Source organism: Maribacter aestuarii (assembly GCF_027474845.2).
GTDB classification, from domain to species: Bacteria; Bacteroidota; Bacteroidia; order Flavobacteriales; family Flavobacteriaceae; genus Maribacter; species Maribacter aestuarii.
The window spans coordinates 3,403,357-3,518,699 of the sequence record NZ_CP107031.2 but is presented as its reverse complement, the minus strand read 5'-3'; the positions used below and the strand labels follow the sequence as shown (position 1 = coordinate 3,518,699).

The 115,343-nt window shown below is 39.0% G+C and carries 100 protein-coding genes, 2 tRNA genes and 2 pseudogenes (1 of these 104 running past the window's edge); 57 read left to right on the top strand and 47 right to left on the bottom strand.

The features are described from left to right. Window positions 1–291, top strand: partial view of a cryptochrome/photolyase family protein gene (locus N8A89_RS15975; RefSeq protein ID WP_289644594.1) — the end only. It extends 1,023 nt beyond the left edge of the window; the window shows 291 of its 1,314 coding nt (coding positions 1,024–1,314); its start codon lies off the left edge, out of view; its stop codon occupies window positions 289–291. Window positions 292–308: 17 nt separating this feature from the next. On the opposite strand, the gene N8A89_RS15970 is transcribed toward N8A89_RS15975, so the two are convergent. Next, window positions 309–1,292, bottom strand: coding sequence for a DUF6340 family protein (locus N8A89_RS15970; RefSeq protein ID WP_281543116.1), 984 nt, complete (start codon window positions 1,290–1,292; stop codon window positions 309–311). A gap of 334 nt (window positions 1,293–1,626) precedes the next feature. On the opposite strand from N8A89_RS15970, the gene N8A89_RS15965 reads away from it, so the two are divergent. The 7 genes from N8A89_RS15965 (at window position 1,627) to N8A89_RS15935 (ending at window position 7,479) form a co-directional block, all read left to right on the top strand. Beyond that, complete coding sequence (locus N8A89_RS15965; RefSeq protein ID WP_281543115.1) at window positions 1,627–3,054, top strand: amidohydrolase; 1,428 nt, start codon at window positions 1,627–1,629, stop codon at window positions 3,052–3,054. A 20-nt stretch (window positions 3,055–3,074) separates the two neighbouring features. Then, window positions 3,075–3,245: a Lacal_2735 family protein gene (locus tag N8A89_RS15960; protein ID WP_281543114.1), complete on the top strand. Its 171-nt coding sequence runs from the start codon at window positions 3,075–3,077 to the stop codon at window positions 3,243–3,245. Between the two features lie 43 nt (window positions 3,246–3,288). After that, window positions 3,289–3,654, top strand: a complete 366-nt coding sequence (locus N8A89_RS15955) for a VOC family protein (RefSeq protein WP_281543113.1) — start codon at window positions 3,289–3,291, stop codon at window positions 3,652–3,654. A gap of 104 nt (window positions 3,655–3,758) precedes the next feature. Then, window positions 3,759–4,757, top strand: a complete 999-nt coding sequence (locus tag N8A89_RS15950) for a pirin family protein (protein WP_281543112.1) — start codon at window positions 3,759–3,761, stop codon at window positions 4,755–4,757. Window positions 4,758–4,849: 92 nt separating this feature from the next. Continuing rightward, window positions 4,850–5,485: a transglutaminase-like domain-containing protein gene (locus tag N8A89_RS15945; protein ID WP_281543111.1), complete on the top strand. Its 636-nt coding sequence runs from the start codon at window positions 4,850–4,852 to the stop codon at window positions 5,483–5,485. 60 nt (window positions 5,486–5,545) lie between these two features. Then, window positions 5,546–7,051, top strand: coding sequence for a S10 family peptidase (locus N8A89_RS15940; RefSeq protein ID WP_281543110.1), 1,506 nt, complete (start codon window positions 5,546–5,548; stop codon window positions 7,049–7,051). Between the two features lie 17 nt (window positions 7,052–7,068). Next, complete coding sequence (locus N8A89_RS15935; protein WP_281543109.1) at window positions 7,069–7,479, top strand: hypothetical protein; 411 nt, start codon at window positions 7,069–7,071, stop codon at window positions 7,477–7,479. On the opposite strand, the gene murA is transcribed toward N8A89_RS15935, so the two are convergent. From murA to N8A89_RS15920, 3 genes are all read right to left on the bottom strand, one after another. Then, window positions 7,469–8,776: a UDP-N-acetylglucosamine 1-carboxyvinyltransferase gene (murA, locus tag N8A89_RS15930; RefSeq protein ID WP_281543108.1), complete on the bottom strand. Its 1,308-nt coding sequence runs from the start codon at window positions 8,774–8,776 to the stop codon at window positions 7,469–7,471. The genes N8A89_RS15935 and murA overlap by 11 nt on opposite strands. Before the next feature lie 16 nt (window positions 8,777–8,792). Continuing rightward, window positions 8,793–9,446 carry a DUF4290 domain-containing protein gene (locus N8A89_RS15925; protein WP_281543107.1) on the bottom strand — a complete coding sequence of 218 codons (654 nt, stop codon included), beginning with the start codon at window positions 9,444–9,446 and terminating at the stop codon, window positions 8,793–8,795. Window positions 9,447–9,531: 85 nt separating this feature from the next. Continuing rightward, entirely contained in the window at window positions 9,532–9,819 is a 288-nt protein-coding gene (locus N8A89_RS15920) for a DUF493 family protein (protein ID WP_281543106.1), read from the bottom strand. An 86-nt stretch (window positions 9,820–9,905) separates the two neighbouring features. Here N8A89_RS15920 and N8A89_RS15915 point away from each other — a divergent pair, with 86 nt between their 5' ends. From N8A89_RS15915 to N8A89_RS15895, 5 genes are all read left to right on the top strand, one after another. Further along, window positions 9,906–10,475 (top strand): AAA family ATPase, encoded by a 570-nt coding sequence (locus N8A89_RS15915; RefSeq protein ID WP_281543105.1) that lies wholly within the window; start codon window positions 9,906–9,908, stop codon window positions 10,473–10,475. Continuing rightward, complete coding sequence (locus N8A89_RS15910) at window positions 10,468–12,381, top strand: RecQ family ATP-dependent DNA helicase (RefSeq protein ID WP_281543104.1); 1,914 nt, start codon at window positions 10,468–10,470, stop codon at window positions 12,379–12,381. The genes N8A89_RS15915 and N8A89_RS15910 overlap by 8 nt, the downstream gene beginning before the upstream one ends. Continuing rightward, window positions 12,368–13,315: a methionyl-tRNA formyltransferase gene (fmt, locus tag N8A89_RS15905; protein ID WP_289644593.1), complete on the top strand. Its 948-nt coding sequence runs from the start codon at window positions 12,368–12,370 to the stop codon at window positions 13,313–13,315. The genes N8A89_RS15910 and fmt overlap by 14 nt, the downstream gene beginning before the upstream one ends. 175 nt (window positions 13,316–13,490) lie before the next feature. Then, the gene (locus N8A89_RS15900; protein ID WP_281543103.1) at window positions 13,491–13,763 is read left to right on the top strand and encodes an HU family DNA-binding protein; all 273 of its coding nucleotides are present in this window, start codon (window positions 13,491–13,493) and stop codon (window positions 13,761–13,763) included. Between the two features lie 110 nt (window positions 13,764–13,873). After that, window positions 13,874–14,434, top strand: a complete 561-nt coding sequence (locus N8A89_RS15895; RefSeq protein ID WP_289644592.1) for a YqgE/AlgH family protein — start codon at window positions 13,874–13,876, stop codon at window positions 14,432–14,434. Here N8A89_RS15895 and N8A89_RS15890 read toward each other — a convergent pair. Together N8A89_RS15890 and N8A89_RS15885 are read right to left on the bottom strand one after the other, a co-directional pair. Then, entirely contained in the window at window positions 14,431–15,276 is an 846-nt protein-coding gene (locus N8A89_RS15890) for an aminotransferase class IV (protein WP_281543102.1), read from the bottom strand. The two genes, N8A89_RS15895 and N8A89_RS15890, sit on opposite strands and share 4 nt — an antisense overlap. A 49-nt stretch (window positions 15,277–15,325) precedes the next feature. Continuing rightward, complete coding sequence (locus tag N8A89_RS15885; RefSeq protein ID WP_281543307.1) at window positions 15,326–15,709, bottom strand: START-like domain-containing protein; 384 nt, start codon at window positions 15,707–15,709, stop codon at window positions 15,326–15,328. A 136-nt stretch (window positions 15,710–15,845) separates the two neighbouring features. Between N8A89_RS15885 and N8A89_RS15880 the strand changes: the two genes are divergently transcribed. Further along, a tRNA-Met gene (locus N8A89_RS15880) sits at window positions 15,846–15,919 on the top strand. A 66-nt stretch (window positions 15,920–15,985) separates the two neighbouring features. Here N8A89_RS15880 and N8A89_RS15875 read toward each other — a convergent pair. Continuing rightward, window positions 15,986–16,888 carry a nucleoside hydrolase gene (locus N8A89_RS15875; RefSeq protein WP_281543101.1) on the bottom strand — a complete coding sequence of 301 codons (903 nt, stop codon included), beginning with the start codon at window positions 16,886–16,888 and terminating at the stop codon, window positions 15,986–15,988. A 113-nt stretch (window positions 16,889–17,001) separates the two neighbouring features. On the opposite strand from N8A89_RS15875, the gene uvrA reads away from it, so the two are divergent. The 4 genes from uvrA (at window position 17,002) to N8A89_RS15855 (ending at window position 25,997) form a co-directional block, all read left to right on the top strand. Continuing rightward, a complete protein-coding gene (uvrA, locus tag N8A89_RS15870) occupies window positions 17,002–19,878 on the top strand; it encodes an excinuclease ABC subunit UvrA (RefSeq protein WP_281543100.1) in 2,877 nt (958 codons plus the stop codon). Between the two features lie 8 nt (window positions 19,879–19,886). Further along, window positions 19,887–20,573 carry an LOG family protein gene (locus N8A89_RS15865; RefSeq protein WP_281543099.1) on the top strand — a complete coding sequence of 229 codons (687 nt, stop codon included), beginning with the start codon at window positions 19,887–19,889 and terminating at the stop codon, window positions 20,571–20,573. A 17-nt stretch (window positions 20,574–20,590) separates the two neighbouring features. After that, a complete protein-coding gene (locus N8A89_RS15860) occupies window positions 20,591–23,431 on the top strand; it encodes a gluzincin family metallopeptidase (RefSeq protein ID WP_289644591.1) in 2,841 nt (946 codons plus the stop codon). A 154-nt stretch (window positions 23,432–23,585) separates the two neighbouring features. Next, entirely contained in the window at window positions 23,586–25,997 is a 2,412-nt protein-coding gene (locus N8A89_RS15855; protein ID WP_281543098.1) for an alpha-ketoacid dehydrogenase subunit alpha/beta, read from the top strand. 92 nt (window positions 25,998–26,089) lie between these two features. Here N8A89_RS15855 and N8A89_RS15850 read toward each other — a convergent pair whose 3' ends face one another. The 3 genes from N8A89_RS15850 to N8A89_RS15840 are packed head-to-tail and all read right to left on the bottom strand — an operon-like array spanning window position 26,090 to window position 28,869. Further along, entirely contained in the window at window positions 26,090–27,811 is a 1,722-nt protein-coding gene (locus N8A89_RS15850) for an insulinase family protein (RefSeq protein WP_281543097.1), read from the bottom strand. 35 nt (window positions 27,812–27,846) lie between these two features. Beyond that, window positions 27,847–28,287 carry a M16 family metallopeptidase gene (locus N8A89_RS15845; protein WP_281543096.1) on the bottom strand — a complete coding sequence of 147 codons (441 nt, stop codon included), beginning with the start codon at window positions 28,285–28,287 and terminating at the stop codon, window positions 27,847–27,849. A 39-nt stretch (window positions 28,288–28,326) separates the two neighbouring features. Continuing rightward, entirely contained in the window at window positions 28,327–28,869 is a 543-nt protein-coding gene (locus N8A89_RS15840; RefSeq protein ID WP_289644590.1) for a M16 family metallopeptidase, read from the bottom strand. 139 nt (window positions 28,870–29,008) lie between these two features. Between N8A89_RS15840 and N8A89_RS15835 the strand changes: the two genes are divergently transcribed. Both N8A89_RS15835 and N8A89_RS15830 read left to right on the top strand, forming a co-directional pair. Then, a complete protein-coding gene (locus tag N8A89_RS15835; RefSeq protein WP_289644589.1) occupies window positions 29,009–31,270 on the top strand; it encodes an aminotransferase class III-fold pyridoxal phosphate-dependent enzyme in 2,262 nt (753 codons plus the stop codon). A 29-nt stretch (window positions 31,271–31,299) separates the two neighbouring features. Further along, the gene (locus N8A89_RS15830; RefSeq protein WP_281543092.1) at window positions 31,300–31,677 is read left to right on the top strand and encodes a DoxX family protein; all 378 of its coding nucleotides are present in this window, start codon (window positions 31,300–31,302) and stop codon (window positions 31,675–31,677) included. 2 nt (window positions 31,678–31,679) lie between these two features. Here N8A89_RS15830 and holA read toward each other — a convergent pair whose 3' ends face one another. Next, window positions 31,680–32,681, bottom strand: a complete 1,002-nt coding sequence (holA, locus tag N8A89_RS15825) for a DNA polymerase III subunit delta (protein ID WP_281543091.1) — start codon at window positions 32,679–32,681, stop codon at window positions 31,680–31,682. 26 nt (window positions 32,682–32,707) lie between these two features. Between holA and N8A89_RS15820 the strand changes: the two genes are divergently transcribed. The 3 genes from N8A89_RS15820 to N8A89_RS15810 all read left to right on the top strand — a co-directional run bounded on the left by N8A89_RS15820 (window position 32,708) and on the right by N8A89_RS15810 (window position 35,122). Further along, entirely contained in the window at window positions 32,708–33,154 is a 447-nt protein-coding gene (locus N8A89_RS15820; RefSeq protein WP_289644587.1) for a type I restriction enzyme HsdR N-terminal domain-containing protein, read from the top strand. 12 nt (window positions 33,155–33,166) lie between these two features. After that, window positions 33,167–34,168, top strand: coding sequence for a glycosyltransferase family 2 protein (locus tag N8A89_RS15815; protein ID WP_289644586.1), 1,002 nt, complete (start codon window positions 33,167–33,169; stop codon window positions 34,166–34,168). A 96-nt stretch (window positions 34,169–34,264) separates the two neighbouring features. Continuing rightward, entirely contained in the window at window positions 34,265–35,122 is an 858-nt protein-coding gene (locus N8A89_RS15810) for an OmpA/MotB family protein (protein ID WP_281543090.1), read from the top strand. A gap of 70 nt (window positions 35,123–35,192) precedes the next feature. Here N8A89_RS15810 and N8A89_RS15805 read toward each other — a convergent pair. Further along, a pseudogene (locus N8A89_RS15805) lies at window positions 35,193–35,812 on the bottom strand (L-threonylcarbamoyladenylate synthase). Window positions 35,813–35,863: 51 nt separating this feature from the next. On the opposite strand from N8A89_RS15805, the pseudogene N8A89_RS15800 reads away from it, so the two are divergent. After that, window positions 35,864–36,709: pseudogene (locus N8A89_RS15800) on the top strand (alpha/beta hydrolase fold domain-containing protein). Window positions 36,710–36,739: 30 nt separating this feature from the next. On the opposite strand, the gene N8A89_RS15795 reads toward N8A89_RS15800, so the two are convergent. After that, on the bottom strand, window positions 36,740–37,630 hold the full coding sequence (locus N8A89_RS15795; protein WP_281543089.1) for a glycoside hydrolase family 16 protein: 891 nt from the start codon (window positions 37,628–37,630) through the stop codon (window positions 36,740–36,742). A 55-nt stretch (window positions 37,631–37,685) separates the two neighbouring features. Then, window positions 37,686–40,013 carry an ATP-dependent helicase gene (locus N8A89_RS15790; protein WP_281543088.1) on the bottom strand — a complete coding sequence of 776 codons (2,328 nt, stop codon included), beginning with the start codon at window positions 40,011–40,013 and terminating at the stop codon, window positions 37,686–37,688. Window positions 40,014–40,144: 131 nt separating this feature from the next. Here N8A89_RS15790 and N8A89_RS15785 point away from each other — a divergent pair, with 131 nt between their 5' ends. From N8A89_RS15785 to N8A89_RS15770, 4 genes are all read left to right on the top strand, one after another. Beyond that, window positions 40,145–40,696: a DsrE family protein gene (locus N8A89_RS15785; protein WP_281543087.1), complete on the top strand. Its 552-nt coding sequence runs from the start codon at window positions 40,145–40,147 to the stop codon at window positions 40,694–40,696. A 9-nt stretch (window positions 40,697–40,705) separates the two neighbouring features. Then, window positions 40,706–42,016 (top strand): amidohydrolase, encoded by a 1,311-nt coding sequence (locus N8A89_RS15780; RefSeq protein WP_281543086.1) that lies wholly within the window; start codon window positions 40,706–40,708, stop codon window positions 42,014–42,016. A 331-nt stretch (window positions 42,017–42,347) separates the two neighbouring features. Beyond that, window positions 42,348–43,022: a hypothetical protein gene (locus tag N8A89_RS15775; protein WP_281543085.1), complete on the top strand. Its 675-nt coding sequence runs from the start codon at window positions 42,348–42,350 to the stop codon at window positions 43,020–43,022. A 99-nt stretch (window positions 43,023–43,121) separates the two neighbouring features. Further along, window positions 43,122–43,640, top strand: a complete 519-nt coding sequence (locus N8A89_RS15770) for a DUF7935 family protein (RefSeq protein WP_281543084.1) — start codon at window positions 43,122–43,124, stop codon at window positions 43,638–43,640. A 105-nt stretch (window positions 43,641–43,745) separates the two neighbouring features. Here the strand turns inward: N8A89_RS15770 and N8A89_RS15765 are convergent, their stop codons facing one another. Both N8A89_RS15765 and N8A89_RS15760 read right to left on the bottom strand, forming a co-directional pair. Further along, a complete protein-coding gene (locus N8A89_RS15765; protein WP_281543083.1) occupies window positions 43,746–44,660 on the bottom strand; it encodes a patatin-like phospholipase family protein in 915 nt (304 codons plus the stop codon). Beyond that, on the bottom strand, window positions 44,660–46,741 hold the full coding sequence (locus N8A89_RS15760) for a M1 family metallopeptidase (protein ID WP_289644585.1): 2,082 nt from the start codon (window positions 46,739–46,741) through the stop codon (window positions 44,660–44,662). The genes N8A89_RS15765 and N8A89_RS15760 overlap by 1 nt, the downstream gene beginning before the upstream one ends. A gap of 152 nt (window positions 46,742–46,893) precedes the next feature. On the opposite strand from N8A89_RS15760, the gene N8A89_RS15755 reads away from it, so the two are divergent. Then, a complete protein-coding gene (locus tag N8A89_RS15755; RefSeq protein WP_289644584.1) occupies window positions 46,894–49,434 on the top strand; it encodes a DUF559 domain-containing protein in 2,541 nt (846 codons plus the stop codon). A 117-nt stretch (window positions 49,435–49,551) separates the two neighbouring features. Here N8A89_RS15755 and N8A89_RS15750 read toward each other — a convergent pair whose 3' ends face one another. Continuing rightward, the gene (locus N8A89_RS15750; protein WP_281543080.1) at window positions 49,552–50,790 is read right to left on the bottom strand and encodes a hypothetical protein; all 1,239 of its coding nucleotides are present in this window, start codon (window positions 50,788–50,790) and stop codon (window positions 49,552–49,554) included. Window positions 50,791–50,974: 184 nt separating this feature from the next. On the opposite strand from N8A89_RS15750, the gene leuC reads away from it, so the two are divergent. The 5 genes from leuC (at window position 50,975) to N8A89_RS15725 (ending at window position 56,708) form a co-directional block, all read left to right on the top strand. Continuing rightward, window positions 50,975–52,390, top strand: coding sequence for a 3-isopropylmalate dehydratase large subunit (gene leuC / locus N8A89_RS15745; RefSeq protein ID WP_289644583.1), 1,416 nt, complete (start codon window positions 50,975–50,977; stop codon window positions 52,388–52,390). 29 nt (window positions 52,391–52,419) lie between these two features. Continuing rightward, window positions 52,420–53,016, top strand: a complete 597-nt coding sequence (gene leuD / locus N8A89_RS15740; protein WP_281543079.1) for a 3-isopropylmalate dehydratase small subunit — start codon at window positions 52,420–52,422, stop codon at window positions 53,014–53,016. A gap of 68 nt (window positions 53,017–53,084) precedes the next feature. After that, on the top strand, window positions 53,085–54,608 hold the full coding sequence (locus N8A89_RS15735) for an alpha-isopropylmalate synthase regulatory domain-containing protein (RefSeq protein ID WP_281543078.1): 1,524 nt from the start codon (window positions 53,085–53,087) through the stop codon (window positions 54,606–54,608). 197 nt (window positions 54,609–54,805) lie between these two features. Further along, window positions 54,806–55,861, top strand: coding sequence for a 3-isopropylmalate dehydrogenase (gene leuB / locus N8A89_RS15730; protein WP_289644582.1), 1,056 nt, complete (start codon window positions 54,806–54,808; stop codon window positions 55,859–55,861). A 211-nt stretch (window positions 55,862–56,072) separates the two neighbouring features. After that, window positions 56,073–56,708, top strand: coding sequence for a hypothetical protein (locus tag N8A89_RS15725; protein WP_289644581.1), 636 nt, complete (start codon window positions 56,073–56,075; stop codon window positions 56,706–56,708). 184 nt (window positions 56,709–56,892) lie between these two features. Here the strand turns inward: N8A89_RS15725 and N8A89_RS15720 are convergent, their stop codons facing one another. From N8A89_RS15720 to N8A89_RS15675, 10 genes are all read right to left on the bottom strand, one after another. Next, complete coding sequence (locus N8A89_RS15720; protein WP_281543076.1) at window positions 56,893–58,485, bottom strand: NADP-dependent glyceraldehyde-3-phosphate dehydrogenase; 1,593 nt, start codon at window positions 58,483–58,485, stop codon at window positions 56,893–56,895. A 60-nt stretch (window positions 58,486–58,545) separates the two neighbouring features. Beyond that, window positions 58,546–60,021 carry a ketol-acid reductoisomerase gene (gene ilvC, locus N8A89_RS15715; protein ID WP_281543075.1) on the bottom strand — a complete coding sequence of 492 codons (1,476 nt, stop codon included), beginning with the start codon at window positions 60,019–60,021 and terminating at the stop codon, window positions 58,546–58,548. Window positions 60,022–60,052: 31 nt separating this feature from the next. Next, a complete protein-coding gene (gene ilvN / locus N8A89_RS15710; protein ID WP_281543074.1) occupies window positions 60,053–60,580 on the bottom strand; it encodes an acetolactate synthase small subunit in 528 nt (175 codons plus the stop codon). A 47-nt stretch (window positions 60,581–60,627) separates the two neighbouring features. Beyond that, complete coding sequence (locus N8A89_RS15705; protein WP_281543073.1) at window positions 60,628–61,206, bottom strand: O-methyltransferase; 579 nt, start codon at window positions 61,204–61,206, stop codon at window positions 60,628–60,630. A gap of 32 nt (window positions 61,207–61,238) precedes the next feature. Then, the gene (ilvB, locus tag N8A89_RS15700) at window positions 61,239–62,972 is read right to left on the bottom strand and encodes a biosynthetic-type acetolactate synthase large subunit (protein WP_289644580.1); all 1,734 of its coding nucleotides are present in this window, start codon (window positions 62,970–62,972) and stop codon (window positions 61,239–61,241) included. An 81-nt stretch (window positions 62,973–63,053) separates the two neighbouring features. Next, a complete protein-coding gene (ilvD, locus tag N8A89_RS15695) occupies window positions 63,054–64,730 on the bottom strand; it encodes a dihydroxy-acid dehydratase (RefSeq protein ID WP_289644579.1) in 1,677 nt (558 codons plus the stop codon). Window positions 64,731–65,079: 349 nt separating this feature from the next. After that, complete coding sequence (locus N8A89_RS15690; protein ID WP_289644578.1) at window positions 65,080–65,919, bottom strand: 5-oxoprolinase subunit C family protein; 840 nt, start codon at window positions 65,917–65,919, stop codon at window positions 65,080–65,082. Then, window positions 65,912–66,649 (bottom strand): 5-oxoprolinase subunit PxpB, encoded by a 738-nt coding sequence (gene pxpB / locus N8A89_RS15685; RefSeq protein ID WP_281543071.1) that lies wholly within the window; start codon window positions 66,647–66,649, stop codon window positions 65,912–65,914. The genes N8A89_RS15690 and pxpB overlap by 8 nt, the downstream gene beginning before the upstream one ends. Beyond that, window positions 66,646–67,389 (bottom strand): 5-oxoprolinase subunit PxpA, encoded by a 744-nt coding sequence (gene pxpA, locus N8A89_RS15680; RefSeq protein ID WP_281543070.1) that lies wholly within the window; start codon window positions 67,387–67,389, stop codon window positions 66,646–66,648. Before pxpA ends, pxpB begins: the two co-directional genes overlap by 4 nt. Beyond that, a complete protein-coding gene (locus tag N8A89_RS15675) occupies window positions 67,390–68,583 on the bottom strand; it encodes an Nramp family divalent metal transporter (protein WP_281543069.1) in 1,194 nt (397 codons plus the stop codon). Between the two features lie 296 nt (window positions 68,584–68,879). Here N8A89_RS15675 and N8A89_RS15670 point away from each other — a divergent pair, with 296 nt between their 5' ends. The 5 genes from N8A89_RS15670 to N8A89_RS15650 all read left to right on the top strand — a co-directional run bounded on the left by N8A89_RS15670 (window position 68,880) and on the right by N8A89_RS15650 (window position 72,841). Further along, complete coding sequence (locus N8A89_RS15670; protein ID WP_281543068.1) at window positions 68,880–69,323, top strand: hypothetical protein; 444 nt, start codon at window positions 68,880–68,882, stop codon at window positions 69,321–69,323. Between the two features lie 15 nt (window positions 69,324–69,338). Then, window positions 69,339–69,902: a hypothetical protein gene (locus tag N8A89_RS15665; protein WP_281543067.1), complete on the top strand. Its 564-nt coding sequence runs from the start codon at window positions 69,339–69,341 to the stop codon at window positions 69,900–69,902. A 68-nt stretch (window positions 69,903–69,970) separates the two neighbouring features. Continuing rightward, on the top strand, window positions 69,971–71,086 hold the full coding sequence (locus N8A89_RS15660) for a pyridoxal phosphate-dependent aminotransferase (protein WP_281543066.1): 1,116 nt from the start codon (window positions 69,971–69,973) through the stop codon (window positions 71,084–71,086). 526 nt (window positions 71,087–71,612) lie between these two features. Further along, window positions 71,613–72,011 carry a PAS domain-containing protein gene (locus N8A89_RS15655; protein ID WP_281543065.1) on the top strand — a complete coding sequence of 133 codons (399 nt, stop codon included), beginning with the start codon at window positions 71,613–71,615 and terminating at the stop codon, window positions 72,009–72,011. After that, window positions 72,008–72,841: an MBL fold metallo-hydrolase gene (locus N8A89_RS15650; RefSeq protein WP_281543064.1), complete on the top strand. Its 834-nt coding sequence runs from the start codon at window positions 72,008–72,010 to the stop codon at window positions 72,839–72,841. The genes N8A89_RS15655 and N8A89_RS15650 overlap by 4 nt, the downstream gene beginning before the upstream one ends. A 287-nt stretch (window positions 72,842–73,128) precedes the next feature. On the opposite strand, the gene N8A89_RS15645 is transcribed toward N8A89_RS15650, so the two are convergent. From N8A89_RS15645 to N8A89_RS15615, 7 genes are all read right to left on the bottom strand, one after another. Further along, window positions 73,129–74,178, bottom strand: coding sequence for a DUF3667 domain-containing protein (locus N8A89_RS15645; protein ID WP_289644576.1), 1,050 nt, complete (start codon window positions 74,176–74,178; stop codon window positions 73,129–73,131). A 236-nt stretch (window positions 74,179–74,414) separates the two neighbouring features. Further along, window positions 74,415–75,950 (bottom strand): YifB family Mg chelatase-like AAA ATPase, encoded by a 1,536-nt coding sequence (locus N8A89_RS15640; protein WP_289644575.1) that lies wholly within the window; start codon window positions 75,948–75,950, stop codon window positions 74,415–74,417. A 2-nt stretch (window positions 75,951–75,952) separates the two neighbouring features. Beyond that, window positions 75,953–78,346, bottom strand: a complete 2,394-nt coding sequence (locus N8A89_RS15635; protein WP_289644574.1) for a penicillin acylase family protein — start codon at window positions 78,344–78,346, stop codon at window positions 75,953–75,955. 183 nt (window positions 78,347–78,529) lie between these two features. After that, window positions 78,530–80,503 (bottom strand): protein-disulfide reductase DsbD family protein, encoded by a 1,974-nt coding sequence (locus tag N8A89_RS15630; RefSeq protein WP_289644573.1) that lies wholly within the window; start codon window positions 80,501–80,503, stop codon window positions 78,530–78,532. Continuing rightward, window positions 80,500–81,789: a tRNA lysidine(34) synthetase TilS gene (gene tilS / locus N8A89_RS15625; protein ID WP_289644572.1), complete on the bottom strand. Its 1,290-nt coding sequence runs from the start codon at window positions 81,787–81,789 to the stop codon at window positions 80,500–80,502. Before tilS ends, N8A89_RS15630 begins: the two co-directional genes overlap by 4 nt. A 103-nt stretch (window positions 81,790–81,892) precedes the next feature. Next, window positions 81,893–83,191 carry an anthranilate synthase component I family protein gene (locus N8A89_RS15620; protein ID WP_281543060.1) on the bottom strand — a complete coding sequence of 433 codons (1,299 nt, stop codon included), beginning with the start codon at window positions 83,189–83,191 and terminating at the stop codon, window positions 81,893–81,895. A 3-nt stretch (window positions 83,192–83,194) separates the two neighbouring features. After that, window positions 83,195–83,731, bottom strand: a complete 537-nt coding sequence (locus N8A89_RS15615) for an NADPH-dependent FMN reductase (RefSeq protein ID WP_281543059.1) — start codon at window positions 83,729–83,731, stop codon at window positions 83,195–83,197. Between the two features lie 130 nt (window positions 83,732–83,861). Here N8A89_RS15615 and N8A89_RS15610 point away from each other — a divergent pair, with 130 nt between their 5' ends. Further along, the gene (locus N8A89_RS15610) at window positions 83,862–85,046 is read left to right on the top strand and encodes a heparan-alpha-glucosaminide N-acetyltransferase domain-containing protein (RefSeq protein WP_281543058.1); all 1,185 of its coding nucleotides are present in this window, start codon (window positions 83,862–83,864) and stop codon (window positions 85,044–85,046) included. Between the two features lie 55 nt (window positions 85,047–85,101). Then, window positions 85,102–85,332: a CDGSH iron-sulfur domain-containing protein gene (locus N8A89_RS15605; RefSeq protein WP_281543057.1), complete on the top strand. Its 231-nt coding sequence runs from the start codon at window positions 85,102–85,104 to the stop codon at window positions 85,330–85,332. 72 nt (window positions 85,333–85,404) lie between these two features. Here the strand turns inward: N8A89_RS15605 and lpdA are convergent, their stop codons facing one another. Both lpdA and N8A89_RS15595 read right to left on the bottom strand, forming a co-directional pair. After that, a complete protein-coding gene (lpdA, locus tag N8A89_RS15600) occupies window positions 85,405–86,811 on the bottom strand; it encodes a dihydrolipoyl dehydrogenase (RefSeq protein WP_281543056.1) in 1,407 nt (468 codons plus the stop codon). A gap of 99 nt (window positions 86,812–86,910) precedes the next feature. After that, entirely contained in the window at window positions 86,911–87,369 is a 459-nt protein-coding gene (locus tag N8A89_RS15595; protein ID WP_281543055.1) for an Lrp/AsnC family transcriptional regulator, read from the bottom strand. A 152-nt stretch (window positions 87,370–87,521) separates the two neighbouring features. Here N8A89_RS15595 and N8A89_RS15590 point away from each other — a divergent pair, with 152 nt between their 5' ends. The 8 genes from N8A89_RS15590 (at window position 87,522) to ribB (ending at window position 97,029) form a co-directional block, all read left to right on the top strand. Beyond that, on the top strand, window positions 87,522–88,745 hold the full coding sequence (locus N8A89_RS15590) for an aminotransferase class I/II-fold pyridoxal phosphate-dependent enzyme (RefSeq protein WP_281543304.1): 1,224 nt from the start codon (window positions 87,522–87,524) through the stop codon (window positions 88,743–88,745). Window positions 88,746–88,817: 72 nt separating this feature from the next. Continuing rightward, window positions 88,818–90,311 (top strand): Na+/H+ antiporter NhaC, encoded by a 1,494-nt coding sequence (nhaC, locus tag N8A89_RS15585; protein WP_289644571.1) that lies wholly within the window; start codon window positions 88,818–88,820, stop codon window positions 90,309–90,311. Window positions 90,312–90,424: 113 nt separating this feature from the next. Then, window positions 90,425–90,931, top strand: coding sequence for a thiol peroxidase (gene tpx / locus N8A89_RS15580; RefSeq protein ID WP_281543054.1), 507 nt, complete (start codon window positions 90,425–90,427; stop codon window positions 90,929–90,931). A gap of 11 nt (window positions 90,932–90,942) precedes the next feature. Beyond that, window positions 90,943–91,308 carry a diacylglycerol kinase family protein gene (locus N8A89_RS15575; protein ID WP_281543053.1) on the top strand — a complete coding sequence of 122 codons (366 nt, stop codon included), beginning with the start codon at window positions 90,943–90,945 and terminating at the stop codon, window positions 91,306–91,308. 62 nt (window positions 91,309–91,370) lie between these two features. After that, window positions 91,371–93,728 carry an FtsK/SpoIIIE family DNA translocase gene (locus N8A89_RS15570; RefSeq protein ID WP_281543052.1) on the top strand — a complete coding sequence of 786 codons (2,358 nt, stop codon included), beginning with the start codon at window positions 91,371–91,373 and terminating at the stop codon, window positions 93,726–93,728. Window positions 93,729–93,735: 7 nt separating this feature from the next. Next, window positions 93,736–94,380: an outer membrane lipoprotein periplasmic chaperone LolA1 gene (gene lolA1, locus N8A89_RS15565; protein WP_281543051.1), complete on the top strand. Its 645-nt coding sequence runs from the start codon at window positions 93,736–93,738 to the stop codon at window positions 94,378–94,380. A 5-nt stretch (window positions 94,381–94,385) separates the two neighbouring features. Beyond that, a complete protein-coding gene (locus N8A89_RS15560; protein WP_430682026.1) occupies window positions 94,386–95,882 on the top strand; it encodes an LptF/LptG family permease in 1,497 nt (498 codons plus the stop codon). A 4-nt stretch (window positions 95,883–95,886) separates the two neighbouring features. Further along, a complete protein-coding gene (gene ribB / locus N8A89_RS15555; RefSeq protein WP_281543050.1) occupies window positions 95,887–97,029 on the top strand; it encodes a 3,4-dihydroxy-2-butanone-4-phosphate synthase in 1,143 nt (380 codons plus the stop codon). Here the strand turns inward: ribB and N8A89_RS15550 are convergent. From N8A89_RS15550 to N8A89_RS15535, 4 genes are all read right to left on the bottom strand, one after another. Next, on the bottom strand, window positions 97,023–98,228 hold the full coding sequence (locus N8A89_RS15550; RefSeq protein WP_281543049.1) for a DegT/DnrJ/EryC1/StrS family aminotransferase: 1,206 nt from the start codon (window positions 98,226–98,228) through the stop codon (window positions 97,023–97,025). The two genes, ribB and N8A89_RS15550, sit on opposite strands and share 7 nt — an antisense overlap. Window positions 98,229–98,316: 88 nt before the next feature. After that, window positions 98,317–99,072, bottom strand: coding sequence for a sulfite exporter TauE/SafE family protein (locus tag N8A89_RS15545; protein ID WP_289644570.1), 756 nt, complete (start codon window positions 99,070–99,072; stop codon window positions 98,317–98,319). Window positions 99,073–99,275: 203 nt separating this feature from the next. Then, window positions 99,276–99,779 carry a hypothetical protein gene (locus N8A89_RS15540; RefSeq protein WP_281543048.1) on the bottom strand — a complete coding sequence of 168 codons (504 nt, stop codon included), beginning with the start codon at window positions 99,777–99,779 and terminating at the stop codon, window positions 99,276–99,278. Between the two features lie 30 nt (window positions 99,780–99,809). After that, window positions 99,810–100,355 carry a cupin domain-containing protein gene (locus N8A89_RS15535; protein WP_281543047.1) on the bottom strand — a complete coding sequence of 182 codons (546 nt, stop codon included), beginning with the start codon at window positions 100,353–100,355 and terminating at the stop codon, window positions 99,810–99,812. A 240-nt stretch (window positions 100,356–100,595) separates the two neighbouring features. Here N8A89_RS15535 and N8A89_RS15530 point away from each other — a divergent pair, with 240 nt between their 5' ends. Then, a complete protein-coding gene (locus tag N8A89_RS15530; RefSeq protein WP_281543046.1) occupies window positions 100,596–103,448 on the top strand; it encodes an ATP-binding protein in 2,853 nt (950 codons plus the stop codon). An 86-nt stretch (window positions 103,449–103,534) separates the two neighbouring features. Here N8A89_RS15530 and N8A89_RS15525 read toward each other — a convergent pair. Further along, window positions 103,535–103,619: transfer RNA gene (locus N8A89_RS15525), tRNA-Ser, on the bottom strand. 150 nt (window positions 103,620–103,769) lie between these two features. Between N8A89_RS15525 and N8A89_RS15520 the strand changes: the two genes are divergently transcribed. The 5 genes from N8A89_RS15520 (at window position 103,770) to N8A89_RS15500 (ending at window position 109,087) form a co-directional block, all read left to right on the top strand. Further along, complete coding sequence (locus N8A89_RS15520) at window positions 103,770–104,777, top strand: glycosyltransferase (protein WP_281543302.1); 1,008 nt, start codon at window positions 103,770–103,772, stop codon at window positions 104,775–104,777. Between the two features lie 103 nt (window positions 104,778–104,880). Beyond that, window positions 104,881–106,803: a BatA domain-containing protein gene (locus N8A89_RS15515; RefSeq protein WP_281543301.1), complete on the top strand. Its 1,923-nt coding sequence runs from the start codon at window positions 104,881–104,883 to the stop codon at window positions 106,801–106,803. A gap of 27 nt (window positions 106,804–106,830) precedes the next feature. Further along, window positions 106,831–108,090 (top strand): dihydroorotase, encoded by a 1,260-nt coding sequence (locus N8A89_RS15510; protein ID WP_281543045.1) that lies wholly within the window; start codon window positions 106,831–106,833, stop codon window positions 108,088–108,090. Window positions 108,091–108,093: 3 nt separating this feature from the next. Continuing rightward, window positions 108,094–108,420, top strand: coding sequence for a hypothetical protein (locus tag N8A89_RS15505; RefSeq protein ID WP_281543044.1), 327 nt, complete (start codon window positions 108,094–108,096; stop codon window positions 108,418–108,420). Window positions 108,421–108,427: 7 nt separating this feature from the next. Next, window positions 108,428–109,087 (top strand): alpha/beta hydrolase, encoded by a 660-nt coding sequence (locus N8A89_RS15500; protein ID WP_281543043.1) that lies wholly within the window; start codon window positions 108,428–108,430, stop codon window positions 109,085–109,087. Here the strand turns inward: N8A89_RS15500 and N8A89_RS15495 are convergent. After that, window positions 109,084–109,578, bottom strand: a complete 495-nt coding sequence (locus tag N8A89_RS15495) for a hydrolase (RefSeq protein WP_281543042.1) — start codon at window positions 109,576–109,578, stop codon at window positions 109,084–109,086. The two genes, N8A89_RS15500 and N8A89_RS15495, sit on opposite strands and share 4 nt — an antisense overlap. 3 nt (window positions 109,579–109,581) lie before the next feature. After that, on the bottom strand, window positions 109,582–110,358 hold the full coding sequence (locus N8A89_RS15490; RefSeq protein ID WP_281543041.1) for an MBL fold metallo-hydrolase: 777 nt from the start codon (window positions 110,356–110,358) through the stop codon (window positions 109,582–109,584). Between the two features lie 188 nt (window positions 110,359–110,546). Here N8A89_RS15490 and N8A89_RS15485 point away from each other — a divergent pair, with 188 nt between their 5' ends. Beyond that, entirely contained in the window at window positions 110,547–112,007 is a 1,461-nt protein-coding gene (locus N8A89_RS15485; RefSeq protein ID WP_289644569.1) for a nucleotidyl transferase family protein, read from the top strand. 27 nt (window positions 112,008–112,034) lie between these two features. Here N8A89_RS15485 and bcp read toward each other — a convergent pair whose 3' ends face one another. Next, window positions 112,035–112,487, bottom strand: coding sequence for a thioredoxin-dependent thiol peroxidase (gene bcp / locus N8A89_RS15480; RefSeq protein ID WP_281543040.1), 453 nt, complete (start codon window positions 112,485–112,487; stop codon window positions 112,035–112,037). 51 nt (window positions 112,488–112,538) lie between these two features. On the opposite strand from bcp, the gene N8A89_RS15475 reads away from it, so the two are divergent. Further along, window positions 112,539–113,204: an endonuclease III domain-containing protein gene (locus N8A89_RS15475; RefSeq protein ID WP_281543039.1), complete on the top strand. Its 666-nt coding sequence runs from the start codon at window positions 112,539–112,541 to the stop codon at window positions 113,202–113,204. A 225-nt stretch (window positions 113,205–113,429) separates the two neighbouring features. On the opposite strand, the gene N8A89_RS15470 is transcribed toward N8A89_RS15475, so the two are convergent. The 3 genes from N8A89_RS15470 to N8A89_RS15460 form a co-directional block, all read right to left on the bottom strand. Next, a complete protein-coding gene (locus N8A89_RS15470; RefSeq protein ID WP_281543300.1) occupies window positions 113,430–114,011 on the bottom strand; it encodes an RNA polymerase sigma factor in 582 nt (193 codons plus the stop codon). Window positions 114,012–114,336: 325 nt separating this feature from the next. After that, window positions 114,337–114,480, bottom strand: a complete 144-nt coding sequence (locus tag N8A89_RS15465; protein ID WP_281543038.1) for a hypothetical protein — start codon at window positions 114,478–114,480, stop codon at window positions 114,337–114,339. 74 nt (window positions 114,481–114,554) lie between these two features. Continuing rightward, window positions 114,555–115,136 (bottom strand): RNA polymerase sigma factor, encoded by a 582-nt coding sequence (locus tag N8A89_RS15460; protein ID WP_281543037.1) that lies wholly within the window; start codon window positions 115,134–115,136, stop codon window positions 114,555–114,557. Between the last annotated feature and the right edge of the window lie 207 nt (window positions 115,137–115,343).

Here is a 115,343-nt window from a genome sequence, read left to right as displayed (position 1 = left end):
CTTTTAATAGATTGGCGTTGGGGAGAGGCTTATTTTGCCGAAAAACTATTGGATTATGAAATGAGTTCCAACGTTGGCAACTGGCAATGGGCCGCTGGTAGCGGTGTTGACGCTGCGCCATATTTCCGTATTTTCAACCCGATGACCCAAGTGGATAAATTTGATAAGGATAAAAAATATATCAACAAGTGGGTTCCAGAGCTACAGGATTCCTCTTATCCAGAAAAGATGGTTGATCACAAAGAAGCTCGTGAACGCTGTTTAGAAGTCTACAAAGAGGCCGTAGGATAATACGACCTTTAATATAACTATTCGGTGAAATCCAATTTGGATAATTGACTGTTTAACACCCGTTTGTCAATAACCCTATTTCTAAGAATATTGATATAACGTAAGGCGTTTCGAGTTCCATAATCCGAGTATGATTTTGAAGCAAAATTAATGGCTTCTTCCAAGTTTCCATTTATCTCATTGATGATCGCCATATTATAACATGCACGTCCGGCAATTTTGGCATCCGGATGATTTAGGTCCTGTTCCCATAGTTCGGCCGCACCTTGCCAATTCCCAGCTTGAGCTCTGCGTTTACCTACCACAAAGTTGTCCGTGCCTCGTACGAAATACTCTCTGGTAACACGTCTTCTTAATGGTTTTATTTTCAGTCCATAACTATTTCCATTGGCACTGCTCACTTGCTTCACCGCCTCTTTTCTTCCCATTACGGCCTCCACCGCTTTCATGGGATTTATGCCTTCCCCTATTGAGGTCACATAGTCATTGGTAGCTATCTGATCTAACAATTGTTTATTTAATGGGTCATAAACACGCCATCCATTTTTTATGACCGTATTCAATGTAATTTTATGACCGGGAACCTTAGCTTTTATACCAAAGCTATTAGGTATCGTTATCGTGGTAATCTGTAAATCTGCTTTGGTGTCCGTATCATAAAACTCAAGAGAAAAAAGTACATCTACGTTATTTTCTTCGCAAATCTGCTCAACCGTGGACCAAGGTAAAGCAGCAGGGAAAACGCCCAATCCTTTCTTTTGGGCATCACCTTCTTCTATAATTCTGATGGCTTCAAAACGATTGTCTCGACTGAGTTCATCTGAGAGCCCTATTACGGCTGCCTCTGCGCCTTCTTTATCCAAGTTTAACCCTTCTAAGGATAAGATTTTATCTATTTGATCCACTGTTTTATTTCCTTCAGAGGGTACGCTCCTGTTTATAATTCCAATTTTGGTTACGTCAGATGCCAAATAAATATCGGCAGGTTCCGTAACGCTCATGGTTAAATTGTTTGTTGCAGCACAGGAACTTAGAAATAATCCCAGCGTGCAAAATGCGAAAATATAAATGTTGGTCTTCATGGTTATTCGGTTGTTAAGATGGATAAATTTCTATAGTTAAACATCTGATAGCTAACGATAAATAGCATATTTTATTGCTTTTTAAAATCATATTATGCGTCTATAAACTGCTTTGATAGGCAAGCTATAGGGTTTAATCCATCACAATTGATTCTTTTATTGACGCTTTTAAAATGCTATATTTACGAAGCCTGGTTTCATCGGGAATCCCCATGGCTTTAAAAAAATTAAAACGAACCAACACCAGAATAAAATGAAGAAAAAATTACTTTTTAACCTGCTCATATTAACTTCTATCATTGCTACCGGACAGAAAATGGATAGTGACAAAAAAGCAATTATTGCATCTGTAGAATCACACAAAGAGCAACTTATAAAAATAAGTGACTCCATTTGGGCCCTGGCGGAAACCGCTTTTAACGAAATTGGTTCTTCCAAAATTCTTGCGGATTATGCCGAAAAGAATGGGCTTAAAGTCACCCGTGGCGTAGCGGATATTCCAACTGCCTTTACTGCAACTTATGGTTCCGGTAAACCTGTGATTAGTATTTTAGGAGAATTTGATGCCCTCCCAGGAATTTCCCAAAAAGCCTCCCCAGTTAAAGAACCCTATGAAGAAGGAGCAGCGGGCCATGGATGTGGTCACAATATGTTCGGCACCGCTAGCCTTGGAGCCGCCATCGCAATCAAAGAGCTCATGCAAGCTGGCAAGATTAAAGGAACTGTAAAATTTTTAGGGACACCGGCCGAGGAAAAATTTTTTGCCAAGGTTTGGATGGTCAAAGCGGGACTATGGGATGATGTCGATGTGAATATAAGCTGGCATCCTTCCGCGGGTATTGAAGCGGATGTCCAGAGCGGGTTATCACTTATCGATTTTATTGTTGAGTTTCACGGTCAAACGGCTCATGCCTCTGCTGATCCGTGGAATGGAAAGAGTGCCTCCGATGCTTTGGAACTTTACACAACGGGGATTAATTACTATAGAGAACACATTTTACCTTCTTCAAGAATCCATTACCACATACAGGATGGTGGCCAAGTGGTGAATGTAGTGCCCGACTATTCGAAACTATGGGTACGAGTCCGCGACCCCAAGCGCAAAATTATGCTCCCCACTTACGAACGTGTAAAAGCAATGGCAGAGGGAGCGGCGATTATGGCCGATGTGGATTATAAAATCTCCTTGGTCTCCGGTATTTATGAAACATTGGTCAACCGATCGGGTGGCGAAATTATGCAGGAGAACCTAGAGTTGTTAGGGCCTATTAGTTATACCGAAGAGGAAACCGCATTTGGCAAGGCTATACAAAAAGCTACTGGAAAACCGGAAGTGGGTATGGACAGTAAAATCTATCCATTAAAGGAGACCGAAGAAAATCCCGGTGGAGGATCTACGGATGTTGGTGATGTAAGTTGGAACGTTCCCAATATAAACTTGGGCGTTACCGTTGCCCCAAAAGATACGCCTTGGCATTCTTGGGCCGTGGTGGCCTGTGGTGGAATGTCCATTGGACATAAGGGAATGGTCTATGCTTCTAAAGCAATGGGGATGACCATGTTAGACCTTTTCAAGAACCCTAAACTAGTAGACAAGGTCAAAGAAGAGTACAAAATGAGAAAAGGGGATGAAGTCTACGAGCCCATGATTGATGGGCCTGCCCCTATTAATGGAAACTAAAAAAATTTAAAAAAACTGCTATGTTTGGATTATTCAAGAAGAAATCAGAAAAAGAAAAATTAGAGGATGAGTATAAAAAACTCATGAAGGAGGCATTTGACCTGTCCAAAACCAACCGTTCTGCAAGTGATGGAAAGTATGAAGAAGCGGATAAAATTCAAAAGCGAATAGCGCTGTTAGAAGAAAAATAATAAATGAGCCACCATAAGGGAGGTGCTCATCTAAATCTATCGCATGAAAAATAGTATAATCTTCTTAACCCTATTTATAAGTTGTGGGATTTTTGCACAATCCTTTGACTTTAAATATGATCATTATTCCTTTATTGTGAAGGATTTGGAAAAGACCGGAGCCTTCTATAAGGATATTTTAAAGTTGGAGGAAATTCCACATCCCTCCGCAACAAGCGGATTTAGGTGGTTTAAAATAAATGGAAATTCACAACTGCATCTTATTGGTAAGGATAGCGTAGCTATGAAACATAGTAAAAGTGTACACCTATGCCTTGCGACGCAAGATTTGGATAGATTAATTAAATTTCTAAGAGAAAAAAAGTGCCATTCTCCGATTGGCCAGGAGAAAAGAACAGCGTCACTCTAAGGGCGGACGGTGTTCGCCAGATTTATGTCCAAGACCCAGAAAATAATTGGATCGAAATAAACACGGCGGTTCATTAAAACAAAATAATACTCTCCATACACCCTATGAGTAATCCCATTAAAAAAATATTTCAGCTAGGTTTCCCTTGGCAAACCCAGGACCCCTTTTTATTTTGTGTTTACCATTTAGACCATTATCCAAAGGGCAATGCTGAGCTGGGACCTGATGCAGATCTTAGTGATAGAAACTTAGGAAACGATTTTGTAGTCAAAGATGGATGGCGCATGTACCATGGACATTCCATACCCGGGTTTCCATCGCACCCGCATCGTGGATTTGAGACCATTACCATCGTAAACAAAGGTTTTTGCGACCATTCCGATTCCCTAGGAGCTGCGGGACGTTTTGGTGAAGGGGATGTACAATGGATGACCGCGGGACGTGGTGTACAACATTCAGAAATGTTTCCACTTTTGAATACCGATAAAGAGAATACCTTGGAGCTTTTTCAGATATGGTTGAATCTTCCTAAAGCTGGGAAATTTGTGGAACCACATTTTAAGATGTTATGGCACGAGGAAATTCCTGTCATTAAAACCGATACGGCAACGATTAAGATAATTGCTGGGAACTATTCGGATACAAAAGCGCCAACGGCTGCTCCGGATTCTTGGGCCGCAGATACGGGAAATGAAGTCGCTGTTTGGAATATACATATCAACGCAAATAGTGATTATACCGTACCAAAGGCTTCCACAGACTTGAATAGAACCTTATATTTTTATGAGGGAGATAAAATAACCATACATGGGCAAGAAATAACACCTAATTATGGTATAGAATTGGATGCCACTGAAACCATTAGCATTCAAACAAATGGAAAATCAGCTCATTTTTTATTACTACAAGGTAAACCTATAAACGAGCCCGTAGCCAAATACGGACCGTTTGTAATGAATACCGATGCTGAGATACAGAAGGCCATGGAAGAATATCGCACTACACAATTTGGAGGTTGGCCCTGGCCCTATCCGGATAATGTACACGATGCAGGCAAAGGAAGATTTGCCAAATATCCTGATGGTACTTTGGTAGAGAAGTAAATTTAAGATAGTGATATCAAGACCGGAACTCAGATATGCTTTTCATGGATAATCTTTAGCAGTAAAAGGATATTTTCAAAAGAAGAATTTAAATGGATTACCTATCACCTACCTATTTTTTTGATTATGAAAGTGAAGAAATTCAAAAATTGGTAGCCGATTATAAAAATACTTCGCTTTCTAAGAAAGAGATAGTCAAACAACTCTATTTAAAAGTTCGCGACTCTTGGAGGTATAACCCTTATAGCTTAAGTTTTTCCAAGGAAAATTATAGGGCAAGTGTAATTGCTAAAAAATCCAAAGGGCACTGTGTAGACAAGTCCATACTTTTGATAGCTTGTCTGCGAGCATTGGGCATTCCGGCTAGAATTCATTTGGCTAAAGTCAAAAACCATATTGGAGTGGAAAGGCTAGTGGAAAAATTCGGATCCAACGAATTAACCAATCACGGAATGGTGAATGTGTATTTAGACGGAAAATGGCTCAAATTATCGCCTGCATTTAACGCATCTATGTGCCAATTATTTAATGTTGCACCTTTAGAGTTTGACGGTGAAAACGATTCCATATTGCAAGAATTCAATAGAAACGGAAATTTGTTTATGGAATACGTTGAAGACTATGGTCATTTTGAAGATGTCCCCGTATCATTTATGTTTAAGAATGCCCGAGAGCATTACCCTCATATTTTTGACAATGGAACCAAGCAAACGGAATTCGAATTATAGAAATTAAATTTTCGCTATCAACTTATAAACTCAAGTAGTAGCCAATCAAAACCAAATACCATGAAAAATCTATTATGTATTGCCTTATTCATCTTATCTACATTCACAGCATTCTCTCAAGAGAAATCCGATATAAAGAAGGAGGTTCCCAAAGGTGAAGTATTCACCTCTACGCAGTCGGTAACTATCAACGGCAAAACAATAGCCCTTTCTGCAGAAACCGGTACGGTGCAGTTGCGAGATGAAAATGATGAACCCATAGCCCTGTTCGGATTCACGCACTATAAGAAATCCAATTCAAATGAAAACAGGCCTATTGTTTTTGCATTTAATGGAGGTCCGCTATCCGCATCATTTTGGCTACATTTTGGAGTTTTAGGCCCAAAAAGAATTGACGTTAATGATCCTTCGTATACCAAACCCGCTCCATACAAAGTTGTGAATAACGAATTTTCCATTCTTGACAAGGCAGATTTGGTTATGATCGATCCCGTAGGCGTTGGATTCAGTAGACCTATTGGCAATGCAGAATGGAAAGATTTTTGGGGCGTTGACCAAGATATTAGAAGTATTGGGTTGTTTATAGAGCAGTTCTTAATTAAAACAGAGAAGATGAACGCTCCCAAGTATTTGCTCGGTGAGAGTTACGGTACATTCAGAAATGCAGGATTGGTAAAATACCTTCAGGACAAAGGTATCGCCATGAACGGTGTTATTATGGTTTCCGCGGTTTTCGAGTTACAACATTTACTATTTGGGCCCGGAGATGATATTTCGTATTTGACTCATTTTCCTTCCTATGCCGCTACGGCGTGGTATCATAATAAAATAAAAAATAAAGGTGAAGACTTGGAAGGTTTTTTAAAGGGCGTTAGAACGTTTACCGAAAATGAATATGCGCCAGCCTTACTCAAGGGGGATCAATTAACAGCATCGGAAAAAGAAACTATTGCTCAAAAATTAGCCGACTTTTCCGGTTTAACCAAGGATTTTTGGCTTAAGGCGGATTTACGCGTCACCAATAGCGAGTATTTCCAAGAATTGCTGCGGGACAAAGAACTTACTGTTGGTCGGTTGGATTCGAGATATACTGGGATTAATGAAGACCTGTTATCGCAATCTGCGTTTACTGACCCCCAAAGTGATGCAATCTCCTCACCTTATATTTCGGCATTTAAAGATTATTTGTACAATGATTTAAAGGTGCGCAAAGATTTAAGCTACACCACAACAGCAGGTTCAAGAAAGGGTTTTAAATGGGACTGGAGTCATAATGGTAATATAATATGGAATGCACAAGTGGCTGTCAGTACCTTGCCGGATATGACTTCTGCCATGAAAAGAAATCCTGATCTTAAAATTCTAATTCTAAATGGTTATTATGATTTGGCAACTGTTTTCTATGGCGTAGAGTATTCCATTAACCACATGGGTCTGGATGCTGAATTGAAAAAGAATATTATCATGAAATATTACGAGGCAGGCCATATGATGTATACGCATAGGCCATCCATGGAAAAATTTAAAACTGATGTAGATGCTTTTATTGATGAAACTTCCAACTAGCTGAAAAGCTAAAAATAATGGAAACAATTCGCTTATTGCTAGATTTTGGGCTTCTGATACTTATTTGGATGGTACAACTTATAATTTATCCAAGTTTTGCCTTTTACAATCCAAAAGACTTATTACCATGGCATGAGAAGTACACTAGAAGAATAGCGGTGATAGTAATTCCATTAATGTTTGGACAGTTAATCGTGACCACAGCCCAGTTTGTCCAAGAACAGGGATTCTATGAAATATTAAGTATGGCTATGGTTTTGTCATTATGGATCATCACTTTTGCCCTATTTGTGCCGCTCCATCAAAATATTTCAAAAAGAAAAGAAATAGGTTTTTCGGTTCAAAAGCTTGTGCAAAGAAATTGGATAAGAACCACTATTTGGACTGTACTCTTTATTTTGACAACCTGGAACTACGTTACAACCTAATAATTTTAGCCCCTATTGCTCGTAGCCGCTCGTCAATATTTTCGTACCCCCGGTCTATTTGCTCAATATTATGGATAGTAGATGTTCCCTTGGCAGAAAGTGCTGCAATTAATAAAGATACACCAGCTCTTATATCCGGAGAGGTCATCGTTGTTGCTTTCAAACTAGACTTAAAATCGTGTCCCATAACGGCAGCCCTGTGAGGATCACAAAGAATTATTTTGGCGCCCATGTCTAAAAGCTTGTCCACAAAGAACAAACGGCTTTCGAACATCTTTTGATGAATAACTACTTCTCCCCTAGCCTGGGTGGATATCACCAATATTATGCTCAACAAGTCTGGCGTAAGTCCCGGCCAAGGAGCATCTGCAATGGTCAAAATAGAGCCATCGATGTAATTTTGTATCTCATAGCCCTTTTTGTGTTCAGGTATATAAATATCGTCTCCTTTGCGCTCCAGGGTTATACCCAATTTTCTAAAAACCGTTGGAATTTGTCCTAAATCATCCCAGCTGACATTTTTAATGGTAAGTTCGCTTTTAGTCATTGCGGCAAGTCCGATCCAGCTACCGATTTCAATCATATCGGGTAGCATGGTATGATCAGTACCTCCTAACTCCTGGACTCCATCAATTACCAAAAGGTTGGAACCAACGCCAGAAATTTTGGCGCCCATACGGTTCAACATCTTACAAAGTTGTTGCAAATAGGGTTCGCACGCGGCATTATAAATGGTAGTTTGTCCTTCGGCCAATACTGCGGCCATAACAATATTCGCCGTTCCTGTAACAGAAGCTTCGTCTAAGAGCATATAGGTACCCTTAAGTTTTTTAGCCTCTACGCCATAGAAATATTCTTCTTTGTTATATCTAAATTTTGCACCAAGTTTTATAAATCCTTCAAAATGGGTATCCAATCTTCTTCGACCTATTTTATCGCCACCCGGTTTAGGTATATACCCTTTGCCAAATCTCGCTAATAAAGGCCCCACCAACATAATAGAACCTCGTAATCCCCGACCGTCTGCTTTAAATTGATCGGATTGGAGATAATCTAGATTAATATCATCCGATTTAAAAGTATAAGAACCCTTTCCTTTCTTTTGGATTTTTACACCTAAATCCTCTAGGAGGGCAATGAGTTTGTTAACATCAACAATGTCTGGAATGTTATGTATGGTTACCTTTTCTGCAGTTAAGAGTACTGCGCATAAAATTTGTAAGGCTTCATTTTTTGCGCCTTGAGGAGTAATTTCACCGTGTAGTTGGTGCCCCCCTTCAATTTTGAATGTTCCCATCTATAGGAGTGGAAATTTAATAGCGTTTTTTACCGCGGTTATTATTTCTTTGATTTTTCTTATTGGAACTGGACCTTGGACTTTTTGCAATCCTATTTTTTAGGAATTGACCACTATCGGTCAAATTCTCACCCTCCGCGGCAAGGTCTATCTGTCCGTCACTTAATTCATAAAGATGTTTAAATATGGCCTTATCGTCCACCACATCCTTGTTCCAGTTGAGATAGCATTTTTTCATATGGTTGGCGATCGCGTACTCCAATCCTGATCTTTTATCACCCTTCTCCCATTGCACTGCAACATCGATCATTCGTTTAATGTTGTTTCCATAAAAACGATATTTGGGATGATTTTGCGGATATTCCAGAGGCTCTGGACGCTTTTGCAAAATCTCTTTTGAGGTTATTGGAAAGGGTGAGTCCACGTCCAATTTAAAATCGGACATGATAAATAACTGATCCCACAGTTTGTGCTGAAAATCTGGCACGTCTCTCAGGTGGGGCTGTAAATTACCCATCACACTTATGATAGCATTCGCCACCTTGTTTCTCTCCACTCGATCTTCTATGGAAACGGCATGGTCTACCATTTTCTGAAAATGTCTGCCATACTCAGGTATGATGAGATGTGGACGTTCTGTATTGTATTCTAAATTCTCTACTAAATTCAAATTGGAAATTTTAACTGCTTACGATGTATGAAGAAGTATTCTTATAACGTTCGCAAAATAATAAAATTATAGCTTAAAAGCTATTTTACAATGAGATTACCCCTTCAATAATGCTTACCTCTTTATATTTTTGGATTACACCATCCGGATTTTTAATGTTCACAGTTATCGACACACTGGTATATTTCCCATTTTTCGACTTTTTTAAATCGATGACCGCTCCCGTATTGTCAAAAATTTGATGTATTCGCTTTATTTTATCCGGATCGGTAAGAACGATAAACTTATAGAGATAGTTAGAGGGCCATATGGTAGTTTCCTCCAATTGAATTTTTAATCGCTTATAAAAATCCTCCGATTTAAGTTCCGACATAAACTATTTTTTTACAAAGATAAGGGTTAAGCGGAAGTTTTATAATACCTATGGTTTCTTTACTTTTGTTTAGTTAAAATAAAAAATTGAGCGTTAAAAAAATCGTATTAACTGGAGGTCCCGGAACAGGTAAAACATCACTTATAAATTTACTGGAAAAATCAGGATTTTTTTGTTTCCATGAAATTGTACGCTCCATGACCCTGGACGCCAAGAAAACGCAGGAAAAAGAATCTTATTTAACGAATCCATTGGCGTTCGTAAATGATCCAAAATCATTTAATGAACAACTCTTATATGGTAGATTAGCGCATTACGCAAAGGCCTCCGAATTAAATGAAGAAATCGTATTCTTTGATCGCGGATTACCCGACGTTTTGGCCTATATGGACTATTTTAAACAATCCTATGACCAAAAGTATATTGATATTTGCGAATTGAATAGATACACTAGGGTCTTTTTATTCCCTCCTTGGGAAGAAATCTACGTTCAAGATAACGAAAGAATGGAAAGTTTTCAGGAAGCTATCCATATACACAACGCCTTAGAGGAAGCGTATACGTCCATAGGATATGAAATTCAGGAAGTTCCTTTTGGCACTGTAAATGAGCGACTGAAATTTGTATTAAATCATTTAGGCCAATACAGTGAATAAACTTCCAAGGGAAATTCTTAATGAATATTGGGGCTTCACATCTTTTAAGGGCTCTCAAGAATTACTGATTAACGCCGTAATGGAAGGAAGGGACGCATTAGGATTGCTCCCAACTGGTGGTGGAAAATCTATTTGTTTTCAGGTTCCGGCGATGGCCAAAGATGGCATATGTGTGGTAGTCTCACCATTAATTGCACTAATTCAAAATCAGGTAAACACCTTAAAGGATTTAGGGATAAAAGCTATTGGTCTTACAGGGAGGATAAGTTCCGATGAGGTAAGCAACCTTTTGGACAATTGTATCTACGGTAACGTCAAGTTTCTCTATTTATCTCCCGAGAGATTAAATCAGGAGATTGTTCAGGATAGAATTCGTCAAATGAATGTAAATCTTTTGGTAGTAGATGAAGCGCATTGTATTTCTCAATGGGGACATGACTTCCGACCTGCCTATTTAAATTGCGTTATACTCAGGGAATTGCAGCCCAACATTCCATTTATGGCATTAACGGCCACCGCAACGGCAAGGGTTTCCAAGGATATTTGTAATGCATTGGAGCTGAAAAGTCCATTAATCGTAAAAGACTCTTTTTCGAGAGCAAATATTGCCTTTATAGTTCAATTTTCTGAGGATAAAAAATACCAACTAAAGCACTACTGCAAGTCTTTACAGTCCAGTGGAATTGTTTACGTGCGAACAAGAAAACTTGCGGAAGAATTATCTCGTTACTTGGAGAATCATGATATAAGTTCGGCATTTTATCATGGAGGGATCCTAGAGCAACACAAGCGAAAAAAATTGGAAGATTGGTTGCAGAACAGGACAAAAATAATGGTCGCCACCAATGCCTTTGGCATGGGAATAGACAAACCAGATGTAGGTTTGGTAATTCATTATCAGATTCCGGATTGTATTGAAAATTACTATCAGGAGGCAGGTAGGGCCGGACGAAATGGTGAAGCGGCAAAGGCCATTCTATTAACCAATAAGGCGGATGCCGAACAGGTCAAAAAACAGTTCCTTAGCATTCTCCCAGACGTAACTTTTGTTAAAAAAGTATATAGCAAACTTAACAACTACTTTCAAATAGCTTACGGAGAGGGTAACGGGTTTAGTTGTCAGTTGAATTTTAATTCTTTCTGCGCTACATATCAACTTAACACATTGCTGACCTATAACTCTTTGCAAGTGTTGGACAGGAATTCTGTAATTGCCTTATCGGAATCATTTTCGAGAAAGTCAACCTTGCGCTTTGTATGTAACAAGAATGAACTTTTTGATTATTTGGAAACGAACAGACGATTAGAAGATTTGGTGAAGAACGTTATGAGGACTTATGGGGGGATTTTTGAATTTGAAACTAAAGTTAATACGGTATTATTGGCAAATAAATCCAATACAACGGAAGATGCCATTATAGAAGGATTGGAACAATTAAATGCAGATAGCATAGTTGAATATAAAGCCTCCCATAGCGATTTAGAACTTACTTTCTTAGTACCTAGGGAAGACGATTTAACTGTTAACAAGTTCGCCTTTTTGATAAAGGAACAAAACAGGTTAAAGGAGAAAAATGTAATGCACATTTTAGATTATGTGGATAATGATAGGGTATGTAGGAGTAAACAGTTATTACGTTACTTTGACGAAAAGCAGTCTGAAGATTGTGGCGTATGCGATGTTTGCCTTAAAAATGAGCCCGCAAAAAATGGCACATCCACTATTTTAAAAAATCAAATTAAAGACCTATTGCAACATGAACGATTTACCTCAAGAGCCATTTGTGATGTATTGCATTGGGATCAGAAATCCATTTTAAGGGCTATACAGGACTTATTAGAACAGGGCGATATAGAAATCGATACAAAAAACAGGTATCAACTTATACGAAATGAAAGAACTTAGAATTGTATTTATGGGAACGCCAGAATTTGCAGTGGGCATTCTGGATGCTATTATTGGAGCGGGTCATAATGTTGTAGGTGTTATTACCGCGCCCGACCGACCTGCGGGACGTGGAAAAAAAATACACGAGTCTGCAGTAAAAAAATATGCTGAAAGCAAGCAGCTAAAAATCCTTCAACCTACGAATCTAAAAGATGAAGGCTTTTTGAAAGAATTGAAAGCTTTAAAAGCTAATCTGCAGGTTGTTGTTGCCTTTAGAATGCTTCCCAAAGTGGTTTGGCAAATGCCCGAATATGGAACCTTCAATTTGCATGCATCGTTATTACCTGAGTACAGGGGCGCGGCACCTATCAACTGGGCTATAATGAATGGGGAAAAGAAAACAGGAGTAACCACCTTTTTTATCGATGAAAAGATTGATACCGGAGCCATCATTCTCCAAGAGGAAACTGACATACATCCCAACGAAAATGCGGGTAGTCTGCATGATAGGCTTATGGCCTTAGGCGCGGGTATTGTTCTTAAAACTATAGAAAGAATAAGTAACGGGAATATGGAAACCACGTTGCAAGACCAGAAAGAGGGTTTGAAATCGGCACAAAAGATACAACGCGATACCTGTAGAATAAGCTGGGCACTTTCAATTACTGATATCTATAATCATATTCGTGGTTTAAGTCCATATCCAGCCGCTTGGACCATACTCTTTAATGAAGAGGAACAAATAATGGTTAAAATATATGAAACCGAAATGGAAAGAACCGAGCACGATATGAAAACCGGGACTCTAGTTTTTGATAGGAAAACACTAAAGGTAGCTGTCAGTGGAGGTTATTTAAATCTGTTAGAAATACAGCTTCAAGGAAAACGCAGGATGGCCGTTAGAGATGTCTTGAACGGGCTAAACTTGTCAAAAAACGCCTATGTGTCATAAACTCCCGTCTACATTGGCTTGCGAGAATCGTAGAAAAAGCCCTACTTTATCAACAAACCTCCCGAGTTATCAACAAAATAGGGGATTTCCCCTTGTTTTACTTGTGGTCGTCACAAATCCATATAAATTTGTCTGAGGTTTAAATCATTTTAACAACAATTAATTTAATCACATTATGAACAAAACAGAATTGATCGATGCAATGGCAGCAGACGCAGGCATCACAAAAGCAGCGGCTAAAAAATCATTGGAGTCTTTCTTGGGAAATGTTGAAAAGTCCCTTAAGAAAGGAAACAGAGTTTCCTTAGTAGGTTTCGGATCTTGGTCCGTATCTAGAAGAAATGCAAGAGAAGGTAGAAATCCATCAACTGGAAAAACTATCCAAATTGCAGCTAAGAATGTTGTTAAGTTTAAAGCAGGTGCTGATTTAAGCAAAGCGGTAAACTAATTATAAGTTTTCAAATAGTGGAAAAGACGCCTTAATGGGGCGTCTTTTTTATTGCCCTGTTTTTGCCGTTATGAGGATTTGTCTTATTTTAGATTATTAGGTGAACAAATATGGTCCAATTAAAACCAAATAAAGGAAAGTTACTGATTGCTGAGCCTTCCTTGACCGGGGATGTTTCCTTCAATAGATCTGTTGTGTTATTGGCAGAACACAATGACGAAGGTTCTGTTGGTTTTATTCTTAACAAGCCCTTGGAATACCAAATAAACGATTTGGTGACTGAAATAGTCATTCCGTTCCAAGTTTATAACGGTGGCCCTGTTGAACAGGACAATCTTTATTTTATTCACAAAGTTCCACACTTGATCGACAATAGTATTGAAATTTCGGATGGTATCTACTGGGGCGGGAACTTTGACACTACTGTTAACCTTATCAACGAGAAAATTATTTCTGAGGACGATATACGTTTCTTTCTAGGGTATTCCGGTTGGTCTTCGCTGCAACTGGACGAGGAACTATCTTCCAAAACTTGGATAGTGGCTAGAAACGAATATGAGAGTCAAATTATTAAAAAGTCTTCTGTAGCTTTTTGGAAAGAAAAAATGATAGAACTGGGGGGTGACTACCTATTGTGGTCCAACGCTCCAGAAAACCCCAGCCTTAATTAAATTGTAATCCTTACCGCCATATTCAATTTGCCAATCAAGCTATGGCTAACGGTCCTGGCATATTCTTTTTTACGGTATTTGGTTATCGGGATGATTCCGCCAATGGCATTGGTTATAAAAAGCTCATCGGCTTTTTGTAGCTCAAAGGGGGAAATACTTTCCTCCACCAGTTGGTAAATTTCTCCTTTTGAAATTACGTTGATCAGGTTCTTTCTTAGTACGCCATCTAAGCAGCCATCCGAAAGAGGTGGTGTTTTTATCGTTGAACCTGCCACCATAAATACATTACCGTTCAACGCCTCTACCACATTTTTATCGCCGTTCAATAACAAACAATTATCGTAATCATTTTCTTTTGCGAAAATACTGCCCACTACATTAAGAATACGGTTGTTGGTCTTTAAATTGGAGAGCATACTTTTTTGGATATAAAAATCCTTGAAAAGCTCTACTTCATATAACCCGTCCTTCAAAACATAAAAATTTTCCTCCAACTCTCTAGCCTCTATGATATAAGAAACATTATTTGTTAGCGGTGTATACAGTCCCCCATTGTTTCTAAAAACCGTAAAACGTACTCGAGATGCTTTATTAGTTTCTGAAGCTTCAATGGTCTTAAGAATTTCCTGTTCCATAAATTCCATAGTAAAATCCATCGGGATTTCCATACGCAGAATTCGCATAGAGGCCATGAGTCTCAAATAATGATCTTCCAAAAAATAGATGTGCCCGTTAACCACTCGAAAAGACTCAAAAAGTGCGTCTCCGTACAACAACCCCCTATTCCCATGATTTAGATAATCGATATCATTAGAAATGAGTTTTCCGTTAAAATTTACCATAAAAAAAGAGCCTTAAACTAAGGCTCAAAGATACTTCAATAAAAATATATTATTTGGACCCAATAACTTGCTTCAGGTCGGAAACTTGATTTCCCCACAACATTTTAGATTCTTCCACTTCATCCTCTTCCGCAAAATCGGTTATAAAAAGAGAAACATCCTTTGTAATTTCATCAACTATTATTTTCATTTCAAAATAAGTATCATCATCATTTTCCTCCCATGCAAAGCGAACAAACTCATCGGTCTTTCGCTTTAATAACTTAGCATCCTCTTCCGCTCCATCCCATATAAAGGTAAATTTCTCACCTCTGCTATTTACATTATCAGCAAACCACTCGGACAAACCCGACGGTGTTGCCAAATATTGGTAAAGCATTTGGGGTGAGGATTGTATAACGAACTCTATTTGAAATTTTACTTTATCGGTCATGTTCAACATCTTTATGGTGGACAATATATATATTTCTAAATGATAAAAAAATAAAAGGACAGTATTATTTTTTACGAAGCTATAGTTGATGAACAAGAAATTAAACTTTATATTTGCAGCCGCTTAAAAGTAGCATGGCGAGGTAGCTCAGGCGGTTAGAGCGCAGGATTCATAACCCTGAGGTCGGGGGTTCAAGTCCCCCTCTCGCTACAATAAAAAACCCTTTCATAATGAAAGGGTTTTTAAGTTTTAGTTCTGCTTAGATAGCGCGGCAGATCATTTAAATCCCTCTAAATTCAAATAAAAGTCCTCATATATATCCTTGGAATTAATAGAATTATAAAAATTAATTATTCGGTTACCACTATCTCTTGAGGTTTTTACGGGAACCAAAGTTGCCATAGACGGTTTTAAAAATGAGGTAACCAAAGCCAGGTCCCATAAAACCCGTTTTCTTCGACTGCCATCCAAATGGTCGTCCCATCGTTTAATTAAATATTTCCCCAGATAGTGGTTTCCTATTTTATCTGAAATTGTATCGTAATCAATTTCCATGTCAGAGGCTACACTTACGGGCATTATATTCATTGGAGTACTGGATTCTAATATATAATCCAACGCATACTGGTCCATAGCACAATTAAAATCATTTCGTTTAAGAATTTTCGTGTCGAAATCCATTGTTGTTCCCAGCCAAAATACCTCAATGCTGGAGGATATCGAAGGTTCTAAAAACAGTGCTGATGACACATTGGTTAAAGCGCCCAAAACAAGGATAGGCAATCGTGTTCCTGAAGTTTGGGCCTTAGCCTGTTTGATTATTTCATAAGTTGCAGCTGAATGCTGCGCACGGTCTCCCCAGTCGTACATTCTGGCCGCTCCTCCTCTATTAGTCTTAACGGACAAACCCATTTCTCCCAAAAGCTGTTGGTTTAGTCTGTGACTATTTTCCATAGTATTTTCAATGGCCCAATGAGCGGTCTGCCAATGAGCTGCGTTTAAAGCAACAACTTCTACGGAGGGTTCCATCAAAATACGCACGAGTGCATATAAATCATCTACTTCGTTCCCTGTGTCGGCATCGACGATAATTTTCTGTTGTGCTAGACCCAACGAGGTAATGAAAGAGAAAAGCAGCAGGAGCCTAATTTTAGTTTCAACCATATCCTTTAAAATCATGATTTAAATTTTAAACAAGGTATTTATTTAGTCCCATAATAACAAAATACCAAACTCATCCAAGTTCTTTATTCAGGTTCAAAGTCGTATTTTTGCAACTTTGCTATGAATCCATGATTAATTACGAAGAAAACATAGAGGTTAAGGGTGCTAGAGTCCATAATCTTAAAAATATTGATGTCACCATTCCTAGAAATAAATTGGTGGTCATAACCGGTCTTTCAGGGAGTGGTAAATCTTCATTAGCCTTCGATACTATTTATGCAGAAGGACAAAGACGTTACATAGAAACTTTTTCTGCCTATGCCAGACAGTTTCTTGGCGGGTTGGAGCGACCGGATGTGGACAAAATTGATGGTCTCTCACCTGTTATAGCCATCGAACAAAAAACAACTTCAAAATCTCCACGTTCCACGGTCGGTACCATTACCGAAGTGTACGATTTTCTCCGTCTTCTTTTCGCCCGTGCCGCAGATGCACACAGTTATAATACCGGTGAGAAGATGGTGAGCTACAGTGATGAGCAGATAAAAAATCTAATCATTCACTCCTTTAAGGATAAGAAAATTAATATCCTGGCCCCTATTATCAAATCGAGAAAAGGGCATTATCGGGAGCTTTTTGAGCAAATTGCCAAACAAGGTTTCGTAAAGGTCCGAGTAGATGGAGAAATACGGGATATTGTCAAGGGGATGAAGGTAGACCGTTACAAGGTGCATGATATTGAAATTGTTATCGATAGACTGAAAGTGGTAGAAAATGAAGATTTTCATAAACGACTTTCAGAAACCATAAATACGGCCATGTATAGTGGTAACAATGTATTGATGGTACTTGAGGAAGGTTCCGAAGAACCTCGATATTTCAGTAGGGACTTAATGTGCCCAACCACAGGCATTTCATATCCTACGCCTGAACCGAATACGTTTTCCTTTAATTCACCTAAAGGTATGTGCGCCCACTGTAGCGGTTTAGGACATGTTTATGAAGTGAACGAGAAGAAAATTTTTCCAAATAAGAAATTGTCCATTAAGAGTGGTGGAATTGCACCCCTTGGGGATTATAAAAAATCATGGGCCTTTAAGCAAATAGAAACTATTGCACAACGATATCAATTTGAGCTCACGGATCCTGTTGGAGAAATCCCTAAAGAGGCATTGGAAGTATTATTGAATGGTGGACAGGAGAGTTTTGAGGTCGATTCCAAGACACTTGGAGTAAAACGCACCTACAAAATTGATTATGAAGGCATCGCCAATTTTATTAAAAGTCAATTCGAAACCGCGGAATCTACTTCCATTAAGCGTTGGGCCAAAGAGTATATGGATAAAATCGAATGTCCTACATGTCAAGGGTCTAGATTAAGAATTGAATCCCTATACTTTAAAATCGAAGATACTAACATTGCTCAATTATCGTCAATGGATATTGGGGAGTTGGCCGATTTCTTTCATGGTCTAGAAAAGAAATTGGAAGGTAATCAACTAAAAATAGCGGAAGAGATTATTAAGGAAATCCGAACGAGAATTCGTTTTTTGCTTGACGTAGGGCTGGACTACCTATCACTCAACCGAAGTTCAAAATCCTTATCTGGCGGGGAAGCGCAACGTATTCGTCTTGCAACACAAATTGGGTCTCAACTAGTGGGCGTTCTCTATATTCTTGATGAACCAAGCATTGGGTTGCACCAACGCGATAACAACCGGCTCATAAAATCTTTGGAATCATTACGGGATATCGGGAATTCGGTTATTGTAGTGGAGCATGACCGTGATATGATAGAACGTGCGGATCACGTAATTGACATTGGTCCCAAGGCCGGCAGGCACGGTGGAGAAATTATATCGGAAGGCACTCCTGAGGAACTGAAGAACCACAATACAATTACTGCTGATTACATCAAAGGGGTACGAGAAATAAAAGTCCCTAAAAACAGACGAAAGGGTAACGGTAAAAAAATAAAATTGTCGGGCTGTACTGGGAATAATTTAAAAAACATCACCGTTGAGTTCCCATTAGGAAAAATGATTGGGGTTACGGGAGTGTCAGGAAGCGGAAAATCAACTTTAATTAATGAAACCCTATATCCCATTATGAACGCCCATTACTTTAATGGGGTTAAAAAACCGATGCCCTATAAAAAAATTACGGGGCTAGAACATATAGACAAGGTTATAGATATAAACCAATCCCCTATCGGTAGAACACCACGTTCCAATCCGGCTACCTATACAGGCGTTTTTAGTGAAATACGTTCTTTATTTACAAAAACTCCTGAAGCTGCTATACGAGGATATAAACCAGGACGTTTTAGTTTTAATGTAAAAGGCGGTAGATGCGAGACTTGCCAAGGAGGTGGCCTAAGGGTCATAGAAATGAATTTTCTTCCTGATGTTTACGTGGAATGCGAAACCTGTAATGGTAAGCGCTTTAACAGAGAGACCTTGGAAATACGCTACAAAGGCAAATCCATTTCCGACGTATTGGAAATGACGATTAATGAGGCGGTCGATTTTTTTGAACTTATACCCAAAATACATCGTAAGTTAAAGACCATTCAAGATGTAGGATTAGGTTATATATCCTTAGGCCAACAATCCACAACTTTGTCTGGTGGTGAAGCACAACGAATCAAACTAGCAACAGAATTATCAAAAAGGGATACAGGAAATACATTTTATATTCTAGACGAGCCTACGACAGGATTGCATTTTGAGGATATTCGTGTGTTGATGGAAGTTTTGAATACTTTGGCCGATAAAGGGAATACGGTTTTGGTCATAGAGCATAACTTGGATGTTATTAAGACGGTAGATTATATTATCGATATAGGCTATGAAGGTGGGCGCTCTGGGGGCAAATTAGTGGCAAAAGGTACCCCTGAGGAAATTTGTAAAGATAAAAAGAGCTATACGGCAGAGTTTTTGAGAAAGGAACTTAAGCCAAGGAAGGAAAAAAATACTAAGGTCGAAACCAGTTTAGTGAAATAATTGAATTTATGAGAGCAGAGAAACATCCAAAGGGATGGAACGAGATAAAGACAAATGATTCATGGGCCATTTTTAAGATAATGGGTGAATTTGTCAACGGATTTGAAAAAATGAGTAAAATTGGGCCCTGTGTGTCCATTTTCGGGTCTGCTAGAACTAAAGAGGGGGACAGTTATTATCAGTTAGCCGTTAGTATTTCAAAAAGTATTTCAGAAGCCGGTTACGGCGTGATTACTGGAGGTGGTCCCGGAATCATGGAGGCAGGGAACAGAGGCGCCAATCTAGCCGGAGGTACTTCGGTTGGGCTAAACATAGACCTTCCCTTTGAACAGCATGACAATCCGTACATTGATGATGATAAGAGTTTAGATTTTGATTATTTCTTTGTAAGAAAAGTAATGTTCGTTAAATATTCCCAAGGATTCGTGGTAATGCCCGGTGGTTTTGGAACACTAGATGAGCTATTCGAAGCCATTACACTGATTCAAACCCATAAAATTGGAAAATTTCCGATTATTTTGGTTGGAAGTGACTTTTGGACGGGTCTTTTTGACTGGATAAAAACTACGATGCTAAAAGTCGGTAATATAAGTCCGGAAGATTTAAACTTGATAAAAATTGTGGACACGGAGGATGAAGTAGTGCAGATTATCGATGCTTTCTACAAAGGTCACACAATGAGCCCAAATTTTTAATTAGCAAGTTGGACAAATTGTCAAACTACAAATGGTTTCTTTCTGCACTGCTAATCATATCGGCGGTATCACAGGGCCTGTCCCAATATGAAACAGAGTTGGAGGTAAGCCTTAATGATTACACCAAGGAGTTAAGTATAAAACAACAATTCACTTATTACAATGATTCCAATTATTCCTTAGGCCAGCTGTATTTTAATGATTGGGCACATGCCTATTCCAATAAGAATACGGGTCTATCAAAACGATTTGCACAAGAATTTAAGAAAAGTTTGCACTTGGCAAAAAGAAACGAAAGGGGCTATACCACAATTATAAGCGCCGTAGACGATAATTATCTTGGTTTAGAATATGAACGAACAAAAGAAGATGATATCCTTAGGATAAAATTAAATGAACCCTTACTTCCAAAAGAATCGACAAAAATTTTCATTACCTATAAGGTGAAACTTCCTCCCAATAAATTTACACCATACGGATATGATAATAGGGGAAACTATTACTTAAAGGACTGGTACCTTACCCCTGCCGTATATGATGGTAAATGGCATCTCTATTCTAATAAGAATTTGGAGGACCTTTATACGAATATTACAAATACGACCATAAATTTCAAGTACCCGGACAGTCTCTTCCTCGCTACGAATTTCAACAAGTTTAATAGTACCAATTTTTCAAGTGGGCAATACGTCAGACTAGAGGGTGAAAACCGTAAGAGCGCGGAAATCATACTTCAGAGAAATAACGATTTCACCAAGCATGTCACTCCTCACATGACATTTGTAACGAATATTTCGGCGCCTAGATACAGCCCCATTGGACAAGGGATTTCCATTAGCAAGATAGCGGATTTTATTCATGAAAATTTAGGAGAATATCCGCATAAGACACTTTTGGTAAGTGAATTGGATTATGATAAAAATCCATTGTACGGCCTAAACCAATTACCATCTTTTATACGTCCCTATGACCAGCAGTTTCAATTTGAAATGAAGTTTTTAAAAACTGCGCTGAACAGTATGTTACAAGAAACCCTATTTCTTGACCCTAGGAAGGAACAATGGTTGAACAGTGCCATTGCCAATTACCTAATGATCGCCTATGTGGAGGAATATTACCCTGATCAAAAATTATTGGGCAAGCTATCCCGTATATGGGGTATTCGTAGCTTTAACTTGGCTCAAATGGGATTTAATGAACAGTATTCGTTTTTGTACAATCTAACGGCAAGAAAAAATTTAGATCAGGCTCTGACCACACCTAATGATTCCTTGATCAAGTTCAACCAAAAAATCGCCAATAAATACAAAGCCGGTTTGGGGCTTGCCTATTTGGCCGATTATATGGGTAAGGAAAAGGTAGATGAGAGTATTAAAACCTTTTTTAAATACTATAAACTCAACAAAGTAAGTATATTGGATTTTGAGTCCATTTTAAAACGGTCAACGGATAAGGACATCAACTGGTTTTTTAGGGATTATGTTTCTACCGACCGAAAAATCGATTTCAAAATCAAGAAAGTAAAAAAAATCGGTGATTCCCTTGAGGTCACCATCAAGAATAAAGAAGGTACCAACGTACCCATTTCAGTATTCGGGCTTAAGGAGGACTCCGTTATTTCCAAATATTGGTTCAAGGATATTGAATTTTCCGAAACTTTTAGCATTCCCAATAACAATGAGGATAAACTGGTTCTGAACTATGACCAAAAAATACCGGAGTTTAATCAGCGGGATAATTGGAAATCCTTAGGAGGATTCTTATCAAGCAACAAGAAATTAAACTTCACGTTTTTCAAGGATTCCGAAAATCCATATTACAATCAAGTATTCTATGTACCTGTATTGAATTTCAATATCTATGATGGTTGGACACCAGGGATGCGCCTTTATAACAAGACCCTTTTGGAACGCCCTTTTGTTTATGATTTTGCTCCCTCATACTCCTTTAGGGAAAAAGCGTTCGTTGGTTACGGCAAGTTTAATTACCGAAAGTATTTGAGCAAGAGCGGTCTGTACGTGGCCAATTATGCCATTGGTGCTTCAACATCACATTTTAACGTCAATTCCAGATATACTTCCGTTACTCCAGCATTAAGTTTTGGATGGCGTCCAGAAGATTTAATTTCCAATAAAAGACAGTTTCTCTCTTTTAGGTATGTAAACATCTTCAGGAAGTTTGACGAGACCGTTCAGGATTTGGCCAATGATTCTGAAAATCCCGATTATAGTGTCTTCAATATGAGATACATAAATAGGAACAACGGTATTCTGGATTACAATTCCTGGTTTGCCGATTTCCAGTTGGCAGGTAATTTTTCAAAACTTTCTTTTGAATATGAATACAGAAAACTTTTTGAAAATAACCGTCAGCTTAATTTGCGCTTTTTTGCCGGGAAGTTTTTGAGTAACAAAACCGATTCCGATTTCTTCAGTTTTGCACTGGATAGACCAACTGATTATTTATTTGACTACGGATATCTGGGTCGATCAGAAGACTCGGGAATCTACAGTCAACAAATCATTATTGCTGAAGGAGGATTTAAATCCTTCTTGGATGAGCGGTATCGATTTTCTAACAACTGGCTTACTACCGTTAATGCAAGTTTTAATTTATGGCGTTGGATAGAACTTTATGGAGATGCCGGTTTAGTGAAGAATAAGAATGTTCCGGAGAAATTTGTTTATGATTCAGGTGTACGCCTAAATTTGGTGACCGATTATTTTGAACTGTACTTACCCTTATACTCCAACAACGGTTGGGAGATAGCGCAACCAGACTATGGGGAAAGGATAAGGTTCATTATTACTGTGGACATTAAGACGCTTACCGGGCTATTTACCAGAAAATGGTTTTAATTAGATATCTTTAATTGAAAGATAATTTTTCCTTCCCAAATTATCAATATCTTATCATTTTGTTATTTCTATTGACAAATATGCAAAAATTAATCGTATTTGTGGATTGCTAAAATCCATTTGATTTGGTATTTTTGTGGAAATATTGAATTCTATGGACGTCTCTTCCAAGACCAGTAACGATATTTCCTTTGAGGACTTTAAAGCACAAATAATAAGCGACTATGAAATCGCCTTTATGAGTAGGGCATGTTCCTTATTAGGTAGAAAAGAGGTCCTGACAGGCAAAGCAAAATTCGGCATATTTGGTGATGGGAAGGAACTACCACAATTGGCTATGGCCAAATCCTTCAGGAATGGTGATTTTAGAAGTGGTTACTATCGTGATCAGACTTTTATGATGGCGCTTGGTTTCCTAAAACCAAAAGACTTCTTTCACGGATTGTACGCAACTCCGGATATTGACAAGGAACCCATGAGCGCAGGAAGGCAAATGGGTGGGCATTTTTTAACATATAGCCTAAATCCGGATGGTAGTTGGAAAGATTTGACCAAACAAAAGAATAGCAGCGCGGATATTTCCTGTACAGCCGGTCAAATGCCCAGACTATTAGGGCTTGCACAAGCCTCAAAACTATATCGTGATTTAGATTACCTGGATAGTAGCAAATTTTCCAACAAGGGCAACGAAGTAGCCTGGGGTACCATTGGCAACGCCAGCACCAGCGAAGGAATGTTCTGGGAAACCATTAATGCCGCAGGTGTTCTACAAGTACCAATGGTAGTAAGTATTTGGGACGACGAATACGGAATTTCCGTACCGGCAAAATACCACACTACAAAAGAAGATATCTCGAAGATACTAGCAGGGTTTCAAAGGGATGAGAACCATAAGGGTTTTGAAATACTTAAGGTAAAAGGTTGGGACTATACCGCCCTAATGCACGCATATGACAATGCTTCGGACATAGCACGTCAAGAACATGTTCCTGTAATTATACACGTAACCGAACTGACCCAGCCTCAAGGACATTCCACCTCAGGTTCCCATGAGCGCTATAAGGACGATAAACGCTTGGAATGGGAACGCGACAATGATTGTAACAAAAGGTTTAAAGAATGGATTCTAGAATCCGGCATTGCCACATCCCAAGAATTGGAAGAGCTAGAAAAACGAATAAAAAGAACCGTTAGGGAGGCAAAAAAAGAGGCTTGGGCAGAATTTTTAGAGGAAAATCTGATCGAGAAGAAAAGGCTTGTTCAATACATTAATGCCGCTTCCTTAAAAAGTCCAAATAAAAATTTCCTGACGAAAATCAAGAATGATCTCATCTCCATTGATGAGCCCATCAAAAAAGACTTGGCCGTTTTTGCCAGAAAATCTTTGAGGTACCTTTTAGGTGAAAAATCCAGCGAGAGAGATGCTTTGATTAGCTGGCTAAATAATTTTATGGATGTCTCACAATCCAAGTTCAGTTCGCACTTGTATAATGAAACTGAAAATCGTGCCACAAACATAAAAGCAATAGCACCTGTTTATGAGGAAGATTTAGAAAAAGTAGATGGCCGCATAATTTTAAGGGACAATTTTGATAAACTCTTCGAAACCTATACGAACGCTTTGGTTTTTGGTGAGGATAGCGGTGCCATTGGTGATGTAAACCAAGGACTGGAAGGTCTTCAAGAAAAGTATGGTGCCTTGCGAATTTCCGATACAGGCATAAGGGAAACAACGATAATTGGTCAAGGAATTGGAATGGCATTGCGAGGTTTACGACCCATTGCCGAAATCCAATATTTAGATTATATCTTCTATGCCATGGCCACATTAACCGATGACCTTGCCACACTTTTATACCGTACCCAAGGCAAACAAAAAGCTCCCTTAATCGTTAGGACAAGAGGTCATCGCCTAGAAGGTATTTGGCATTCGGGTTCAGAGATGGGTGGTCTCATTCATTTGCTGCGGGGAATGTATATTCTAGCACCTAGGAACATGACCCAGGCTGCCGGTTTTTATAATACGCTAATGAAGAGTGATGAGCCTGCCCTGGTTATTGAGAGTTTAAATGGCTACCGGCTTAAAGAAAAGAAACCGACCAACCTTGGTGAATTTTGTACCCCAATAGGAGTAGTAGAAACCGTAAAGAGCGGAACGGATATTACTTTGGTGTCTTACGGCTCCACGCTAAGAATTGTTGAAAAAGCTGCAAAAGAACTTTTGGAAGTAGGTGTTGATGCTGAAGTAATTGATGCCCAGACCCTTTTACCTTTCGATATTGAGCATAAGGTCGTAGAAAGTGTTAAAAAGACCAACCGTTTGTTGGTAATAGATGAAGATGTTCCTGGAGGATGCTCCGCGTATCTTCTTAATGAAATCGTCGAGAAGCAAGGTGCCTATATCTATTTGGACAGTGCTCCTCAAACTTTAAGTGCAAAAGCTCATAGGCCGGCTTATGGAACGGATGGCGATTATTTCTCCAAACCAAACAGTGAGGATATTTTTGAAAAGGTTTATGCCATAATGCATGAAGCCAACCCTGAGGATTTTCCTAATTTATACTAATAACTTTTTGCAGTAAGTTTTTCATAAATAAGAATAGTTAAACTAAAAAATCCCGCTTGGAGCGGGATTTTTCATTCAATCGTGATATAAATTTAATTCTTAAGGTCCTTTTCGGGAGTTTTCATCGCGGGCATCTTGGGGTTACCATCGGCGTCAATCTCTATGATGGCATCAAAGCCAAGTTCATCCAATTTATCAGCAACCTTGGACCTATCCCCTACCATAAACCAGTTCACGGCATCCGGTTTAACCACCATCTTACTTACCTCCTGCACATCCTTTAGCGAAAGGTTGCGAACACTTTGGTCATAGCTCTGGTAATAATCATCCGGCAAGTCATATTTAACCAAATTAACCACCGAACTATTTACAGAACTGTTCGTCTCCCATTGTCCGGGAAGGCTTAAGATTTGATTCGTTTTAACCTTGTCCAATTCAGCCTGTGTCACAGGGCGGGTAGATATGAATTCAGATATTTCCTTACGCACCTCGGTGATAGATTCGGCAGTCTTATCAGTTTGAACGGGAGCATACACTATAAATGGACGTTCCTCCTTTGCCCCCATTACAAAACCTCCGGCCCCATAGGCCCAATGTTTATCCTCTCGCAGGTTCATGTTAATACGGGACGTAAAATCTCCGCCTAGTATACTCACCATTTGTTCCAGGGCCACTTGTGGTATGTCACCATATTTACTGGTCAAATGCCCCGCTAAAATAACGGACTGTTCAGACTCCGGTCTATCCATGAGGTACAAGGTGTTTTTAGAATTTACTTTAGGTGCGCTAAAGGTAACTTCGGGCACCTCCGCTCTTTTCCATTTACCAAAGGCCTTTTCAAGTTTTGACTTTAACTCGGCCATATTAACATCTCCGGTTACCACCAAAGTCGCGTTATTTGGCCTTATCCATGTGTTATAGAAGCTTTCGATATCGGCTCTAGTCAATTTTTCCACCGTATCCTCATAACCGGTTCCTGTATATGGATTACTATAAGGATGGCCCTCCCCATAGAGATACCTGTTCATAACACGTAAGGCCATCGTGATAGGTTGTGATTTTTCCTGCTTAATACTATTGATTTGTTCGCTTTTTAAACGTTCAAATTCCTTTTCCGGAAAAGCTGGATTTAAGACGACATCAGCAAATAAGTCGATACTGGCGTCCAAACTTGGTTTTAGAGTATTTAGATAGACGTTGGAGTTATCCTGACTTGAAAAAGTGGAAAGACTGGCGCCCAATAATTGCAATCGCTCGTTTATTTGAAGCGAATTCATTTCTTTTGTTCCCTCGTCCAACAAATCCATCGCTAATTCCGCGGTCCCGGGGCTAGATAAATAATCCGATTTATAACCCGCGTCGAACATCAGGTTCATAACTACCGTTGGTACGCCGGCTCTTTTAGCTAAGACTACGTTTAGTCCATTGGATAATTTTGCCCTTTCCAAAGTCGGAAATTTAGAGCTCTTGGGAGCCGTTAATTCGGGCAATTTAGAGCGGTCTACCGTACTTTTTACTACCTCGTATTCCGCAAACGGCTTACACAGAATCACATGTTTTCCTTTGGAAAACCATTTATTAGTAGTGCTTATTATGTCTTCAACTGTAGCATCTTCAACATATTGCAATACTTTTTTGTAATAGGAGGCATCTTCAAAATACGTCTCGTTAGATGCTAAAATATCGGAAACCCCGCCGAACCCGCCAATACGTTCCAAACCTTTTATAAAACCGGAAAAATAGGCCGCTTTGACCCTTTTTAGTTCGGCCTCCGTTGGCCCTTCGTTCATAAGCTTTTCAATTTCTTCCTCCATAATAGCCCTTACCTTAGCAACATCTTCACCTGGCTTTACATTGGCCCATGTAATAAAATTGCTGCAATCTCACTTGAAGCCTGAAAGGAAACTACCGAGCTAGCTATTTGGTCGTCATAAACCAGTCTCTTGTACAGTCGTGAATTCTTACCGGTAGTTAGGATGGAGGATATTAAATCAAAATGTATATCCTCTTTAGCGCCAAATTGCGGTGTGTTCCAAGCGAATAAAATCCTTGCCTCAGGTACGCGATCTTCATACACTTGATAGGTATCCCCGTTATGTACTGGAATATTTATCTCCTGTCTTGCCACCGTTGGTCCTGAAGGGATGTCCCCAAAATAATTCAATACTTTTTGATAAACTTCTTGTGGATCAATGTCACCCGCCACTGCCACAACAGCGTTAGCCGCACCATAGTAAGACTTAAACCATTCCTGTACATATTCTAATGAGGCAGCGTTCAGATCTTCCATCTCACCAATTACCGTCCAAGAATACGGGTGTCCCTTAGGCTACATCGCTTTGGTCAACAAATCCCACTGCTTCCCGTAGGGTTGATTCTCACCTTGTCTTTTTTCATTTTGAACAACACCCCTTTGTTCGTCCAATTTTTCTTGATCTATGGCCCCTAAAAGATGACCCATTCTATCCGATTCTAAAAACAGCACTTGGTCCAAAGCCGAGACCGGTACATTCTGGAAATAATTGGTGCGATCGGAGTTAGTTGTACCATTTAAATCGGTTCCTCCTATTCTTTCCAAAGCCTGAAAGTAATCATCGTTAAAATTTTCACTTCCGTTGAACATCAAATGCTCGAATAAATGGGCGAAACCGCTCTTACCTGGTTTTTCGTTCTTTGACCCTACGTGATACCAAACATTGACTGCAGCTATTGGCGCTTTGTGATCTTCATGGACTAATAGTGTTAATCCATTAGGTAATACAAAACGTTCATATTTTATGTCTATTTGATCCGCTTTGAATTCAAAATCTTGTGCTCGTACTGTGGTTAAGGCAAGTACCGAAACCAAAAAAAGTAATACTAATTTTTTCATGATTGATGTTTGTTTTGAATATTCATAAATATAAGCTATACGGAGGATCGAAGCAATTTTTAGGAGCCGGAATAAAATATTATATCTCGTTAGTTCAGGGCCCTGTTAATGATTATTTTAGTCTTGAATAAAGTTTTAAATGATAGCAGAACGGAAAGTCTTAAAAGTGCACTATGGATTATCGGATATAGTCCTTTCTAAACTTGAGGGCTATGACAGCATTAATTATAAAGTATGCAGCCCTACAAATAGTTTCGTTTTAAAAGTTTATCCTTTTTCTGATGAGCTTTTTGCTTTACTGGAGGGTGAAGAAAAGGTTCTTACAAAGCTCAGAAAGGCAAATGGTATAGAAGTTCCCTTTACCATTTTGAATAGTAATGGGACACCTTATACAATCATTGATAATTCACTGTATCGACTTTTACCTTTTTTAGAGGGTAAATTTATTAGTGAAGTTGAACATAGCACTGAAATTTTGGAATCATTCGGGAAGGCTTTGGCGTTAATGGACAAATCACTCTTAGGCCTTTACGATGCTGCGTTACACGGAAAAGAAATCCAGTGGGACTTAAAGTATTTTAAGAAGAATAAAAGATTCCTAGAGGAAATAGATAATCCCATGGACCGAAGCCTAGTTCACTATTTTTTTCTTCATTTCGATGAAAATATTTATCCAATTCAGGATACATTCCGAAAAAGCATTATACATAATGATGCGAACGATTGGAACGTTCTCACTCAAAATGGTCGGGTTTCAGGAATTATAGATTTTGGGGATATGTGTAGTTCTTGGCTCATCAACGAGTTGGCAGTTGGATTGACTTACATGCTTATGGGCAAGGAAGAGCCGTTAAAGGTAGCCGCCGTTATCATTCAAACATACCATTCCTATTATCCCCTACTCGTTCATGAAATCGATGCCCTTTACTATCTAATTGCGGCCCGTCTTAGCACTAGTGTATGCAATTCAGCACATGCCAAAAAACAGAAGCCAAATTCGGAATATATAACAATCAGTGAAAAGCCCGCGTGGGATTTACTTCGAAAATGGATTCAAATAAATCCAATCCTCGCGAAAGATACATTAAGAGCAGCCTGCAGCTTTGAAAAGACGCAAAAACAAGATTTGGAGAAACAACTTGTACAGCGGAAGAGAAATTTCAGCGGGGCGCTTTCCATGAGTTACAGCCATCCCATTCAAATGTCAAGGTCCGCCTTTCAGTACATGTATGACACAAACGGAAATACCTTTTTGGACGCCTACAATAATATCATGCAAGTGGGACATTGTCATCCGAAGGTAGTGGAGGCAGGGCAGCGGACATTGGCCAGGCTGAATACCAATACAAGGTACCTTTATGATGAATTTTTGTCATACTCCGAAAAGCTGTTGGCAAAACTCCCCCCTTCTTTGAATAAGGTATTCTTTGTGAATTCCGGGAGCGCAGCAACCGACTTGGCCATTAGAATGGCAAAGGCACATACCAAAAAGAAAAAAATAATGGTGCTGGAACATGGCTATCATGGAAATACCCAAAATGGTATAGATATCAGTCATTACAAATACAACCATAAAGGAGGAAGCGGAAAAGCAAATAATATTGTGGAGGCTCCTTTGCCCAAGGTGTTTGAATCTGGTTTTAAAAATGAAAACGACGCAGCTGCTCACTTTGTAAAAGAGACCTTCTCAAGGATTACAGAAAATGAGGGTGAAATTGCCGCCTTCATAGCCGAACCCATTGTGGGCTGCGGTGGTCAGGTACCACTACCAAGGAACTATTTAAATAAAATTTATCCTAAAATAAGGGCGCAAGGTGGGATTTGTATAAGTGATGAAGTACAAGTTGGGTTTGGTCGTTTAGGAGCTTTCTTTTGGGGATATGAAATGTATGACGTTGTTCCGGACATGGTTATTCTGGGTAAACCAATGGGAAATGGGCACCCCATTGGTGCTGTAGTTACCACAACGGAAATCTCGGATAGCTTTGACAATGGTATGGAGTTCTTTAGTTCATTTGGCGGCAATCCTGTTTCCTGTGCTATTGGTGAAGCCGTTTTGGATGTAATAGAAACAGAGAACCTGCAAGAGCAGGCTCGTTTAGTTGGAAAATATTTAAAGGACGAACTCAAAACTTTGGTCAAGAACTATCAAGAAGTTGCCGATGTTCGTGGCGAAGGTCTATTTTTAGGCGTCGAGCTATTGGACCAGCACAGAGCTCCCGGCACCAAGTTGGCTAATATCCTAAAGAATCGATTAAGGGACAACCACATACTGGTCAGTACGGACGGCCCATACGACAATGTGCTAAAAATAAAACCACCTCTTTATTTCAATCGGCAGAACGTGAATCAATTGATTAACGAAATGGATCTAATTTTGGGGGAAACCCTAAAAATTTAATACTTTTAGCTCCCTAAACGAACTTATCCATGAAAAATTCCCTCTTAAATAATATTGGTCTGGCATTTTTTAGAATTGCCGTTTCCGTAATGATGATGACACACGGTTTACCCAAATTTCAAAAGCTGATTGCCGGTAATTTTGAATTTGGTGACCCTATAGGAATAGGTGCCGCACCTTCATTGTTTTTGGCCGTTTTGGGTGAGTTTATTTGCCCCTTACTCATTATTTTGGGTTATAAGACTAGACTATTCGCTATTCCAACTGCTATTACCATGGCTGTTGCTGCTTTTATAGCTCATGCCTCGGACCCCTTTGCGGATAAGGAAAAGGCTTTGTTCTATCTAGTGGCTTTTATTACTATCGCCTTACTAGGTCCAGGAAAATTCAGTTTGGATAAAAAGTAATTTTAGATAATTTTTACGAGCAGTTCTTTAAGGAGGTCGGCCTGGCTGACATTTGTTGCGCCTACGCCCTTACCCTTTAAATCCATTTCCCTGAGGTAGGAAATAATTCTACTTACTTTTTTCATTGGGTAGTTCTTGGCCGCTGTTTGAAATTCGCCGACAAAATAAGGATTGATTCGCAGCGCACTCGCTACGCTTTTAGGAGAATGGTCGTTAAGTCCGTGATACTGTAATAGCTGCGAAAAAAAGGAATGCAAAAGTGTTACGGTAAGCACAAAAGGATTATCCTTTGGGTTCTGCGCAAAATAAGTTACTATTTTAGTAGCCTTTAGAACATTGCGCTCTCCAATGGCCTTTTTCAACTCAAAATTGTTATAATCCTTACTAATTCCTATATGTTCTTCTATTTGTAAAGGTGTAATCTCACTTTTTGGAGGTAATACCAATCTTAGCTTTTCTAGCTCATTGTTTATTCGGCTCAAATCGGTTCCCAAATACTCCACAAGCATAAGGGCGGCCTTATGGCTAATCGAATAGCCACTCGATAAAAGGGTTTTTCTAATCCAGTCGGAAACTTGATTCTCGTATAGTTTTTTACTCTCGTAGACAACCCCACACTTTTTTATACTTTTATATAGCGCTTTTCTTTTGTCCAGCTTTTTATACTTATAACAAATCACCAAAACAGTCGTGAGTTGCGGATTGTCCGCATAACTGGATAATTGTTCTATGTTTCTGGACAAATGCTGTGCCTCCTTAACAATGACAACTTGATGTTCAGCCATCATGGGATAACGCTTGGCATTACCAACAATATCGTCAATAGATGATTCTTTCCCATAAAGGACCACTTGATTAAAGCCTTTTTCCTCTTCGGTTAATATCTTACTGCCTATATAATCAGAAATTTTATCTATATAATAGGCCTCTTCCCCAAAGAGGAAGTAAATAGGCTTTATGACCCCTTGCCGTATATCATTAACAATTTGTAACGCTTCATCCATTCGGAAAAATTCATCAAATTTGTCAAATGCAACCGCTTAATTTTCCCAGTTACACCTTCAGGGTCAAAAATAGTCAAAATAAGACGCTCATTTTTGATGGAATAAGGAAAAAGTTTGTGGTCTTGAGCCCCGAAGAATGGGTTAGGCAACATGTGGTAAAATACCTCACGGAAGAAAAAAATTATCCCTTAAGCCATATAAACGTCGAGAAGCAAATTATGGTCAATGGCCTTACAAAACGATATGATATCATTATTTTCAACCCGGACGGAAGTATTCAGTTGTTAGTAGAGTGCAAAGCACCTTCAATAAGTATTTCCCAGGAGACGTTCGACCAGGTTGCAAGATACAATTTTAATTTGGACGCCACGTATTTGATGGTAACCAACGGATTGGCGCATTACCATTGCAAAATGCTTAAAGAAGAGGAAAAATATCAGTTTTTGAAGGAGATTCCTGAATTTAGCCGTTAATTTGCCTTCGTTTTGAAAATCGCCATTGTCATACTCAACTGGAACGGGGAAGTGCTATTAGAGCGTTTTCTACCTTCTGTTGTGAAATTTTCCGAGGATGCCGATATATACGTAGCGGACAACGCTTCTACAGATGGTTCTGTTTCCTTCTTAAGAAAACAATTTCCAGGAATCAAAATCATTCAGAATGAGACTAACGGTGGGTTCGCAAAGGGATATAACGATGCGCTCCAACACGTAAATGCCGATGTTTTTTGTCTCTTAAATTCTGATGTTGAAGTTACCAAAGGATGGCTAAGCCCAATTATTGAAGGTTTCAACACGCTTACAGATGCGGCCATTATACAGCCCAAGATTTTGGATTTGTTGAAAAAGGACCATTTTGAATATGCCGGTGCAGGAGGAGGATTCATCGATCAGCTTGGATATCCGTTTTGTCGAGGGAGAATTTTTCAAACCTTGGAAAGGGATAACGGGCAATATGATGATGTCAAGGAGATTTTTTGGGCTACGGGCGCCTGTATGTTCGTTAAGCGCGATGTTTTTTGGCAATTAGGTGGTTTTGACGCGGATTACTTTGCCCATCAAGAAGAAGTAGATTTTTGTTGGAGAGCAAAAAACCAAGGGTTTAAGGTTTACTATATAGGAAAGTCTAAGGTCTTTCATTTGGGTGGCTCTACTTTGAGTAACATGAATCCTAAGAAAACCTACCTAAATTTTAGGAACTCACTTTTTTCAATAACCAAAAACCTTCCTAGAAGAAAAGCATTCGTGATTATCTTTATTAGATTACTTCTAGATGGTGTGGCCGCATTACGTTTTATTTTCCAATGGAGATTTCGGCACTGTTGGGCCATTTTACGGGCTCACTTTAGTTTTTACCGTCAATTTCGAAAGATTTACAAAAAAAGGGAGAAGGCTAAATTTATATTAAAATACTATATCACAAAGTCCATAGTATGGTCTTATTTCGTACATCAAATAAGAAATTTTAACATTTTAGTAAAAGATTAACTAAGTAGACTAACTAACGACTTCCAAATTATATAATTTTGGTCGCGCTAAATGCGAAAAACTAGTAAATAACAAACATTAATATAGTCAGCAATTATGAAGAAAATCATTTTAGGATGTCTTGGAGTAACCCTTTTATTGTCTTCTTGTGTATCACAGAAGAAATACGCGGATCTTGAGGCAAAACAAAAAGAGACACAAGATTTATTAAACTCTGCAACGGTTAAATTAAACGACTGTCTGGAAGAAAAAGCAACAGCTTCTTCTAGACTTCAAACTTTGGAAGACCAAAATGCTTTCTTAAAAGCGAACAATCAGGAACTTATCAACAACATGGGCAACTTAACCACCTTAACTACTAAGGGAGCTGAGAACCTAGAGAAATCATTGGAGAGTCTTCAAGAAAAAGACCTTACTATTCGTAAACTAAATGATGCAATCACAAGAAGAGATTCTGTGAACCTTTCTTTAGTACAGAGCTTAAAAGGTGTTTTAGGCAACTTGGATGATGAGGATATTGAAATCAGCGTTGAAAAAGGTGTTGTATTCGTATCTATTTCCGATAAGTTATTGTTCAGCAGCGGAAGTTACAATGTTACTAGTAGAGCGAAAGAGGTTCTAGGCAAGGTTGCCAAAGTGGTTAACAACAAACCAGATTTCGAATTTATGGTAGAAGGCCATACGGATGATGTTCCTTACAGAGGTAACGGTGTATTGTTGGATAACTGGGATTTGAGTGTAAAACGTGCAACTGCGGTTGTTAGAATTTTACAGAACGATTTCAATGTTGATCCCAAGCGTATGACTGCTGCTGGTAGATCAGAATATGTACCTGTATCTTCAACAGAAAAATCAAAGAACAGAAGAACACGTATTGTTGTGCTTCCTAAAATTGATCAGTTCTACAGTATGATAGAAGAAGGAATGAAAGATCCAGCCATAGGCGGAAAGTAATTTCTAATAAATATTTAATGAGAGAAGCGGTCCAATTGGACCGCTTTTTTTATGTATGAAAATTACCTTTCTAAATGATGTCCAAGTCTCCCTTACCTTCCCGTACTACTTGCGGGTAACCTTTGGAAAGGTCTATAATTGTTGAAGCCACATTGTCCCCATAACCACCGTCAATAACAATATCAACTAAATTTTTCCACTTTTCAAAAATGAGCTCCGGATCCGTTGTATATTCCAGTACATCGTCCTCATCCCTAATAGAAGTAGAAACGATGGGATTACCCAAACCTACCACCAAGGCCCTTGCAATATTGTTGTCGGGTACCCTTATACCTACGGTCTTCTTTTTTTAAAATCCTTAGGTAAATTATTATTTCCGGGAAGAATAAAAGTATAGGGTCCAGGTAAGGCACGTTTTAAAATTTTGAAAGTAGCCGTATCTATTTGGCGAACATAATCCGAGAGATTACTCAAATCCGCACATATAAACGACCAATTAGCTTTGGCCAACTTTATGCCTTTAATACGCGCTATTTTTTCCAGAGCCTTGGTATTGCTAATATCGCAACCCAGGCCATATACCGTGTCGGTAGGGTAAATAACCAATCCCCCATTCCGCAAGACATCCACTACCCTATTGATCTCTTTTGGGCTAGGATTCTCTTCGTATATTTTAATGAACTCTGCCATATCAAACCTCGGTCTAAACCGTTATTATATAAATAACGTAATATTTTTATTATGAAAAAAGTTGCACTTCCAATTTTTATTTTAATACTATTCTTTTTTAACGCATGCTCCACGGATGATGGTGAAAATAGCGATTTAAATACAGCGGAAGCAACGGAGCTAAAAAATGTCTCCTACGCTGCGGACGCTCAACAGACCTATGATATTTACCTCCCGAAAGATAGAAGTTTAAACACCAGTGTTATACTTTTAATCCACGGTGGCGGATGGACATCTGGTGATAAAAATGATATGCTCGGGTTCTACGAATTCATTAAGACCGAAATTCCCGAGGTAGCCATTGTAAATATGAACTATAGGTTAGCGGACAATGGCACTAGCCCATACCCCATGCAGATCGATGATATTTCTACACTAGTACTGCTATTAAAAGAAAAACAAGTGGAATATTAAATCTCGGACAATTTGGGAATTATGGGAGTTAGCGCTGGTGGACATTTGGCTCTTCTATGGAGTTACGCCCATGACACCGATAACCAAGTAGCGATGGTATGTAGCATGGTTGGGCCCACAAACCTTCTTGATGATGCCTACCAAAATAGTACCGAACCAGTATTGCAGGAATTAATCGGCTTATTTGGTTATGATGAAGAACTCCTTGAAGAGGCAAGTCCGTTATACCAAGTAAAATCTACCTCTCCCCCGACAATTTTATTCTACGGTGGTCAAGATCCTTTAATTCCGGTATCCCAAGGCATTGCCTTGGAAGGGAAACTAACTGAACTAAATGTAATCCATGAATTTACCTTATACGAGAACGAGGGTCATGGTTGGGTGGGTCTCAATCTTTTTGATACGTCAATTAAACTGAAAGAATTCATCAATAAAAATCTGTAAAAGAAATCTTTTCTTAGTTTTTTGGTAAAACTATTCTACCTGATATACCCTGATATAATCAACTTCCATCGTGGCGGGAAATATAGTAGTATCAACACCTTCAAGTCCTCCCCAATTGCCTCCCACGGCAATGTTCATCAAGAAGTAGAAATTATTAGAAAAAGGCCAACTGTCCACAGTGGAAACAGTGGGTTTCCTAAATGTAAATTTTATATTGTCCACCTCATCAACATAGAACTTTATATACTTACTGGACCATAGAATTCCAAAATTGTGAAATTCTTCCTCAATAGTTTCAAGGTCTACCGCCCCTGAAGTGATTTCAGTCCCGTTAGTATGGTTGTTAGCAGTGCTGTGAATGGAAAAGTGTGTTTTGTTTGGGTTAAAACTTACATATTCCATCATATCGATTTCGCCACAGGCGGGCCAACTGACCGTTTGTATATTACTTCCAAGCATCCACAGTGCAGGCCATATTCCGTTTCCTTTGTGTTCCGGCATTTTGGCGCGAATTTCCATTCGTCCATACTTGAATGATTTTTTACTATTTATACGGGCCGATGTGAAAGCTCCCTCAATAGTATTGTCCTCGTTCTTTTTGGCGGTAATCTTTAAAATTCCATCACTAACTTCGGTATTGCCCTGAGCTTGGTAATTTTGTAGCTCATTATTTCCCCAACCGTTCCCACCGGTCTCAAAAACCCAGTTATCAGGGGAAAGGGATGTCCCATCAAATTCGTCGCTCCATACAAGTGCCGCATCGTCCCAGTAGTCCGCATCATCAGGGTCTTTAGCGCTAGATTCGGCTTCCTCAGGTTTCGGGTCGGGTAATTGCACTTCTTCCTGTTCCGTCACACTAGAACTTGAACAGCCGTAAAAAAATAATAGGACGTACAGAAAGTAACTGATATTCATCTTCATAGATTTTTTTTTCGAATTTAAACTAAATTTTATTAATCAAAACTCTAGGCGAATATTATTTAAGGACTTCCAATTTTGCGAACCGCAGCAATAACTTCTTTACATCACCTTGGTTAAACTGTATCTCCGCCTTTCTATCATTTCCTGCTCCCTCTATTTTAAGGACTTTTCCCCTTCCAAATCGCGTATGGTTTACCAAGGAACCTTCGGTCAGATTTGGGTCAATGGTATTAGTATTCCCGACAGGTTGCGCCAATTGAGGTTTTATCTTCCTCAATTTTTTAAGCTGATTTGAATTTGGCTGACCAATACTTGGAGGAGTGCCTTTCGTAGGTTTTATCTGCCGTAATTTACTTTTATCGATATCGCCAAATATATTGGCATCTATTAATGATTTATACCGATACCCCCCATCTACGGGTGTTAAGTTCTCTACATATTGCTCATCTATCTCCTCTAAAAACCTGCTCGGCTCTGCATCGATCAGTTTTCCCCAGCGATATCTGTTCTGTGTATAGGTCAGGTAAGCTTGTTTTTCTGCCCGCGTCAACGCTACGTAGAACAGCCTTCGTTCCTCTTCCAATTCACTCCGTGTATTCATACTCATTGCAGACGGAAACAAATCTTCTTCCATCCCCACAATATATACATACGGAAACTCCAAGCCTTTTGCCAAATGAATGGTCATGAGGGCAACGCGATCATCGTCTCCGGTATCCTTATCCAAATCAGTTGCCAGCGCCACATCTTCAAGAAATTCGGAGATGCTGCCTGTAGCCTCGTCAATTTCTTTCTGTCCTTCAACAAAATCCTTAATACCATTTAGTAATTCCTCTACGTTCTCCATGCGACCTATACCTTCGGGAGTGCCATCTTTTTTGAACTCTAATAGAATTCCTGTTTTTTTAGCCACGTGTTCCGCTAACGTAAAGGCATCCGCACCTTCGTTCATGATTTGAAAACTCTTGATCATCGTTACAAAATCCTCTAATTTTCTTTTGGTGCCGGAATTTATTTTCAAATCGATTTTGGAGATATTCTCCATCACTTCAAAAATAGAGCGGTCGTAATGATTTGCGGCCACCACCAATTTGTCCACCGTAGTCTGCCCTATTCCTCTAACGGGAAAATTAATGACACGTTTAAGTGCTTCCTCGTCCTTTGGATTTATTACTAATCGTAAATATGAAAGTACGTCCTTAATTTCCTTTCGTTGGTAAAATGAAAGTCCGCCGTAAATACGATAGGGAATATCCCTTTTGCGCAACGCATCTTCAATGGCCCTGGATTGCGAATTTGTACGGTACAACACCGCAAATTCTCCGTTGGAAAGTTGATTTTGCATCCTGTTTTCCCAAATGGAACCGGCCACGTATCTTCCTTCCTCTGCATCTGTAACACTCCTATGGATAATGATTTGATTGCCCTCATCATTGGCGGTCCAAACCACTTTTTCCAGCTGATTCTTGTTTTTAGCAATAATGGAATTCGCGGCGTTCACGATATTTTTGGTCGAACGATAATTTTGCTCCAAGCGATACATTCCTACATCATCATAATCCCGCTGAAAATTTAAAATGTTACTGATGTTGGCCCCACGAAAAGAATAAATACTTTGCGCATCGTCACCTACGACACAGATGTTTTGGAAACGGTCGGCCAAGGCCTTGACAATCAAATATTGGGAATGGTTGGTATCTTGATACTCATCTACCAAAATATACCTAAAACGATCCTGATACTTCATGAGGACATCTGGAAACCGGGTCAACAGCTCGTTAGTTCTTAACAGCAAGTCATCAAAATCCATGGCCCCTGCTTTAAAGCAACGATCCACATAATTCTGATAAATATCCCCTATTCGTGGTCGTTTTGCCATGGCATCTGCCTCCATCAATTCAGGATTGTTAAAATAAGCCTTAACCGTAATCAAACTGTTTTTAAAGGAGGATATTCTATTTTGTACCTGTTTGTACTTGTAAATATCCTTATCCAAGCCCATTTCCTTGATGATGGAGGATATTAATCGTTGGGAATCCTGCGTATCGTAAATAGTAAAGTTGCTTGGATAACCTAGTTTATTCCCATCGTAACGCAGCAATTTGGCAAATACGGAGTGAAATGTACCCATCCAAAGATTTTTTGCCTCTGAGGCTCCAACGATGGTTGCGATACGCTTTTTCATTTCTCGTGCCGCCTTATTGGTAAATGTCAAGGCCAGAATATTAAAGGAATCCACACCCTGCGCCATTAGATGTGCAATGCGATAGGTAAGCACCCTAGTCTTTCCAGATCCGGCTCCGGCAATCACCATGAGTGGCCCGTCCTTGTGCAGAACAGGGGCCTTCTGTGCGTCATTTAGTTCGTCTAAAAAAGTACTCAATATTCCGTTTGTTTTAAACCGTGAATTTAGCCATAATTAAAGGATACCGAAAGTGATGCTTTTTAGAATTATAAACAATAGCTGGTATTTCCTTTCAATTTGAATATATTTAGCCTTCTATTGCTAGTTCTATGAGCGAATTTAATTTCAAAGGTTTTTTTCTGGTCGTTTTCAGTTTGATTTTTGGACACTTTGTGAGTGGTCAAGCTAAGGAAAGTGGTCCGGTTATCAAAGATTACGGCAAGGTCTGGGAGGTGGAGAACACGGATTTTAAAACGGACCAAACCAAGACCTACAAAGCTGTTTTTGACATCATGAACTCCCCTGAGGATTCGTCCCAACTGAATGCTAGCATTGAAACTGCCGCTAGATTTCTGAACATGCACGCTCAGAATGGCGTCCCTGTGGAACATTTGAAAGTTGCCTTGGTCGTACACAATAAAGCCTCTAAAGATGTGATTACCTCAGAAGCCTACACTACGAAATACGGCACTGATAATCCTAATGAGCAATTGATAAAGGATTTAATCGGAGCTGGGGCTCAAGTTATATTTTGCGGACAATCCTCCGCTTCTAGAGGATTTCCTAAGGATGAACTTATTGAAGGGGTACAACTATCGCTTTCGGCCATGACCGCTTTGATACAATTACAGGACGATAATTACAGATTAATTAAATTTTAAATATAGATTATGAAAAAAATTACTCTTTTGGCCATTTTTCTGTTTGGCTTTTCCGCTTATGCGCAAGGCCCTAAACTAGAAAAGGATTATGCCGCAATTGAAAACAAGGTGATTGAATGGCGCAGGGACATTCACCAAAATCCGGAGTTGGGTAATAGGGAGTTTAAAACGGCAGAAAAAATTGCGAAACATCTAGAATCCTTAGGCATAGAAGTTCAAACAGGCGTTGCCTATACGGGAGTGGTCGGAATATTAAAGGGAAATAAACCAGGGAAAGTAGTTGCGTTACGTGCGGATATAGATGCGCTGCCAGTAGTTGAACGCAACGACCTTCCGTATAAATCGACCGTAACCTCCGAATATTTAGGAGAAAAAGTAGGGGTTATGCACGCCTGTGGCCACGATACGCATACAGCCATTCTAATGGGCGTAGCTGAAGTCATGTCCAAGAACAAGGACAAAATTAAAGGTACTATAAAGTTTATTTTTCAACCTTCGGAGGAAGGTCCGCCCCCTGGAGAAGAAGGTGGTGCACTTTTAATGGTGAAGGAAGGTGTTATGGAAAATCCTAAGGTGGACGCTATTTTTGGTTTACACATCAATTCTCAAACACCTGTTGGCACAATAAAGTATAAATCTGGTGGTGCGATGGCGGCAGCCCAGAGTTTTACCATAAATGTAAAAGGCAAACAAAGTCACGGCTCAAGACCATGGTCAGGGGTAGATCCAATTTTGATTAGTGCTAAAATTATTGATGGGTTACAGACCATTATCAGTAGAGAAACGGATTTAACGGAAGAGGCGGCTGTAATTACCGTAGGTAAAATTAAAAGTGGAGTCCGTTCTAATATCATTCCTGAAAGTGCGGAGATGATTGGTACAATCCGGACTTTAGATTATGACATGAAGGATAAGTTAAACAAGCGAATGGTTGAAATGGTAGAAACCATTGCTAAGGCTTATGGCGGAACCGCTACCTGTGAGATTATGGATGCTACGGATATTACCTATAATAATCCTGAATTGGTAGAACAAATGCTGCCTACCATAAGGCGGGTTGCGGGAGAAGCCAACATCCAAACACATAAAGCAATTACTGGAGCCGAAGATTTTTCCTATTTTCAAAGGGAAGCACCTGGATTTTTCTTTTTCTTAGGCGGTATGACCCCCGGAAATACTGAGTCTTTTCCACATCATACACCTGATTTTAAGATTGATGATAGCGACTTATTATTAGGCGTTAGGGCACTTACTGAAATGAGTTTAGATTATTTGAACAGTGATAAAACGCCAATATTGGAAAACAAACCAAAAGGTTAAATTTTATTAGCCAAATTTTTGGTGGCGATATGGGGTGTTATTATCTATAGATTACCTTAAAACTAAATCCAATTTTCCAATGGTCGGAAGCCATTGTAGACGGCTAGACGTTATTAGTGAGTACCTGCGTTAATCAATAGTAGCTAATTTTCAAAAATAAGTTCCTTATTAATGGTTTGCAAGAATTAAAAGACTGTTCGTATCTTGGTCGTCGCTTATAAAAAAGAATGATTCATATGAAAAGAACTATACTATTATCCCTAATAACACTTTTAACCTTTACAGCTATAACTGCACAAAAAAAAGTGAGCTTATCGCCCAGAATCAAGAATTGAAATTTAAGCTTGATTCTGTAAATCGTATCATTTCCAACGCGAAACAAAACGAAAAAATTAGCCTTATAAAGGCCAATGAACTTCAAAGTCAGGTTAGCGAACTTCAGGATGCCAATGCCACCCTTATGAAAAACCTGAATAGTTTTGCGGCACTATCCAGTCAGAATTCAGAAAACATTAATAAAACGCTCGCCACTTTAGAGCGAAAAGAAGCTCAATTAAAAGGGCTTGTCGACGGTTTTGCCTCTAATGATTCTACAGCTTTGGTAGTATTAACCAATGCCAAAAGGACCATGGGCGAAAATGCAAAAGTACAAGTCAACGACGGGGTTGTAATACTTTCAGAAAACTTGAACTTTTTCTTTTCGGATGGTTTAGGGAGCAGTCTTTTAGACTCCTCCAAAGATTGGCTATCGAACGTGGCCAAACTTATTAACGCAAGTCCGCAATCTGCCATTACGATAACAGGAATGTCAATTACTGGTGAATTCGATGTTGCCTTGAGCCAAGCCACCGCAGTAGCACAACAGCTTGTCAAAGAAAATTCAGTTAGTGGTTTACGACTTTCTGTGAAAGCAGGGGACGGAGGATTTAAAGAGAGTATTCAAATCAGGATACATCCGGACTATAAAGCTTTTTACTCAAATGCAAAAGATGAAATGAAGAATTAAAAAAACATGCATTTCATCGATTACCTACTATAATAATTGAATAAATTAGTCGTTTTAGAGTCATAAAATAGATAATTAATTTTTTTAAATGCTCAGAAAATGACCTCAGACCAAATTTTTCAACTCTTTGCTTATTTATTGCCATCCGTCGTGACGGGAGCTATTGCCTTTTACTTTTTTAGGATGCATACCAATAATGAAGAAGGCAGAAGACGTTTTTTATTGCACAAAGATTCGCAAAAGGACACACTGCCTATACGCCTACAGGCATATGAGCGTATGGCGCTATTTCTAGAACGTATGGCACTTCCGAGCTTGGTTGTGCGTGTAGCACCACTTACGAAAGATAAATCAGCTTATGAAAATCAATTAATAAAAAGTATTGAAACGGAGTTCGACCACAATTTATCCCAACAGATTTATATGACGGATGAGTGTTGGAACATCATCAAAGCGGCCAAGAATGCCACGGTACAAATGATTCGTAAGGCGGCCATGAGTGAAACGGAATCTGCCGATAAACTGAGAGAAGACATTTTAACCGAAACCATGGAAAAAGCTTCTCCTTCCGCCACTGCTCTTTCTTTTGTTAAAAAGGAAATTGGAGAACTCTGGTAGGGAAAATTCAAGTTCAAGAAGCAAGTGCAAGGAAAAAGTAAATAGGAGTTTGTGGGTTGAACTACTCAAAAAAGTAGTTTTGACTACTGACAACTGACTACTGACTTATTCATGTTCGTTAGGCTCGATGGGGTTTGTCTCTTCGTTCTTATTCTTTGCGTATAAATAGCCTCTCTTCCACCAAAGTGTCATTTTATCCTTATCAAAAATTAAGGAATTTGTGGTTAGAATGGTTGGCGTATAATACAAGTTGATGATAGCATTATTCTGATTGGCCACTAGCTTTCCAATTCTAATATTGTTGGTTTCTATACGATCTAAGATAAAACTCATCATTGTCGTTAATAGCTCAAAAGGATTTCGTGAAGGCATTCTATTGTAGTAAGTTACCTCTGTATGCAATACGACCACGTCCACTTCCGTAGCTCCACGGCGAATGGCCTCCTCAATAGGAACAATACTGCCCAATCCGCCGTCCGCATACTCGCAACCATTTTTACGCACCAAACTCATGAAAGGAGTGTAGTTGGAAGAAATCCAGACCCAATCACAATAATCATCATAAGTACATTCTTTTAACGTCTTGTATTCTACTTGGTTCAAGGAGAGGTTGGATACCGTTATTACAACATCCGGATTCCCTTCCTTTAATTGCTTAAATTCTTCTTTGGTGATACTGTTTTCTATCAGTTCCCTTAAATTCTCACTTTCCCCAAAAGTTTTTTTACCGGTAGCTAGATTTTTAAGAACGTTCCAGTGATTAATCGAAATTTCATCAACACCATACTTTTTCCGTATGAGAAAGGGGCAATTATTGAAAATGCTCTTCTGATTTACATTGGAATAAATATCCTTGATTTTATCAAGTTTGCCTAATGCTAGGTGGGAAATCAACAAACTACCAGTAGAGGTGCCCACGAACAAATCATATTTTTTTCCCGATTCTTGAATAAGGAACTGTGCAACTCCTCCGGCAAAAGCACCTTTACTACCACCTCCAGAAATGACCAGTGCACGCATTAATTCTTAAATTTAGTATGAATATAACGCAAATCGTCGTCTTTTAGTTCCTCAGCCAGTTGCTGCATTCTCAAGAAGTAGTCCGGGTCCTTAAGTAAATCATCAACTAAATTTCGGGCGAATTTCTTGAACTGCCAGGCATGATGGTTTGTAGCACAGATTAAATTAACAAGGCTTTGATAATTAAGCTTAAAAGCTTCTTTTAGATAAAAAAAGGCATTCTGCCGTATTTCAAAGGAATATTCCGGGCCCGTATACGAGTTCAACTCCCTAAAATAATCTTGCGTATTTGATTGGTTATAATTCGCCGTTAGTATAGCTAAAGTCAACCATAGTAGGCGCACATTTTTATTGGGCAGTCCGATAACATCTTTGGTGATTTCTAAATATTTGTCTCTATCTACGGGATAATACTGCCATAGATTAAACAGGGCCATTTCCTTGGTAATATAGCTCCTGTCTGAAAGCAAGGATAATAATTGCCCTGTCGTCATTAAATTGTTTACCCCCTTCTGATTCAGTAATGCTTGCCTGACGGGTACCGTATCCGATTGAAATGCCTTGTCTAAAAGTTCTGAAGGTAATGCGGCCCTATACTTTTCGAGCATTCGGATTTGTAGCTGTATGGAATTGCCTCTGTTCCAATATTTCAAATAATCAATAGTATCACTTTGAGCAGTTTTTATTTCCGCTTCCATTTGTAAGAACAGTTTAACGGAAGGCGATTTCTGGCCTAATTTTTCCATCGCTTCTTTGAATGGGAATGAGGTTGATTCCAACCAGTCTCTCCTGAAAACCGATAAATCCTTTCCACTTGCCGATGCCATCTCATCAAAGAAGTTGGAAATGGTAACAGTATTAAACTGATACCTTTTCAAGTATTTTTGGATTCCGTTCTTAAAAGCTTTGTCCCCCACCAAATCCCTAAGTAATACCAGAGCCCATGCCCCCTTTTCGTAAAAAGTTAGACTACTTGCCTTTGGGTCCAATAGAGATTGACCTTCTCCCCTCTCCGAAAGTTGCTGAAGTTCATTGGCCGTTTTAAATAAGTTCCAATAATAATGGTCATCACCAAATAACTGCTGTTCCGTTAAATAGGCATAGTAGGTAGCAAAACCCTCGTGCAACCAATGGTGTTCCCCATTTTTTTCGGTCACCAGATTTCCAAACCATTGGTGTGCCAATTCATGCGCATTTACGTTAACATAATTCTTATCTACAAAAGCGATGGAATCAATCATATACTGATCGGAGAAAATTGTGGTTCCCGTATTTTCCATTCCGGCATAGAGGAAATCACGAACTGGAATTTGTTTGTAATTCTGCCAAGGATATACTACACCGATTTCCTTTTCCAAAAAATCAAAGATTTCCTTTGTATATCTGTAAGTAGGCTCGACCCTTAAACTATCCTGAGGATAAAAATAGTTTATCAAGGGAATTCCAGAAGAAGAAACCAATTCTTGCTTATTGTAATCGCCCATGGCAAAAGCAAGTAAATAACTGCTCATGGGATTTTTCATATCATAATTCCACGTTACCTTTTCCTGACCTACTTCCTTGCCAATAAGTTCGCCGTTGGCAATTACTTGAAGTTTTTTGTTAGCGATAATTCTGAAGTCAAACTCCACCTTTTCTGCCATATCATCAAAACTGGGCAACCAACGACTCGTATATTTTCCTTGGCCTTGCGTCCAAACTTGTTCGTTACCCGTTATAGAATCGTTCCAACCTATAAAGTAGACGGTCTGTTCTGGCTTGCAGGAATAGTGTATACGTAGTTCATGATTTTTATTCTTTTTAAATCTATTTCGAATGGATAGTATATGACCGTCATTTAAATATTCAATTGGCTTTCCGTCTAGAAGAACTTTGGAGACCTCAAGATTTTTTGCGTCCAAAAAAATAGAATCTACATTGGCCAATACCTCAAACCCATAGACCACAGAGCCATTTATTGACTTATTCTTTGGAATTGGTTCGATGAGAACATCCCCATGAATAAAATCTACTTTATCCTGATTTTGAGCATTAGTAGTTAAAAATGAAAAAAGAAATAATAAAATGAAAAACCTTCTCATAATCAATAATAAGCAAAACATGAGCCAAATTTAGGGCTTTAGAATCGTATAGATAAACCTAGTGTTCGGCGTGATTTTTTTTTAGCTAAAACAGTAAAATAACGCTACCTATCTCTTTTGTCGATTAAGGGGCTTATACCTAAATTCGTTGAATGAATGCCAATTTTCTACAAACTCCCGTTGCATACTTAAAAGGTGTAGGCCCCAATAGGGCGGAGAGTTTGCAATCGGAATTGGGTATTTATGTGTATCAAGACCTATTGAATCTGTTCCCTAACCGATATATTGATAAGACCCAGTACTACAAAATAAACCAACTGCAAAAAAGTAATGCTGATGTTCAAGTAATTGGTAAAATAATCAATATCAAAACAGTAGAGCAAAAAAAGGGTACGCGCCTCGTTGCTAAATTTCAAGATGAGACCGGAGAAATGGAACTGGTTTGGTTTCGCGGACAAAAGTGGATCAGGGAAAATTTAAAGCTCAACATCCCCTATGTGATATTTGGAAAATGTAATTGGTTCAATGGTGTGTTTTCTATGCCTCATCCGGAAATGGAACTACTAAAAGAACATAAAGAGGGACTTAAAGTCCACATGCAACCCGTTTATCCTTCTACCGAAAAATTAAGTAACAAAGGCGTCACCAATAGGGTCATTAGCAAATTGATGCAACAGTTGTTTATGGAGACACGGGGAAAGTTCGCAGAAACGCTATCCGACAAATTGTTGTTTGAACTTAAACTTCTGAACAAAAGCGAAGCACTCTTCAATATTCATTTTCCGAAAAATCAGGAATTATTGGCGAAAGCCCAATTCCGATTGAAATTTGAAGAATTATTTTACGTCCAGATGCAGCTCATTGCAAAGAATATGCTGCACAAACAAAAAATAAAAGGCTTCAATTTTGACCAAGTCGGGGAGCTTTTCAATAATTTTTACCAAAACCATCTTCCTTTTGAGCTGACAGACGCCCAAAAAAGGGTAATTAAAGAAATCAGGGCAGATTTGGGAAGCAATGCCCAAATGAACAGATTATTGCAAGGTGATGTGGGCTCGGGTAAGACCATCGTGGCCGTTATGGTGATGCTTTTGGCCATAGATAATGGTTTTCAAGCCTGCTTAATGGCACCCACAGAAATTTTAGCCAACCAGCATTATAATGGTATTACTGAACTTCTTAAGGGTATCAATATAACTTGTGAACTACTGACCGGGTCTGTTAAAAAATCGGCAAGAAAGCCTATACATGAGCAATTGGAAAATGGACAGCTAAATATCCTAATTGGCACCCATGCTTTACTAGAGGACAAAGTACAGTTCAAAAATTTAGGCTTGGCCATTATTGATGAACAGCATCGTTTTGGTGTAGCACAACGTTCTAAGCTTTGGCACAAAGGAAGCCCACCCCTAACCCCTCCCAAAGGGAGGGTGAATGAAATACATCACAAGTATCGAACTGCCAGACCTACTACATACAATCTTTTAAAAAAACACCAAGAAGAACGAAAAAAACAAGCCACTGAAGCTAAAAAAATTTTGTGGGAGCAGCTAAAAAACAAACAACTAGGGCCGAAGTTTAGAAGACAGCATATCATTGACGAATTTATCGTTGACTTTGTATGCCTCTCAAAAAAGTTGATAATTGAAGTTGATGGAGAACATCACAACAACCCGTCTCAATTGGAGGTGGACAGACTAAGAACACAGATTTTGAATGAATTTGGGTATACTGTTATACGATTTAAAAATCAAGAAATTATAGGTGATGTTGATTCCGTCCTCAATAAAATAATAGCGAGATTAGATAGCCTCCCCTTGGGGGAGGTTGGAGGGGCCTATCCACCACATATTTTGGTCATGACCGCAACTCCAATTCCAAGGACCTTGGCTATGAGCCTCTATGGAGATTTGGACATTTCCGTCATCGATGAACTGCCACCAGGTCGGAAACCCGTTAAAACCGTTCATCGGTACGACTCCAACCGACTAAAGGTGTTTAGATTTATACGGGATGAAATTAAAAAAGGGAGACAGATTTATGTTGTTTATCCATTAATTCAAGAGTCCGAGGCACTGGACTATAAGGATCTAATGGACGGATACGAAAGTATAGTCCGTGATTTTCCAATGCCCGAGTATCAAATTTCCATCGTTCACGGTAAAATGAAACCTTCCGACAAGGATTATGAAATGGCGCGTTTTGTAAATGGTGAAACCCAGATTATGGTAGCCACAACAGTTATAGAAGTTGGCGTAAATGTGCCCAATGCCTCGGTAATGATTATTGAAAGTGCGGAACGTTTTGGGCTATCACAACTGCACCAATTAAGGGGACGTGTAGGTCGCGGAGCCGACCAAAGTTTCTGCATCCTCATGACAAGCCTTAAGCTATCGTCCGAAGCGAAAACCAGACTGGAAACCATGGTGAGTACTAACGATGGTTTTGAAATTGCAGAGGTGGATCTTAAACTCAGAGGACCAGGCGACATCATGGGAACTCAACAGAGTGGGTTATTAAACTTGAAAATAGCGGATATCGTTAGGGATAATGAAATTCTTAAAACCGCTAGATATTATGCCTTACAGCTATTAAAAGACGATCCGGCTTTAGAAAAACATGAAAATTTGGTTATTCGGCATACCTACGCCCAATTGATAAAATATAAAAATATCTGGAATTATATTAGCTAATCATTACGGCTTTCAACTTAGAAAAGAAAACCAATAGCAAAATTTATAATCTTACATAATATCCCTGAAATTGAGGTAGGTTTAGGAATCTATAGAATTATTGCATCTAAAAATGATTTATCTAACCTCAAACATATCCAAAGGCTCTGAACCGCTTTCATAAAGATGGGATTCCAAAATATTAAGGTCAAAATCTACAAACATAACTCCATATTCAGGAAAAGCAACTAAAAAGGATAATGCTATTACCTCATTTTCAAAATCATAAACAACATCGTATAAGTCGTTTATGAACTTCTCATTATTTGTAAACTCAAGAAATTTTTCCTGTAATTTTAGTAATGAAATTGCTTTATAAGTCTGATTAGCCATATCATATAAAACAATACCTTTCGTTAGTCTATTCTCTTCTAATAAACCGTCTGTAATAGTTAGCATCATCTCATTTTCAAAAACCGCTTCATTCATGTTTGGAGTACCCATCTCAAATGGAAAGTTGTAACCATCAATTGATGAATCCATCATATAATCGAATACCGTCCCGTCTGAAAAAATCACTTTATTCTCATAAATAGCAAAAGTTGAGTTAGTTGCTGGATTATCAAAAGTGGAAATAATTTCTTTTGTGGATAAGTTCACTACGTTCCAACCAAAGGTATCAACAGTACCATTATCTCGGTTTTTCCAGTAATTATGGAAATAAAAATTTTCATAAGACTTATATCTGAAAAAATCACAGTTCTGGCCGGTTTCACCAGAAAGTGCTATTTCATCAATTTGATTGTTGCTAGGATCGAATATATGTAATGAGTTCTGATATACCCCATCAGCGGTAAAATTGGAAACTAAGGTGACAAAATAATCTGATGTTGGAAATTGACAAATGTTGTATCCGCTAGCCATGAGCTCATCATTTGTTACAACCCTGTAATTATCTATAAAAATTCCTGATTTATTACGTAAATCGTAGCTTAAAAACTCGAATGTTCCTAACGCAATATCCGACCAAAAGAACAAATTGTTTTCTATGAGTCTATATTTACTTCCAGCGGCAATCGGATAGGAAGATGATAAATTAATTGGTTCGGATGTATTGATTTGCTGGTCTCCTTGCCTATAATCCGAAAGTAGATAATCACTACCCAAACCATTAGGCATTTGATACAGAACGGCAACAGAATTGGTAAAAACTTTTTGAGTCTCTGGTGGGTCATTTTCCTCATTTGGTTCTTCGCCATCTCCATCTTCTGTGACAACTTCATCATCATTTCGTACCTCATTTTCAGGTTCAAAAGTATCTGACCCACATGAAGAGATTAAAGCGATACTTAGAATAACAAAAAGTTTTTTCATCATTTTTAAAATTTAAACAACAATAATCAAAAATTGCGTAGAATAAAAAAACGTTAAACAGAACCAAATAGTATTTGATTTCTTAAGAAGTAAGAAATACTATTTTTGAACATCGTAATTTTAAAAGGGTATAATTTCGAAAGAATCCTTTCATTCATTAGCTTTGTTAGCTTAGAATTGAAAGAATATGAGTGCAACAAAAACGTTATTTGACAAGGTTTGGGATTCGCACGTGGTGCATCAAATAGAAAATGGCCCAGATGTGCTGTTCATCGACCGTCACATGGTACATGAGGTCACTAGCCCTGTCGCTTTTTTAGGCTTGAAAAATAGGGGGATTCGGGTAATGCATCCGGAAAAAACATTTGCCACGGCAGACCATAACACGCCAACAATCAACCAACACCTCCCCGTGGCCGACCCATTGTCCGCAAATCAATTAAAAATGCTGGAAGAAAATGCCAATGAATATGGTATTTCCTACTGGGGACTTGGTCATGAAAAAAATGGTATCGTCCACGTAGTTGGTCCAGAGTACGGGATCACCCAACCTGGTGCCACAATTGTTTGTGGTGACTCACATACTTCTACCCATGGGGCTTTTGGAGCCATTGCCTTTGGTATTGGAACCTCTGAAGTAGAAATGGTTTTGGCTACACAATGTATTATGCAGCCCAAACCTAAAAGAATGCGCATTAATATTACCGGATCGTTGCAATACGGGGTTACACCTAAAGATGTCGCGCTTTTTATCATTTCACAACTAACTACTTCCGGTGCAACGGGATATTTCGTCGAATACGCTGGTGATGTTTTTAAAAACATGACTATGGAAGGTCGAATGACGGTATGTAATCTTAGTATTGAAATGGGAGCCCGAGGCGGTATGATAGCTCCGGATGAAACTACGTTTCATTATATAAAAGGACGTGAATTCACGCCTAAAGGCGAAGCCTGGGATAAAGCCATGGATTATTGGCAAACCTTGTACACAGACCCCGATGCCATTTTTGATAAGGAATTAACCTTTGATGGTTCCTTGATAGAACCTATGATCACTTATGGCACCAACCCCGGAATGGGAATGGGAATCAAAAACGATATTCCTACATCAGATATGGTACAAGGGGGCGCATCAACCTATAAGAAGTCATTAAAATATATGGCCTTTGATGAGGGCGATTCCATGATTGGAAAGCCCATTGATTTTGTATTTCTTGGAAGCTGCACCAATGGCAGGATTGAAGATTTTAGGGCTTTTGCTTCCATAGTTAAGGGAAGAAAAAAAGCGGGTAATGTTACTGCATGGTTAGTTCCCGGAAGCCACAAAGTGGAGAACGCCATTAAGGAAGAGGGTATCCTGGATATTTTAAAAGAAGCAGGTTTTGAACTTCGCGAACCGGGTTGTTCCGCATGTTTGGCTATGAACGATGATAAGATTCCTCCCGGTAAATTAGCGGTAAGTACATCAAATAGAAACTTTGAAGGTCGGCAAGGTCCTGGCTCAAGAACGTTATTGGCAAGTCCATTAGTTGCTGCCGCAGCTGCGGTTACAGGAAAAGTTACAGACCCAAGGGAATTAATGCAATTAGAAACGGCATAACAAATTACCCATAATACAAAACTGAAAACATGGCATACGATAAATTTACAATATTAAAATCAACGGCGGTCCCACTACCTATTGAGAACGTAGATACGGATCAGATTATCCCCGCACGCTTTTTAAAAGCTACCGAACGCAAAGGGTTTGGCGACAATCTGTTTAGGGATTGGCGTTACAATCAAGATAATACACCTAAGACCGATTTTGTTTTAAACGACCCCAAATACAGCGGAAAAATCTTGGTCGGGGGAAAGAATTTTGGTTCAGGTTCCTCTCGTGAACATGCTGCTTGGGCAGTTTATGATTATGGATTCCGATGTGTAATCTCTAGTTTTTTTGCAGATATTTTTAGGGGTAATTGCCTCAATATCGGGGTCTTACCGGTGCAAGTCAGTGCCGAGTTTCTTCAAAAGATATTTGATGAAATAGATAAAAATCCCAAGGCGGAATTTACGGTCAGCCTTCCAGAACAAACGGTAACTATCGAGGCAACTGGAGAAAGCGAGTCCTTTGACATCAACGATTACAAAAAGGGCAATATGACCAATGGTTTTGACGATATCGATTATTTACTGAACATAAAGGATAAGATTCAGGAGTTTGCCAAGAGTACACCCCTATAATCTTAATTTATAACAATCACCCCAACATGGGGAAGTCCGGGGGATATCCCCCTCTACCCAATTTCTAAATGGGAACACAAAAAAGAAAGTTGGAAATAATGGATACAACCCTTCGCGACGGCGAACAGACCTCGGGTGTATCTTTTTCGGCATCAGAAAAACTTAAGCTCGCTAAATTATTGTTGGAAGAGCTTAAAGTGGACCGCATTGAGGTGGCATCTGCCCGAGTTTCCGAAGGCGAGTTGGAGGCCGTGCAGCAAATTACCCAGTGGGCGAAATCCAACAACTACCTGGATAAAGTGGAGGTCCTTACGTTCGTGGATGGCGGAGTTTCTTTAAAATGGATGGATAAGGCCGGTGCCAAGTCACAAAATCTATTGACAAAAGGATCCTTGAACCATTTAAAGCACCAACTCAAGAAAACTCCCGAGCAGCATTTCAAAGAAATTGCAACGGTTTTCAAAGCTGCTGAAAAGAAGGGAATCATCAATAACATTTACTTAGAGGATTGGAGCAATGGTATGCGAAACTCTAAAGCGTATGTTTTTCAGTTTCTAGACTTCTTAACTACCCAACCAGTAAAAAGGGTATTGTTACCCGATACACTGGGTATTTTAACCTATAAGGAGACCTTCGATTTTATATCGGAAATCGTAGCACGTTATCCAAAAATGCATATCGATTTTCATGGCCATAACGATTATGATCTTGGTGTTGCCAATGTCATGGAAGCCGTAAAGGCAGGATGTCATGGATTGCACCTCACGGTAAATGGTATGGGCGAGCGCGCCGGTAATGCTCCAATGGCGAGTGCCGTGGCCGTCATTAACGATTTTTTACCAGAGGTTGAAATTGGGGTTAATGAATCTTCTCTATTTAAGGTGAGTAAATTGGTCTCAGCTTTTACAGGGTTCGGAATTCCCGCGAACAAGCCCATAGTTGGAGATAATGTTTTTACACAAACAGCTGGCATTCACGCAGATGGAGACAGTAAAAATAACCTTTACTTTAGCGATTTAATGCCGGAACGTTTTGGTAGAAAACGTAAATATGCTCTTGGTAAAATGTCCGGAAAGGCAAACATCCAAAAAAATTTACAGGAGCTTGGCTTAACCTTGAACGACGATGAGCTGAAAAAAGTTACAGCTAGAATTATTGAGCTTGGCGACAAGAAGGAAAGGGTTACCAAAGAGGATTTACCATACATTATATCGGATGTATTGGATACCAAGGATAATCTGCAGAAGGTTTTTGTAAAATCCTATGTGTTAACGCATTCCAAAGGATTAATGCCTTCCACTACCCTATCGGTTGAAATTAACGGTAAAAATTATGAGGCTCACGCCCAGGGGGATGGTCAGTACGACGCATTCATGAATGCCTTGAGAAAGGTTTATAGCTCTTTAAAGATAGAACTGCCCACCTTGGTAGATTATGCGGTTCGTATCCCACCCGGAAGTAATTCCGATGCCCTTTGTGAAACCATCATCACGTGGTCTAGCGGTAACAAAGAGTTTATTTCAAGAGGATTGGATTCCGATCAAACGGTATCGGCCATAAAAGCGACAGAAAAGATGTTGAATATTATATAACCGTTAGCTGTTAGCTGTTAGTTGTTAGTTGTTAGTTGTTAGTTGTTAGTTGTTAGTTGTTAGTAAAAAGAAGTGAAAATAAACCAATAGCCAATAGCCAATAGCCAATAGCCAATAGCCAATAGCCAATTAAACAGAATTTCACAATAAACTGAAAAGATCACCGCTTGCGCGGAAAAAAATAAAACTTACTATCAATGAAACTAAACATAGCCCTTTTAGCCGGAGACGGTATAGGACCAGAAGTAATAGACCAAGCCGTAAAAGTTTGTGATGCCATAGCCGTAAAGTATAATCATGATATCAACTGGAAACCTGCCTTAACAGGTGCGGCAGCGATTGATGCCGTTGGAGAGCCCTATCCGGATGAAACCCATGAAATCTGTGCCAATGCAGATGCCGTTCTTTTTGGTGCTATTGGACATCCAAGGTTTGATAACGATCCATCGGCCAAAGTGCGTCCAGAACAGGGGTTGTTGAAAATGAGACAAAAATTAGGGCTTTTCGCTAACGTTAGGCCCACTTTCACTTTTCCATCATTAATAGATAAATCGCCCTTAAAACGGGAACGCATTGAAGGAACTGACTTAATCATTCTTCGCGAATTAACCGGGGGAGTTTATTTTGGGGAACGGGGAAGAAAGGACAATGGAAATACCGCTTTCGATACGATGACCTATACCAGGGCTGAAATTCAACGTCTGGCAAAAAAAGGATTTGAAATGGCCATGACGCGATCAAAGCGACTTTGTTGCGTAGACAAAGCCAATGTTTTAGAATCATCACGCTTATGGCGGGAAACGGTCCAAGCCATGGAAAAGGACTATCCAGAGGTAGAAGTCACCTATGAATTTGTAGATGCTGTTGCGATGAGATTGGTGCAATGGCCCAAAGGATACGATGTCATCATAACCGAAAATTTATTTGGAGATATTTTAACGGATGAAGCTTCGGTTATATCAGGGTCCATGGGCCTAATGCCGTCCTCATCGGTTGGAAGCAAAGTCTCCTTATACGAACCTATACACGGCTCCTATCCGCAAGCTGCTGGAAAGAATATTGCTAACCCTTTGGCTACGGTATTATCGGCAGCAATGCTTTTTGAGGATTTTGGTCTACAGCAGGAAGCGGATGATATCCGTCGTGTGGTAAATAAATCCTTGGCAGAAGGCGTAGTCACCGAAGACCTATCGGAAGATGCCAAATCCTACAAAACCAGTGAGGTTGGGGATTGGTTGGCCAAAAATATTTAATGTGTATTTTTTGTAACAAATTTTAAGGTCCAAGAAGTATTCTTTGGACCTTTTTTTATGGTTTACAAAAGTGGTAAAAATGAAACAGTGAGCCTCTTGAACCCATTAAAAAAATCCATTAACTTCGTTATGAACCGCTAAAAAACATGTACTGAGCCTGTCGAAGTATGACTTCTATTAGCTATTTGTTGCAAACAATTAAAAAAACCTTATGAGTAAAAATTTTTTAATCTTATGTTTAAGCTTTTTCGTATTTGGTTATATCTATGGGCAATACGATTGGACCCAAGGAAAATTAATATTGAAAAAGGGGGACACACTAATTGGGTATTTGAAATTGCCCATAATCAACAAGGCCGCCATTGGTAACTCTCACTCAATAAAATATAAGGAATCGAAGGAACAAAATGGTAGATCACAGTACTATCCAAGTTCAGTTAAAGAAATAATTTTTAAAGATTTAAATAATGAAACTTCAATTTATAGATATATAAAAACTTCTAAGCATGGCAAATCACAAATGTTTAAGCTACTCTATAGCGGAGACAATATCAGGTTATATGGACGAATGGTAAGCGAGATAACTGCTTCTCCACTTCCAGGGAATTCTAATATTGTTACTTCAGAGGGCTATTATCCTACGGACTTCAATGAATTTTACGCACAAGGAAAATATGACAGAATTGCAACGCCATTGATCAAAGTCGGGCCATTTACAAAATCTTTTAAAAAAAATGCAATGAAATATTTTTCAGATTGTCCGGACCTCGCATTAAAAATTGAAAACGGAAAATTAAGGCAATCTGATTTGTTGGAAATAGCTGAAAAATATGATGAATGCAAATAGAACTGTTTACAACAATACCTATACCAAATAGGGTATAAAATGATGAACTTTATGGTTTGGGTATTTTTACTAAGTCCGCCAAATCTTTTTGATTTGGCTTTTAAATTGAAAAAGATAAAATCAAAACAAAAAAGCCCTCACTAATTAAATAACGGAGCTTTTAGAGTCGTATTCTCAAATACTTTTACAAAATATAATCCGTACTCACAAAATTAGAAAGCTTTGTCTCCAAAAGCTTTTCTATGGTTTCGTTGTTCAAATTATTATCCTTAAAAGCTACAAAGGTTCTGATGGAGAAAGAACGCAATGCATCATGAACACTTAGTGTTGCTTGTGCTGAGTCCTTTCTTCCCGTAAACGGATAGACATCGGGCCCACGTTGGCAAGAACTATTCAGGTTCACACGACAAACCAAATTCACTAAAGTATCTATTAAAGGCGCCAATGCATACACGTCTTTTCCAAAGAGACTTACCTGCTGACCATAGTTACTCTCCGCCATATCATCCAAAGGCTCTTCGATATCGACAAAAGAAAGTATTGGAATAATGGGTCCAAACTGTTCTTCCTTATAGACGCGCATATCCTTCGTCACAGGATACAATACCGCTGGCCAAATATAATTTTCCGTTCGCTGGCCACCCTTTTTGTTGATAATTTTTGCTCCTTTGGCAAGGGCATCATCAATCAATTCTTGGATATAATCCGGTTTATTCGGTTCTGGCAGCGGAGTTAATTTGACTGCGTCGTCCCATGGATTTCCGAATTTTAAACCGTCGACTGCATCCGCAAAACGTCTGTTGAACTTTTCCCGAATATCCTCATGTACGTATACTACTTTTAAGGCCGTACAACGTTGACCGTTAAAAGACAGCGTTCCTGCGATACATTCGTTAATGGTTAATTCCATATCCGCATCTGGTAGGATAATGGCAGGATTCTTCGCTTCTAGTCCAAGTACTAAACGTAATCTATTGCTCTTGGGGTGCTGGTCTTGCAGGGCGTTGGCTGATTTACTGTTCCCTATCAACGCAAGAACATCTATTTTTCCTGTTTTCATTATTGGGGCGGCTACCGCCCTTCCCCGTCCAAAAATAATATTGACCACTCCTTTTGGGAAGCTGGTCTGAAACGCCTCCAAAAGCGGAGTTATCAATAAGACTCCATGCTTCGCCGGTTTAAATATGGTAGTATTCCCCATAATGATAGCCGGAATCAATAAGGCAAAGGTTTCGTTCAGGGGATAGTTATAAGGTCCTAAGCACAAAACCACTCCTAATGGACCTCTTTTTATATGCGCATACACCCCATCATGTTTTTGGAATTTAGCCGCATTTCTGTCCAGCTGTTTGTAATCCTCAATCGTATCCTCAATGTATTCCACGGTGCGGTCAAATTCCTTTTCCGAATCCGGTAAGGATTTACCTATCTCCCACATTAATAATTTTACTACAACATCTCGCTTGGTTTTCATCTTGGCAACGAAGACCTCCATACATTCAATACGGTCCTTGACGTGCATGGTTGGCCAAACTCCCTGTCCTTTTCCGTAAGCTCTTAAGGCGGCATCTAGGGCATCTAGCGCTTCAGTTTCCTGCATATCCGGAATACTACCTAACAAAGTTGGTTTGTATTCCTTGGTCGAAGAAATGGTGGAATATACTTCTGTAGTATTCCCTGTCCATTCTTTAAGTTCACCGTCAACCAAATACTTCTTTTGATGTATTGTGTCGGTGATTTGATATGCTGCAGGTATGTTTGTTTTGGCTGTTCTCATAATTGTAACTCTTAAAATACGTTAATACGAAAAATCCTTGATTGCTCAAGGATTCATTAGTTATACAATGGGTTTCATTGCAGTCATAGATTCCCTTAATCTAGTACCTACCACTTCCACGGGATGTTTCCGCAAGGCTTTGTTCACTTCAATTAATTTAGCGTTATCCACTCCATTACCCTTACCTTCCCCATAGTGTTTTCCAATGACATCAACATCAATTTTTTTCATGAAATCGGCCAACAAAGGTTTGCAAGCATGGTCAAACAAATAGCATCCATACTCTGCTGTATCGGAAATTACCCTGTTCATTTCAAACAATTTCTTCCGTGCAATGGTATTTGCGATTAATGGTGTTTCATGTAAAGATTCGTAGTAAGCGGACTCTGCTATGATACCGGATTCCGTCATGGCCTCAAAAGCCAACTCTACCCCTGCCCTAACCATGGCAATCATTAAAACTCCATGGTCATAGAACTCCTGTTCCGAGATATCCTCATTGCTAGCTGCAGTTTTCTCAAAAGCAGTTTCGCCCGTTGCAGCACGCCATTTTAATAAATTTTTGTCATCATTGGCCCAATCCTCCATCATTGTTTTAGAGAAATGCCCGGTCATAATATCGTCCATATGCTTGTAAAACAAAGGTCTCATGATATCCTTCAATTCCTCAGAGCGTTCAAAGGCCTTTATTTTAGCTGGGTTTGATAGGCGGTCCATCATATTAGTAATTCCCCCATATTTCATACCCTCGGTTATAGTCTCCCACCCATACTGAATTAATTTTGAGGCGTAACCAGCATCTATTCCTTTTTCGACCATCTTATCAAAGCATAGAATGGATCCTGTCTGTAACAAGCCACAAAGAATGGTCTGTTCTCCCATAAGGTCTGACTTTACCTCCGCCACAAAAGAGGACTCTAAAACTCCGGCTTTGTGTCCGCCGGTACCTGCTGCATAGGCCTTCGCCTGTTCCAATCCCTTTCCTTCAGGATCATTTTCCGGATGTACGGCAATTAATGTTGGGACACCGAACCCTCTTTTGTATTCCTCCCTTACCTCAGAACCTGGACTCTTTGGCGCTACCATGATTACGGTCAAATCCTTACGGACCTGCATACCTTCTTCAACGATGTTAAAGCCATGCGAATAGGACAACGTCGCCCCCTTTTTCATTAAAGGCATTACAGCACCTACTACGGCAGTGTGCTGCTTATCCGGAGTAAGATTGATGACAAGGTCGGCACTAGGAATCAATTCCTCGTATGTGCCTACGGTAAAACCGTTTTCAGTTGCATTGATATAAGACTGCCTTTTTTCTTTTATCGCGGCATCACGTAGCGTATAGGAAATGTCCAATCCTGAATCTCTCATGTTCAAACCTTGGTTTAGACCTTGGGCCCCACATCCTACGATAACAATTTTCTTTCCTTTTAAAGCACTAACACCATCAGAGAATTCCGATGACTCCATGAACCTACATTTTCCCAGTTGGGTTAATTTATCTCTTAACGATAGTGTATTAAAGTAATTTGCCATTTTGTATTCTCTTAGTTTGATTTTTGAATGATTAGTTATGTTGAAATTCTTTTAATATAGCCGATATCTGCATTTCCTCCTTGGATATAGATATGCGCCCAGAGCGTACAAATTGCATGATACCAAAGGGTTTTAATTGTTTATGCATTTCATCTATTTCATGCCTTCTTCCGCTTTTTGCCAAAACAAAAAAATCCCTAGCCACAGTAACAATTTGCGAGTTGCTTTCTTTGATGATATTCTGGATTTGACGCTCATCGAACAACAGGTCTGAAGCAATCTTAAATAATGCCGATTCTTGATATATGGTCTCTTCGTCCGTATGGTAAAACGCCTTGATGACCTCTATTTGTTTTTCTATTTGCCCTACGATGTTCGTGACCCATTTCTCGGTCGTGTTCACCACTATAGTAAACTTAGAAACTTCATCAATTTCTGATTTAGAGACATTTAAGCTTTCGATATTAATGTGACGCTTTAAAAATATTCCGGAAATCCTATTGAGTAATCCGACGTTATTTTCGGAATACACCGATATGGTAAACCATTGCTTTTCCATTGTTCATCTATTTTGACTTTGGTTCTTCAACCTCAAGCCCAGTAATTTTATTTTTTAACCGCTATTATCACCCCAGTTGACCAATTCATTTTGGTCAAGCTTAAGTCATTTCTCTTTTCCAAATAAGACACTAACCCTCGAACCTTCTCATCATGTCCCTCTGGCCAATTAGGTTGTTGCTTCATATCGTCAATGATGTAAAAGCCACCTGATTTGAGCATGTTCAGCGTTTCTTCTAATTGGCTGTACTTTCCTGGCCAGGCATCCGCAAATATTAAATCGAACTTCGGTCCAGTATAATTTTCTAGCCAAATGGATGCGTCTTCACAAAATACTTCCAACCTTTCGTCCTTTCCAAAATAGTGTTGTGCTAATTCAATTAATTCGGGATTATTATCGATGGTAATTAGATTAGAATTTTCATCCATACCATCAATCATCCAGGCTAACGACAAGCCAAGACCGGTTCCAAGTTCAAGAACTCTTGCCGCAGGCTTAGAACTTATTAGTGTTTTTAACATGGTGCCAATGTAAATATCCGAAGGCATGGTAAAACCAATTTCTTTGGATTTACGCTGTATCTCCTCATAAATTTTAGGAACATCCCTAATGATGGTTTCATGCATTGGTCTCTTGTCGGTTGATTATTAAAAACTTCTTATTTCAATCGTACCTCGGATACGGCGGCTCCTGATGGTATCATTGGAAATACATTATCTTCCTTCTCTACCTTTACTTCCAAAAAATAGGGCTTATCAGAAGCTATCATCTCTTGAACGGCTGCTTTTAAATCTTTTCTTTCGCTCACCCGTTTAGCTTCTATATGATAACCTTCCGCAATTTTCACAAAATCTGGATTCACCATCACGGTAGAGGCATAGCGTCTATCAAAAAATAACTCCTGCCATTGGCGTACCATACCCAAATGGTCATTGTTCAGTACCACAATTTTTACCGGTACATTATGTTGAAATATAACTCCTAATTCTTGAATGGTCATCTGATATCCTCCATCGCCAATTATGGCAACAACTTCCCTATCCATCGCTCCCATTTTGGCACCTATGGCGGCAGGAAGGGCAAAACCCATGGTCCCAAGGCCACCGGAAGTTATATTACTTTTCGTTTCCTTGAACTTTGCATATCTACACGCAATCATTTGATGCTGACCCACGTCCGATACTATAGCCGCTTTATGATTGGTGGCTAAATTAATTTCCTCGATTACCTCACCCATGGTCAATCCTTTTTTGGTGGGATAGATATCATTTTTGATGACGGTATCATATTCTATTTGATACTTTTCCTTAAAGACGGTATGCCAAGACTCGTGCGAATTCGAATTGATCATCGGAATTAGAAGCGCTAGTGTTTCTTTAGAATCTCCAAGTACGGCTACATCCGCATGGACATTTTTATTAATTTCTGCGGGGTCAATCTCAAAATGAATCACCTTCGCTTGCGTGGCATAATCTTCCAGCCTGCCCGTCACACGATCATCAAAGCGCATACCTATGGCAATTAGCACATCGCACTCATTAGTTAAAAGGTTAGGTCCGTAATTCCCATGCATACCCACCATACCAACATTCAAGGGATGTCCTGTATCCAATGCAGAAGCTCCCATAATGGTCCATGCGGCAGGGATTCCCGCCTTCTCTACTAATGCTTTAAGTTCTTCCTCCGCCTGACCAAGAATAATACCTTGTCCCCAAACAATAAATGGTTTTTTCGCATTGTTGATAAGCTCAGCAGCTTCTTTAATGGATTCTTTGTTAGGTTTTGGAGTAGGGTTGTAGCTACGGACGCCAGTACATTTTTTATAAGAAAAATCAAATTCCTCGAATTGGGCATTTTTAGTAATGTCCACCAATACAGGTCCAGGTCTGCCAGATTTAGCTATATAAAAAGCTTTGGCCATTATTTCTGGAATCTCCGAAGCTTTCGTGATTTGATAGTTCCATTTGGTGACAGGGGTAGAAATCCCGATGATATCGGTCTCTTGAAAGGCATCCGAACCTAATAAGTGTCTCGGTACCTGCCCAGTAATACAAACCATTGGTGTGGAATCTATCTGGGCGTCTGCCAATCCCGTTACCAAATTCGTTGCTCCGGGGCCAGAAGTGGCCATTGCCACACCAACTTTACCAGAAATCCGCGCATATCCCTGTGCCGCATGCGTTGCTCCTTGCTCATGGCGTGTTAAAATATGAGTCAGTTTATCCTGAAACTTATATAACTCATCATATACAGGCATAATTGCACCACCTGGATATCCATAAAGTAAATCCACTCCTTCAGCAAGCAAACAATGAATTATTGCCTCTGCGCCAGAAATATTAATCGTGGTTTGTGTTTTCGTGGCTGTTTTTTTTTCTTTTATCGTTTCCATAATACAAAATTCAATTTTCAAACTCGAATACAAATTTTCAACACCTTCCCGTATTTAGTACTCGAAACCCATTTTATTTTTTCAAAATTCATCCGTAACACATCCTTGTGCAGCGGATGACACTGAACGGGCATATTTATAAAGTACCCCTTTCTTAAATTTCAATTCTGGTTCCACCCATACAGCTTTCCTTTTCAGCAATTCCTCATTAGAAACATTCACATTTATGGCGTTAGTCTCCGCATCAATAGTGATGATGTCTCCATCCTTTACCAAGGCAATGGTCCCACCTTCCTGCGCTTCTGGAGAAATGTGTCCTACTACAAAACCATGTGTTCCGCCAGAAAATCGGCCATCCGTAATCAAGGCCACATCCTTTCCTAGACCTGCGCCCATAATAGCAGCAGTTGGTTTGAGCATTTCCGGCATACCAGGGCCGCCTTTTGGACCCTCGTATCGTATTACTACCACATCACCTTTTTTAACCATTCCGGTTCGGATACCATCGTTGGCTTCGTACTCACTATTGAAAACTTTAGCCGTACCCTTAAAAAGTAAACCTTCCTTACCTGTAATTTTGGCCACCGAACCATTTGTGGCCAAGTTTCCGTAGAGCATTCTTAAATGTCCTGTAGCCTTTATGGGTTTATCCAAGGGCATTATAACATCTTGGCCTTCTTCTAGATCTGGGACATTTTCCAAATTCTCGGCCAGCGTCTTTCCAGTTACGGTAAGACAATCGCCATGCAATAGACCATTTCTTAGTAAATACTTCAATACAGCGGGAATGCCACCTACCCTATGAACATCCTCCATTAAATATTTACCGCTTGGTTTTAAATCGGCAATGAAAGGAGTGGTATCGCTTATATGTTGAAAATCTTGAAGGGTAAACTCTACATCGGCAGCTCTTGCAATGGCCAAAAAGTGAAGTACGGCATTGGTAGAACCTCCCATAATCGTTACCAGACGAATGGCATTCTCCAATGATTTACGGGTAACAATATCCAGGGGCTTAATGTCTTTCTCTATGAGAATTCGCATTTGCTTTCCCGCAGCGATACATTCGGCTTCCTTATCCTTGCTTATAGCGGGATTGGAAGAATTATATGGTAATGCCATACCCAAAGCCTCTATGGCAGAGGCCATCGTATTTGCGGTATACATGCCACCACAGGCACCAGCACCTGGAATGGATTTTTTTATAATACTTTTAAATTCGGATTCCTTCATGGTACCGGCTACCTTTTCCCCCCATGCCTCAAAAGCTGAAACGATATCCAACTTTTTATCATTATGACACCCTGAAGCGATGGTCCCCCCATATACCAATATGGAAGGTCTATTAAGGCGCAACATCGCCATTAATGCTCCGGGCATATTCTTATCACAGCCAACAACCGTTACCAGAGCGTCATAGGACATTCCCTGTACCACCGTCTCCATAGAATCTGCTATGATATCACGAGAGGGTAAGGAAAAACGCATTCCAGGGGTTCCCATGGAAATTCCATCACTAACGCCAATAGTATTAAAAATTAAACCTACAGTTTCCTTGGAGTTGACGCCTTCCTTTACCAATTTGGCCAAATCGTTCAGGTGCATGTTACATGGATTACCTTCATAACCAGTACTTGCAATACCGACTAGGGGTTTTTCAAAATCCTCATCCTTAAAACCAATGGCATAAAGCATGGCTTGCGCTGCAGGTTGCGTAGGATCCTGAGTAACATTTTTACTGTATTTGTTCAATTCCATAATCTTGTTCTGGTAAGCGATAATTAGATTTTACAATCCTTTACAATCAAAGATAAAAGTTTAAATACCCCTATAATTTTAACAAAAACGGTGGGTTCAAATTCAATTTAATTAAAATTGATTTAATTAACTGATTATCAATTAATTAATTCTTCTTTTTATATCATATTCAATAAACACAGCTTGAGTCCATTTGTATGGAAATATAGTCTTGACGTTATTCTAGATAGCGTCGAGATTTACGAGGAAATATAGATTATGTCTTACCAACAATAGAACAAGTCTTATTGCAATGAACTTGCTAAATTTTTTGAAATTTTAATCTGATTACTTTATCGAATGCCTGCTTTTAGAGTAATTTGAATGAAATATTGTTTCCTTCCCTTTTCTGGGCCAATATGGAAATAGCCATATCCGATAACTGCAATATCCTTAAGTACCCCCCCGTAGTCTGTCCGTCTTTCATCAACACTATCAATTTTCCGGACGGGGTCAATTGTACCGTTCCCGGTAGAGTGGCAGAAGTTAGCATAGTTATATCATGGCCAGGAATCTGTTCCTTTAGTTGATACGCCATTCGATTGTTTTCCTTGGCAACCGTAAAGTCCTTTGAAAAAATTTCCTCCAATTGCCTATCGTTTAGTAGGTCAAACTCCGGGGCTTTATAGACCTCTATAATCGTATTTCTTAAAAACGAATCAACTTTAATCTCTGAAATCTTAGGTTTAAATAACTTATTATAATCAAAAGGAATAATATCCCCATCCTTTATCCTGTTCTCTGATGTTATTGGTTTAAAGAAAGATCTACTGCCTAGAACTTCTTTTGCTTTAAAACCATCCTTTACAGCCAAGTATGACCTGAAACCCCTGTCCAGTCTACCATAGGAGAGAATATCACCCACATCAATTTGATAAACTTTGTAGTTTTGAATGGGTTCGTTGTTCAACGTGACGGCCATTTCTGCTCCCGCGAGGACCATATAGGTCTCCTCCTCAAAAACAAGCGTTGGACCGGTCATCGTAATTTCTAGAACAGCGGCCGAGGAGTCGTTCTCTAATAAGGAATTGGCCTTAAATACGGACATTTGGTCCATAACCCCTGAAACAGGAACACCTTTGTTTCTGTAGTGAAACCTTCCCAAGTCCTGTACACTGGTATAAAACCCTGATTTTAGAACTTTAAGCATCTAACTTAATTTTTTCTAGTTGATATATGCCCACCTCAGCCTCTATTTTATGCAAATCATACTCTGCGCGTGAAATCTCATAGAACTGTATCTTATCTCCAACATTTACAAAGCAGGGGTTTTCATTTTGAAGATTAAAAATGGGAACCGTACAGCTCCCTATGATATTCCAACCACCAGGTGATTCTTGTGGATAAATACCCGTTTGTTTTCCTGCAATCGCAACGGAGCCCGGGGCAACTTTTAAACGTGGGGAAGCCTTTCTTGGTAGCTCCAAAGCCTCATTTAAGCCTCCTAAGTACATAAAACCGGGCAAAAACCCAATTCCGTAGACCGTATATATTTCTCCTGTATGAAGCGCTATGATTTCCTCAACGGATTTGTTTAACTTTTCGGAAATTTCTTTTAAATCAATCCCAAATTCCTTATCATAGGAAACTGGTAAGCGCCATAGATAACGTTGCCTAGGTTTACGCTCCTTTACCTTGTCGTACCAACTATTTATTTTTTTACTGATTGAAAAAAATTCAATAGTCTGTGTCCTGTTCAAGAGTAGTAAGGAATTGTAAGATGGTACCGTTTCCCAATTTTCATCCTCTAAACACTCGTCCTTAAGATAATCCTCAAACTGAAGAATACTATTTAGGACAGTTTCACTGACCTCATTGGGCCATTCAATTAAAACTGCATGAATTCCAAAGGGTTTTATGTGGATTGGGGGAGGTATCACTTGGTAATGTAGATTTTATGGTTGGGTAATTCCAAAGAAAGATACGTTAAAATTTGTAAAGCGTTCCGTGTATCGCCATGAATGCAGTAGGTATCTGCCATCAAATTCCTAAAATCCCCTGTCACGGTTCTTACCCTACCTATTTTAATTATTTCAAGCAAATGATTTAGTACGGCTTCTGGTGCTGTAATGAGTGCGTCGGGATGTTTCCGAGAAACGAGTTTCAAATCCGCAGTATAGTTTCTATCGCCAAAAGCTTCAAGTTTAATCTTGAACCCATTTTTTTGAGCTAATACTTCAATTACTGAGCCAGGCGGAACATAGAGAAACAAATCGGATTTATATATAGCTATGGCTTCCAAAAAAATAGTCGCGAGCTTTTCATCTTTTGCAATATCATTATATAAGGCCCCATGCGGTTTAATGTGGTGTAACGGGATACTCGATTTTTCGCTTATTGATTTTAAGCTTTCAATCTGTGTTTGAACACTGTCCGCGAGCTCCTTTGCATCCATTTTCAAAGAAACCCGACCAAAATTTAATTTATCCGGATACGATGGATGTGCCCCAATTTTTACCTTGTGTTGTTGGGCGAGTTCAACCATTTTGGTCATGGATTTCGTATCTCCGGCATGTCCCCCACAAGCAATGCTGCATGAGGATATCAATGGAAAGATATCGGCCTCGATTCCCATACCTTCTCCAACATCACAATTAATATCAATATAGATTTTATCCATTTAGAACAATCCTAATACTTTAAATATGCTTTTAGCTCCCAATATAATGGAAAGTAGAATGATGGTTACACCGATGGTGTTTTGCAACCTCGTATTTTTATAAGCCCCCATAACCGAAGTCCTGTTCACCACCCATAAAAGGAATATGGCAATTACCGGTAATAGGATGCCATTGGCAACCTGCGCAAATTTTATAATCTCTATGGGCCGTATATCAAAGGTCAAAAAGAAAACACCGAGCCCTAGAATAAGCATCCAAATCATCCGAAACTTCCAGTGTTTGAAATTAACGTCCCACCCAAAACAACTGGCAGCAACATAAGCGGCTGCCAATGGTGCCGTAATGGCCGAAGTTATACCTGCTGCAAATAAACCAACTCCTATAAAATATTTGGCGCTAGACCCATACAAAGGTTTTAAGCCCTCTGCCATATCCATTACGTTCTCCACTTGGTTGTTATTAATGGCCGCAGCAGTAATTATAATGCAAATTGAAACCATACCTCCAAGAACAATGGAAACCACTGTATCTCTTTTGGCTGCTTTGAGGTCTTTTGCCGACTTCCATTTTTCACTTACCAAGGAGGCATGTAAAAAAAGATTATAAGGTACAATAGTTGTCCCCACTAAAGCGACAATGGTTAAAATACTATCTTCAGAAACCTTAGGTACAAAAAGCCCCTTTGCGAGCTCAAATAAATCTGGTTTCGTCAATATGGCCGTAATAACGAAGGAAAGGCTCATTATCAGTACCAACAGGACAAATACCTTTTCCAATACCTTATAGTTTCCTATATACAATAGGATGAACGCCATACCTCCTATTACCCATGCATAATAGTCCGAATAAGCATTTCCAAAAATTGCCTCCAGGCCCAGAGTTCCACCTCCGATATTTCCAGCTTCATAAGCAGCATTTCCAATGACAATGGCTCCCAGAATAATTCCAATCATCGTACTCCGTATCCATGGTGTGCTCAATTCCTGCTTTATAACACTTGCTAAACCCTTTTGGGTGATAATACCCAACCTTGCCGACATTTCTTGGAGCACTATCGTTGCTATAATAGACAGAAGCATGGCCCATAAAAGTGAAAAACCAAAACCTACCCCTGCCAAGGTACAGGCAGTTACCGTACCCGGACCTATGAAAGCAGCAGCGATTAAAACTCCGGGGCCAATTTTTTTGAACATAATATCGAATAAAGAATATAATAAACTCCCAATAGGCAAGGCCACACGTTAGTTGCGGTAAAAACAATTATTGTCTCTGAACATGAAAATATCGATGATGGAGTAAATATAAACTCTAAAAACTAAAGAGCTGTTTTTTATAGGATGTGATTTTCACCACAGTTTTAACACTTTTGGTTGCCGTTCGTCTAAAAATTTACCGTTCGTCTAAAACTTGGGTGTCATACATCGATAGAACATACTAATCGTAAAAATACATGGTTATTATATTCCCCGAACCAAATTTAACCTACTTAATGATTTGTTTAGAATGTAATAAAGAATTAGGCTATCTAGACCATAAGAATGCAATGGACAGCTTAGGCGTGGAACTCTGTGTCCAACACCATCAGCGCATGCAAAAGCTAATAGAAAAAAACAATACGCCCTTAGAAGCGGTACAGCTGTATTACGCGCTCAAAGAGGCTGGAATAGGTGCCATGTTAGAGTGGTGGGACGGTAAAAAGTCCGTAGACATTGCCATTTCTAGAGTCAAGCTAAATATTGAAATAGATTCCGAGTACGATAAGCTTACAGAGGAAGATGCCATAAACAATCTAGAAGAAGCAATGCACTCTTTTAAAAATGGTTTCACCACCATTCGGATACCTCATATCGTAGTTCGATATTATCTCAATGAGACCGTAAAGAATATTATCGGAATCATGGAAGGTTTAAAAGCAAACATAAGAATGATATAACAAATCCATCGTGTTATGAAACAATCAACCAAAGCTTTAAAGACACCGATAAGAATATCCCTAGTGGCTCTGTTATGTGGAATGCTTATGCGGATTCTTAATTGGCCGTATACCGGAGGAATAATTTTTACCTCATTTTTGGCAATCCTAATTCTTTACTCCATTCGTTTTTCCAAAAAGGAGAACAAACAACCCGTGGCCTACATAAAAATAGCATTGGTACTTTTTTGGACCACTAACGGACTTTTAAAAATCCTTGATTTCCCTTACACAATTATATTCCAGATTGGCACGGCTATTACATTTATTACTTGGTTTGCTATGGAAGGTACGGCTTACTTTATGGACGAAGACCGAAAGGCAAAAAATACTTTTATCGAAGTAGCATGGAACTTTGCAATGGTAATAGGTGTGCTCACCATAATTTGTGGAGGGTTGATGCACCTACTTGGCTGGGAGTTTTCTATTCCTACTTTAACCGTTGGACTTACCATAGTCACAGGTTACATACTTAAGGATATATTTAATCCTGTGAAGGAAGAAATTCAAGATAGAAACAACGAGGAATTACGATTATAATAAATAGCCCATATCTTTAGTTACCTACTTTTCTAGATTTTCGTATCTTAAACCCAAAGTGTTTATGTATGAAAAATATAGATCGAAGACAATGGCTAAAAACTGCCGGACTTTCCGGCAGTTTTACTTTATTAGGAGGTTTAAGTACAATGGGAATGGACCTACCTGCACGACCTTCAACTACCCTTGATACTATTGCCAAATTAAATTCCAACGAAAATCCCTTTGGTCCTTCCAAAGCCGTACGGGCAAGAATTACGAGTACTTTTGATGAAGCTTGCAGATACCCTTCAGTCGTATTCAGGCCTTTGTTGGAACAAATTGCGGAGAAAGAAGGAGTTTCTACGAATCACATCGTAATTACCGGTGGTTCTACCGAAGGCCTCAAGGCCGCTGGATTAACCTATGGAATGAATGGTGGAGAGATTATTGCTGCAGACCCTACTTTTCAAGCGCTGCTAACTTATGCCGAGAATTTTGGTGCCCACATTCATCGCGTACCTGTTGATTCTAATATGGGACACGACTTAAATGAAATGGAGAGAAGAATCAACGCTAAAACAGGGTTGATATTTATCTGCAATCCTAATAACCCGACCGGTACTTTATTGGACAAAAACAAACTCAGGGATTTTTGCGTCACTGCGAGTAAAAAAACAATGGTTTTTAGCGACGAGGCCTACTACGACTTTATCACAGAACCGGACTATCCTTCCATGGTAGAACTGGTTAAGGATAATATGAATGTAGTTGTCTCTAAAACCTTTTCCAAAGTTTACGGACTGGCCGGACTTCGAATCGGCTATTTAGTGGCCAGACCGGATATTGCTTCTAGATTACAAAATAATATTATGGCCATGACCAATGTACTTGCCATAGAAGCGGCGAAAGAGGCGTTAAAAGATGACGATTTCTATAAGTTCAGTATATCGAAAAACGTGGAGGCGAAAAACGCGATTTATAAAACATTGGATGATTTGGATTTACCATACATCAAATCCCATACGAATTTTGTATTCTTTAAAACCGGCAGACCTATAGCTGAAATGCTTAGCGAAATGAAGAAAGAAAACGTTCTTATTGGTCGACCCTTCCCTCCCTTTTACGAATGGGCAAGAATAAGTACAGGGACAATGGAGGATATTAAAATGTTTGATAGGGGGCTCAGGAAAGTGATGGGGTAATTGCCCCAAACATCTTTTACTCTGATATGTTTGAATATTGTCAGTGATTCACTGGAATGTAAAACTATCATTATCAAAACTGGATAGTATTACCTAATCATATTCAATAGTTGTTTCATATTGGTTCTCGTATTACGTACGAATTAGGATTAAAAAAATATACCTTTAGAATAATTACCAGTCAATCATTTCATGTGTAGATTCTTTCGACAAATCTGTAAACGGCTGCATACTGGAAATAAGTTTAACAAATATTTTTTATTTACTGTTTGGGAAATTGCTCAAGTCATGATTAGCACCTTCTTTGCCGGACATATTAATACTGGCCGTAACCAAAGTTAATACTAGTTTAAATTAAAAATACTGAAGAAATAATTTACAATAAGCAGTGAGTGCATAGCTTGGTAAATTGTCTTTCAGAAATACCCAATTTCTAAGATGCAACTACCTATTCTTCTGTATATTATAGTAAAGACGAAGTATTTTTTATACATTTAAGAGGATATACCGCTAAACTTGCCTGCCCATGTCAGCACACGAAATCGAAATCATCTTAAGCAGGCAGTTGGCAGATTGTCTTACCGTACCGGTTTTTATAGTAAACCCAGAAGGAACCCTTATATTTTATAACGAACCTGCAGAAAAAATACTGGGACAAAAATTTCAGGATACCGGACCCATGCCAGTTGGCGATTGGGGCACTTCATTTTTTCCGCATGATGAGGATGGAAAGGATTTACCACCAGAGGAACTTCCCTTGGTGCAAACTATAAAAAATAAAGTGCCGGCACACAAGACATTTTGGATTAAAGCCCTGGACGGAAAGTCTACTAAAATATCGGTGACTGCTATTCCAATAATCGGGCGGTCTAAAAATTTTTCCGGAGCCATGGCCATTTTTTGGGATAACGAAGATAAATCATGAAGGTAAAGCTACATGGTACCCGAGGAACATATCCTACCTCCTCTGTAAACAATCAAACCTATGGTGGTAATACCCCATGCATAGAGGTGATAAACGGCAAGGAAAGAATAATTGTTGACGCGGGCACCGGAATTTTAGGAATCGATTTTGACTCCTTTTATGAGTACGGTCGAATCGATATTTTGCTAACGCACTTGCACATGGATCATATACAAGGTTTGGCTTTTTGCAAACCATTGTTCAATCCCAATAAGGAGGTGCATATTTGGGGGCCTGGCGGCAGTCCTGAATCACTGAAAGCCAGATTAAATCGGTTTTTATCACCACCTCTTTTTCCAATTCCCTTAAGAGATATCCCTTGCAAGCTAAATGTTCAAGAACTACCGAATACAACTTTTACAATTGGGAATTTTGTTATATCCACTGCATACATAAGCCATCCCGGACCAACGGTCGGTTTTCGCATCCAATGTGGTTCCAAAGCAATAACTTACCTGCCAGATCACGAACCGGTTATTGGTAAACCACACCTTTATCCAGAAGATGATTGGGTCTCTGGATTTGAATTGGCTTACGAATCGAACCTTCTTATACACGACTCCCAATACAGCGAGGAAGAATATATGAACAAAGTGGGATGGGGACATAGCTCATTGGAGATGGCCGCTGAATTTTGTTCTAGAACAAAGGCCAAGCAATTACTATTATTCCATCACGACCCAGCACATTCGGATGAAGAGAGAACCCAGATGTTTGAGTATTTTATGCAGAAGGTCAACTATAATTTCCCTATTTCCCTTGCTGTTCAAGGAGATGAAATCCAAGTTTAATGCTGTTCTATATTATTTTTCTTTTCTAACGGTATCTAGCTAAAAGTTATCCCTTTTATAGCGCCATGAACTAGTAAGACAATTCCGTACATTACGGAATAACTACCAACCATTTTAACCAAGGATCAACTTCTTTAGAACAATCCGGCAAAGACTTCTCACTAAAAATAAGATCAGTAAATACTTACTTTATGCTGTTGGAAAAACAAAGTACATAACCAATATTAAATTTTTGGCCTATAAAATAAGTGACCATATTGAATATGAGTTTAGCACTTTGCAAAAACTCAATAGAGCATAAAGGCCACCATAATAATTCCTATTGCAGCTACTGGCACAATAACAAGCATATAGAAAAATGAAATGATACTGGCCTTAAAGAAAGCACCTAACCATGAACTCCTATAAAAGTTTCGTAGTGCGATTATTAAGTAAACAATGAATGAAAAACAAATTAGCACTTCTATCCAAATAGGAATCTCCCACACTTTATTTACTAAAAGCATAACGCAGAATGAAGTGAATATAAAGGTGAAGAAGTAAAAACTAAATACTAAATGGTGGGCAAAAGTTGCCGGTTTCCAATAAAATATTTTAAGAAATAAAGCAAATAGCGGTAAAAGAAGAAACATCGCAATAGGAATAGTATCATACAATACCTGAATAATACCTCCACCCTGTTTTTCATAAAATTTCAACATTTGAGCATAGAATCTTCGGCCAAAAGCATTTGTATCCTCCTTCATTCCCATAGCCTTTAATTTTTGTTCCAAAGGTGCACCTACCGCGATAAGGGAATCTAACAACTTGCGCTTAAAACCTAATGATATATTGGGCACTTGGGAATCTGAACTCATAACGGAATCCAAAACCATTAATTCATCATCTGACATACCAATAACATCTTGGTTTTTTCTTAAGGCAGCCCTGGCATCTGCCATTTCCAATGAATCTACATTAACAGCAAGAGAATCTAAGTTCACTTCCCGCTCCAACCCTTTTTTTATTACCTCAGAAACCTCGTTATCGGCTTTACGAACACTAAAGGAAAAAATAAAAAAAAAGACAACTGAGATAAAGAGGTAAAACTGTGCGGGATGTAAGTATTTCAGTCGTTTTCCATCAACAAACCGCCGTGCGAGTACACCAGGCTTAATCATAAGGGTAACAAAACTCCTAAAGAATCTGGCATCTATGGAAAAGTAGTTTTCTATGGTATTACTGAACAAGACTCCAACAGTAAGGTTGTCCGTTGCTTCCATACCACAGTGTGGGCAGTATTCAAAGGAGGAATCAAATGTTTGTTCGCAATTTTTACACTGTTCTGTGGCTGGCATAAAAAGGTTTTATCTAAAATTACGAAATAGAAAGATAACGTATTTTGCTCTTATATCTAACTTGTGAAAAAATGAATTCTTTGACCTAGAAATTTCTTCCAAAATGGTATTAAGTCATTACTCCAAAAGATTGCAAGATGTTATTTTTTAAAAGAATTATTTACAAAAGTGAATGGTTGCAGCTTCAGGCGTTATAAAAAACTTTATTAATTGAACGCAGTAAGGTATCATGATGATTATCCCAACCAGCCCTCCCTATCCAAGGAACGATATTGGATAGCTTCCGAAATATGGTTTCCGTCCAATTTTTCTTCATTGGCCAAATCGGCGATGGTGCGTGCAACTTTAAGGATACGGTCATAAGCACGTGCAGAAAGGTTTAGTCTTTCCATTGCACTTTTGAGTAAGGCCTTTGATTTTTCATCTAACTTACAGTATTCTCGGATTTGTTTTGTCTTCATTTGTGCATTGTAATGCACATTCCCCAATTCCGTGAACCTTTTTGTTTGTATTTCCCTAGCGGCCGTCACCCGCTTGCGGATGTCTACACTACTCTCCCCTTTTCGTTCTTCGGATAGTTTCTCAAAAGGTACTGGGGTAACTTCAATGTGAATATCTATTCGGTCCAATAATGGACCAGAAATTTTACTTAAATACCGTTGCATTTCCGCCGGAGAGGAAGTCACAGGGGCATCCGGGTCGTTAAAATAACCCCCGGGACTTGGGTTCATGCTCGCTACCAACATAAAACTACTGGGATAGGTTACCGTAAAGCGGGCGCGAGAAATTGTTACTTCGCGATCTTCCAAAGGTTGGCGCATAACTTCGAGAACTCCCCGCTTAAATTCAGGCAGTTCGTCCAGAAACAAAACTCCGTTGTGGGAAAGGGATATCTCCCCTGGTTGTGGATATGCTCCTCCCCCAACCAAAGCTACATCGGAAATAGTGTGGTGCGGACTTCTAAAAGGTCGCTGACTCATGAGCCCCATATTCTTAATTTTCCCGACAACACTATGAATTTTGGTGGTCTCCAATGCCTCGTGAAGCGTCATCGGAGGCAGAATGGATGGCAAACGCTTGGCCAGCATAGTTTTACCCGCACCCGGTGGACCAATTAAAATAATGTTGTGGCCGCCTGCGGCCGCGATTTCCATACAACGTTTTATACTTTCTTGACCCTTTACATCGGAAAAATCAAACTCAGGAAAATCGAGACTTTTATAAAATTCTGCTCTAGTATCTATAATGGTTTGTTCCAAAGGTGTTCCTTGATCAAAAAACTCCAGTACCTGCTTGATGCTATCCACGCCATATACCTTTAAATCACTAACAATTGCAGCTTCCCTAGCATTTTCATTAGGTAAAATGAAACCTGTAAATCCCTCTTCCTTTGCTTTAATAGCTATAGGTAAGGCTCCTTTTATGGGTTGTAAACTTCCATCCAGGGAAAGTTCCCCCATTATTATATATTTTTCAATATCCGCAGATTGAATTTGATTCGAGGCTGCCAATATTCCAAGCGCCAAGGTTAGGTCATAGGCAGAACCCTCTTTTCGAAGGTCGGCAGGAGCCATGTTTATCGTTATTTTTTTTCCTGGAATCTTATAGCCATTATTTTGTAGGGCGGCGGCTATCCTGTAATTACTTTCTTTAATCGCGTTATCTGGAAGACCCACCAAGTGATACCCTATTCCTTTATCTATATTTACCTCAACGGTTATTGTAGTCGCTTCGACACCGAAAACAGCACTCCCGTAAACTTTTGTAAGCATTCTTAATCCTTTGGCCTAAATGTAAGAATTTCTTCGCCCTTTTGAATTTCTTCTTTGTTCATCATCATTTTTCGAAATTTTCCGTTCAAAAACATCTCTGCCTGATCTTCATAATGTTTACTTAATGGATTACCGGACTGTCCCGTTGGCAAAATGCTCATACTGTTTTCAATATCGGAAAAATCTATTATCCTTCGAGTTGAAGGGCCAGAACTAGTCTTGTATTCCCCCGTGGAATCATACGGGAAAAACATATTGTTTATTACTTCCCTAGTACCGTGAACGGGAAAAGGCCCTACATTAAAAAAAGAACGCAAAGCATCCACTTGACCAATGGGATGGGGATGTTCCAGGGTATGCACTCGGTTCCATGTCCATTTAGAGTAGTCAGGGCCCAATTGCTGTTCTAGGGACGCTATCGCGTTTAGATATGACTTTTGGACGACAAATATTTTATCTTCAATTACCTCAGGTGTATTTGAATCGTCCCACCAAACCGATTCCATTTTCTGCGCCATGAGGGCGATGATGCGTTTACTAAGGTGGGTAGATAAGAACTGATTGAATTCTTCCTCACCCAGCTCATCTTTAAAAGTGTTAACTAGGAAGAAATACTCCAGGCGTGTATAAATTGTGGCTCCTAAACTTTCAAGATTATATTTTCCTTCCCAAGCATTCAGCAGATCCAAGATTTTAAGTTCCTTATCGGAGAGTTGAGTAACGTCAATATGTTTTACCAAATCACTTACGATACTTGGGTTTACGGACGAGTTAACATCCAAAATCATTTCACTTACTGATGCGCTGTCCCAATCATTTTTGGGTTCCAGTAGGTTTACAATCCTTTTCGCCCTATTCTCAGGGAGATAATAACCCGGGTATAACATTCCCACTATGGAATCAGGTTGATTATTTGCGGAATACACATAATTCCAAGGTGGATTTATTGCTTGCGGATTCTGTGAAAAATTTAGAAGTGTTTTATTTTCTTTCAATCCAGAACCTTGCTCGTAAATCAGTTTCGTATTTACACTATCAGGAATCTCGTATAATTGGGCAGAAGCGAACCAGGCTACGTTTCCCTCGGCATCACCATACATAATATTGAGTCCCGGAGCGTGTATGGCAGGGAGCGCTTCCTTAAACTGGTCCAGTGTTTCTGCGTGGCTCATTCTATAAACCGCATCAATAACTCTATTCTCCATTTGCGTATAAATCCAAGACATTGCGACCGGTCTTTGACCGGTAACTTGGTCCGCTATCCCATTTAGAATGGGACCATGAACGGATTTTTTGAAAGTAAAGGAAACATCCGAGGTATCCTTCACTTTAATAGTTTTAGTTAGGGTTTCATATGCTACCCACTTATCCTGGTGGCGATACATATTTTCATCCGAAGGATTATTCTCTTCATAATAAAAGTCCACATCATCATTTTCAAACATGGTCATGCCATACGCCAGTTTTCTGTTATGGCCTAAAACAGGAAACGGAATACCAGCAATGTTATAACCGTACTTGGAATAGGTTGGCGTTTCTAAATGCGCCTCATACCAAACTGATGGCTGTGCAAAACCAATATGTGGGTCATTGGCAAATATTACCTTTCCATTTTTAGTTTTTTCAGGAGCAATGACCCAACTATTGCTACCCTCAAAAAGCGGTAAGTTTAGATTCCCCAATGCTTCAGAAACGATTGACGCAATGTTGTTCTGCAGTACCTGATCAGACAGGGGATAGTAGTTTTTTATCCATACTGTGTTTGTATCGGATTCAATTTCTAGGTCTTTCAAATATTCTGGTCCCAACTTGTCCTTAATTTCCGTAAGTAGCGGATCGGTTTTATGTGCCATTGCAAAACTAAAGGCCATGTATCCCATTGTATTATAAACGTCTTTAAGCGTAAACTCCGATTTTTCAATGCCCGTTAGATAAAACTCGATTGGCGTTGGACCATTTGCAATAAACTGATTGATACCATCCAAGTATGCCTCTGCCAACTGAACAGCTTCTTTATTTTCATCAACGCCTGAAACCGTTTTGACCGATGCCTCATCAATGCCCAAAGCAAGAAAAAATTTATCGGTACCGATTAAATCCTTCCCGAAAACCTCTGATAATCCTCCGCTAGCAATCCTTCTCAACAGTTCCATCTGCCAAAGCCTGTCCTGTGCGTGTACATAACCTAGGGTTCTAAAGGCATCCTTTTCAGAGTCTCCGTATATATGTGGAATTCCATAGGTGTCATAGTAAACGGTGACCTTCTTCTCCAATCCCTCCAGTTTTTTTTCACCATCATAATCCGGTTTTAAAGTTTGGATAAAAATGAAAATTCCAACACCCACTAATACCAAAAAGATGAGCAGCCACTTTACGATTTTTTTAATGATTTTCATATTCTTTAATTGAGGGTTTGGAAACCAAGGTAGGATTTATTTTTAAATAAAAACGCTCGCATCCCTGCTTTTTACTAAACTAATTGAGAAAAACCCATAGCCGTAGGAAAGGGAACTTCCTGTTAGATAAAGAATTAGGTTGCGGACTACACAATCCCGGATTATCGCGTTCAGAGCAGCGGTCTACCTATTCAATTCTTTGAAGTTCCTTAGGCCCTCATTAAGCCAGTTGAGATAGGAATCGGAATCGGTATTTTGTATAGAAGTATTAAGAACTTCCAAATCAGGGGACAACAGCACATAAAAGGGCTGGGAAACCGCATTGAAGTTGACATCCTGAAAAGTACCCCATTTTTGAGCAATGTTCTCAATCCTTTTTACGCGACCGGAATCATACTTAAAATTAAATTGCTCTTCTTCAGGTAGCATTTTTCTATCGTCAACATATAAAGAAATTAGTACATAATCATTATTTAAAACGTCATAGACCTCAGCTTCACTCCATACGTTCTCCTCCATCTTTCTGCAGTTTACACAGGCCCATCCCGTAAAATCCAAGAGAATGGGTTTATTATTTTCTTTAGCATAAGCCAATCCATCGTCAAAATCCTTAAAGCAGTCTATTCCTAGGGGGCAATCACTTTCTTGTTCATAAACGCTGTAAAATGCCGGAGGCGGAAATCCACTCAAAAGCTTTAGATTGGATACGTTGGAAAGACCTAGAACCAAATAAATAGTAAATAACGCACTCACTAAGCCTGTTACCTTTCTGCCTATGGACAGTTTTTGTTTTGGACCATCATGTGGAAATCTAAATATTCCGAACAAATAGAGGGTTAGCAACAAGCCAAGCAAAATCCATATTCCTAAGAAAATTTCCCTTTTGAGGATTCCCCAGTGCCCCACCAAGTCGGCATTGGAAAGAAATTTTAGTGCCAATCCAATTTCCAGGAAGCCCAGTACCACTTTTACCGTTGTCATCCACCCACCGGACTTAGGTAAAGAATTCAGCCAAGCCGGGAACAATGCAAAAAGGGCAAATGGAAATGCCAATGCTACCCCGAAACCCGTCATACCTGCAGTTAAGTTTACCGCAACGTCTCCCTCCGCCAACGTTGTTCCACCTAATAGCCCTCCTAAGATGGGACCCGTACAGGAAAATGATACAATAGCCAAGGTAACGGCCATAAAAAAAATACCAATGGCACCCCCAATTTTTGAGGAAGCGGCATCCATCTTGTTGGCCCAAGAACTGGGTAAAGTGAGTTCATAATAACCAAAAAATGAGAAAGCGAAAAAGACAAAAACCAGGAAGAAAAAAATGTTCAACCAAATATTCGTGGCAATAGTATTTAATATCTGTGAATCAACCGAATCAAATAAGTGAAACGGAAGACTTAAAAGGAAATAGATAAGAACAATGAAAAATCCATATAACAAAGCATTTATAATACCCTTTGACCTCTTTTGAGAATGTTTTGTAAAAAATGACACCGTTAGGGGAATCATAGGAAAAACACAAGGTGTTAGCAAAGCTATTAATCCCCCAAGAAAGCCTAGAGCGAAAATAACCCACAAATTGGAATCTGAATTTATATTTTCCTGACCTTGGGTGAGCAACTCTTTATTTTTGAGGTCCAATCGTAGTTTTGCCCCTAGTGCTGAACTTTTCTCGTCTATGGCGGCATTCTCCGTAACAACCGCACTACCATCCAAGGAAAAAACAAAATCCACGTCTGCCGGAATACATACCTCTTTACAAACTTGATAAAATAAATTGACCGATATCTGATTAACTGTGGTATCTAGAAGCTTAATTTTTTGTTTAAAAATGGCCTCATCTTTAAAGAACGTTTCTTCAACTTCAAAAATGTCGCTATACTCCTTTATCGTCTTACTCTCTTCCGTTTTACCTATTAACTCATACTTATCTTCTGCATCTTTAAATTGAAATAAGCTAGGCAATGAGCCCCCTTCTGCTGTATACTGAGAGTAAACATGCCATCCTTCATGGATTTTTCCAGTAATTACAAGTTCGTATTCCGTATCAGCGAGCTGAACGGCCTCATGTTCCCATATAACTGGATTTTCATCATCTTGAGCAAATATTGAAAGATGGCTTAGAATGATAACGATACTCAAAAACAGTACTCTCATAGGGTTGCTTCAATTCTTAAAATTTCTTTGGTGTCCTCTTTCACTTTAAAACGTTCATCCGCTCTTCGCCCAATGACCCAAACGATGTCCTCACCAGAACATAAAAGCCATTGATCCTTTTTTGAGAAGACATCAATCTTTTCATCCTTGAAAAATTTGGACAGTTTTTTCTTTCCCTGTAAACCTAAAGGATAAAAATAGTCGCCATTCTTCCATTTCCTTATCACCAATGGGTATTTTAACGCTTTTTTAGCTACATAAATTATAGCATCGGTATTATTATCCCAATTATCTACAACGGTAAACTTCATTTCTAAAGGTTCCGCTACAATTTCTTGATTGATGTTGATTGAAAAATGCTGCTGTGTTGAATCATCAAATTGTCTTTCAGACAATAATAAAAAGCTTCTATCCTTTAACAATTTATGGGTGTCGGACAGCACATACTTACCACTCATGGCATCTAATAAATCAGCAATGTTGTCCCATTCCGTAAAACCGAATTCGTTAAGAAGACCATAGAGATAGGCCGATAGTGGCTCTAACTCTTTTAGTTTATCTATTGCTATCCGGGTAAAGTTACTCTCTTTTACAAAAAGTTTCTTTTTAATTTCCTGTAAGCGATGATCAGCAATTTTGGAGGTTTGTCTCAAAAAGGACTGTGTATTCTTGTAGTTATCCAGAAAAGTTGGATGCAATTCTTTCAGTGCCGGGATGATTTCTAGACGGATTTTATTACGTAGGTATTTGGTATCATTATTTGATTTGTCTTCTCGCCATTCCAAATTATTACTTTTAGCATACTCCAAGATTTGTTCCCTTGAAAATGGCAAAAGCGGCCTGCATAAAAAGTCCGTCTTTGAGGGGATTCCCACCAAACCATCAATACCCGTACCCCTAGATAGGTTGATTAGAAAAGTCTCCAAATCATCATCGGCATGATGTGCCGTAACCAATATCGGTATATTATTCTCTTTTAGAATTTTTTTGAACCAAGCGTATCGTAGTTCCCGCGCAGCCATCTGTACTGATACTTTGTGCTTGTTCACATAACCTAAGGTATCCAAGTGGGTAAGAAAAAAAGGTTTTTTTATTTTTTCTGCCAATTCCGATACAAATTTTTCGTCTAAATCGCTCTCCTCTCCACGTAAACCAAAGTTGCAGTGCGCCAATGCAAAATCCAGCTGGCTTTCATGGCAAAGATGGGTAAGGACTACACTATCCAATCCACCACTACAAGCCAAAAGAAACCTTTTTTCAAATAGCTCTGGGAATTTTGACCCCATATGTGTTTGGAATATAGACAACATTCAACAAAAGTACTTAAACTTAAGGCCTTGGACAATCCAATACAGGTCGCACAAAAACTTTTTCCAATAAGCAGTAGAACTACCCCTCTATAACCTCACGCATTGCCTTTGCCTTCAAAAGACATTCTTCATATTCCTTATTGGGATTTGATTTTGCAGTAATGGCGCTTCCTACGGAATAGGAGACGTATTTCTTGGACTCGTTATACAAAATACTTCTGATGACCACATTAAAATCAAAATCAGAATTTGGAGTAAAATACCCTACGGCACCACTATATAATCCACGTCTAGAGGACTCCAATTCTTCAATGATTTTCATGGCTGAAATTTTTGGTGCGCCGGTCATACTACCCATGGGAAAGGTTTCTTTGATTAACTCGACTGGATTCTTATCCGGGGCAACCGTAGCGGATATGATGGAAACCATCTGATGAACTTGTTCAAAAGAATATACTTTGCAGAGCTCCTCGACGGTTACAGAACCTTTTAACGCGCTTTTTGATAAGTCGTTCCTGACCAAATCTACGATCATTATATTTTCGGATCGTTCCTTTTCATCCTGCTCCAATTGCATCTTAAGTTCAGTGTCCTCGGTAATTGAACCATTCCGAGCAGCTGTGCCCTTAATGGGTTGGGAAATGACCTTATTACCCATTTTCTTTAAGTATCGTTCCGGACTAGCGGAGCATAAATACTTATCGGACAATTTTAAATAGGCCGAAAAGGGTGCTTTAGAGATGGCATTTAATTTTTTGAAAGCACCCAACGGATTTATAGTACAGTTCTCGGCATAAAATTCCTGACAGAAATTAGCTTCGTAGAGGTCCCCATTTTGAATATGTGCCAACATCTGCCATACTTTTCTAAAATATTCGTCTTTGAAAATCCGCATTCGTATCCGAATATCCTCTTTAGGAATGCTCGTTTCACTTAAATTGAAGGTATGCTGATTAATTTCTTCAAAATCGGTTTCCAATTCATCCGATACCATATTCAGATATATAAAATCAATTTTATTTTCCCTTATGCGAATGACTTTTTTTGGTTGAAAGAAATAGAGCTCAGGAAATGCTAGCCCATCATTATTTTTTGAGGTGAGGACTTCCACGTCATTTTTCAAATCATAGGTTAGATATCCAAATATCCAATCCTTTACCTGAGCCTGATAAGTAGCTAAATCCTCAAATCCGCTGTGGTAGTCCGTAGAAAGTGCTGTTAACCCATCTACCGCTAGTAGCGCATCAAAACACCCATAGGGATCTGAATGACCATTGCTATCCAACCAAACCACCTCATCGTACTGCTGTGCCCATAAGAGCAAGGACTCTTTGAATTCTTCCTTGTTTTCAACGGTGAAAGTTCTCGTTATTCTCAAAAACTAAGTAATTGATTCTAGAAATGTGGTTAATGCCTCTTTGTGCCGTTGCTTTAATTCTTGGTCCAGAATTCCTTTTTCCAAATGGAAATTGTCGTGAAAACCTGGTAGTGAAAAAGTCTCGATAATGTTTGCTCCAAACCGTTGCAACATAAGTTTTGAAACTTCTAAAGAACCTTGCGCTCCACGTTTGCCCCCAGAAGTGGACATTAGTAATACTTTCTTATCCTTAAAACAATTTTTGTCCAGTCTAGAAAGCCAATCTACGAGGTTTTTGAAATAAGCAGAGGGATAGCTATTATGCTCATTTACTGAAATTACCAATCCCTCACAGTTTTGGATATTGTTCTTAATCCATTTTAGAGCATCCGAAAATCCATTTTCTTTCTCGTAATCCTCACTATACATGGGAAGAGGATTTTTTGCCATGTCCATTAGCCTTATCTCATAAGCATTAATTAGTGAAGTAGTATACCGCACCAATTTATAGTTAATTGAAGTTGATGAATTACTGCCGGCAAAACCTAATATGTACTGCATGGTAACGTTTATTTACTTAGAATGCGAAAATACCCCAATTACTATCGTATTGCCAGTTTTTTACATAATTTTGCCGCGCTAAACATCCAAACATACTGTTAATTAAGTATATAGGATAAGTCAACGAGGAATGGTCAACAACAAAGCAAGACTGTATTTTATTGATGCTATAAGGGCCTGGGCTATTTTAATGATGCTACAAGGTCATTTTATAGATGGTTTGCTGGATAATGCTTTCCGGGATAACTCAAATGTATTTTTTAACATTTGGAAGTATTTCAGGGGCATTACGGCACCTGTTTTCTTTACGGTATCGGGATTTATATTCACCTATCTTTTAATTCGTGTGCCCGAAAAAGGTTGGGACAATCCAAGGGTTAAAAAGGGTGTAAAACGCGGAATTGAACTTTTGGCTATTGGTTATTTGTTGCGCTTAAATATTTTTGGTCTTTTCCAAGGCGAGCTTTATAGTTCATTTTTCCTAGTGGATGTATTGCATTGTATTGGACTTTCCATACTGGGTATTATTGGCATTTACGTGCTTACGGCTAATCTAAAGAAATGGTTGTTCCCAATTATCCTTGTCTCAGTTACCACGATACTCTTTATGTTTGAACCCATATATAAGGGAGCAGATTTTGATCTACTGCCACAGGGTATTGCAAACTATTTTACAAAGGCAAATGGTTCCGTTTTCACTATTCTACCATGGTTTGGATACTCGACATTTGGTAGTTTCATTTCCGTGTTATTCTATAAGTTCAAAGAATTCAAATATCTATATGCCAGCGCAATTGGCATGTTTTTAGTTTTTGGTGCTACCCTCATATTTTATTCATCGGATTTCTTCCTGGCATTATCGGGAATAACGAACATTCAGCTTTTTGCCGAAATATTTTTCAACAACTACTTGTTCATACGATTGGGTGATGTATTGGTTGTCTTTGCAATCTTTATGCTTTTCCGAAGATTCTTGACCAACCCCACAGTATTAAAATTGGGACAGAGCACTTTATCTATTTACGTCATACATTTCGTCATTCTTTACGGAACTTTTACGGGATTGGGATTTTATGGTTTCTTTCACCATTCCTTAAGCCCATGGGTCGTTGTTCCGGGAGCGGTCATTTTTATGATTTGCTGCTCCTATCTTGCACTACGATATGAAGCCAATAAACCTCAGTTAAAAGAAAGGGCTAACGGGGTTATCGTATTCGCGAAATTAACTTTAGAGCGTATTCTTTTAATTACTATCACAGTTCTAAAAACAGTCTTCATAAGACTTCTTCGATTATTTGGACTGGTTAAAAATTAATCTTCATTTGCTAGGTATTGGACTCTTTCCCCTAAATTGGTGAAAAATTAGTTTTATGAGCGAAAAAGAATATTCTCCTATTGCCGTTGATTTAGAAAAAGATAAACGATATGCTTGGTGCACCTGTAGTCATAGTTCCAATCAACCGTTTTGCGATGGGGCACATAGGGCACATAATAAACCACCTTCATTAGGTTTTACTGTTGAAGAGGACAAGAAAGCGTATTTGTGCACCTGTAAGCAAACGAGCAATCCCCCTTACTGCGATGGATCACATAAAAACTGAAAAGTTTAAATAGTAAGTCAATACAAAAGTAGCGGTTTTACCGCTCCTTTTGTATTCCTTATGCTTTTTTGCCTAAATATGTAACGCCCTATCCTCTGTGGCGGCAAGTGCAGCTTCTTTCACCGCCTCTGCATAGGTCGGGTGTGCATGACTCATACGAGACATATCTTCTGCAGATGCCCTAAATTCCATCGCTGTCACGGCCTCAGTAATCAAATCAGCACAACGGGCACCGATCATATGAACCCCAAGAACTTCATCGGTATTCTTATCGGCCAATATTTTAACAAAACCGTCGATATCACCACTAGCCCTAGCACGACCCAAAGCGCGCATTGGGAACTGACCAACTTTGTATTCAATCCCAGCTTCTTTTAGCTCTTCCTCTGTTTTCCCGACCGCGGCCACTTCCGGCCATGTATAAACTACTCCTGGAATTAAATTATAATCTATATGTGGTTTTTGACCTGCCAATTGTTCAGCTACCAAAGTGCCTTCTTCCTCGGCTTTATGAGCCAACATAGCACCTTTAACAACATCACCTATGGCATAAATATTATCAACGTTAGTCTTCAAATGAGCATCTACCTCTACCCTCCCCCGGTCATCTAACTTAACACCTGCCGCCTCAGCATTTAAACCATCGGTATATGGTTTTCTTCCAACGGAAACGAGGCAATAATCACCTTCAAAAACTACCTCTTCGCCCTTTTTATCCTCTGCCTTAACTGTAATCTTATCATCTTTTCGTTCTACCGATTTTACTTTATGGGACAAAGCAAACTTCACTTTTTGCTTCTTCATTACTTTGGCGAGTTCCTTGGAAAGGGCACTATCCATTCCAGGAATAATACGGTCCATATACTCTATCACCGTGACTTCCGCACCCAATCTCTTGTATACCTGGCCTAGTTCCAAACCAATAACGCCTCCACCGATAACCAGCATGTGCTTTGGTATTTCTTTAAGCTTCAACGCTTCCGTAGAAGTAATGATCCGTTCTTTATCAATTTTAATAAAAGGCAACGTAGACGGTTTGGACCCAGTGGCAATGATGATGTTTTTTGCCTCCATGGTTTCTTTTTTACCATCGTTCATTTTAATTTCTACATGAGTGGCATCTTTAAAACTCCCAAGCCCCTCATAGACATCAATTTTATTCTTATCCATTAGAAACTGAATACCCTTTGTAGTCTGGTCTACAACCCCTTGCTTACGGGTAATCATTTGTTCCAAATTTACTTTTATCTCACCTGGAATTTCAATGCCATGTTCCTCAAAATGCTTAACGGCATCCTCGTAGTGGTGCGATGAATCCAGTAATGCTTTAGACGGAATGCATCCCACATTTAGGCAGGTGCCACCCAGGGTTGCATATTTTTCAATTATTGCCGTTTTCATTCCTAATTGTGCACAACGGATTGCTGCAACGTATCCTCCAGGTCCCGAGCCGATTACCACTACATCATATTGATTCATAAATAAATGGATTATAATCTGATTAAATATTCAACAAAAATACACAAGAATACTGACATTGTATTTATTGGTCCATAATGAAAATACAACTTTCGGGCATTACAAGGGAATTGAAGTAGTGTGCTTTACCTCCTTTATGCTAAAGGAACTTTGAGTACTACCAATGTGATTTATGGCAGTAAGTTTGGATACCATAAACTCCCGGTAGGCCTGCATATCCTTGACAAGGATTTTAAGCAAATAATCATAATCCCCGCTCAAATGATAACATTCTACTACCTCTTCCAATTTCAGAACCTCCCGTTCAAATTGTTGAATATTATCCCGTGTATGTTGCACCAATTTTACATGGCAATAAACCGTAAAACTCCGTTCCACGTGATATTTATCCACTAAGGCTACATAGTTGGTAACAGTCCTTGTTTTTTCCAACCGTTTAATCCGCTCATAAACGGCAGTGGTAGACAATCCTAGGGAGTTAGCATATTCCTTAGTGGTCTTTTTACAATCGGACTGTAAAAGATTTAATAGCTTCAGGTCAGTATCATCAAAATTCATAATAAATAATTTTCATTAAAAACAGAATAAGCGCTGCTATTTTAGATTATAAATCTATTCAATTGATAAATATAGATTTATTAACTGATTATATGACATTCTATTGATTTTTTATCATTAAAAAGGTAATTTTATATTCAAATAATGATATGATGAGTAAGAAACCAGCGAACGATTTACAGGATTTACAATATTTTGGAGAATACGGCGGTGTTAATCCTTCCATTTCAGATTCATCCACATATACTTTTTTATCCGCTAAAACAATGTTCAACACCTTTGAAGGGAATACCGAGGGTTGTTACCTATATAGTAGACACTCTTCCCCGTCCAACCTGTATTTAGGTGAAGCATTGGCCGCGTTGGAGGGTACCGAAACCGCTAATGTAACGGCAAGTGGAATGGGAGCTATTACGGCAGTGATTTTGCAATTGTGTGATGCAGGAGACCACATCATCAGCAGTAGAACCATTTATGGTGGTACGTATGCCTTTATGAAGAATTTTTTAAAAAGGTTTAACATAGAAACCACCTTTTTAGATATCACGGACCTTGACGCAGTAGCGGAAGCGATCACGCCCAAAACCAAAATGATTTATTGCGAAAGTGTAAGCAATCCGTTGTTAGAGGTGGCTGATATTGCCGCGCTGTCTGGAATTGCAAAAAAGAACAATCTTCCCTTGGTAGTCGATAACACCTTTTCTCCCTTATCCATTACGCCAGTCAAACTGGGAGCGGATATTATCATCCACAGCTTGACCAAATTTATCAATGGGACAAGTGACTGTGTTGCCGGAGTTGTATGTGGAACAAAGGAATTTTGTTTAAGCCTTAAGGATGTGAACAGTGGGGCAGGAATGTTACTGGGTAGCACATTGGACAGTCTACGAGGCGCATCCATCTTAAAAAATATGCGAACACTTCATATACGAATGAAGAAGCATAGCGAAAATGCGATGTTCTTAGCTCGAAATTTTGAAAAGGACGGATTAAGGGTGGTTTACCCGGGACTATCATCGCACCCAGGCCATTTAATAATGGAGGATCAAATGAACCCAGAATATGGTTTTGGTGGATTAATGACTATTGATGTCGGCTCATTGGAGAATGCCAATGCCTTGATGGAATTAATGCAGGATAAAAAATTGGGCTATTTAGCGGTAAGCCTCGGGTTTTATAAAACCCTGTTTAGCGCACCGGGCACTTCAACATCTTCCGAAATACCGCTGGAAGAACAAAAAGAAATGGGATTAGGGGACGGACTTATTCGCTTTTCAATTGGATTGGACGAGGATATCAGAAGAACCTATGAAGCTATTAAGCAGTGCATGATAGAATTGAATATTCTAGAAACTCAAAGACCAACATTTAGTTAGGCCATACCTGTTATCGGGTTTGCACATCCGTAGCATTAATCGTAATATTACGGGCAACCAAACCGATAATCAATGGCAAAGCAGAATTCCAATAAGCATAGAGAGAATGAAAATATAGTAGAAAATAAAGCGCTTAATATTTGGGAAGCCTTAATACCTGTAATTGCCTTAGTGGGCATGTTGGCTTACAACGTTTACGTTTTTGGAGATGATGCACTAAGTGGATCTAATCAATTCATTTTACTGCTAGGAGGAGCCGTCGCTGCCATTGTGGGATTTTTAAATAAAGTATCCTACAAGCAAATGCTTGCTGAGGTGGCTGAAAATGTAAAATCTACCACCGGAGCTTTACTTATATTGCTTATGGTGGGGGCATTGGCAGGAACATGGCTTATAAGTGGTATCATTCCAGCAATGATATATTACGGCCTTCAAATTTTAAATCCGACCATTTTTCTAGCAGCATGTGTAATTATCTGTGCCATCATTTCGATTGCAACGGGTAGCAGTTGGACAACGGCCGCTACCGTGGGCATTGCACTTATCGGTATTGGGGATGCCCTAGGTATATCCCTGGGAATGACCGCAGGCGCAGTTCTTTCAGGGGCTTATTTTGGAGATAAACTTTCCCCCCTAAGCGATACAACGAACCTTGCGCCTGCCATGGCCGGGGGAGAGCTTTTTAGCCATATTAAATATATGTTATGGACGACGGTACCTACCATAACAGTTACATTGACGGTATTCATAATCATAGGCCTTAATCTTGAAACTAGTGGAGTTGCTGATGTTGATACTATATTAACTTCAATCGATGCATCCTTTAATATAAACGGATGGTTGTTCCTAGTTCCTTTGGTGGTTATTGCGTTAATCGTAAAAAAAACACCCCCTTTGGCCGCTTTATTGATAGGAACTTTATTGGGCGCTGTTTTTGCATTGATTTTTCAACCCGAAGTGGTTGCGGGGATAACCGGAAATACATCACTGAATTTTGAGTCCGCCTATAAAGGGGTTTTAAAAGCGATTACTGTAAATACCACTATTCCCACTGATAATGAGGCATTGAATGATCTGTTTACGGCGAAGGGTATGGCAGGAATGCTAGGAACTATTTGGCTTATCGTTTGTGCTATGGTCTTTGGCGGAATTATGGATGGAATTGGTGCACTTGCTAGAATAAGTAGTGCTTTATTAAGCCTTGCTAAAACAACATTTGGGCTTTTTGCCAGTACAGTGGCTAGTTGTCTGGCATTGAACGTTACAGCATCCGATCAATATTTGGCAATTGTAGTGCCGGGTAAAATGTTTTCCAAGGCCTATGCGGACAGAGGTTTGGCCCCGGAGAATTTGAGCCGCACTTTGGAGGATTCCGGAACGGTTACTTCAGTTTTAGTTCCTTGGAATACCTGTGGGGCTTACCACAGTGGTGTTCTCGGTGTAAGTGTTGGTGAATATTTCGTATATGCTATGTTCAATTGGCTTAGCCCTATAATGACCCTGATTTTTGCCGGTCTGGGCATTAAAATCAAGCAATTGGTGACTCCAAAACTATCTAATGCATAAGCCTCAATGTTTTATTGCCTCAAATAAAACTTTCTTTGCTATTTTTAAAGGATTCCCATAGTTATCGTTACGATATTTTTTAATTTCACCTTCTAAAATTTAAATCCAAAACTATGGCCACCGTAACACTTAAAGGTAATACAATTCATACACTGGGTGATTTACCCTCTAAAGGCAGCAAAGCACCGGAATTCACCTTGACTAAAAATGATTTATCCACGGTAAAACTTTCTGATTATGTGGGTTCTAGGCTGGTACTGAACATATTCCCCAGCGTGGATACAGGTACTTGCGCCCAATCCGTTCGTCAATTTAATGAAGAAGCGGCGGAATTGGATAATACCATTGTGCTTTGTATTTCTAAGGACCTTCCATTTGCCCAAGCCCGTTTTTGTGGGGCGGAAGGTATTGATAATGTAGAACTTTTGTCAGACTTCAGAAATGGTAATTTTGGAAAATCCTATAATTTGGAATTTACCGATGGTCCCTTAGCCCCCTTGCATTCAAGAGCAGTGATTGTCCTTGATGAAAAAGGAGAGGTAATCTATACGGAACAAGTTCAGGAGATTGTTGACGAACCAAACTACAAAGCGGCATTGGAAGCTTTAATGAACGATTAGAGCAAAATTTTATGCCCAAAGAATCATTCCTAGTAAATCGACTTAGGAGCGTTGGTTTTGCCTTGCGCGGCGCTTTGTTGTTACTAAAGACCGAAGCAAGTATAAAAATTCAAGTCTTCATTACTTTGGTAATGACCGCTGCTGGGTTTTATTACGAGATTTCCAACGTTGAGTGGATTTTACAAATTTTCGCGATTGCCCTGGTACTCGGAATTGAAGGGATGAACACGGCGATAGAAAAGATTTCGGATTACGTTCAACCAAAGTTCGATACAAAAATTGGTTTCATAAAAGATATCTCTGCAGGTGCCGTGATGTTAGTGTCCATTGCCGCAACCATTATAGGGTTGATCATTTACTTACCTAAGATTTTTTAGCCCACTATACCAATCGGCTTAGACCCGAAATTCGTATTTTAGCCCCTAGAATTGAAGATTTCATGGCAAAAAAGGCAACTAAAACAAAGCCGAAAACAGCAAAAAAAGGTTCCCCTTTTAAAATTTCAAAGCAGAATAAGATTATCATTGGTAGTCTTTTGATGCTTCTTAGCATTGCTTTGTTTTTTTCGTTTGTGTCCTTTTACTTTACTTGGCAAGACGACCAAAGTCTACTTAGCGAATTCAAAGATCGTAATGCAGAGGCCAAAAATCTCCTCAATAAATTTGGAGCAAGTGTAAGCCACTTATTCGTATATAAAGGTTTTGGCATTGCATCCTTGATCCTTCCATTTTTAATATGCCTAACCGGTATTTACATGTTCCTGGGACTGAACAAATCAGGATTATTAAAAAAATGGATATGGGGTTTGCTTTTTTTGATTTGGATTTCTATCACACTAGGTTTTTTTGCCATTGATAGCCCGCTGCTCGGAGGTTTGGTAGGTTATGAAATGAACGATTTTCTTCAAGCCTATACCGGTAAGATTGGAGTACTTCTATTATTGGTTTTCGGATTGATTTTTATTCTCGTCAGGTTATTCAACTTCACTCCAGAGGGTTTAATGGAATTTTTCAAAATCAAAAATCAGGCTTTGCGATCCGAGTTCAAAACCTCTAAAGAAAAGAAGAATGAAGGTGTTGTTTTGGACAAGAACGACGAAACACCGGTAATAATAGATACCTATACCCACAAGGAGGACATACCTCCTTTAAAAAATGAATCCAACGATTTAGAAATTGAAAGCGCTAAAGAAGAGGAAGAACCCCAATTGGCCATGGAGGTTGAGAAAATAGTAGAGGAGACTGAGGAGACAGATGTTCTGGCGAGTAAGCTAGTGGACGATTTCGGTGAGTTCGACCCTACACTTGAGTTGGGGAATTATAAATTTCCAACCTTAGACTTACTTGACCAGCACGGTGTAACTGGAGGTATTACAATAAATCAAGAAGAGCTTGAGGATAATAAGAACAGAATTGTAGATACCCTAAAAAACTATAAAATAGGTATCGCACAAATCAAAGCGACCATAGGCCCTACAGTTACTCTTTATGAAATTGTACCGGAGGCAGGCGTGAGAATTTCAAAAATTAAGAACCTTGAAGATGATATTGCGCTGTCCTTAGCGGCATTAGGAATCCGTATCATAGCTCCGATTCCCGGTAAAGGAACTATAGGTATTGAAGTTCCCAATAAGAACGCCACTATAGTTTCCATGCGTTCGGTGATTGCATCAAGTAAATTCCAAAAAGCAGAAATGGAGCTTCCCATCGCTTTTGGAAAAACAATTAGTAACGAAACATTTGTCGTTGACTTGGCGAAAATGCCGCATTTGTTAATGGCAGGAGCTACGGGACAGGGAAAATCCGTGGGTTTAAATGCAGTACTGACGTCGCTTTTATATAAAAAGCATCCTGCAGAGGTCAAATTTATTCTAGTAGATCCCAAGAAAGTAGAATTGACGCTCTACAATAAGATTGAACGTCATTTCTTGGCGAAATTACCAGATTCCGAGGAAGCGATTATTACCGATAACACCAAGGTCATCCATACCCTGAATTCACTGTGTATTGAGATGGACAATAGGTATGAACTATTAAAATTGGCGATGGTGCGTAACCTTAAGGAGTACAACACTAAGTTCAAGGCCAGAAAACTAAACCCAAATGACGGACACAAGTTTTTACCGTACATCGTTTTGGTAATCGATGAATTTGCAGATTTGATTATGACCGCGGGAAAGGAAGTGGAGACGCCTATTGCAAGACTTGCCCAATTAGCCCGGGCCATAGGAATACACCTGATTATTGCAACGCAGCGACCGTCCGTTAATGTCATCACCGGTATCATTAAAGCGAATTTCCCTGCCCGTATTGCGTTTCGGGTAACCTCAAAAATTGATTCCAGAACTATTTTGGATGCGCAGGGTGCAGATCAACTTATTGGCCGAGGAGATATGTTATACACACAAGGCAACGACGTTACCCGAATTCAGTGTGCGTTCGTGGATACTCCAGAAGTTGCCAAAATAACCGAGTATATAGGAAGTCAAAGAGCTTATCCAGAGGCACATGAACTGCCAGAATATGTTGGCGAGGATTCTGGCACGAGTGTTGATTATGATATAGCGGATCGCGATAAGATGTTCCGAGAAGCTGCTGAAGTTATAGTAATAGCACAGCAAGGTTCGGCATCTTTGATTCAACGTAAATTGAAATTAGGATATAATCGTGCGGGACGTATTATAGACCAGTTGGAAGCTGCCGGAATTGTAGGTCAGTTCGAAGGTAGTAAAGCAAGACAGGTACTTATTCCTGATATGATTGCACTTGAACAGTTTTTTGATAATGAAAATAATTAAGATTAAGATGAAAAAGATAATAGTACTTCTAATTGCATTAACTTCTATTACCATGGCAAATGCCCAAGATGAGGCAAAAGCAAAGGCCTTGCTAGACGAAGTTTATGCAAAGGTTAAAAGTTATGACAACATATTTGTAGATTTTAAATTCGACCTTCAAAATACGGAAGCTGGAATAAATCAAGAAACTCGTGGTGATGTTACCTTGGCTGGTGAGAAATATTTATTCAATTATTTAGGGTCGCAACAATTATTCGATGGCCAGAAGGTCTACACAATAATTCCCGACAATGAGGAAGTGACCATTGAGGACCAGTTAGAGGACGAAGGCACCATGACACCTTCAAAAATGCTTACCTTTTACAGGGAAGGCCACAAGTACGCATGGGATATCTTACAGGACGTTCAAGGAAGAAAAATCCAGTATGTTAAGTTGACCCCAATTGATTCCGATACCGAGATAAAATCGATTTTATTAGGTATAGATACAGGTACAAAACACATCTATAAACTTATAGAAACGGGTAATAATGGTACAAAAACAACGATAACCGTTAATTCTTTCAAAACTGACCAAAATCTATCGGAAACCTTATTTACTTTTGACGAAGGTAAATACAAGAACGATGATTACACTATCATAAGAAATTAGAACATTTGAGAATTCTAGACCGGTATATATTATCTAGGTTTGTTTTTAATTTTATTAGCTCGTTTGTAATATTAATGTTCATTTTTATATTTCAAACGATTTGGCTTTTCATAGACGATTTAGCCGGAAAGGGACTGGATATTGTAATTATAGGGAAATTTCTCTTTTATTTAATGCCAGACCTTACAGAAAAGGTTTTGCCTCTAACCGTTCTCCTATCGTCAATTTTAACTTTTGGTTCATTTGCGGAAAATTATGAGTTCGCGGCTATGAAAGCTTCGGGCATTTCATTGCAGCGAGCCATGTTGCCCTTAATTATATTCGTTACCCTGTTGGGTGGTGTCACGTTCTTCTTTGCGAACAATATTATTCCATTATCTCAACGAAAAATCTATAATTTAAGAAGAAATATTGCCCAGGTTAAGCCTGCTGCTGCCGTTACCGAAGGAGTTTTCAGCGATTTTGAAGGAATGAGTATAAAAGTGGATGAGAAATATGGCGATAACGACCGCTTTTTAAAGAATGTTATTATTCACTTAAAAAATACGGCCAATAAAAATACGACAGCGATTAAGGCTAAAACTGGAGAGTTAATCAGTGGCGAAGGTTCGGATTTAATCCAATTGGTTCTTACGGACGGAAACTATTACGAGGATGTTCAATCCAAAAAGAATCAACTAAAATATCCATTTGCACACGCTGATTTTGATACCTATATCATGAATATTGAAGTTCCTGAACTTAATAATGAGGATTTAGAAGAAGAGCGAGATATTAGTACCGATAAAATGAAGAATATCTCTCGATTATCAAAAGATATAGACTCCCTCAAGAACGATAATTTCAGGATTATACGGGCTTTCTCAAAAAATATGGAAAGTAGGGTGGGCATGTTCGTTCCGCTTGAACCCCGTGACACCACCATCATAAAAAGTAAAGAGAAAATAAAAAAGGATTCCATTGCAAGTGCAAAACTAAGTGCGCTACGAACGAATAAGGCAAGGCAAGATTCAATAAACGCAGACATCTTAAGTATTTTTCCAGACTGGCAAAAAATTCAAGTCCTAAACTCTGCAAAAAACAGCGCCACAGGACTATTGGGATCGGTAAGTGGAAAAAGGGACGAAATGCAGAAACGCTACAAAATTTACAATATGCATATTCTCTCTCTGCACAACAAATATGCCTTAGCTTTTTCTTGCATTATTTTATTTTTTGTAGGCGCCCCACTAGGAGCAATTATTAGGAAAGGAGGACTGGGTTTGCCCATGGTCATTGCCATTATTCTTTTTCTTATCTATTACTTCATAGGTGTTTTTGCAGGAAACTATGCCAAAGAAGGCAATATTCATCCAATGTTAGGGGCATGGGTCTCTACATTGATTATGTTACCTTTAGGTATATTTTTGACTAAAAGAGCAACAGAGGATAAGGGCATGGTAAGCTTTGGCGTGGTTACCGATTTTTTCAAAGAACTGTTCAAGAAAAAGAAAAAGAATTGACTACATGATAACGAAAAGGGAGCATAAAATAAAATTAAATACCATAGAGGAAGCTATTGATGATATCAGAGCTGGAAAGGTTATCATCGTAGTAGACGACGAGAATAGGGAAAATGAGGGAGATTTTTTAGCAGCAGCCGAACTTGCCACTCCGGAGACCGTAAACTTTATGGCAACCCATGGCAAAGGCCTTATTTGTGCGCCACTAACCGAAAACAGGTGCAAAGAATTAGGACTTCACATGATGGTAACCAATAATACGGACCCCATGGAGACCGCCTTTACCGTTTCCGTAGATCTAAGGGGTAATGGCGTTACCACTGGAATTTCTGCTGCAGACCGCTCAAAGACGGTTTGTGCACTAACCGATAAAAAAACCAAACCTCATGATTTGGCCAGACCAGGTCATATATTTCCACTAGTCGCAAAAGAAGGTGGGGTTTTACGACGTACCGGACATACGGAGGCCGCGATTGATTTTGCCAGATTGGCTGGTTTAAAGCCTGCGGGAATTATTGTGGAAATTATGAACGATGATGGTAGTATGGCCCGTTTACCACAACTCTTTGAAGTGGCTAAAAAGTTCGACCTTAAAATTGTATCTATAGAAGATTTGGTCGCTTATCGCATGGAGCATGATAGTCTTATTCAGAAGGAGACTGATTTTGATATTACCACGCGTTTTGGGGAATTTAGACTGAGGGCCTATAAACAGACCACGAACAATCACGTACATATCGCATTGACCAAAGGGCAATGGAAAAAAGGAGAAGAGATACTTACCAGAATTAACTCCACGCTAGTAAATAATGATATACTGGGAACTTTGACCAACAGTCCGGAACAAAAGTTGGAGGACATGTTCAATAAAATCAATAAAGAGGGCAAGGGTGCGATTGTCTTTATAAATCAAGATGTGCAATCATTGAACCTTCTTTCAAGATTGGCGGAATTAAAAGAACTACAGAAAAAGGGTATTTACCGAGCGCCAAAAATAGAAATGGATCATAAAGATTTCGGCATAGGAGCACAAATTTTACATGATTTAGGAATTGAAAAAATGCGCTTAATGACCAATAGCACTCAAATCAAACGGGTTGGTATTGTAGGTTATGGCTTGGAAATCGTGGACTATGTGACCTATTGACCAGTATTCAAATTTGTCTTTATTACCCCAGCCATTTTTTCTGCTCGTTTCACCACATCGGCTTCTGTCCAGCTTAATTTTATCAAGGAAGAAATAGTGCGCCCCATCCACCTATCGGAGTTGGAAAAATCGGATTTTTTATAATCTGGCAGTTGATTTTTGACCTCTTCTGGTAATTTTCCCAACGACTTTAGATTAGTCAAATGTTCCCATTTTTTATAATAGTGCCAATTATTGTCAAACCAATAAAAGCAGGTATCTACTCCCGCTTCACCTAATGATCTATGAGTAGTTCTTGTCAGTTCTTCCGATGGTAAGAAAAAATTTAGAAAGGAGTAATTCTCTACCCCACCCTCAGGTACCCTTCTAAAGGTAACCTCATCAATTTTCTCCAAGTGATTTCGGATGATGGTGTAGTTCCTTTTTTGAATCGTAATAAACTCGTCCAATCTATTAATTTGGGCGCATCCGACCGCCGCATTCAATTCTGATATCCTAAAATTATAACCTAAAAACGGATGTGACTCCGCTCCCCTATCCTTACCTATATGATCGTGACCATGATCTGAGTAATGGTCAGCATTCTTGTAAAAGTCTTCTTTATTTGTAATGATGGCTCCACCTTCTCCACAGGTAATTGTCTTTACATAATCAAAAGAAAAGCATCCTAAATCTCCATAACTACCTAAGGGCTTACCTTCATAACTTCCTCCAATCGCCTGACAGGCATCCTCCAATAACAATAAGTTATGCTTGGAACAAATATCCTTCAGGGCCCTTAAATCTGCCATAGAACCACACATATGCACGGGCATAACTACTTTAGTACGATTGGTAATAGCTTTTTCAACTGCTCTTGGGTCCAAGGTCAGTGTATCATCAATATTTACCAAAACGGGAATGGCTCCAATGGCCAAAATAGATTCAAAACTTGCTACAAAAGTGAAGGTGGGCATAATAACCTCATCCCCCACACCCACTCCGGCGCTCGCCAGTGCAACTGTTAATGCAGCAGTACCACTACTTACTAATTGTGCGTGTTTGGTCTGCATGCGGTCAGCGATGGCTACTTCCAACTCTTTCGCCTTCCAATGTCCTTTCCGCATCCCGTCAAAACCATAGCGCATAAGAACACCGGAATCCAAAACATCCTGTACCTGTAATTTCTCTTTCTCTCCAAATAATTCGAATCCTGGCATATATTATAAATAGTTATTGTTTATTGGAATATTGAAAATCCTTCTTGACTACGTTTGAGCTATTTTATAAAACTATAATTTTTAACATTTAGGAAAAAAACCAAAGCTTAGTGGCCATGACCACGACCATGATGACTAAGAAAATCTTTATGAATCCATCTCCCTTTTTTACTGAAAATCTGCTGGCAAACCAGGCCCCACTTCCATTGCCTATTGCCAAAATTAAGCCAATCTTCCAATTTACTAAATCATTTATGGCAAATACTGCCAATGCCGCCAACATATAAACAAATACGACCACCACTTTTGTGGCATTGGACCTCACCAAAGACATCCTATTCACATAATGTAAAAATAACATCATTAAGAAGCCGAGACCTGCATTTATAAAGCCCCCATAAATGCCAAAAAAGAAAAAAACTAATGTACCAAACCATAAATATTTCCCAGTAAGTCGTTCTTCTAAATGGTCCAAATTTAATTTGGGACTGAAAATGATTATAAGAACTACGGATAGCATAACAATTGCCAAAATACGGTTGAAGGTTTCTCCTGTAACATCAACCGCAATATAGGCACCGATCGATGAACCTAAGAAAGCTGATAAACCTAAATAAATATTGAAAGGAAAGGTAGATACGCCTTTACTTTTAAAACCTGCGGTTGCCAACGCCGTTTGGACAACAATGGCAACCCTGTTCGTACCATTGGCAACATTGGAAGGTAATCCGAGAAATATAAGGACTGGTAGTGACAGTAGGGAACCACCACCTGCAACTGTATTAATGAACCCAACAACAAAACCTACAATTACCAATAATGGGTAATGGTACCATTCTTCCATAACACAAAAGTAAGACCTAGAATACAATTGTGTTAAAAAGTGTCGAGGTCTTATTTACATATTTATTAATAATGAAATATCCTTTGAATACTTATACATTCTTATGATTCGCTGTAAATAGACTTTCGTAGACGTTATTATATTTTAATAAAAAACCGAAACAAAAGTTTGTTTCGGTTTAAAATTTTAAAAGTCTTATATAATTAATCACCTATCAATGAATTATGCGGAGCAAAGATACCGTCAGGATTTTCTTTATTTATCCAAACGTGCAATTGCCATTGACTTAAATTTGGGTTAATCTCCCATTCATCAAGCTTCCCCGTAAAACCCTCAGGTGGTAATCCGGGATTGTCTAAATCCTCTATGGGAACTGCGTATTCTACCGCCACAAATTCCATACTACCGTTAGCATCAGGTGCATAGAGTAAAATTTCTGGCTTCTCCAATTCAAAAGTACCGTCTATTCTTGGGGGCAGTATGTAGTGATGGCCCATATTCGGTACAAAGCCCGATGCATCAAAAAATCCCTCGCCTACGGCCACTTCAACTTTAGTGTACTTGTTGGTTGCCGCTTTGAGTTGTTCCACTTCTATTTCCCAAGCTTCCAATTCTTGAGGATTATCACCGTCATCGTTGCTACAGCTCCAAATAAAAAGAGCCAACGAAAGTTGTAGTACAATGTTTAAAAATCTATTTTTTTTCATGATATAAAGTTTTAATTAAGAAATATATGTTTACACGAATTTTATTCCGTAGGAATCGCAAATGTTAGCAACCGTATCAAAATCAGGTTTGCCAGGTGGCAACTTATGTAGCTCATGAAACATAAGTTCCATGCCCGATGGAAAAGCACTTACCCACATCTTGGCCTTTTGGTCCCCGACTACTTTCCACGAATGGACAATATTTTTTGGAGCATAGGCCATATCGCCTTCCTTAAGGATGGTGGTTTTGTTATCCACCATTAGTTCTACTTGTCCCTCGAGTACCCTGAAAATTTCGTCTTCCTTAGTGTGTATGTGAGGCGGTATGCCAGATCCCGGATTAAGTTCATCGATCCATTCAAAAATTTGGTTATCGCTATCTGCTCCCACTACCTTTTGCTTCTGAGGATTACCGAATATTCGCAATTCGACACCTTCACTAGCCCGGACTATTTTCTCCTTTGCGCTACTATTAACGCTTCGCTTTTCTTTTTGGGCCGCAAAAGTTTTGCTTAATGGCAATACTGCCAACAAACCCGTTCCGCCCAATTGAGTTAAAAATGTTTTTCTATTCATCGTATTTGTTTTTTATGATGTTTTTGCAATTATACTTGCGACTGGAACAAAACTATGTTGCCATATTGAAGCGATATGACAAAGATGTTGCAGGTTCTGACTATTTTGTTTCAGAATCCCTGAAACGAGACAAATGTGTTATTGCGTGAAACATGGCTGTTAGACCCGATGCCACATACTATCGAACTTAGCAAGCGATAGGACACGGACGAAAATTTAACTATCTTTTTAGCACGTAAGATGAAAGCACATCGATATCATATGGTGGTCTTATTGTTGTTCCTGAATATACTTTCGGGACAGGAGGTCTATGAATTGGACCCCAAATATCCCGTGCATGATTTGAATCCTTATTTGCGAGTCTATGCCGACAGTACGAATCGCTTGTCCCCTGAACAATTGCTAAAAGACAACACGCTAACCTATGCCCCTGGTGACCAGCTTCCGAAACTATTGACGAACAATCTAACTTACTGGGGCAAACTAAAAGTAAAGGCGGTGGATTCTCTAAAAGGGTGGGCGCTCCATTTTGAAGACATAATGATTGGGCCTCCGGCATGGACTAAAAGTAACGGCAAGGTGGATGTTTATGGGTATGCCTATGGCCGATTGCTATTTCATCAAAAAACAGGGGTCGAGTATCCTAAAAAAGAGCGGACTACAGCTAACCACTGGGTACTTAACAGCATCGATTTGGGAGATTTGCCGACAGATACCATAGTTACACTAGTTATTAGAGCACAGGGCAATGGCTTTGGCTATCCGGCCTATTTTAATCTGAGTGCCCGGAGTCCGGAACAATCCTTTTATCATGAACCCTATCAATATCACCGAACATTTAATGCATTTATGTTGGGTGTCACCTTTATCATTTTTTTGTATTTCTTTTTGCAGTTCATTTATCTCAGGGAACAGGTATATTTTTGGTTTTCACTCTGGCTTCTTTTCTGTGTGGTGACTCAGTCGATGACCATTGGGCTAATCGTTGGGTCTCTCTCATCCCTACGCTATCCTCTCTGGATATTTATCGCAAACGGGCAATTTTTTATCTTTTGGTTTTTTGGGCGTTCATTTATAGGGTCGAAACAAAAATTTCCCATTCTCGACAAAATCATCAAAGGCCTAGCTTTCATTGTCTTTGTTGAAATAATAATCACTGCATTTTACGTAGTGTTCTTTAAGCCTGAAACCTCCTTTACAGCACCGCATGGTTTGCACTACCTCTTTCTTAATCTCTACGCCATAGCAAGTCTAATACTATCCGTCATACTTATCTTTAAAAAAGACCTATTTGCCCGCTATTTTGGGGTAGCCTCAATGATTGCCAGCATTTTTTTTGTTATCGGTACGTTATGGTCAATGGGCATTATTAAGCCGCCTTTTAGAATAGATCCTTATTCTACAGGTATGTTTTTACAGATTGTCATCTATTCCTTTGGCATATCCTATCGAAGCCAGAAGATTAACGAACAAAATCAACTCGAACGAATCGCGGGGGAACGCTCCCTTGCCGAAATACAGCGCATGAGAGACCTAGACGAGGTAAAATCCCGCTTTTTTGCCAATATTAGCCACGAGTTTCGAACGCCCTTAGCCCTAATCTACGGGCCGTTGCAGCAGGCAGAAAAACAATCGGAAACATTTAAGGATAAATCGATACGGCTTTCGGAAAAGGCTTATACAGTAATCAAAAAGAATACAGTACGCTTACAAATGCTTGTGGACCAATTATTGGATTTGTCCAAAATTGAAAACGGAAATCTTCACCTAAAATTAAGTCAAGGAGGGCTTGCGCAATTTCTTCGCACCCATATTTTTTCTTTTGAAAGTATGGCGGAACGTAAGAATATCAGTTTGAATACCCATTTTTCAGGAGAATTTGAGGATGCTTACTACGACCAAGACAAGCTAGAAAAAATTGTGAACAACCTCTTATCCAATGCCTTTAAATATACTCCACAGGGAGGAGCGGTAAGTGTGAACGTTAACCTTACCAATAAGAATCTCTCGTTAGAAATCAGTGATACGGGCAATGGTATGCACAAAAAGGAAATCGACCGTATTTTTGACCGCTTTTACAGGGTAGAAGGTACGGAAGCCAAAGGCTCAGGTATCGGGCTGGCACTTACGAAAGAATTGGTGGCCATGCACAATGGTCAAATCAACGTACATAGTGAGAAAGGACGGGGAACCATCTTCAAGGTGCGGCTTCCCATCACTTTGAAAGATTTGCCCGAGGCCATTCACTTGGATAAGGAGCCTGCCCTGCTACAAAAAGTTGAGGAATCTTCTATTAGTCCTACTGAGGTTGTCAATGGAAAAACCAAACCTCAACTTTCTCATGAAGAGGTGGTATTATTGGTGGAGGACAATCCTGACCTGCAAAACTTTATTGCTGAAATTTTAACTGTCCAATACAAGGTAATCACTGCCAATGATGGCCTTCAAGGTGAGCGTATGGCCTTTGAGCATATTCCTGATTTGGTCATCAGTGATGTGATGATGCCCAAAAAGGACGGATACGAGCTTTGCAGTGTTTTAAAAAACAACATAAAGACGAGCCATATACCCGTGATGCTTTTGACTGCCAAAGCCGGGCAATCTAACAAAATGGCCGGTTTGACCCAAGGAGCCGATGCCTACCTGACCAAACCTTTTGATGCCGATGAACTGCTGTTGCGCACAAAAAACTTAGTCGAGGCCCGTAAGAAGATTTGGGAGCATTTTAAATCCCTTGATTTAAGTACTATTCCCGATTTGAACCTTAGCTCGGTAGATGATAAATTTTTACAGAAAGTGGTGAAGTTTATCAAAGAGAATATCGACAATGAGCTGCTATCCGTAGAAGACATCGCCTCAAAAGTCGGCTTTAGCAGGGCGCAATTGCATCGGAAGTTGAAAGCTTTGACCAATAAAAGTGCAGGGCAATTGGTCAACGAAATTCGGCTGAACACAGCAAAAACTATGCTTTCCCAAAATGTAGGTTCGGTGTCGGAGGTTGCCTATTCAGTAGGATATACCAATATGTCGTATTTCACCAAAAGCTTTAAGGAGAAATTTGGCGTTTTGCCCAGCAAGGTTGAAGTATCTTGAAATTCTGGAGTAACGGCCATTATTGTCAGCAAAAAAATAAATAAATGAAAACCCGATTTCTGATAGAAATCGGGTTTAAACATATGCGGAGAAAGAGGGATTCGAACCCCCGGAGGTGTGACCCTCAACAGTTTTCAAGACTGCCGCATTCGACCACTCTGCCATTTCTCCTAACGCGGGTGCAAATATAGAAAGGATTTTCTATGTATTAAAGAGTTTTACTTAAATTAATTCGTGAAGAATAATCTATGAAACTAATTCCCACTAAACATTGTTCTTTAAGTAAATACCTAGTAATTTTTCAGATTCAAAAATACAATGATGGGTCAACCACAGGTAAGTATTTTAATTCCATTTAAAAATACAGCTCCGTATCTACCAGAGTGCATTAATTCCATTATGGAGCAAACTCTTTCTCAGTGGGAAATTATTGCCGTGGATGACGGTTCTACAGACGACAGTCTGGAAATCATGCAGGATTATGCAATAAAAGATGAGCGCATACAGGTTCTAAACAATAGGGGAACAGGAATAATTGAAGCTTTAAGAACAGCCTATGAATTGAGCCATGGCGAATTCGTAACAAGAATGGATTCCGATGACTTAATGGCATCCCAACGTTTGGAACACATGGTTGCCGCCCTTAAGGAACGCGGAAAAGGCCATTTGGCTATAGGTCAAGTAAAATACTTTTCTGCCAGGGGAATCAGTAACGGATATGACCGCTATGAGAAATGGCTCAACAAACTCACATGTAAAGGCAATAACTTCTCAGAAATATATAAGGAATGTGTTATCCCCTCACCTTGTTGGATGATACAAAGAGAAGATTTTGAACGTTGTGGAGCATTCCAATCCGACCGATATCCAGAGGACTATGACCTTGCGTTCCGGTTTTACGAAAACAATTTAACCTGTATACCATGCGATGGAGTATTACTCTATTGGCGAGATTACGAAACCCGGACATCCCGTACGAGTGAACACTATGCGCAGAACTATTTTTTAGATATAAAACTCCATTATTTTTTAAAACTAGACTGGAATCCCAAGCGACCATTGACTTTGTGGGGAGCAGGTAATAAGGGTAAAACCATAGCTAAACTACTTGTAAAAAAAGACATACACTTTCATTGGATTTGTGACAACCCGAATAAAATAGGAAAAGAAATCTATGGACAAAAGTTGTACCACTTCAATGCACTAAAAAAACTTGAAAATCCGCAGACTATCGTTACAGTGGCCAATAGCAAAGCACAAGAACAAATTAGGGACTATTTTATGACACTTAACAAAAAAAATATGGAAGATTATTTTTTCTTTTGTTGAGTATCTCCTACCTCAAAATAGGTTCATAATTTAAGGAACATTTGATTTTAAACCTTGAACTTTGAGAGTTGAATTGTTTAACTTTACACAATCAAAAATAGGAATGCAGTTTAAATATCCAGAAATTCTTTGGGCCCTTCTTCTTCTACTGATTCCCATAATAATTCACCTATTCCAGCTCCGTAGATTCAAAAAAACGCCCTTCACAAATGTGAAATTGCTAAAAAAGGTAGTTTCGGAATCACGAAAAAGTAGCACCATAAAAAAATGGCTTATACTATTTACAAGATTGGGCCTGTTGGCTGGATTGGTTTTGGCCTTTGCTCAACCTTTTAGTGCAAACGATTTAGCCTTACAGCCAAAGGAAAATGTATTTTACTTGGATAATTCTTTCAGTATGCAGGCCGTAAGTGAAAACGGTACTTTATTGCAGAACACGGTTCAAGATTTCTTAAAGAATATTCCAGAAGAGCAAATTTTCACCTTATTCACCAACGATGATGTGTTCGAAAATGTAGAAATCAAGGACATTCAAAATTCCCTTTTGGAGTTATCGGCAAGTACTACTCAACTGACCTTGGAGGAAATAATTTTAAGGGGCAAAACGTACCACAGTTCGGACGCCAGTACCCAGAAGAATCTTATCATAATTTCGGATTTTCAAGATCGAATGGGGTCGCTAAGCAATTCAACCGACAAGGATACGTCAATCTACCTTATTAAGCCCGGAGGAGAGGAGTTGCAGAACGCATCAATCGATACTATATACTTGGGGAAAATGAATCAAGAAACTATTGAACTTGTTGCAAATATCTCTAGTAGCTCGATCATGGAAACTATACCGGTTTCACTATATAACGAAAATAAATTGATTGCGAAGACCTCCGCTAAATTCGATAAAAACAACAACGCACAGGTCAATTTTTCAATACCCGCAAATCAATCCATCAATGGTAAGTTGGTCATCTCCGACACCGGTCTAGCCTACGATAATGAATTCTATTTCAATATTGGCGAGAAGGACAGAATTAAGGTGCTTTCCATAGGTTCCGTAGATAATTCTTATTTAAAACGTTTGTACAATGGTGACGAATTCGTCTATTCTAACTTCAACTTAAACCAATTAAATTATGGAATCATTGAGTCACAAAACCTAATTATTCTAAACGAACTAGAGTCCATTCCAACAGCATTAGCAACGGCGTTAACATCTTTTACTACTGAGGGTGGAAGTCTGGCAATTATTCCCAGTACTAACATCAACATTAATTCGTATAATAGTTTTACTTCAAGATATGCGAACGTTACATATTTGGAAAATGTAAATCAGGAAGTAAATATTTCGCAAGTCGCGTTCAGACATCCAATTTTCCAAAATGTTTTTGAGAAGAACGTCTCCAATTTTCAGTATCCAAAAGTATCCAGTTATTACACGGTAAGCTCTACTGCTCCATCCGCACTTTTATTACAGAACCAGGCCCCATTTCTAATAGGAACAAACAATACCTATTTTTTCAGCGCATCCCTCACCAGCGAGAATTCTACTTTCAAAAATTCTCCTTTAATAGTACCAACTTTTTACAATATGGCGGTAATCAGTTTAAAACTCCCTCAATTATATGCGATTTTAGGAGCGGGAGAAGAAATAGATATTCCGGTTGTTTTACCAAAGGACAATACCTTAAAGGTATCTAAAGGGGATAAAGAGTTTATTCCGCAACAGCGTTTACTTCCTAAAAAGGTTAGTTTGTCATTTGAGGAAAATCCCACAAGTCATGGTATTTACTCTATTAGTAGCAACGACAAATTTCTAAGGAATATCAGTTTTAATTATGACAGAAAAGAAAGTGTTTTGAATTATTTGGATATATCGCAAATTGAGGGTGTAAGTTTACAAGAATCTGTTTCCGATTTTTTCGAGGAAAGGCAAAAAGCCAGTATGGTAAACGAATTTTGGAAATGGTTTGCTATTTTAGCATTGCTGTTCGTTTTGATTGAAACACTTTTGCAACGATTTTTTAAGTAATTAGACTAAGAACAAGTACGTAGGCAAATGAATATACTCCTAAAATCGGTTAAAATTGTAAATGCCTCTACCAAAGATATTCACCTTAAAAAGCGGGATATATTAATCAAAAATGGTGTAATCGATAAAATTGCACAGACTATAGACCCCTCAACTAAAACGAAGGTAATATCCCATAAAAATCTCCATGTGTCCGTCGGTTGGTTTGATACCGGAGTTAGTTTCGGAGAACCAGGTTACGAGGAACGCGAGACCATAAAAAATGGTTTACAAGTTGCTGCCAAAAGCGGTTTTACCGATGTATTGCTCAACCCTACAAGTTACCCTGTTCCAGATAGTAGTTCGGACATTATTTTTCTAAGGAATGCCGCTAAAGGGGCATTGACTAGATTGCACCCAATAGGCAGTCTTACGGTAAAGGGTGAAGGAGAGTCTTTAGCAGAAATGTACGACATGAAAAATGCCGGGGCAGTGGGGTTTTATGATTACAAGGTAGCAGTCCACAACTCCAACCTTCTCAAAATTGCCCTGCAATATGCGGATAATTTTGAAGGAACCGTATTCTCATTCCCGTTGGATAAAAATATTACTGGAAAGGGAATCGTGAACGAGGGTGTTGTCAGTACAAAATTAGGTTTAAAAGGAATCCCAGCTTTAGCCGAAGATATTCAAGTGGCCCGAGATTTGAACATATTGGAATATACCGGCGGAAAATTACATATCCCGACTATCTCCTCGGCAAAATCGGTGAAGCTTATCGCTGATGCCAAAAAGAAAGGGTTGCAGGTTACTTGTAGCGTAGCAGTTCACAATTTAGTGCTTGAAGACCATGTGTTAGAAAATTTTGATACCAGCTACAAGGTTTTACCACCGCTACGAACAGGTTCAGATACCAAGGAACTTATAAAGGGATTGACGAACGGAACAATAGATTTCGTTACCTCCGACCATAGACCTTTGAACATTGAACTTAAACAAGTGGAGTTTGATAATGCCGAATATGGGACTATCGGCTTGGAAAGCATGTTCGGAGCGTTAAATACGGTGTTGGACCTTGAAAAAACCATAGCCTTGTTAACGAAGGGAAGATCATCATTTGATTTGGAAGAATCCTTTTTGAAAGAAGGAGAAAAAGCCTCGTTAACCCTCTTCGACCCCTCTGCTGAATATCAATTTTCCGAAGATGATATCAGCAGCACTTCAAAGAATAGTCTTTTCTTGGGCAGGTCCTTAAAAGGAAAGGTGCTCGGTAGTCTAGCTAACAATAGTGCAGTACTTAATTTTTAAGTGATGAAGGAAAGAGACCTGGAAGGAAAAACGACTGCCATTGTAGCTTATTTTACTATTGTCGGGGCATTGATTGCCATTTCCATGAACGCCGAACCCAAATATGCATTTGCGCGTTTCCATACAAGGCAGGCATTCGGCCTACACATTGTTTTTATAGGATTCGCCTTGTTTTTAAGCCAATGGTTTAATGAATATGCCTTTTATGGCCTCTACATTTTTTACTTTGTATTATGGATATATGGTTTTCTAGGCGCCCTTAGCAATAAGGAACAGTCAGTACCCGTACTTGGACCTTATTTTCAAAAATGGTTCACCTTTATTCAATAAACGAAATATGACCACTGCCCCACTCTCCCTAGAACATATTGTTCGTCCATCCAACATCACGGACAAAAAGCCTCCGGTTCTTTTCATGCTACATGGATACGGTAGCAACGAGGATGACCTTTTTTCTTTTGCGGCTGAGTTGCCTGCAGCATTTTGCATTATATCCTTGAGGGCTCCCTATGCATTGCAGTCTATGGGGTATGCTTGGTATGCCATTAATTTTGATGCCGATTATGGCAAATGGAGCGATGACGAACAGGCTATAGATTCTAGAGAAAAAATCGTGAAATTTATGGATGAATCCTGCGATGCCTATTATTTGGACAAGGAAAATATTAACCTGCTAGGTTTTAGTCAGGGTACAATATTAAGTTATGCGGTGGCGCTATCCTATCCGGAGAAAGTAAAGAATGTAGTAGCCCTTAGTGGTTATATCAATGAAAAGATTTTAGTGGATGGATTTGAGAAAAAGGATTTCAGCTCACTTCAAATATATATTTCACACGGTCAAGTAGACCAGGTGATTCCCGTTGAATGGGCACAGCGGGCCCCAACGTTTCTCAAAAAACTTGGTATAAGCCATTCATACCAAGAGTTCCCTGCTGGACATGGAGTTGCACCACAGAATTTCTATTCCCTTCAACGCTGGTTACAGGAAAAAATCTAATTACTTCTTGTATAGAGCAAGTGGTCAATTAGTGTGAAATCCACTCCCAAATCATCCTTTAATTCATATTTGATAAGTAATTCTCCCCAGTATTTACCGTCCGAAAAATCGGCTAAAATCCATTTATGGTTTAACACCTTAATTTTATTGATTTTAAAGTCGTTTTGCATTCCCTCATAAGGCACGAGTGGGTTGTCACCTTTAGATTCATTGGTTTCCAAAAGCTTATCCGAAATATAGGCTGAAGGGTTTTTAATTTCTAAGTGGTCATAGTAAGCCAAGGCATCGTCATTGTTCTCCAGCGAAAAATATTGCATTTCCAATACTTTGAGTCGAGCATCTTGAAGTGAATCGTTTAGCGACTTAACCTCTTCCTTTAATTTTTGAATAGTGGTATAATTGGCTTCTGCCATTTTTCCACTACTGACAAATAGATAAAGGCATATGAGCCCTGTGAAAATAAACAAGTACAAAAAAATCCTATTCTTCATGAATTATAAGTTTATGATTAAATTATCATAGGCCAAATGTACATTTTCCGGAAGGTTTTGTTCTACTTCTGCGTGAAATCCTAACAAATGGCTAATGTGGGTAAAATATGCTTTCTCGGGCTTTATCCGGGCTACAAAAGACAAAGCTTCCTCTAAGTTAAAATGAGAGTGATGAGGCTCTATCCGTAAGGCATTGACCACCAAAATTTTGGAGCCCATTATTTTTTCTAATTCTTTAGGTTCTATGAACTTCACATCCGTTAGATAGGTAAAATCCCCTATCCGATATCCAAAAACCTGTAAACGATTGTGATGGGCCTCAATTGGGATAACCGTTTTTTCGCATAACCTGAAGGGCTTCTCTTTTTTTACCTCATTGATAGCTACTGCCGGTGCTCCAGGGTATCTATCTTTTGTATCGAATATATAATCAAATCTTTTATTAAGCGATTGTATAACACGCTCGTGGGCATAAATGGGTATATCTCCCTGTCTAAAAAAATAAGGTCTAATGTCATCTATACCCGCTGTATGATCGGAATGCTCATGGGTGAAAAGAATTCCATGTAGTTTAGAGACATTATGGGTCAACATCTGCTGTCTAAAATCAGGTCCACAGTCAATAACTACATTATAATCATCCCAGGACAATAGAACAGATACGCGAAGCCTTTTATCCCTAGGATCATCACTCAAACACACCGGATGAGTACTCCCGATAATGGGTATTCCCTGGGAGGTGCCTGTTCCCAAAAATGTAATTTTAAGGCCTTCTGTCATGATGACAAATTTAACCCTTATTTCCCTAATTTATCCCATATGAGCATGAGCTTAAAATGCCTTCTATAAGGAATTATGGCAATAAAATTGTTTAAATTAGGAAAGCCAGAACTAATTGCAAATTTTTCCATCTAAAAGGGGTTAGATGGTTTGATATTTATAAATTTGTTAAAAGCAAATAAACAAACATGTCTTCAGTTTTAAAGCGAGATCCTACCTTCGAGAACATTCCGTCCATTAAGGCAAAAACATTACGAATCAATCTTAACCCCGACATCTACGGTACCTTTGCGGAGATAGGCGCTGGACAGGAGACGGCACGTCATTTTTTTAGATCTGGTGGAGCTTCAGGTACCATTGCCAAGGCCATGAGCGCCTATGACAAAGACTTTAGCGATGCCATTTACGGAGTTGAAAAAGATGGACGCTATGTTACTCAGGCACGTCTAAAAACGATGTTATCCTACGAAATGGCTTTGATGGAGGAGCGGATAAGTAGGGAAAATCATCCTGAAAGACTGTTTTTTTCCTATGCCAATACTGTAGCCACCATAGATTTTTCGAAGCGCTATAAAGGTCACGGATGGGTGGGTATACGTTACCAACTGGACCCCAAACAAAAAGAATTTGATGAAATTATACTTCATATCCGCTTTAAGCAGAATGAAGCTCGACTTCAGCAAGAGACGTTAGGCATTCTTGGTGTAAATCTAATCTATGGTGCATTTTACAAATATGATAGGCCCAAGAAAATGCTTAAATATCTCTATGACCATATCGATAAGGATACCGTAGAGATTGATATGATAAACTTTAACGGTCCAAGCTTTAAAGAAGTGGATAATAGGTTAATGAGTCTTCAGCTGATCAGGAATGATATGACGGATGCCGTAATGTTCGGGCCGGATGGAAATAACTTACTACCTGCTGCGGTTCTTTACAAGAAGAACATTCTGGCTTTACGAGGAAGCTTTAGGCCGGTGACCAAAGTGAATATGGATATGTTCCAGAAATCATATGATATCTTTATTCGCGACCCACAAGTGGAACAAGACAATACCATAGTTATTTTTGAAATAACCCTGTCCAACCTTAAGGCATCTGGGGAGATTGACGAACAGGACTTTATGGGCCGTGCGGAACTCTTGTGCTCATTGGGCCATTCGGTTATGATTTCTAAATTTCAGGAATACTACAAACTGGTAGAGTATTTTAATAATTATACCAAAAATAGAATTGGGCTTACCATGGGGGTCAACAACTTGATTGACATTTTTGATGAGAAATATTATCGCCATTTAAGTGGGGGAATCTTGGAAGCCTTTGGAAAATTGTTCTTCAAGGATTTACAGGTCTACCTCTATCCAATGAAAAATCCGGATACGGGTCAGGTAATGACCAGTAACAACGTTAAGGTCCACCCTAGAATGAAAGAACTTTATAAATTCTTTAAATACAACGGAAAGGTGATGGATATAATTGATTACGAGCCGGAAATAATGCACATTTTCTCCAGGGATGTACTAAAGAAAATTATGAACGATGAAGACGGTTGGGAGGAGATGCTTCCGGAAGGTATTGCAGAAATTATAAAAGAGAAAAAACTGTTTACCAAAAGAACTTTAGAGGAGAAAAAAGAAGAAGTATAAACAAAAGCCCCTAAATAGGGGCTTTTCTTATCCTAATAGTTGTGCAGCGTGATCTTTCGTTTTTACTTTGTCTATAACATTGGTTACTTTACCACTACCGTCAATCACAAAAGTTTTTCTATGGATACCATCATACTCACGGCCCATAAACTTTTTAGGTCCCCATACTCCAAAAGTATTGATAACCGTATGGTCTTCGTCCGCTAACAATGGAAAAGGAAACTCGTATTTATTCTTAAAATTGCTTTGTTTCTTTTGGCTATCCGCACTTACGCCCAATAACTCATAGCCTTCTGCTTGTAGTGCTTTATAGTTATCCCTTAAATTACAGGCTTCTGCGGTACATCCGGGAGTATTTGCGGCAGGATAGAAAAAAACAATCAATTTTTTTCCAGAATAATCGGATAAATTAATAGTATTGCCATCTTGATCTTTGGCTGAAAATGGCGAGACTTTGTCTCCTACTTTCAATGTGTTCATGGTATTATACAATTTTATGTTTAAAATATTTCGCTCAAAATTAAACAAAAAATGACGAAAGCTGAAAAAGTGGCCTTCACAATTTCCAAATTACAAGAGCTTTATTCTGTTATTCCTGTTCCTTTAGAACATAAAGACCCTTATACCCTGCTTATAGCGGTACTCTTATCCGCTCAAAGTACCGACGTACGCGTTAATAAAATTACTCCGTTGCTCTTTGAAAGAGCTGATAATCCGTTTGATATGATTAAAATGTCCGAGGAGGAAATTCGAGAAATCATAAAGCCGGTGGGGCTTTCACCCATGAAGTCCAAAGGAATATACGGATTATCAAAAATTTTGATTGAAAAATATAATGGCGAGGTACCCAAAGATATGGCCCTTCTAGAAGAATTACCAGCGGTTGGCCATAAGACAGCGAGCGTTGTAGTATCACAAGCCTTTGGTATCCCCGCTTTTCCGGTAGATACGCACATTCACAGATTGATGTACAGATGGGGTTTTTCTAACGGGAAAAATGTTGTTCAAACAGAAAAGGATGCTAAACGTTTGTTTCCTAAAGAATTATGGAACGATTTACACCTTCAAATAATTTGGTATGGAAGGGATTATTCCCCGGCACGAGGATGGAATCTGGAAAAAGACGTAATTACCAGTACCATTGGTAGGAAAAAGGTGCTAGACGAATATTATAAAAATAAAAAGACCCGCAAATAGCGGGCCTTTTATTAGTTCAAAAAAGTTTCAAACCTTAAATCTTTATACTCGATGTCATAAAGTGCCTGTGAATAACTCAACAAAAAGTTGATTGTTTTTGGGCAAACTTTATTAAACTCGGTCTGTTCTTGGTAATTAGAGTAAATTTTTTCCATATTTCCATTGTTGTTACATTTAAATTAACGCAACTAAAATGGAAATATTGTTCGATTAAATTTTTACCGTTTAATTGGTAAGTACGATATTATGTTTGTCTATGATTTTTCTGAGATTGATTAAAGCATAGCGCATCCTTCCCAGCGCAGTGTTAATACTCACTCCAGTGTTTTCAGATATCTCTTTGAAGCTCATGTCCTTATAAATTCTCATAAGTAAAACCTCTTTTTGATCATCTGGAAGTTCTTCTACCAAATAGCGCAAATCCGTATCAATTTGATCTTTGATTATCTGCTTTTCCGCATTTAGTTTATCATCGCCGATTACGGAGAAGATGTTGAAATCATCGCTTCCTTCAAACTTTGGCATTCTTTTGTTCTTCCTGAAATGATCGATGATTAAATTATGGGAAATTCGCATAACCCAAGGCAAAAACTTTCCTTCTTCACTATAGGTACCTTTCTTCAAGGTCTTAATAACCTTTATGAAAGTATCTTGAAAGATATCCTCTGTGATATCCCTATCCAAAACTTTAGAGTATATAAAACTTGTGATACGTTGGTTGTGTCTGTTGATTAACACTTCAAGAGCCTTTTCATCACCACTGATGTAATCTCTTACCAATTCTGAGTCTTCCATTTGTAATTCCATATTAGTCATTTTCTTTTGATTTAAGATTTGGGGAATCTTGTTAGTACTGTTAGTTCGATTATTAAATCTGAGATAAAACTAGATAAAAGACCCCCTTCAGGAAAAAGTATGTTGTAAAACCACCTTTTTTTGATGTGAAACAACGAAAACATAATTTTCAGTACAATAAATGGTCTTGATAGCAGTTGCGTGAGAAACTTAATACAAGGAATGTATATAATTATTTTCTTGATAATTAAAGAAATCTCCTCTATCGTAAAATTTAAAACATAGAAGCCCCAAGGAAATTATTCCTTAGGGCTTCTATATTTTGTGGTTATAAAACTTAGTTCAGATTACTCTCGAACTCAATTCCTTTTGCTTTAGTAATATTAAGTGATTTAGAATAGCTCAACAAGAAGTTAATAGTTTCCGGTTTTGCCTTTACCAACTTACACTTACCTTTTTTATTTGCGTATATTTTTTCCATATAACTGCGGTTTCGGGTTCAATAATAGAACGCCAGGAAAATAAATATAGTAGATCTACTCGACCTTCGGCAAATTAATTCGTCAAAACAATATTATTTGCTTCCACGAGCTTTCTAAGATTAATGAGGGCGTAACGCATTCTCCCTAAAGCAGTATTGATACTAACTCCAGTGTTCTCCGAAATTTCCTTAAAACTCATATCCTTATAAATACGCATTTCCAAAACCTGTTGCTGATCCTCTGGAAGCTCTTTTATCATATTGATCAAATCCGAATCAATTTGATCCTTTATAAGTTGTTTCTCCGCATTTAGGCGTTCATCACCCATCATAGAAAAAATATTGAAGCTTTCCGTTTCGCCGTACATAGGCATTCTATTGTTCTTTCTAAAATGATCTATGACCAGATTATGGGCAATTCTCATGACCCAAGGTAGGAACTTGCCTTCTTCATTATAGGCTCCACGCTTAAGCGTTCGGATAACCTTCATAAAAGTATCCTGGAAAATATCCTCGGTTAATTCACGGTCTCCAACTTTGGAGTAGATAAAACCTGTGAGCCGAGCATTATGACGGTTAATGAGTACCTCAATGGCTTTTTCACTACCGTTTATATATTCCTTAACTAGCTGGGAGTCTTCAATTCGTAGTTCCATAACTTTACTTATTTGGGTTAAAATTTGCCCCTAGTTCTAAGGAATTAGGGTCGTGTGGGTTACTATTCTAACATAAAAAAGTAAAGGTGCGCTATAGGCGAATTGATTTTTTGTGAGCATCAAAGATAGAAAAAAATAAATACTCCAAAAAAAATGTGAAAATTTTCCCCTTTTAAATAGGATCAAAGTCTTTTACTGGTTATTGAA

Excerpts from the sequence above, each read along its gene's own strand:
- N8A89_RS15970 (WP_281543116.1), bottom strand. The coding sequence starts at position 1,292 with ATGAGCGTTACGGAACCTGCCGATATTTATTTGGCATCTGACGTAACC.
- N8A89_RS15965 (WP_281543115.1), top strand. The coding sequence starts at position 1,627 with ATGAAGAAAAAATTACTTTTTAACCTGCTCATATTAACTTCTATCATT.
- N8A89_RS15960 (WP_281543114.1), top strand. The coding sequence starts at position 3,075 with ATGTTTGGATTATTCAAGAAGAAATCAGAAAAAGAAAAATTAGAGGAT.
- N8A89_RS15955 (WP_281543113.1), top strand. The coding sequence starts at position 3,289 with ATGAAAAATAGTATAATCTTCTTAACCCTATTTATAAGTTGTGGGATT.
- N8A89_RS15950 (WP_281543112.1), top strand. The coding sequence starts at position 3,759 with ATGAGTAATCCCATTAAAAAAATATTTCAGCTAGGTTTCCCTTGGCAA.
- N8A89_RS15945 (WP_281543111.1), top strand. The coding sequence starts at position 4,850 with ATGGATTACCTATCACCTACCTATTTTTTTGATTATGAAAGTGAAGAA.
- N8A89_RS15940 (WP_281543110.1), top strand. The coding sequence starts at position 5,546 with ATGAAAAATCTATTATGTATTGCCTTATTCATCTTATCTACATTCACA.
- N8A89_RS15935 (WP_281543109.1), top strand. The coding sequence starts at position 7,069 with ATGGAAACAATTCGCTTATTGCTAGATTTTGGGCTTCTGATACTTATT.
- murA (WP_281543108.1), bottom strand. The coding sequence starts at position 8,776 with ATGGGAACATTCAAAATTGAAGGGGGGCACCAACTACACGGTGAAATT.
- N8A89_RS15920 (WP_281543106.1), bottom strand. The coding sequence starts at position 9,819 with ATGTCGGAACTTAAATCGGAGGATTTTTATAAGCGATTAAAAATTCAA.
- fmt (WP_289644593.1), top strand. The coding sequence starts at position 12,368 with ATGAAAGAACTTAGAATTGTATTTATGGGAACGCCAGAATTTGCAGTG.
- N8A89_RS15900 (WP_281543103.1), top strand. The coding sequence starts at position 13,491 with ATGAACAAAACAGAATTGATCGATGCAATGGCAGCAGACGCAGGCATC.
- N8A89_RS15895 (WP_289644592.1), top strand. The coding sequence starts at position 13,874 with ATGGTCCAATTAAAACCAAATAAAGGAAAGTTACTGATTGCTGAGCCT.
- N8A89_RS15890 (WP_281543102.1), bottom strand. The coding sequence starts at position 15,276 with ATGGTAAATTTTAACGGAAAACTCATTTCTAATGATATCGATTATCTA.
- N8A89_RS15885 (WP_281543307.1), bottom strand. The coding sequence starts at position 15,709 with ATGACCGATAAAGTAAAATTTCAAATAGAGTTCGTTATACAATCCTCA.
- N8A89_RS15875 (WP_281543101.1), bottom strand. The coding sequence starts at position 16,888 with ATGATTTTAAAGGATATGGTTGAAACTAAAATTAGGCTCCTGCTGCTT.
- uvrA (WP_281543100.1), top strand. The coding sequence starts at position 17,002 with ATGATTAATTACGAAGAAAACATAGAGGTTAAGGGTGCTAGAGTCCAT.
- N8A89_RS15865 (WP_281543099.1), top strand. The coding sequence starts at position 19,887 with ATGAGAGCAGAGAAACATCCAAAGGGATGGAACGAGATAAAGACAAAT.
- N8A89_RS15855 (WP_281543098.1), top strand. The coding sequence starts at position 23,586 with ATGGACGTCTCTTCCAAGACCAGTAACGATATTTCCTTTGAGGACTTT.
- N8A89_RS15850 (WP_281543097.1), bottom strand. The coding sequence starts at position 27,811 with ATGGAGGAAGAAATTGAAAAGCTTATGAACGAAGGGCCAACGGAGGCC.
- N8A89_RS15845 (WP_281543096.1), bottom strand. The coding sequence starts at position 28,287 with ATGGAAGATCTGAACGCTGCCTCATTAGAATATGTACAGGAATGGTTT.
- N8A89_RS15840 (WP_289644590.1), bottom strand. The coding sequence starts at position 28,869 with ATGAAAAAATTAGTATTACTTTTTTTGGTTTCGGTACTTGCCTTAACC.
- N8A89_RS15835 (WP_289644589.1), top strand. The coding sequence starts at position 29,009 with ATGATAGCAGAACGGAAAGTCTTAAAAGTGCACTATGGATTATCGGAT.
- N8A89_RS15830 (WP_281543092.1), top strand. The coding sequence starts at position 31,300 with ATGAAAAATTCCCTCTTAAATAATATTGGTCTGGCATTTTTTAGAATT.
- holA (WP_281543091.1), bottom strand. The coding sequence starts at position 32,681 with ATGGATGAAGCGTTACAAATTGTTAATGATATACGGCAAGGGGTCATA.
- N8A89_RS15820 (WP_289644587.1), top strand. The coding sequence starts at position 32,708 with ATGCAACCGCTTAATTTTCCCAGTTACACCTTCAGGGTCAAAAATAGT.
- N8A89_RS15810 (WP_281543090.1), top strand. The coding sequence starts at position 34,265 with ATGAAGAAAATCATTTTAGGATGTCTTGGAGTAACCCTTTTATTGTCT.
- N8A89_RS15795 (WP_281543089.1), bottom strand. The coding sequence starts at position 37,630 with ATGAAGATGAATATCAGTTACTTTCTGTACGTCCTATTATTTTTTTAC.
- N8A89_RS15785 (WP_281543087.1), top strand. The coding sequence starts at position 40,145 with ATGAGCGAATTTAATTTCAAAGGTTTTTTTCTGGTCGTTTTCAGTTTG.
- N8A89_RS15780 (WP_281543086.1), top strand. The coding sequence starts at position 40,706 with ATGAAAAAAATTACTCTTTTGGCCATTTTTCTGTTTGGCTTTTCCGCT.
- N8A89_RS15770 (WP_281543084.1), top strand. The coding sequence starts at position 43,122 with ATGACCTCAGACCAAATTTTTCAACTCTTTGCTTATTTATTGCCATCC.
- N8A89_RS15765 (WP_281543083.1), bottom strand. The coding sequence starts at position 44,660 with ATGCGTGCACTGGTCATTTCTGGAGGTGGTAGTAAAGGTGCTTTTGCC.
- N8A89_RS15760 (WP_289644585.1), bottom strand. The coding sequence starts at position 46,741 with ATGAGAAGGTTTTTCATTTTATTATTTCTTTTTTCATTTTTAACTACT.
- N8A89_RS15755 (WP_289644584.1), top strand. The coding sequence starts at position 46,894 with ATGAATGCCAATTTTCTACAAACTCCCGTTGCATACTTAAAAGGTGTA.
- N8A89_RS15750 (WP_281543080.1), bottom strand. The coding sequence starts at position 50,790 with ATGATGAAAAAACTTTTTGTTATTCTAAGTATCGCTTTAATCTCTTCA.
- leuC (WP_289644583.1), top strand. The coding sequence starts at position 50,975 with ATGAGTGCAACAAAAACGTTATTTGACAAGGTTTGGGATTCGCACGTG.
- leuD (WP_281543079.1), top strand. The coding sequence starts at position 52,420 with ATGGCATACGATAAATTTACAATATTAAAATCAACGGCGGTCCCACTA.
- N8A89_RS15735 (WP_281543078.1), top strand. The coding sequence starts at position 53,085 with ATGGGAACACAAAAAAGAAAGTTGGAAATAATGGATACAACCCTTCGC.
- leuB (WP_289644582.1), top strand. The coding sequence starts at position 54,806 with ATGAAACTAAACATAGCCCTTTTAGCCGGAGACGGTATAGGACCAGAA.
- N8A89_RS15725 (WP_289644581.1), top strand. The coding sequence starts at position 56,073 with ATGAGTAAAAATTTTTTAATCTTATGTTTAAGCTTTTTCGTATTTGGT.
- N8A89_RS15720 (WP_281543076.1), bottom strand. The coding sequence starts at position 58,485 with ATGAGAACAGCCAAAACAAACATACCTGCAGCATATCAAATCACCGAC.
- ilvC (WP_281543075.1), bottom strand. The coding sequence starts at position 60,021 with ATGGCAAATTACTTTAATACACTATCGTTAAGAGATAAATTAACCCAA.
- ilvN (WP_281543074.1), bottom strand. The coding sequence starts at position 60,580 with ATGGAAAAGCAATGGTTTACCATATCGGTGTATTCCGAAAATAACGTC.
- N8A89_RS15705 (WP_281543073.1), bottom strand. The coding sequence starts at position 61,206 with ATGCATGAAACCATCATTAGGGATGTTCCTAAAATTTATGAGGAGATA.
- ilvB (WP_289644580.1), bottom strand. The coding sequence starts at position 62,972 with ATGGAAACGATAAAAGAAAAAAAAACAGCCACGAAAACACAAACCACG.
- ilvD (WP_289644579.1), bottom strand. The coding sequence starts at position 64,730 with ATGGAATTGAACAAATACAGTAAAAATGTTACTCAGGATCCTACGCAA.
- N8A89_RS15690 (WP_289644578.1), bottom strand. The coding sequence starts at position 65,919 with ATGCTTAAAGTTCTAAAATCAGGGTTTTATACCAGTGTACAGGACTTG.
- pxpA (WP_281543070.1), bottom strand. The coding sequence starts at position 67,389 with ATGGATAAAATCTATATTGATATTAATTGTGATGTTGGAGAAGGTATG.
- N8A89_RS15675 (WP_281543069.1), bottom strand. The coding sequence starts at position 68,583 with ATGTTCAAAAAAATTGGCCCCGGAGTTTTAATCGCTGCTGCTTTCATA.
- N8A89_RS15670 (WP_281543068.1), top strand. The coding sequence starts at position 68,880 with ATGATTTGTTTAGAATGTAATAAAGAATTAGGCTATCTAGACCATAAG.
- N8A89_RS15665 (WP_281543067.1), top strand. The coding sequence starts at position 69,339 with ATGAAACAATCAACCAAAGCTTTAAAGACACCGATAAGAATATCCCTA.
- N8A89_RS15660 (WP_281543066.1), top strand. The coding sequence starts at position 69,971 with ATGAAAAATATAGATCGAAGACAATGGCTAAAAACTGCCGGACTTTCC.
- N8A89_RS15655 (WP_281543065.1), top strand. The coding sequence starts at position 71,613 with ATGTCAGCACACGAAATCGAAATCATCTTAAGCAGGCAGTTGGCAGAT.
- N8A89_RS15650 (WP_281543064.1), top strand. The coding sequence starts at position 72,008 with ATGAAGGTAAAGCTACATGGTACCCGAGGAACATATCCTACCTCCTCT.
- N8A89_RS15645 (WP_289644576.1), bottom strand. The coding sequence starts at position 74,178 with ATGCCAGCCACAGAACAGTGTAAAAATTGCGAACAAACATTTGATTCC.
- N8A89_RS15640 (WP_289644575.1), bottom strand. The coding sequence starts at position 75,950 with ATGCTTACAAAAGTTTACGGGAGTGCTGTTTTCGGTGTCGAAGCGACT.
- N8A89_RS15635 (WP_289644574.1), bottom strand. The coding sequence starts at position 78,346 with ATGAAAATCATTAAAAAAATCGTAAAGTGGCTGCTCATCTTTTTGGTA.
- N8A89_RS15630 (WP_289644573.1), bottom strand. The coding sequence starts at position 80,503 with ATGAGAGTACTGTTTTTGAGTATCGTTATCATTCTAAGCCATCTTTCA.
- tilS (WP_289644572.1), bottom strand. The coding sequence starts at position 81,789 with ATGGGGTCAAAATTCCCAGAGCTATTTGAAAAAAGGTTTCTTTTGGCT.
- N8A89_RS15615 (WP_281543059.1), bottom strand. The coding sequence starts at position 83,731 with ATGCAGTACATATTAGGTTTTGCCGGCAGTAATTCATCAACTTCAATT.
- N8A89_RS15610 (WP_281543058.1), top strand. The coding sequence starts at position 83,862 with ATGGTCAACAACAAAGCAAGACTGTATTTTATTGATGCTATAAGGGCC.
- N8A89_RS15605 (WP_281543057.1), top strand. The coding sequence starts at position 85,102 with ATGAGCGAAAAAGAATATTCTCCTATTGCCGTTGATTTAGAAAAAGAT.
- lpdA (WP_281543056.1), bottom strand. The coding sequence starts at position 86,811 with ATGAATCAATATGATGTAGTGGTAATCGGCTCGGGACCTGGAGGATAC.
- N8A89_RS15595 (WP_281543055.1), bottom strand. The coding sequence starts at position 87,369 with ATGAATTTTGATGATACTGACCTGAAGCTATTAAATCTTTTACAGTCC.
- N8A89_RS15590 (WP_281543304.1), top strand. The coding sequence starts at position 87,522 with ATGAGTAAGAAACCAGCGAACGATTTACAGGATTTACAATATTTTGGA.
- nhaC (WP_289644571.1), top strand. The coding sequence starts at position 88,818 with ATGGCAAAGCAGAATTCCAATAAGCATAGAGAGAATGAAAATATAGTA.
- tpx (WP_281543054.1), top strand. The coding sequence starts at position 90,425 with ATGGCCACCGTAACACTTAAAGGTAATACAATTCATACACTGGGTGAT.
- N8A89_RS15575 (WP_281543053.1), top strand. The coding sequence starts at position 90,943 with ATGCCCAAAGAATCATTCCTAGTAAATCGACTTAGGAGCGTTGGTTTT.
- N8A89_RS15570 (WP_281543052.1), top strand. The coding sequence starts at position 91,371 with ATGGCAAAAAAGGCAACTAAAACAAAGCCGAAAACAGCAAAAAAAGGT.
- lolA1 (WP_281543051.1), top strand. The coding sequence starts at position 93,736 with ATGAAAAAGATAATAGTACTTCTAATTGCATTAACTTCTATTACCATG.
- ribB (WP_281543050.1), top strand. The coding sequence starts at position 95,887 with ATGATAACGAAAAGGGAGCATAAAATAAAATTAAATACCATAGAGGAA.
- N8A89_RS15550 (WP_281543049.1), bottom strand. The coding sequence starts at position 98,228 with ATGCCAGGATTCGAATTATTTGGAGAGAAAGAGAAATTACAGGTACAG.
- N8A89_RS15545 (WP_289644570.1), bottom strand. The coding sequence starts at position 99,072 with ATGGAAGAATGGTACCATTACCCATTATTGGTAATTGTAGGTTTTGTT.
- N8A89_RS15540 (WP_281543048.1), bottom strand. The coding sequence starts at position 99,779 with ATGAAAAAAAATAGATTTTTAAACATTGTACTACAACTTTCGTTGGCT.
- N8A89_RS15535 (WP_281543047.1), bottom strand. The coding sequence starts at position 100,355 with ATGAATAGAAAAACATTTTTAACTCAATTGGGCGGAACGGGTTTGTTG.
- N8A89_RS15530 (WP_281543046.1), top strand. The coding sequence starts at position 100,596 with ATGAAAGCACATCGATATCATATGGTGGTCTTATTGTTGTTCCTGAAT.
- N8A89_RS15520 (WP_281543302.1), top strand. The coding sequence starts at position 103,770 with ATGGGTCAACCACAGGTAAGTATTTTAATTCCATTTAAAAATACAGCT.
- N8A89_RS15515 (WP_281543301.1), top strand. The coding sequence starts at position 104,881 with ATGCAGTTTAAATATCCAGAAATTCTTTGGGCCCTTCTTCTTCTACTG.
- N8A89_RS15510 (WP_281543045.1), top strand. The coding sequence starts at position 106,831 with ATGAATATACTCCTAAAATCGGTTAAAATTGTAAATGCCTCTACCAAA.
- N8A89_RS15505 (WP_281543044.1), top strand. The coding sequence starts at position 108,094 with ATGAAGGAAAGAGACCTGGAAGGAAAAACGACTGCCATTGTAGCTTAT.
- N8A89_RS15500 (WP_281543043.1), top strand. The coding sequence starts at position 108,428 with ATGACCACTGCCCCACTCTCCCTAGAACATATTGTTCGTCCATCCAAC.
- N8A89_RS15495 (WP_281543042.1), bottom strand. The coding sequence starts at position 109,578 with ATGAAGAATAGGATTTTTTTGTACTTGTTTATTTTCACAGGGCTCATA.
- N8A89_RS15490 (WP_281543041.1), bottom strand. The coding sequence starts at position 110,358 with ATGACAGAAGGCCTTAAAATTACATTTTTGGGAACAGGCACCTCCCAG.
- N8A89_RS15485 (WP_289644569.1), top strand. The coding sequence starts at position 110,547 with ATGTCTTCAGTTTTAAAGCGAGATCCTACCTTCGAGAACATTCCGTCC.
- bcp (WP_281543040.1), bottom strand. The coding sequence starts at position 112,487 with ATGAACACATTGAAAGTAGGAGACAAAGTCTCGCCATTTTCAGCCAAA.
- N8A89_RS15475 (WP_281543039.1), top strand. The coding sequence starts at position 112,539 with ATGACGAAAGCTGAAAAAGTGGCCTTCACAATTTCCAAATTACAAGAG.
- N8A89_RS15470 (WP_281543300.1), bottom strand. The coding sequence starts at position 114,011 with ATGGAATTACAAATGGAAGACTCAGAATTGGTAAGAGATTACATCAGT.
- N8A89_RS15465 (WP_281543038.1), bottom strand. The coding sequence starts at position 114,480 with ATGGAAAAAATATACGCAAATAAAAAAGGTAAGTGTAAGTTGGTAAAG.
- N8A89_RS15460 (WP_281543037.1), bottom strand. The coding sequence starts at position 115,136 with ATGGAACTACGAATTGAAGACTCCCAGCTAGTTAAGGAATATATAAAC.